The organism is Aliiroseovarius sediminis (assembly GCF_022678485.1).
Taxonomy (GTDB): domain Bacteria; phylum Pseudomonadota; class Alphaproteobacteria; order Rhodobacterales; family Rhodobacteraceae; genus Aliiroseovarius; species Aliiroseovarius sediminis.
In genome coordinates, this window is sequence record NZ_JALBYP010000034.1 from 1 (window position 1) to 115343 (window position 115343).

The following is a 115343-nucleotide window of genomic DNA, read 5'->3' on the forward strand; positions in this document are numbered from 1 at the left end:
GACCGCATTGTCATCGGCCCCTGCCGGAACGATGGTCAGGAAGTCACGCCCGTTGATCGTGCCAGCCCAAGTGAAGTCAAAGTCCGCACCGGTGATGACCTCGGCGGGGGCGGTAAGAGTGACTTCTGGTATTTCCGGTTCAGGCTCTGGCGTCGGTTCAGGTTGCGTTTTCATCGCCGTCTGCACCTGCTCCAACGCGGTCTTCAGTTCATCGGCGTTGCCCGCTGGCACAAACACACCTCCCGTATTCTCAGCGATGCAGGACAGACTTGCATGCGCCTCGTCCTGCAAATCGAAGCCGACGACATGGGTGGTGAACTTCACGCCTTGTTTGGCAAGCTGGGCCGACAACGCGCAAGGGTCGGCGTTGCAGGTTTCCACCCCGTCGGAAATCAGCACCACGGTTGCCGGATTGTCGCGGAACGACAGCAGGTCGGCGGCATGCTGCACCGAGGCGGAAATCGGCGTCTTGCCCACCGGTTTGATCGCGTTCACAGTGTCGATGAAGCCTGCTTTGTCCAGCGGGCCGGGGGCGATCAGCGTCTCGATATCCGTGCAATCGCCCTGACGACGGTGACCGTAAGCAACCAGGCCCAAGTTGGTGTCATCATCCCATCCGTCCACCAGATCCGCCAGAACGTCGCGAGCGATCTCGATTTTCGAGGTCCCGTCGATCTGTCCCCACATGGACCCCGAGGCGTCATAGACGATCACCACATCATCCGCCGCCATGGCCGCCGTTGTGCAGGCAAGGCCGCTGGCAATGGCCCAACCAGCCAGTTTTGCGAAGCTTGTTTTCATCTTGGGGTCCTCCATCGGTATGACACATGCGCGCGCCGGGTGCGCATACACTGTCGGTTTAGAATACTGTTCGGCAGATATTACACTGGGTCAACCGTTAGGCTCTGCGACGACGACTTTGTTTCAGTCGCGAAGGCCTGTTCCTTAAGCTTGCGGAACTTGGCGGACATCTGTTCCAACTTGGCGTCCCATTCTGGATTGGGCTGCTGACCCTCGATCACCTTGAAATACACCTGCATCATGCAGGTAATCGCAAGCGGCTCAAGCAGTGCGGCCTTGACGCTCCAGGCAAAAAGCAGCGCGAAAACCACGCCTCCCGCTGCCCATGCGCCAGGCATCAAATAGACCACCAGCGCAGCCGGAGCCAGCATAACGAGAAACACCACGAAGCTGAGACCATAGACGATGATCGCCAACCAAGCCGCGTTCTTAAGCAACGGTTTGTAGTTCTGACCGTAAAGCACCAGCGCCTCGCGCGCCGACATCCAGGCGTTGTCCGACTTCGTGCGGATGGCATAGGCAAGGATCACCTCGTCGATAAAGCCCACTGCGACACGCAGAAAGGCCGAAAAGATGCCGCCCAACTGTTGCGCACCGGGGATTGGCAAAATTGTCAAAATGCCGCGCACCAGACCGGTGATCGCACGGATTACGCCTTTGATTAGCTGATCCATAGCAAACAAAATGCTGGCTTGGGGCAAACGGTCCCGGACCACTGCGCTGGCATGGCCGATCTGGCTGCGTCCCTGTGGCATCGGCTTATCGTCGATCAACTCGACCAGAACCGCAAGGTGGCCAGCCTTTACGATATAAAGAATATACTCGCGCGCCCAGTACATGATCGCACCGAAAATACCGAAACCGGCAACACCGCCCCAAGCGGTTGTCGTGGCGCGAAAATTGGCATCACCAAAGCCGCCGACGCCCCAGCCAACACCGGCACCGACCCCGGTGACCAGAATATAGCCCAGCGTGATCCCGAAATAGACGGCCATACGCAACAGGATAAAGGGAAGCGTGCGCCCCATCAGGCCGATGGCACGACCAAGACTGAAATCCCACATAAAGTTTCTCCTGTTTCAAAGCACGGGTAAAGACCAGGTTATCTCTCGCACTTGGTGTTACCGTATTTCGCAGTGCAGGCACGCGCAGCACAGGATGCGATCTGTGCGTCACGCTGTGTCTTGCGAATGTCGACTGTCTCAATCGTTGTATAGGGTTCGGAAATCGTCTTCATGACAGGCTTGCACTTGGTCGTCTTGCCCACCGTTTCGCAGATGGTTTCACCGCTGGGGCGCTCTATGCTTCGGAATTTCGTGACGGTTTCATGACGGTAAACCGGTGGTATCTTAAGCAACCACTCGGCCTCGCAATGGGTGCGCTCGGCGCGGAACTCGGGCGTGCCACATGATGACAGGACAATCACGAATGCTGCAAAAGCGCGAACAGCTTTGAAAAAGCGCATGGAGATCTGGTCCCTTCGAATCTTCTTGCGTGTATAAACGATATCGTTTTTTGGCGCCCCCTTCGTTTAGAGGGGACAATGACGACGCTAATGGATTGCAATTAACAAAGCAGGCTGTTGAACTGTCTCAAAAACTGGGAGGGTTCAACTTGGAGGGTTCGATATGAGACGGCTAGCAATCAAAAGCCTAGCCATTCTTGCGCTATGGGCGTCGCAGGCCGTTGCTGGCGATGCGCCTGCTGTTCTGCGCGTCAGCGGCCAGATTGCCAATGGCCCAATCCTATTGGATTTTTCCCAACTGCGCGACCTGCCACAGATCGGGATTGAAACCTCGACAGTGGTAACCGACGGGACGCATCGGTTCACGGGGTTCCTGATGCGAGATCTGCTTGAACACCTTGATGCACAAGGGGATCGCGTCATGGCGACCGGCCTGAACGATTATGTCGTGGATATTCCTGCCAGCGACTTCATGCAGTTCGACGTGATCATAGCGCACAGCATGGATGGCAAGGCACTTGATCGCGCCGACAAGGGGCCGCTTTGGATTATCTATCCGCGCGACGATCACACTGAACTGCAAGACATCCGCTATGATTACCGTTGGGTTTGGCAACTGTCCGAGATCGAAGTCAAATGAGGCTTTTCGGCGGTGCCGGTCTGCGGCTGATCCTGCCCTTGGTTGCCATTCTGGTCTTCGTCATATTGCTGACCTTTTCGCTGTTGCGCATGGTCGAGGTCGAAACCGACATGCGAGTGGACGCGGAACAAAATATGCTTTGGGTCATGCATCAAAGTGAAAGCGCGGCGCGGCGGCTGGTTGAAGCCACGATGCAGGCAGAGCTGGGCGAAGTCGACGCCGGGCAGATCGCACTTCGTCTTGACCTGCTGCGCAGCCGCTTCGCGCTGTTGCGGGATGGACCACAGCATCGGTTTGTCGAGCAGATAGGCTTGCAACAGCAGTTGTCGCAAATGCACACTACCTTGCAACAGCTTGACCCATTACCCAAAGACTTCACCCCGGCACAAGCCAGACAGCTTCGCCTAGAACTGGCCACCTTTCCTGCATTTTTTGCACAGGCGGCCAACAAGACGATGATCCGCGAATGGGACAATCTGGGTAATCGGCTGGAAACCTCGCGCAATCAACTGCGCCAGATCATCGCCTCGCTGATTGGCATTATGGTGACAGGCGCAATCTTGACCTTCACGCTTGTTTTGGCGCTGCGGCTGTCGCGGCAGCGAAACCGCATGTTGCGCCGCGAACGGGATTTTTCCGGGCTTTTGATCTCTTCCAGCGGTGAGGGTATTCTTGCGGTTGACGATGCCGGGGATTGCACCCTTTGGAACCCAGCAATGTCGTCAATGATGGGCCAATCCCCCGAACAGGCGGTGGGGCGAAAGCTGCGCGAGGTTGCCGGGTTTTTCGATATCGTGCCGGTGCGCAACGCTGTTGCAGAGGCCTTGCGCGGAACAACTGCAACTTTGTTGTTTCAACCGCTTTTTCGGAAAGCGCATAAACCACCATTGTATGTCGATATAAAAGTATCACCGATGCGCGATGATGGGCGGGTCATCGGCGCCATCGTTTTCATGCACGACGCCAGCGACCGCTACGCCGCCAAAGAAAAAGAAGCCGAGAACCGCGCAAGGCTGGAACATCTTGTCGTCGAAAGGACGCGTGAACTGGATGACGCGCTTACGCGGGAAAGGTCCGCAGCCAACCTTTACCGCAATTTTGCCGGAATGATTTCCCATCAATTCCGCACACCATTGGCGGTGGCAGACTCCGCATTGCAACGCCTAATTCGCAGGGGACCACGTGCCAACCCGGACGAGATCACGGAACGTGCAATAGGTGCCCGCAATGCTATCGCCGGACTGACACGCATGGTTGAAAGTACGCTTGACGCGGCGCGCCTTCAGGCAGGACAGGTTGGCGCGCGACGAGTGCCCTGTAATCTTGTCGAAGTGCTGGATATGGTCGGCACGCGCCAACGCGCGGCTTCGCCAGACATCAACATCGAACTCCACCATGCGGACACTGTGGATGCCGTCGCCCTTTGCGATCCGGCCCATGCCGAACAGGTGCTGGAAAACCTGCTGTCCAACGCGGTGAAATACGCCCATCCCAACACCTCCGTTTCAGCGCGTGTGCATGACGATGATCGGAACGTGCTTTGCGACATCATCAGCGCCGGTTCTGCGATCGACAAGGCGGACCGGGATCACGTGTTCGAACCCAACTTTCGCGGTCTTAACAGTGTGGGAACGCAGGGCACCGGGGTCGGGCTTTTCATAGCACGGAGCCTTGCGCGCATGCAGGGCGGCGAGGTCAGCTTGCTTCCCGATGATGGAACGACCACATTCCGCCTGACACTGCCACGGTTCCGAGGGGCCACAAAATGAGTATAAAGCCCGCCACTCCGTTGATCCTGGTGGTCGAGGATGAACCCGCCTTGCGCCGCGACATTGTGGAAGAATTGCAGGACGCCGGATATCGCACGTTGGCCGCTGCGGACGGACATGAAGCACAAAGGATGATTGCCCGAGTCACACCGGATCTGGTCTTGTGCGACATCACCATGCCAAAACTTGACGGCTATGGCCTGTTGACAGCTATGCGCGCAGACCGGCCCGAACTTGCAACGGCGCCTTTTGTCTTTCTTACCGCGATGTCGGAACCGCAGGAAGTGATCGAAGGCAAGCTTCAGGGCGCCGACGACTATCTTGTCAAGCCGGTGGACTATGACCTGCTGCTTGCAACGGTCGCCGCCCGCCTGCGACAGGTCGCGCGTATTCGCGGTCAGCACAATACCGAAATTGACCGGATGCGAGAGGCACTTGAGGAGCTGTCAGACAGAGGGTCGCAACGGGCACTTGACCTGATCACACAGGGGATCGTGCTACTGGATCAACACGGCGACGTTGTCCATCTTAACCGTGCGGCACAAGATATGGCAAACAATGCCGAGTTCATTACCTGGCGACACTCTGCCCTGCACGCATCAGACCCGCTTTGCGACAAGGCTTTGCAGCAAGCAATCTCGGACACCACAGAAGCTGTGACAGAAGGCTCTGAAAGGGTCGCCGGGATCATACTGCACCGATCTCGGGATGGGCGATCTATCTCGGCGCTTGTCTGCACACTTGCGCCGGATCCAGCCCATACAACGAACCAGCCGCGCATCGCCCTGTTTTTGTCACCCCCAACAGATGGAAAGAAGGTGTCAGAGCCGCTCTTGATCGAGTTGTTCGGCCTAACGCCAACCGAAGCGCGTGTCGCGGCCATTCTTGCCCGTGGCGCACGCCCTTCGGATGTGGCAGACGAACTTGGCGTTTCGCAGACGACCATTTCTTTTCACATGCGCAATTTGTTTCAAAAAACCGGCACACACCGGCAGGCCGATCTCGTGGCGCTTATCCTTGTCGGGCCGATGGCAGTCAAAACTCCCTAAGTCCCAATTGGGTCCTGCGCCCTTTTTGCTTCACCCTGTCGACAGACCCACTGCGCGGGTTAAAGCTCGGCTGTTCAAGCGGGACACACTGACCGCGTGACATTGTTCCTTCGGCGATGCACCGAAGCGGTATCGGCAACGCAGATGAAGCCCCGTTACCCAAGCGAACCAGCCAAAGCCTCTGCCACCGCTATATCCGCCATTTCCAATACAGCCTCGCGGGACTCAGCAACCGCAATGAACCGACCATTGTGGCAAAACTTCGCCCCACTGACGCCGCTGGCGGTCTTCAGCGCGGCATTGGTTAATCCGGCCCAAGCAGCCGGTAGGTCGGCGCGATTGTCGAACGTATCATCCCCCACGCGGATCGTCGTCAGGGCCCAATCCGTTCCACGCGGGTGAATAACAAACAACAGATGGTCAGCCTTCGCCTTTTCAATACTTGAACGAAACGGCATACCCATCGGCAGTTCAAGAACGTGCGCCTCGCCGGCCAATTCTATGGCGGTCATCACCATGGCCTCGGCGCGGAATTTCGCGGCCTTGTGATTGATCTGTGCTTCTACAAAGGCACGTGCCACGGGTAAGGCAGCCATAAAGGCGCGATCATCGGCACCCTCGTCGCGGTCATCAAACACCGGCTTCAGGCTTTCCAGCAAAACAGGCAGTGTCATACCAGAAAACAATGGCCCCGCTTCTGATGCGTTCACGGCACCATTGTCGAGCAGATCGACGGGTACAACAAAATCTTGCTCGAACTTGTCATGGATCGCATTGATATCATGTTCGGGCACATCCATTGCGCGCAGATAGTCGCGGCCATACTGTGCCCAGATCAAACCAAAAGAGCTATAAGGCCGGCCATCTGTGCGCAGCGGGTTGGGACGTTGGTGGTGATCGAATATTTGCGCACGCGCATCAAAATCACCTCCGACATCATAAACAATCCGATCCTCGCCGGGCTTGGTCCACGCTTCATCCCGACTGCGAATCAACTCGGCATTGGGGAACAACCGCATCAGAATGACCGAAGACAACAGTTCATCGGCATGAAAGCCACCGGAATGGGTGACGAGTTGGGAGATGGTCATCAGATATAGCCTCCAGCCAGGTGCAAAACGATTTGGGCGACCCCGAAGGCCGCCCTGTCGATGTGTGCAATCTCAGTTCTGCGTGTGCATTAGATCAAACCCGCATCCTGCGCTGCAAAAGCTAATACGCCCAGCTTATCGCCAATGAACGGCGTCGCACGATCCTTGATCCGATTCCGTTGCAACGTTGCCCGGATTTACGAAGTCATCAGTGTGTCCACGAACCGCGGCGGTTGGTGGCAAAGTTATCACCATAGCCACCGGGACGGATGTTATGCTGACGTTTGTGCGGATCTTGCACGACCGCGTTGATACCGTGCTCGCGCGCATAGTTCAAAGCAGCCTCTTTCGTGTCGAACCGCATCCGCACTTGGCTTTGCGTATCCGACGAACTGGTCCAGCCCATCAACGGATCAATATCGCGCGGCTCGTTGGGCGCGAATTCCAAAAGCCAGACCTTGGTCTTGGCCTGCCCTGATGTCATGGCGTTACGAGCGGGTTGATAGACACGTGCGCGCATCCGGGATCTCCTTGAAAGCCTATGTGGTTTATCCGGCATGCGCGTTGGTAATTCAAGCTGATTTAGCACAAGACCTGCAAACACCACAGCATACGCTTTCGACCCAGCTGCGGGCCGAAAGCGTAGGGGGTGAGTGGTGGTTTGAAAAAATCAGAGTGGCTGCCGGTAACGACAAGGGAGCGAGGGGTGGGGTGGGTATATCGTCGTTACCGGCAGACCGTTCTGCTGCTTGCTTCCAACACCTAACCCAACGACCTAGGTTGAGCAAGCCCAAAAAATACCTTTGGTTGCATTTTTTTGGCCAAAACCTTTGCCTAAAGGGTAACATTTCCGTTATATACAAACACCTTACCAATAGGTAAGCGAGCAGTGAGGCTAAAGCCCCATCGCCCGATGTTACATCTTCTGATTGTATTATTGCAGCATGATTAAAGCGCCTGAACGCGCTTAACTTTGATTTATAATCTGATTAACGCGTTCATCTCACAACTCACCAATTATGGGGAGGAGAGGGTAAAGTATTCCTTACCTCTTGAAGCAGAACAAAATGTGACCATTCTTAGTCTTGGAAGGATTCGCATGACCCACAGCCCGCTGACCAACCCGACCCTCGCCCCGACCGCTCGACCCAAACTGGAAGGCGGCAAACGGTTCGTGATGCACACCCCCTTCAAGCCCGCCGGTGACCAGCCCACCGCCATCGCGGAACTGGTCAACGGTGTCGATAGCGGAGAACGCGAGCAGGTGCTGCTGGGCGCAACCGGAACCGGCAAAACCTTCACCATGGCGAAGGTCATCGAAGACACGCAACGTCCCGCGATCATCTTGGCCCCGAACAAGACCCTTGCTGCGCAGTTATATGGCGAAATGAAGGGATATTTCCCCGACAACGCAGTGGAATATTTTGTCAGCTACTACGATTATTATCAGCCCGAGGCCTATGTGGCCCGCTCGGACACCTTCATCGAGAAGGAAAGCCAGATCAACGAGCAGATCGACCGGATGCGCCACTCGGCCACGCGGGCGCTTCTGGAACGCGATGACGTGATCATCGTGGCCTCGGTCAGCTGTATATATGGCATCGGCTCGCCCGAGACCTATACCGCGATGACGCAGGATATCACGGTGGGCGAAGAATACGACCAACGGGCCATGATGCGTGATCTGGTTGCCCAGCAATACAAGCGTAACGACAATGCGTTTCAACGCGGGTCCTTTCGGGTTCGCGGCGACAGTCTTGAGGTTTGGCCAAGTCACCTTGAAGATCGCGGCTGGCGTTTTTCCTTTTTCGGGGAAGAGCTGGAGGCCATCACTGAATTCGACACCCTGACCGGCGCGAAAACCGACACGTTAGAGAAAGTGCGCATTTATGCGAATTCGCACTATGTTACGCCCACGCCGACGCTGAAACAGGCGATCCAAAGCATCAAGCAGGAACTAGCCGTCCGTCTGAAACAGTTCGAGGATGAAGGCAAACTGCTGGAAGCCCAACGCCTTGAACAACGCACCAAGTTTGACCTTGAAATGCTTGAGGCCGCGGGCTTCTGCAACGGGATCGAAAACTACTCGCGCTATCTGACAGGCCGCGCGCCGGGCGAACCACCCCCCACCCTGTTTGAATACATCCCCGATAACGCCATCGTTTTTGCGGATGAAAGCCACGTATCCGTGCCCCAGATCGGGGGCATGTATCGCGGCGACTACCGGCGCAAATACACGCTGGCCGAACACGGGTTCCGCCTGCCCTCGTGCATGGATAACCGCCCCCTGAAATTCGAAGAATGGGACGCCATGCGCCCGCAATCGATCTTCGTGTCCGCGACGCCGTCCAGTTGGGAGCTTGAGCAGACCGGCGGCGTTTTCGCCGAACAGGTCATCCGCCCCACGGGCCTTTTGGACCCCGAAGTTGAAATCCGTCCGGTCGAAATGCAGGTCGACGACCTACTGGACGAGGTCCGCAAGGTGGCCGGCCATGGTATGCGCACCTTGGTCACGACCCTGACCAAACGCATGGCCGAAGACCTGACCGAATACCTGCATGAACAGGGCATCCGCGTGCGATACATGCACTCGGACATCGACACGATTGAACGGATCGAAATCCTGCGCGACCTGCGGCTTGGCGCTTTTGACGTGCTGGTGGGGATCAACCTGCTGCGCGAAGGTCTGGACATCCCCGAATGCGGTTTGGTCGCCATTCTGGACGCCGATAAAGAAGGGTTCCTGCGCTCGGAAACCTCACTTGTGCAAACCATCGGTCGTGCCGCGCGTAACGCCGAAGGCCGCGTCATCATGTATGCCGACCGCATCACCGGCTCAATGGAACGCGCGCTGAACGAAACCAACCGGCGGCGTGAGAAACAGAAAGCCTATAACGAGCTGCACGGCATCACGCCGCAGACCATCAAGAAGAACATCGATGACGTATTGTCGGGACTCTATGAAGGCGACACCGACATGTCCCGCGTGACCGCCACCATTGACAAGCCGATGATCGGCGACAACCTGATTGCGCATCTGGAGGGACTGAAGGCCCAAATGCGCAAAGCCGCCGAAAACCTGGAATTCGAAGAAGCCGCCCGTCTGCGCGACGAGGTGCAACGGCTGGAGGCCGTCGAACTCGCCATCGCCGACGATCCTTTGGCGCGACAGTCTGCGATTGAGGCTGCGGGAGATGCGGCGCAGAAGGTGAAGGGGCGGTCAACAGCTGGGAAGCCGGGACAGCGGGCGGGGCGTGGGAAGAGGCGGTAGGTATGGCGGTGAAACGTGGCCGATCAGAAATTGTTGATGCCATCCAGCAGATAATTTTGGGCGCTGTTTTCCCGGTTGAATCTTGGCGCTGGGTTCTCGATCAACACCGCAATGATCGTGCTTCCGGCACCCAACTCCTCGGCTTCCCCATACTTTTTGGCTGTGTGAAAGACACTGCAAAAGGGCTCGCTTCAACTAACGGAACAATCCGTCGACTAGTCGCTGATGCTAAGCTGACAAATCATGGGAACCTGTTTCACAGCACATGCGAAGTTGGCTCAATTGGCGTTCTGTCAGCTGAACTAATTTGCAGAGCCAGCAAAGACGAGCAGGTATTCCTAGAGATTGTCCGCAATCGTCTCGTGCACGGATATTTAGATGGTGCAAGTAGGTCCCATCGAAACTTCACCATTGTCGAAAACCCCGGATTCAAAGTGATATCGGTATCCAAATCAGAGCGGGAAGAGCTTGTAGCCAAGTTCTGTCCGAATGGGCGGCTTCATGAAGGTATTCAAGTGATATTCGATCGCCATAAGGAAGGGTTCAAACTCTATTGTGACATGATATTGGAGCACTTCAAGTTCGACTTAAGCGAAGTCCAAAACGCATTATCCGAAGGTCAGTTGTTGTTTTCTGAAACTGAGGCGGCGTTTAACACGCTTAGAAGAGAGTTGGATACGTGTTACCAGTAAAGGGCAAATGTTATTGGTGTCGCCAATTCGTGCGTTGAACTATAAAGTAGGCCAACACACCCCCAAATCTCCCTCAGAACGAAATCTCAGACAGACGCTCTAGACACGTCTGAAGAATCTCTCCGGCTAGTGTAGGTTCTCCAGTCAGAAAAAGAAGCGCAAGTACGTCGACCAAGTAGGGTTCTTCTCCATTTCGCATGTCAAATTCTTGGGCCAAAGGTTTTCCCAGCTGAGATCCCACCCCGTCTTCTTCTGGCCCCAAATATCCTGGGGTGAATGCGCGCAGCGCAGAGGGGCAACGCCCCTCCTTCCCACAAAAAAAAGCGCGCCCGCCTGTTTCGGCGAGCGCGTTGTGTCTGACCCCGTGAGTGGTGGTTTTTTCGGTCAGACGAATGTGAAATTCTTTGCAAATGGCATCTCGGTCGGACGCGTTCCGGTGGCTTGAAAGATCGCCTCGGCCAAGGCGGGCGCGGCCGGGGGGACGGGCGGCTCCCCAATGCCAGTGACGTGGCTTCGGCTCTCAAGCCCACGCACAATGATCTCGGGCGATTGATGCAAACGCAGCCCTTCGAAATCGAAGTAGTTTTCCTGCTCGACCCGGCCATCGGCATAGGTCACCTGGCTGTTGATCGCGTGTCCCAGTCCCCAGATCACGCCGCCTTGCACTTGGTTCTCAAAATTGATCGGGTCCACGACACGGCCCACTTCGGCTGCGACCCAGACCTTATCCAGACGGATGCCCGCGTCAGTCATGGCGATCTGGACCACTTCGGCGACGGGCGTACCGAAGGACAGGCTGAAGGCAACGCCGCGCGCCGTGCCCGATGGGGATGCAGCGCCCCAATCGGACATCTCGGCGACCGCCTCGAGCACCTTGCGCGAAGGCGCATCCGACATCAGGCGCAGGCGCTCCTCGACAGGGTCGGCGCCGGCGGCGTGGATCAGGGCGTTCAGAAAGTTCTCGTGAAAGAACCCGTTCTGTGACGCACCAACCGATCGCCACGAGCTGACCGGCCCAAGCTTCGGCGTGCGATACCCGGTGATGCGATAATTCGCGATCGCATAGGGTTGATCCCAAAGCGCCTGGCTGATCGTGGCGTCGGGTCCCGGCAGGTTCATCCCCTGACGCTCCCCCATCTGGCTGTCCAGAATGGACGGAGAGGCCACGCGAATATCCATCGCGATGACCCGGCCATCGCTTACCGCGCCCCGTCCGCGCATCATGGCGATGGGGCGGGTGTAATCCTGCGCCGTATCCTCTTCGCGTTTGTAGGTCAGCTTGACCGGCGTGCCGGGCAGCGCCATCGCAAGTTCAGTGCAGCGCTTGACCACCTCGTCTTCCAGACGGTGCCCAAAACTGCCGCCCATCATCAGGATATGCACATGCACATCCTCGATGGGCACACCTGTCATGTCGGCCACGCTGGCCTGCGTCATGCGGGGGATCTGATTGCCGGTCCAGACATCGACGCGTGTATCCGTGACTAAAACCGTGGCGTTCAAGGGTTCAAGCGGCGCGTGCGCCAGATAGGGCGCGCGGTATTCGGCCTCGACGGTCATGGACACATTGTCCACGTCGCCATCGTCGCGCGGCTTTGCGTCCTGATCGGCATTGTCCAGCGTGTCAGACAACGCCTGCCAATGGGCGTCTTGTTCAGCGGGATAAGGGGCATCGCCCCACGTCACGTCAATCGCATCTGCCGCCTGAAAGGCACGCCAAGTGTTGTCGGCGATCACGCCCACGCCACCCGTGACGGGGATCACCTTCTGCACGCCCCGCATCGCTTCGGCGGCACTGGCATCATAGGCGATCACCTCGCCCCCCTTGCGCGGGTTCAGGCGGATGGCCGCGTGGACCATCCCCTCCATCCGCATGTCGATCCCGTAACTCTGCGTTCCAGTGGATTTCGCAAGCATGTCAACGCGCTGCATGGGCTTGCCGACCAACCGCCATTGGGTCGACGGGCGCAAAGTCACATCGCGGACCGGCTCGATCTTCGCGGCGTGGGCGGCCAGCGCCTGATAGGGGATACGTTTGCCATCCGGCAGCACCACCGCCCCGCGTTCGGTGCTCAGGCGCGTCTTGGACAAACCGGTTTGCGCAGCCGCGGCGGCTTTCAGGGTTTCGCGCGCCACGGCACCTGCGATGCGCAGCTTGTCATACCCATCAGGGACCGAGCTTGAGCCCCCTGTCATTTGCAGCCCCAGCATCTTCACCACGACCCCAGCCGTGCCGCGCGCCAACTGAGCCAGCGGCCCGCGGTCGGTTGCAGGGAAGGGAACGGATTCGTCCGCCAGCGCCGTGTTGTAATAGGCTTTCGAGGGCGGACCGGGATCGACATTGATCTGGTCAAGCTCGACGTCCAGTTCTTCGGCGATCAGCGCCGCCTGAACCGAATAGGTCCCCTGCCCCATATCCGCCCGCGGCGTGATCAGCGTGATGCCATCGGCATTGATCAGCACATAGGGGGTCAGCGCCGCCTCGCCTTCGTCCAGGTCGTCCAGCAGCGGGTTCTCGACGGGCTTCTTGTAGGTGTAATAACCGAACGCCACGCCCCCCAGAAGGGCGACCGAGCCGACGACGAAGCTGCGGCGGGCGATGGTCGCGGCGCGGCTCATACTCACACCTCTCGCAAGGTCTTGGCGGCCGTTTTCACGGCGGCACGGATGCGCGGATAAGTGCCGCAACGGCACAGGTTGCCCGACATCGCGGCATCAATATCGGCATCGGTCGGGTCGGGTGTGGCGGCCAGCAAGTCAGCCGCCTGCATCATCTGCCCGCCCTGACAATAGCCGCATTGCGCCACCTGATGGTCCAACCATGCGGCCTGAACCGCATGCAGTTCATCGGCGCTGCCCAGCCCTTCAATGGTCGTAACCGGGCCATCCACAGCCGAGACCGGTGTTTGACAGGACCGAACGGCGACTCCGCCGACATGCACGGTGCAAGCGCCACAGGCCGCGACTCCACAACCGTATTTCGGCCCGGTAAGCCCAAGCTCGTCACGTAGCACCCACAGAAGCGGCATGTCACCTTCGACATCCACAACGTGCACCGTGCCGTTGACCGTGAGCTTCACCGCATTTTCTCCTGACTGCGACCCATGCGCCGCAACATAACCAGCGCATAAATGACCGCCGGTCATGTATCATTGACCACAGAAATGACGGCTAGGCAACAAGGATTTCGACGCCAGCAGCGGCGCAGTTACCAGCCAGCCTGTCGGGCGCGGGTTCGTCGGTGACGATCTGGTCCAGATCCTGAAGCGCACCAATCCGCGCGGGGGCAGTGCGTGACAGCTTCGAGTGATCACAGACCAAAACCCGGCGCCGCGCGGCGTGCAGCCCCGCTTGGCTGACCACGACCTCTTGCAGGTCAAAATCCAGAAAATCACCATCCTGATCCAGCGCGGAACAGCCAATGACCGCGATATCGAACCGAAACTGCCCGACCGCGCGCGCTGCCAGATCCCCCACCAACCCGCCATCCGCCGGCCGCAGGGCGCCACCCGTGACAATCACCTGACAGTCAGGATTGGCCGACAGGATCTGCGCCACATTGATATTGTTCGTTACGACCAGCAGGTTTTGGTGATGCAGCAGCGCATGGGCAACCGCCTCGGTCGTGGTGCCGATGTTCAGGAAGATGGCGCAATCATTGGGGATCAATTGCGCGACAGAACGCGCGATCCCGGCTTTGGCGGACTGGTTCAGGGCGCGGCGTTCCTCATACGCGATGTTTGATATGCCCGAGGGCAGGATCGCGCCGCCATGCACCCGCACCAACCGCCCGGCTTCGGCCAGATCGGTCAGGTCGCGCCGGATCGTCTGCAAGGTCACGCCGAAATGCGCCGCCAGCCCGTCGACCGAAACCTTACCGTCCCGCCGCGCCATCGCCAGAATCTCAGGTATCCGTAGTGTTTGCGACATACAAATCCTCTCTACGCGATCAATTTGCGATAAAACGAACATTTACGAAAGTCTCTTTCTTTCTTTTCTGGCAGAATCGGCGCATAACATTGACAGAATGATGCAAACGAGGCCCGCCATGGAACGCACAGACCAGATCAGTGACCTTTTCATTATCGGCGGCGGCATCAACGGTTGCGGTATTGCGCGCGACGCCGCAGGGCGCGGATTGTCCGTGACCTTGGCCGAGATGAATGACCTTGGAGGCGCAACCTCGTCAGCCTCGACCAAGCTGTTTCACGGCGGCTTGCGTTATCTTGAGTATTTCGAGATCAGGTTGGTGCGCGAGGCCCTGATCGAACGCGAAACACTTCTGCGCGCCATGCCACATATCAGTTGGCCGATGCGCTTCGTCCTGCCCTATCACAAGGACATGCGGTTCGAGGGGGACACGCCGACCTCGAAACTGCTGTCATTTGTGATGCCATGGATGAAGGGGCGGCGTCCCGCATGGCTGATCCGTCTGGGCCTGTTTCTTTACGACAACCTCGGTGGGCGAAAATTCCTGCCAGGCACAAAAACTCTGTCTCTGCCCGGCACGCCTGAAGGTGCGCCGTTAAAAGACAAGTTCTCCAAAGCCTATGAATATTCCGATGGCTGGGTGGATGACGCGCGACTTGTCATCCTGAACGCCCGCGATGCCGAGGCGCGCGGCGCCACAATCCTGCCGCGCACCAAGGTGGTCAAGACCACACGCCTTGCCGATCATTGGGTCATCGAAACGCAAGACACCCGCACCGGCGCCACCACCCGGCACAGGGCCAAGATCGTGGTCAACGCCGCCGGGCCTTGGGTTGGCGAACTGATCCACGGCGCGCTGGATGTAGAAACCAAGGAAGGCGTCCGGCTGGTGCGCGGGTCGCATATCGTGACGCCGAAATTGTTTGACCACGACAAGGCCTATTTCTTCCAAGGCACCGATGGCCGGATCATCTTCGCCATTCCCTATGAACACGACTTTACGCTGATCGGCACAACCGATGCGCCGCATGACACCGCCGACACCAGCCCCGTCTGCACCGATGAGGAGCGTGACTATCTGATCGACTTCGTGAACCAGTATTTCGCGCGACCGATCACCAAGGATGACGTGGTCTGGACCTATTCCGGCGTGCGCCCCCTGTATGATGACGGGGCAAGCTCGGCCACCGCCGCGACGCGGGAATACGTGCTGAAGTTAAATGATACCGACGGTGCACCGGTCTTGAATATCTTTGGCGGCAAGATCACCACCTATCGTCGCTTGGCCGAAAACGCGCTGGCCAAGCTCAGGCGTCACCTGCCCCAGCTTGGCGCAGATTGGACAGCGGATCAGCCCCTGCCCGGCGGCGATTTCCCGATGGATGGCGTGCAGGACTTGATCGACAAGTTGAAACGCGATTTCCCCTTCCTGACAAACCTCTGGGCCACCCGCCTAATACGCGCCTACGGCATGGAAAGCTGGGACGTTCTGGCAGGGGCGAGCAGCGTGGACGATCTGGGCAACGACTTCGGCGCGACCCTAACCGCGCAAGAGGTCCGGTGGCTGATCGACAAGGAGTTTGCCCGCCGGGCCGATGACGTGATCTGGCGACGGTCCAAGCTTGGCTTGCGGCTGCAGAAAGGCGAGGTCGAGGTGCTGGACAACTGGATTTCCCGCAACCTGTGATCCCGCGCGTTGAATTTCGCTGGGCGATCTGTTTTCAGCCTTGGCACAGCCTTTGATTTTGTGCATTCGTCGGAAGCGCTAAATAAGAATAGGGTTCGACAAGCACCCCAATCAGCGGTGGGTCACGAGTTGCTCAGGACGACTGGCGCCAGCATGAGTGCAAAGCAAATTCTCAGCCCTGCGGACATTGATCGCCTCGGCCATGGTGTCGTGACAGTAAGATGAGTGAAAACGCATCCGCCCCCGCATCGCGGAAACCGGCTGTGTGTGTGTGTTCGCGCTGAACTTCAGATATCCGCACGGGAAGGTCGCACTGGGCGGGGCCGATGCGGTCAGCTTAATCAACACAAACAAATCGATCTCCACCGTCAATCTTGACGCAATATCGCCCGGACAGATGGTTTCGGACCTGCCAATATATGGTTGAAGGGGCGATACTTCGATTGACCACGCTATTGGGCGCGGTGCGCAATGGTGCCGGCTGGTACGACCTGAACCTAAACCGCGTCACCCGGGCGCGGATCGACCAAGTGGCTTGCATCGCACGCGGGCGCTGCTATGCAGCCTGCTTAGATACATCGCACCAAGCTATCAATAGGTCTGAAAATAGCGACTTTGATGTGATGGATGACGAAAGCACGGCTTGCGACGTATGTATCAATGCCCACCCGGTCGAAGGCGGCATCATCATGCAAACCATTGCCCCCGGCACCATAGATCAACGAACGGGACCGGATGTGAAGGAACACTATGCCAACTGGACGATCCACTCCGACAACCCAAGCGGCGCAACCACCGAATGAATCCAGCGCGGCCCTGTTCCAATCGCGGCAGGGCCATCTGGCGATGTTGGCGTTCTCGGCGCTGGTGTCACTGTCGTTCAGCTTTGGTCACATCATCGCAAAAGACATCGCGCCTGCCGCTTTGAACACCGTGCGGTTTGCGCTGGCCGCGCTGGTCCTGTTCGGGCTGGCCCGAATCCTGCATGTTCCGGTCCGCCCTGTCTTTAACAGGTTTTGGCGGTTCGGCCTGATTGGCGGGCTGATGGCCGTCTATTTCATCACGATGTTCGAGGCGCTTCGGATGACAACCGCCGTATCCACCGCCGCGGTATTCACGTTAACGCCCCTGATGGCCGCGGGCTGCGGGCGGCTGATTGCCGGGCAGCGATCCGGGCGTTGGACGTTGATTGCGCTGACCATCGGTGCGGTTGGGGCCGTCTGGGTAATCTTTCGCGCGGATATCGGCGCGCTTATGCGGTTCGAACTTGGCCGCGGCGAGGCGCTGTTTGCCATCGGTGCGCTGGGTCATGCACTGGTTCCGGCGGTTTCGCGGAAGCTGGCAAGTGATGTGAAGCCTTTGCAAACCTCGCTTGGGTCGGTGCTGGGGGCGCTGATTGTCACCGGCATCTATGGGTTTGGTGACCTAATCAAAACCGACTTTGTAGCCATGCGCCCGGCAGTGTGGATGGTCGTTGCCTATCTTGCCATCGTGACCACGGCCGGCACGTTCTTTCTGGTTCAATATGCCGCCCAGCGGCTGCCAGCCAGCAAGGTCATGGCTTATACTTATCTGGTGCCAAGCTGGGTGGTGCTTTGGGATTTCGTATTCTACGGCACAACGCCCCCCGCCCTTCTGCTGGCTGGCATAGCGACAACATTGCTGGCACTGACGATGCTGCTTAGGGGCGAAGCGGTCTGATCAGCATCTGCTTTATGAACGCTTCTTCATCCAGGACCCGTAGGGCCGCCAGCTGGTCAAGGCATTGGCTTAGCCAAAAAATGTCTTCTCGGCGGTCATTTTCACTCGTTTGCCATGCAAAAACCTTACGTAATCTGGGTTACGCTATGTGCTTTTCCTGAAACATGGCTTTCTGCACCGTGGGCCAAAAAGATTGACCGAACGCGCAAATATCCGTCAGCCTGTCAGTAAGACCGGCCCCGAGTTTCGCAACGCCGCAACGCCGGCCAAATGAGGAAATATCATGAGCCAAGCCAGCAATTTGCGCATCGACCCCGACCGTCTTTGGGACAGCCTGATCGTGATGGCAAAGATCGGCCCCGGCGTTGCTGGCGGCAACAACCGCCAGGCCCTGACCGACGACGACGCCACAGCGCGCGCGCTGTTCCAGACATGGTGCGAGGATGCGGGCTGCACCGTGGGTGTGGACACAATGGGCAATATGTTTGCCACGCGCCCGGGTGAAGACCCCGCGGCCCTGCCCGTCTATATGGGGTCGCATCTGGATACGCAGCCTACGGGCGGCAAATATGACGGCGTACTGGGCGTGCTGGGAGGGCTTGAAGCAATCCGCACCTTGAATGATCTGGGCGTCAAGACCAAGCACCCCATCGTTCTGACCAACTGGACCAACGAAGAAGGCACGCGGTTTGCGCCTGCGATGCTGGGCTCGGGCGTGTTTGCAGGCAAACATTCGCAGGATTGGGCCTATGCGCGCACGGACGCCGAGGGCAAGACCTTCGGGGACGAACTTTCGCGCATTGGCTGGGTCGGCGACGAAAAGGTTGGCTCGCGTAAAATGCACGCGATGTTCGAGCTGCACATCGAACAAGGGCCGATCCTTGAGGCCGCGGGCAAGGATATCGGCATCGTCACCCACGGCCAGGGCTTGCGCTGGATTGAATGCACCGTGACAGGCAAGGAAAGCCACACCGGGTCAACCCCGATGGCGCTGCGCAAGAATGCAGGGCGCGGGTTGGCCTTGGTGACGGAACTGGTGCACGAAATCGCAATGGTAAACCAGCCCAATGCGGTCGGCACCATTGGTCATATCGACGTCTATCCGAATAGCCGCAATATCATTCCGGGCAAGGTGGTCTTTACCGTCGATATGCGCACGCATCTGGTGGACAAGCTGAACGCGATGGTCGACGAGTTAATGAGCCGCGCCCCGAAGCTGTGCGAAGATATAGGCGTCAAGTTCGCATGCGAGATCGTCGGCCAGTTCGACCCGCCCGCTTTCGATGAAGGCTGCGTTAGCGCGGCGCGCGATGCGGCCAACGCGCTGGGATACAGCCATATGGATATCGTATCGGGCGCCGGTCACGATGCGTGCTGGGTGAACGACGTGGCCCCGACCGCGATGATCATGTGCCCCTGTGTCGATGGGCTAAGCCACAACGAGGCCGAAGAAATCTCGAAGGAATGGGCGCAGGCGGGGGCAGATGTGTTGATGCACGCCGTGCTGGAAAAAGCAGAGGTGGCGGAATGAGTTGACGAACCGGACCGGGGCTCTGCCCCGGACCCCGGGATATTTATCGCCAGAGGAAGCAGAAACTGCGCGTGGCCATCAAGGAAGGTCCATAATCAACACATTCGATGTATCGCGAGCAACCGCACCTTACACGTGCAAGCCGAGATCACTACCGTGTATATGAAAAACACTGAAAACTAGAGCATATTTACGAAACGCAAGGGGCAAACGGGGCGACTCACCCCGCCAGCGGGGCATAGAAGCGCGCTTCAAATCCCGAGCTTGCGCCAGCAGGCGGCGATAGAAGCTCAAGTCGCCCGCCCGAATGCCGCGCGATCTTGTCGGCGATATAGAGCCCCAGCCCGAACCCATCCGCAGTGGTGGCCCCACGCTGAAACCGTTTGGACAGCTGCGCGAGTTCATCGGCGGGGACGACAGAGCCTTCATTGCGCACGCAAAGCAGGCCATCAGCCAACAAAACAACCTGTACGCCGCTGCCTGGCGATGCGTGCTGGAAAGCGTTGTCCAACAAGTTGCCCGCGATCATCGCAAACGCATCGGGGTCGATCGTAGCCATGACCGGCCGATCAGCAAGCGTGACATGCAGGCGGTCGCGCCGGACTGGGTCGCGGCGGCTGTCATTCACAACGATATCGGTCAGTCGGATCAGATCATGCACATCTTGCGAGCCGCCGATGCCGGCCTCTGCGCGGGCAAGTTGCAACAGACGGGTGACAAGGCGGCTCATACGTTTCAGGGCGTCTTCGATGGTGGCAAGCCGTCCGCTGGAACCTTCACCGGTTTCCGCCTGCATGCGTTGCACCTGTGCCAGTGCGACGGCGACGGGGGTGCGCAGTTCATGCGCCGCGCTGGTCGCGAAAGCACGCTCGCCGTCGAGGGCCTGGGCCAGGCGAAACATGAAGCCGTTGATGGTTGAGGTAATTGCGCGCAGCTCGGAAGGTTGACCGCCTGCGTCAATCGGATCGAGCCGCGCATCGCTGCGCGCGTCAATCTCGGCGCGCAAATGATCAAGCGGCGCAAGTGCCCGGTTGCCGATCCATGTCACGGTCAGATAGGCCAAAGGCAGGATAGCCAACATCGGGATAACAAGGGCCGTCAGACTGTCAAGGAACGCTGCTGACCGTTCCTGACGCAAATCCCCCACCTGCATGACAAAACCATCCACATCCGGTGCGGTGGTGTAAAAGACGTGGCTTTCCGTCATGCTGTAGCCCCGCGCGCCCGGCGGGGGAAAGGCAACGTCATGCGGCACGTCCGAGACCATCAGGACCTTGCCCGACCTGTCCAGCAGGCGATAGGCCAATGCCTCGGCGTCTGGCTCCAACCCGCCTTGCGGGTCAAAGCGCAGCCGCGGCTTGAAGGTGATCGGGGGCGCATCCCCCCCTGCCCGCGCCCGCTGATAGTCGATGACTATCGCAGGCAGATAAACCTGTGCGGTTTCCTGAATGATCTTGTCGGCCAGCTTTTGCTGTTCGTTTCGCAGCACCACGGCGGAGGCGATCAGGGCCAGCAGCCAGATCGCGGCAAACCCCAAAATGATCAGCCGCGACAAACGCCGGGCCAAGCTGTCACGCAGAATCATCCCTTGCCCATCCTGTAGCCAAACCCACGCACCGTTTCGATCACACCGCGCCCCAGCTTGGCCCTGAGGCGACTAACATGCGCCTCGATCGCATTGCTTTCGACTTCGCTGCCAAAGCCGTAGAGCGCGTCTTCGAAGTCTGCTTTGCTGACGGTGATGTCGGGACGACGGCTTAACCTGTCGAGAATGGCCCATTCCTTGGGGGTCAGGCGCACGGGGGCGTCGTTCAGATAAACGACCTGCGCTGATGGCACGATACTGATCGGGCCGAACTGGCGTTGGCTGGCCCGGCTGCTGTCGGCCCGGCGCAGAATGGCTGCGACACGCGCCAGCATCTCGTCCAGATCATAAGGCTTGACCAGATAATCGTCGGCGCCTGCCTCAAGACCCTGGATCCGCTGCATGATTTGGTCGCGCGCCGTGGCGATCAGAACCGGCGTGCTGGCCGCACGGTTGCGCAGGTCGCGCACCAATGTCAGCCCGTCCCCATCGGGAAGCTGCAAATCCAGCAGGATCAGATCATAGGACGTGGCGCGCACCGCCGCTTGCGCATCGTCCAGCTTCACCGCGATATCGACGGCATGACCTGCCTCGCGCAAATGTTCGGCTGCTGCCTCGGCCAAGGCGTGTTCATCTTCGACAACCAGCAATCGCATTCCGTTCGGGTCCATTCTTTTTGCCAACCATAGGGTATTCGTCAGCAATCGGTAAGGTGGCGGTGACATCAGCCCGCCACCGGCATATGGGCTGGGGGTCATCTTTGGAAATGTCATGTCAATCAGCACAATTTGGATCGGAATCGGGTTTCTGGGTCAGGCGCTGTTCACGTCCAGATTTCTGGTGCAGTGGATCGTCAGCGAACGTCGCGGCGAAAGTGTGATTCCGCTGGCGTTCTGGTGGTTCAGCCTGGCGGGCGGGCTGACGCTTTTGTCATACGCCATCTGGCGGCAAGACCCGGTCTTTATCCTTGGTCAGGCGACCGGTCTGTTCGTCTATGCCCGCAACCTGATCCTGATCAGACGCCGCCGGGCCGAGGCCACGCAATGACACCGACCGTTGCCGCGCGCTGGACGCTGTTTGCCTTTTTTCTTGTGGCTGTGGCCGGCGTGTTTCTGCGCCCACTGACACCGATTGACGAAACCCGCTATGTCGCCGTCGCTTGGGAGATGTGGCAAAGCGGCAATTACTTCGTCCCCACCAAGAACTACGACATCTATACCCACAAGCCGCCGCTGCTGTTCTGGGCGATCAACCTGATGTGGATGTTCACCGGAGTGTCGGAATTCGCCGCGCGCCTTGTGGGGCCGCTGTTTGCGGTGCTGTCCATCGTTCTGACAGGCCGTCTGGCCCGGAAACTGGGGGCCGAGGATGCAACCATCGGCCCGCGCGCCGTCATGGTGCTGTCGGCGATGTTGCTGTTTGCGATCTCGGGCGGGTTGACGATGTTCGACGCGCTTCTGACCTGCACGACGCTGGCCGGATATCTGGCGCTGGTCAACGCGGTCGATACCGGCGCGCGGCGCTGGTGGGCGGCGGTTGGTGTCGCGATCGCGCTTGGCGTGCTGGCCAAGGGGCCGGTGATATTGGTGCATCTTGGCCCCGCCATGCTGTTGACCCCGCTTTGGGCGCGCACGCGGCGCAAGGTGTCGTGGCCGTCCACCTTTGCGGGCGTCGGCATCGCCCTTGCCACCGCCCTTGGCGTTGTGGCGCTTTGGCTGGTGCCCGCCATCGTGATCGGTGGCGCTGAATACCGGGACGAGGTCTTGTGGACGCAAAGCGCGGGCCGGATCAGCGCTTCGTTCGCCCACGCACGGCCCTGGTGGTGGTTCGCCACGCTTCTTCCGTTTCTTCTGTTTCCGTGGTTTTTCGTGCCGAGCGTCTGGAAAGCCGCGATCACTGCCCGCTGGCAGGATACCGGTCTTGCCCTGCCCGCGATCTGGGCAATGTCTGCGCTGGTGCTGTTCAGCCTGATCAGCGGCAAACAGGTGCATTACCTTGTGCCCGAGCTTCCCGCTGTCGCCCTGATCGTCGCCGGGCTGTTGCCCGAACGCCCTGCGTTCCGCCCACTTCTGGCCAGCGTGCCCTTGCTGCTGGCGGCTGTCGCGGCGATGCTGGCGGGGGCGGGGTTCGTTGATCTTGGCTCTGCCGCGCCGCTTCTGGACCCGCAGACGAATCTGCTGGCCTGGGGCCTGTTCATGCTGGCGGTGTGCTGGTTGGCGGTGCGGTTGGGCGGCTTGCCCGGAGCACTTACGCTGACCCTTGGCACGGCGTTGTCACTGAACGTCCTAATCGGGGTCAGCGCAATCCACGGCATTTTCGACACCAAGCGGATCGCGTCTATAGTCGCGCCGCATCAGGGGGACGGCATCGCCTATGTCGGTCGCCAATATAATGCCGAGTTCAACTTCGCCGGACGTCTGACCGAACCCGTGACCGAGATCATCGACCCCGCTGGCCTGCCCGCATGGATGACACAGCACCCTGACGGCTTGATCATCGGTCGCCCTGATGAGGTCGGCGCGACCTGGCCACCCTATCGCAACATTCTGTTCCGCAACGCCCCCCATGCCATCTGGCGTGTCACCGATGCCTCAAATCCGGAGCCCTCATCATGACCTCAACCATACCCGACATCAGCGTCGTTATCCCCGCCCGCGACGAGGTCGTCGCCATCGGCCCCCTTGTGGAAGAGGTCGGGCGCGTACTGGACGAGCGCGCTTTCGAAGTGATCGTGGTCGATGACGGGTCCACCGATGGCACGCATCATTCCCTGACGCGGCTGGCGGCGGCGCATGATTGGCTGAACTGGCTGCAAAACAAAGAAAGCGTGGGGCAGTCAGCCTCGATCCGGCACGGTGTGCGCGCGGCGCGCGGGCAGATCATCGTGACGCTGGATGGTGACGGGCAGAACCCGGCCGACCAGATCCCGAAACTGCTGGCACCCTTCGACGCCGGCGCCAACCCGGCGCTGGGGCTGGTGCAGGGCCAGCGCGTCGCGCGACAGGATACGATTGCCAAACGCTGGGCATCGCGGGCGGCCAACGCGATCCGGGTGGCCCTTTTGCATGACGGGGTGCGGGATTCCGGCTGTGGTCTCAAGGCATTCCGGCGCGAAGCTTACTTCGACCTGCCCTTCTTCAACCACATCCACCGGTTTATGCCCGCCATGATGCTGCGCGAAGGGTGGGAGGTGCAGACCGTCGCCGTATCCCATCAGTCGCGTCATGGCGGACAATCAAAATATTCCAACCTACGACGTGCGCTGGTGGGTATTCCCGACCTTCTGGGCGCCGCGTGGCTGATCCGACGCGCCGGCCCCCCGCGGCACAACCGCAGGGGGCCAACGCAATCAGGTTCAAACGACAGTTAAGATTTGGCAGATACCCTAATCCAGCGCCGGACGTGCCAGCGGCGTGACCAGAACATCGCAGGGCGGGTCGGTCAACAACTGCTCGGCCGTGCTTCCCAGCAAAGCTTTTGACAACCACGACCGCGCGTGCGGCCCGACGCAAACCAGATCAGCGTCCAGCCGGCGCGCCTCGCGGTCAAGGATGGCACTGGGGCTGCCTTCCACCAGCAGCCATTCATACGTGACGTCGTCGTTCAGGCTTTCCTCGAATTGGGTCATTTCGCCTTTTAACGATGCCTCGATTCGCTGTTTGTCGCGCTGCGACAGCTCCCCCCCCGCGGTGGGCCGGGTGGTCAGGGTGCGATAGGGGATGTGATAGGCGTTCAGGAACGTGACCGGGTGACCGGGGGCGATAGACGCGACCAGATTGGCCGCGTTACACGCGCATTGCGAGAAGTCGACGCCAACCAAGGGCCGCTGGTAAGGTGCGCTCGCTTGCTCGCTCACCGTTAACAATGGCACCGGGCTAGAGGCGGCGACACGTTCGATGGTCGTCCCCCGAAACCGATCCAGAAAACCGCGCGACCGATGGGTGCCCAAAACAACCAAATCAGCGCCCAACACCTCGACCTGATCCAAAAGGGTTGACCAGGAATTTCCGAATACGACGTGAATCTCGACCTTGATGTCCGCGCCTATCCCACGATTTGCGATCTGGCGGTTCAGCAAAGCTTCGACGTTTTTCTGCTGCTCCTGTGCGATTGAGGTCGGCAGTTCGTCATCCACCACATGCAACACATGCAGCGTCGCACCCGACTGTTTCGCCAACATTGCGGCGCGCGACATCGCGCGGTCCGAGCGTTCTGAAAGGTCAGTCCCGACCACGATCGTTTTCATCTTGTCTCTCCTTTAAGGCGGACGTATGCAGCCAGATGCGACCGTGGTCGCACCATCCCAAACCCCTTGCGATCAATCAATTTTGACCCATCGCGGGTTAGGCTTCATTGACATGGGGCAATGCTTGGAAAGATTTGCGCGCTGCGATCGTCTTACCCTCTAGAGGGCAAGACGTGCCTCACGGCAATTGTCATTAACCGGGCTATTTCGCAACATAAGGCGCGGCGCCTCGCTGCGCGCTTCCTTTTTCAGGCACTCGGCGCTGGCAGGCTGTTTTTCCGGTTTTTTGGGTCCAAAAACGGACGGGAACAGCTCTTCAAAGTCAGCTTTACAGATCATCATCGGCTTTATCCTTTCCTGGATTAATGTCGCGCCGTCACATAGGCGGCGCGACGATTACGCTGCAAACTTAGCTGGTCCTGAGAGGTGCCATCTGCTTTGCACATGTGCCGGATCGACCAGATACCGGTTGAGTTGAAGCGACGGGCGCCATGCCCAACTCGCGGTCGTCAAACGCGTCCACGACCCGACGGATTTCCGCCCGGCGCAGGCCGATATCGCTCAGAAGCCGATCGTCCATTGCATTAAGAGCGGCGACCATCTTGCGCCGTTTCCAGCGCCGCATGGCCGTAGCCGCCCAACGACTGAAGACAGACTCGCGGCTTTGGTCGGCAGGTTCTTGGAACGCCTGCGACTGGTGATATTTCAGATAATTTCGATGTGCCAAAAAGGGATGCATATCATCCTCCGATTTCAAGGTTACTGAAGCCATGACGTCGGATCCCGCTATGTGCGCGACTGGACTGCAAATTACCTGCTATTCCATTCGGGCCAAGCTGACGCCGTCGTCTTTGTTTGTGATCGATGAGATCAGAAAAGACCCCGAGGCGGACAAGGGCACGATTGCCCAGCCCCGCCCGGGGCTACCAGCGGTTCAGTAGTTTTCCCGCGAAAAGCAGGAACCTCTTATGGAAGTCGAATTTCATCATGCTATAGATATGGGCCTTCCGCCCCCGACTTTCAATCCACTGGCCACGCCTGCGACGTTCCGACGCGAAACTGCCTATTTACAGGGCTTGACCGGCCATTCCTTGCCTGTTCTGGATGTGCAATGTGCCCAATATCCGAACGCCCATTGACGAAGCTGCGCGGCATACCTAGCTTTTAGATATGTTGGTTCACGCTGATCACTTCCGTTTCTTACTTTTGAACCGCCTGCCCCCCCGGGTGGCTTAGGCGCGAGTGCGCCTGCTTTCCCCCGGGGCTTCCGAAGAGATCAACGAATGAACAAGCGACGTTTCTGTCGTTTGAGGAGGTAACATGACCAGCACCAATCAACCGCCCATATCCAATCAAAGCAACCGCCCCCATCAGCCCGTGCGGCAATCACATGGCGAACACCGTGCTATGCGACGCAGATCGCCGTGGTTGCCGGACGCAGATCGCCCCGAGGCAACGCATACTCCGAGCGCGTCCGTGTCGCAGGCCGTGCGGTATGACGATATCCAGCACACAACACGTGGCGATGGCGAAACGGTCACCAGTAATTGCCACGTTGTCTATTCGATCAGCGGCGGGCCGGCGGAATCCGGTCTTATGGTCCAACGGGCCCGTGCTGGCATGGGCGGTGTTATCCCCGCCTCATCCGCGCTTGGCTCTGCTTTGATAGGGCTGCGCGTGGGCCAACGCGCACCATTGGTGTTTGACGATGGCAAGGTCGGCACCGTGACCGTGCTTGAGGTCGCACAAACGGACTGACGCATACCCTGCGCACCTTCTACATTTCCGCCCCTTAAAGGAGACATAAAGTGTCTGCCCAAGAAACGAATACCACCAAACCGCGCCGCACGCGCTCGCCGAAAATCGTCATCAATGCGGACGAGATCGCACATATCGAAGGACTTGTCGAAGGTGCTGCACAGCGCAACCCGGCCTTAGCGGACCGCCTGCTGGATGAAATCGGGCGCGCTCGCATCGTTCCGGCAAAAAAGATGCCGGCAGACGTGGTGTCCATTGGCAGCCTTGTGACGTATCGCGACGAATCCACGGGCGCGGACAAGACGGTGCAATTGGTCTATCCCGAAAATGCGGATATCGCCGAGCAAAGAGTGTCGATCATGACGCCCATCGGGGTGGCACTTCTGGGTCTGACCGAAGGGGCGGCGTTCTTTTGGGACACGCGCGACAACCAGCGGCGAACACTGACCGTGATCCGGGTCGATCAGCCGCCGGCAGAAGATGACACGCAGCCCTGACACACGCAGCCCAGCCGTCAGTTATGATCGCAGCCAACATCGAACCCACCATCGCAATGCGCGATCAGGCGGTCGGTATCGGCTGCGGTCCAGTTTATCGGCGCAGTCACCGCCACCCAAGGCCCGACATAATCCGCGCCGTAGTAAGCATGGCCATGGCCATCGGGTGCGGTATTCGCCAGCGCCATATCAACGGCCAACTGAAACTGCGTCACGACCGGCATGAACCGCATATCGGGCGAGACATCGGGGCCGGGCGGCTCGTTCATCCATTCAGGCGCGCGCCATAGCGATGCGGGTTCATAGAACACAATCGGGTCGCTTGAGTATTGCAAATAGACGATGCGCATATTGCCCCAACCATCCGCCCCCCCCGCATTGCGCGAGTGCGAGGCAAAGCGCACCAGCCGCCCCTCGCCCAAGGTTGGGGCGACAAAAGGGCTGCCCTTGTCACGCGAAGCCACGATGCCCTGCCACATTGTTGACGGAAACGGAGGCCCCGCCCACATCGCCCCATTGATCGGATCATCCAGCAGGGCAAACAGGTCGGTGCCGTGCATCGACGACCACGCGCCAAGGCTCAGCCCGTGGATGTAAAGCCGCGGGCGCGCGTCTTTCGGCAGATCACGCCAATAGTTGTGAATGGTACCAATCAACGCCTCGGCTTGATCAAGGCCTGAACGCGTTTCAAGGATCAGCGCCAGCGGGGATTGCAGATATGAATACTGCACCGCAACCGTGGCGATATCACCGCCATGCATATATTCGACCGTGTCCATCGCACCCGGATCCATCCAACCGGTGCCGGTCGGCAGAGCCACAATCAACACCTCACGATCAAAGCCGCCTTGCCGTTTCAACTCGGCCAGCGCGATGTCGGCCCGTTCCTGCGCCGTGTCGGCCTGCGCGCGCCCCACATAGACACGCACGGGCTGCAAAGCCTCGCGCCCGGTGAAAGACGCGATGTCGTCCGCATCCGGCCCCGTAGTGACATAATCGCGTCCCGGCTGGCCCAGCGCACCCCAATCGACCAAAGACCCGGCGCCACCCGTGGAAACACCCGCCGGGATCAACGGAGCCATATCAAACAGGTTTTGGGCAAGGGTCACGGAATCGTCCAAGCCTTCGATCACCCGATCCAGCACCCCGTCACGGGTGACCGTCACCACAACAAACGCGGTCAAAAGAAACCCGGCGACATTGGCCGTGCGTGGCGGCATATAGCGATAAAGCCAGAACCGCACCCGGTCGAACAGCCATTGCAGAGCGTAACCCAACAGTACCAGAAGCCCGAAGACGCCCAGCGCCAGCAAAAGCATTTGCAGCGTGTGCGTGCTGTCGACCAGATCCATCCCCATACGGATGCGTATGCCATTCTGCCAGTCACGGGTCTTGAGAAGGGACAGTACAAGCACCACTATCACAGGCACCCCTGTCAATATACGCGCAATCACGATGCTGCGCCCGGTCGGCTCGGGCAGTTCCATCAGACGCCACAGCGACACCCCTATTCGCCCGATCAGATAACCCAACCCCATGACAAGCCCGCCCAGAACGCCTTGGATCACCCAGTTTCGCGGGATCAGGGTCGGGGTCAACGAAGCCTCGAAGAACAGCACCCCAAGGAACAAGGGAAGCACGTAAAGGCCGGTTCGGTCAAAAAAACGCATGGGGTTATCCCGTTGAGAACGCATAGGATATGATCAAGTTTCAGGCAAACTCGCCGTCACACAGGCCACTAGTATTCAAGGTGCTTTATTGGCCCGCCTTGCGCAACCGAAACGCCAATAGTACGAACAGAATACCAAAGGCCACCGCCCAGAAGCCAATTATCCAAGCGATCGAAACCAACCCTGCATGGGGCAGTGCGATGATCGCCACGCCGAACACGACCGACAACAGGCCGCTGGCAATCAACACCCATTCACCGTCAATGGTCTTGCGCAATTGAATGGCCGCAATAATCCGCAAAATGCCGCCCAGAATGGACCATGCGGCGACCAGCCCCAGCAGGAACAACGCAGTGATGCCGGGCATAAGCAGGGTGAAGGCACCGACGACGATGCCCAACACTCCTTCGAGCAGCCACAGCCACCAATTCTCCATCTGGTCGCGGTTGCGGAGCGCGTCGATAGCGCCAACGATCCCGTCAAACAGGATGAACGCGCCGAAGATCAGCACCAGAACGGCCAGCGTCAGCGCAGGCCACACAAAGGCGGTGATGCCAAACGCGATAGCGATCAAACCCCGCACCAGCAACACCCACCAGTTTCGTGACATGAATTCCAACGCAGGGTCCATTCTGTGTTTCCTTTCCGCGGTCATCAGCGACGGCGAGCGGTCATGGTCTGACCGGCCTCGTTCGACAGGATCAATGCGCCGGTGTCGTCAATCTTGTACTCGGTGACAGTCGGCAACAGTTCCAACATCTTCTGTTCTTGATCCATCAAGGCGGGCGGGCAAGCCATCATGGTTGACCCGCCAAGGTCGATCGACAGCGCATCATCAGACGCCTGATAGCTGGCGATCAGGCGGTTGCAGGTCGTATTGCCCGCAAGCGATCCGTCCGGCAGGAATTGCAGGCTGGCTGGGCTGTTGTCGATGACGCCGGCGCCGTCAATATCCTCGATCATCCATTCGCGGCCTGACAGGGTGGGCGTGGCGTCCTGGGCCATAAGGTAGTCGGCAACAGCGCGATAGGCGGGCAGCGATGTCGGATCACTTGCCGCGTTCGCAGCAACGGGGTTCGACGCAAAACGCACAATCACCATGTCTGCGGTCGGGTCGATCCAGATCGTCTGGCCATGCACGCCGCGGGCGGCGAACGCCCCGTGATCGTCGTGGCTGACCCACCACAGGCCTCGATAGCTCCAACCGGGCAGCAGGTCATAACCTGCCTTGGCGAACGCGTCCTTGTCGCCGCCTTCGCGGATACGCGCAATGGCACCCGCCGGGATCACTTGTTCGCCGTTCCATTGGCCGTCATCCAGGATCAACTGGCCCAGCCGCGCCATGTCGCGCAGGGTGGCGTTGAACCCGCCGCCCGCGAAGGGCGTACCGATGGAGTCGACGGTGAAAAATGCCTCGCGCTCGACCCCGATACGCGACCAGATCCGGTTCGACAGATAATCGGCCACCGAAACCCCGGTGCTGCGCGCGATCAACCAGCCCGCCGCATCCGCGTTCACAGTCTTATAGCCAAAGGCATCCCCGTGTTCGCCCTTCTTCTGAACGGTCGTCAGATAGTCGAAATAGCTGCGCGGGCCATCATAGCCTTCGGGCTTGGGCAAGGGGCTGCCGGCTTCGGCATAAGTCCAGACCTCGGCATTCGGGTCGGCATAATCCTCGGAATAATCCAGCGCGGTCGTCATCTCCAACACCTGCCGCACGGTTGCATCGCCGAACGCACTGCCAGCCAGTTCGGGAATGATGTCGGCCACCGGGGCGGTTTCGTCCAGCGTGCCTTCGGCCACCAGCACCTCGGCCATCAAACCAGTCAGGCTTTTGGTCACAGACATCGCCCCGTGAAGGGTGTGTTCGTCCAAACAACCATCATATCGTTCATAGACGATGCGGCCATGATGCATCACAAGCACCCCATCGGTGTAATTCGCATCAAACGCCGCATCCCACGTCATCGCATCCCCCCCGCCCAACGGCGAGAACGTCACAGCGCCCAGCCCGGCATCCAGATCGACGGGCAGATCGCTTGCCCCATCCGTTCCGTTGCGCACCGCGACCGAGGGCATAAGCTCGCGGAAATGGCACACGGTCCAGCGCAGTTTCGGAAACGCGAAATAGTCGGGGTCGGTGAAACGGATGGTCTTGTCGGGCGCTGGCGGGAAGCCCTGCATCCAGCCCAGCGTCTGCGGGTTGGACGCGGTCGCATCAAGGGGGGTGTCCTGTGCCATGGCAACGGCTCCGGTCATCAGGGTGGCGGCGATGGTGGCCGCGAAAATCTTGGTTTGCATCTGCTTATCCTTAGCTCAATTCCTGAACGCCACCGCCCGAAACGGTCAAAATCTGTCCGCTGATCCACGCGGCTGCGGGGGAACACAGAAACAAGGCCGCGTTGGCCATATCCTGCGGCTCGCCCAGACGATGGATCGGCGTGTGCGACAGCATCTTCGCCTCGATCTCGCCGTTCAGCACAGAGTTCAGCGCAGCCGTCCGCGTGGCCCCCGGCGCAACCCCGTTCACGCGAATGTTCTTAGGCCCCAGATCGAAGGCAATATTGCGGATCAAATGGTTGGTCGCGGCCTTGGACGAGCCATAGGACGCCATGTTGGTATTCTTGTTCTCGCCCGCCATCGACGTGACCGCCAGCATGGCACCGCCCCCGGCTTTTTCCATTTCAGGGGCAGCCAACTGGGCCAACCGGAACAGAGAAAACACGTTCAGGTCATAGGCGTTGCGGAAATCCTCCATCGGCATGTCAAAGGGCTTGGGCCCACCGCCACCCGCGTTGCTGACCAGCACCGAGAGTTTGCCAAATTCCGAAATCGTCGCGTTGATCACGTTCACCAGATCAATCTCCAGCGTGACGTTACAAGCCAGAGACGCGGCGCGCCCGCCCGACTGTGTGATCTCGTTCGCGACAGCTTGGGCCGCCTCTGCATCCAGATCGCTGACCATTACGGCAGCGCCAGCCTGCGCAAAGGTCAACGCCATCGCGCGACCAATTCCGGCACCTGCGCCCGTGATCAGGGCCACATCATCATTTAGTGTAAAGTTCTTGGGATCATACATCGTTTCACTCTCCGCTTACCGCTGGCAAAGGACAAGCCCCCCCTTGCGGTCATCCGGGCGTTCAGGACAATGTTTCCTTGGTGGCACAGCACCTTGCGGGCGTATCCAGCGACGCCATCGCCGGACCCTAACTTGTTGTTTCAGTTAGGTTGCCACGTTGTCGCATTCAAGACAAGCGCAGGGTCATCGGCGCAAACGGGCCAGTTATGCCCAACACAATTCCGCGAAGGCCTATATGTTATGTCACGGACATACAGCCGCGTCGCGTTTGACGATCTTGGCACTGAAAAGCCCAGATAGCCGCAGCGTCGATCAGCCAGAAGGGCGTCAAGGTCGCCTGGTAACCTGACGGGCACGACCGACCGACAGGGTTTCGAGCTTGGCCACCGATTACCTGCGCTTAAGAAGTAACCCGATCCCTCACGACCTGCGGCATTGCTGGTCCTGCGGCGCGTTTCGGGTTTCTGATTGGCGATGCCGGATTAGGTGTTTTCGCTCATAAAATTGCTAACAGCATTTGGGTCGGGCACCTCTTAAACGGTGCCACCCAAGCTTCCCTCCAGCGCGACAAGCTCTTGTCCACCGGCCATCATGTCTTGAAGCTCCTCCGGTGTGATCTGGCCACGCTGAGCGGTGCCAAGCGTCTGGCCACGGTTCAGAACTGTGAAACGATCGCCAACGGCCATGGCATGACGCACGTTGTGAGTGATGAACACGACCGCAACGCCTTGCTTGCGAACCTTGGCAACGGTGGCCAGAACATTGGCAGTCTGGCGCACGCCCAAGGCTGATGTCGGTTCATCAAGGATCAGCACCTTGGCGCCAAAATGAACTGCACGGGCAATCGCCACCGTTTGCCGTTCACCACCGGACAGTGTGCCGACCGCCTGATCTGGTCCGCGCAGGTTGATGCCCATCTCGCGCATCTCATCCATGGTTACGCGGTTGGCATGATCGTGGTCAAAGAAAGTCAACGGTCCAATCTTTTTCACCGGCTCGTTGCCCATGAAGAAGTTACGACTAACCGACATCAGCGGGATCATCGCAAGGTGTTGGTGCACTGTGGCAATTCCTGCTGAAATCGCGTCACGCGGATCGGCAAAGTGCATGGGGCGGCCTTCGAACAGGATTTCGCCTTTGGTGGGTTGATGCACACCGGACATGGTTTTGATAAAGGTCGATTTTCCGGCGCCATTGTCGCCCAGAAGGCAGTGGCATTCGCCTGGAAACACATCAAGCGAAACCCCGGCAAGCGCGATGACGGACCCGAAGTGCTTTTCGATATTCTTCATCTGGATAATTGGTGCGTGTTCGGGATTCATATCAACGCTCTCCTGTCATAATGCGGCGGATATAGGTGTTCAGGATCACCGCAAACAGCAGGATCACGCCAAGAAATACGCGGAAAAGGCTGCTTTCAACCCCGGCAAAGAACAGCCCTTGCTGTACCACGCCAAAGATCAGCGCGCCAAGTGCTGCCCCCAGGACCGAGCCATAGCCGCCCGTTAGCAACGCACCTCCGATGACCACGGCGATGATCGCCTCGAATTCTTTCAAAAGCCCCCGGTCTGACCCGGCTGACCCGAATTCCATTACCTGACAGGTTGCAAAAACACAGGCACAGAAAGCGGTTAGCATAAACATGCTGATCTTGACCTTGTTCACCGGAACGCCCGAGTTTCTTGCTGCCTCAGCATCGCCACCCGCAGCGAAAATCCAGTTTCCGAACCGCGTTTTGGTCAGCAGGATATGGCCCAGCAAAACCAGAACCAGAGCCCAGATGATCAGCATGGGAATGCCATCGACGACGGGTTGGCCTTTGCGGGTGCCACGTTCGAACGTGGCGATGATACCTGCATCACCCAACCATTCAAATACGCCGCCCAAAACCTTGCCGCCAAACACTGCCGCCAACCAATCACCTTCAGCCACGTCCTTGATACCGCCGATGATTGTCTTACGCTCGATCTGCTGCGGCAAAAAGATCGCAAAGCCGCGTAGAATGAACAAGAAAGCCAGCGTCACAATAAAACTGGGCAGCCCCGTGCGTACGACGATGAAACCATTCAGTGCGCCGATGGCGATGCAGATCACGAATGTCACAAGGATCGCCATCCAGACCGGCCAGCTAAGCGTGACTGCAAAAATTGCGATCAACATGCCCGCAAAGCCAATCATCGACCCAACAGACAGATCGAACTCGCCCGCGATCATCAACAGGCAAGCGCCCACTGCGATGATCATGAATTGCGCCGACACGATCGACCAGTTCATGATCCCTTGGCTGTTGAACATGCCACTGTCGAAGGCAAACAATAGAAAGAAGGTGAACACAGCAATGGTGCCCACGATCCCGCCCAGTTCAGGGCGGATCATGGCTTCGCGAAACCTGGAACGAGTCTTGATCCGTTCGTCGACCTCAGCAGGGGTGGGGACGTTGGTCATTGGGGCCTCATCTGTCATTGGCAAGACGTGGAGTTTCAGAAACAAGAAAGGCGGCCAAAGTGCTATGGCCGCCTTTATGGTAGAAGATCAGCGGTATTCACCCGCGAACTCTTCGATTTTGGCAAGCCCGTCCGCAGTCACAAAGCCCGGGCCGGAGTTGATATTGTTGCCCGGAAGTACGCCATAGCGGTGATAGTTGGTCATCACTACGACCGGCAGATAGGCCTGCAGGAAGGGTTGTTGGTCGATGCCCCACTGGATCACGCCGGATTTGATACCTTCGACAATCTCGCCACCCAGATCGAATGTGCCGAAATAGATATCACCAGCCAAGCCGTTTTCTTCCAAAGCCAGCAGCGTGGGATCAGCCGAGGTCGGCCCAAGCGTCAGCACCGCGTCAGTGTCGGGGTTGGCAGACAGATAGGCCATCACGCGGTTCTTGATTTCGGCAGGATCTTGCCCTGCGTCGATCATCTGTTCGCCCAAGTCGACGCCCAGCCCGTCAGCAAAGCCTTGGCAACGTTCTTGCGATGCGGGCTGCACGATATAGTGATTTACGCACAGAAAACTGCCGATTCCGTCGTCTTTAGCACGTTGTCCGGCGGCAAAGCCTGCGTCATATTCAGGCTGGCCGACATACATCAACGCACCGACTTCGCGGGCTTGATCTGGTGTCCCGGTGTTCATGATGATCACGTCCACACCGCTATCCACGGCCGATTTGATCGGGCCGCTCAGCACATCATAGTCAGCCAAAGTCGTGATAATTCCGTTTGGACCGGACGCAGCCGCTTGTTCGATGATCCGCGCCATATCGGCAAGGTCACCTGTGGGTGGGTTGCGGTATTCAACCTCGACCCCCATCTGCTCACCTGCCAGCGCGATGCCGTTCTTGACGGTATTCCACCAGCTATCGCTATCGGGCGCGTGGCTGACCAGAATGTATTTTTCCCCGTCTGCCATGGCGGACGTGGCGACCAACAGCGGGGCAGCGGCCACAGCCGTGGTCAGCGCCAGTTTCTTCATCAGTGAAATCATGTTTTCCTCCCAGTTTCTCACCGTATCAAGGCGAAAGGGCGGTCCTACCCGCCTCTTCGACTCAACTTAGATCACGTTTTGCACTTTTTTGCAACCGGTTGCAAAATATGATATGGTATTTGATGCTGCGCCGGCTTGAGTATCGGGGTAAAAGGGTCTGAACAGGTACATGATAGGTCGCACCATATGATCGTTACTTTGAAAGAGGTTGCAGAACGCGCCGGAGTTTCGCGCTCGGCCGTGTCGCGCACCTTTACGAGCGGCGCATCGGTGTCGGACAAGATGCGACGTAAGGTCGAAAAGGCCGCGCGCGAGCTTGGCTATAGCCCGAATGCCTTGGCATCGTCGCTGACTACGGGGCGGACTAAGCTGATCGGCCTTGTCTCCAACAACTTTCACAACCCGATTTTCCTTGAGGTGTTCGACCTATTCACCCGTGGCCTGCAGGACCGTGGGTTGCGCCCCTTGCTGGTCAACCTGAGCGACGAGACTGACCCGGAACAATCGGTCCGAATGCTGCGCCAATATTCGGTCGACGGTGTCGTGGTTGCCTCGTCCACCCTTCCGCCCGGTTTTGCCAAGGCCTTTCGTGACGCAGGTGTGCCAGTCGTGCATTCATTCGGGCGGTATTTGTCCGCGCCACAGGTGCATGTGGTCGGCATCGACAACGTCGAATGCGGTCGCATGGCCGCCCGCAGTCTTGTCGCGCGCGGCTATGATTGCGTTGCCTTCATGGGGGGACCGGAACGTGCGACATCAACCCAAGACCGCCTGTCCGGCTTCATGATCGAGATGTCGGCCCACCCCCACATCCACTCCAGCCATTCGTTTGCCGACGCCTATTCCTTCGACGCAGGCCGTCGCGAGATGTTGCGATTGCTGAAAGACACTCCCGCGCAGGCCTATTTCTGCGGTGACGATGTCTTGTCGATCGGGGCGTTATCGGCAGTGACTGGCAGCGGGCTATCCGTGCCGGGCGACATCGGCATTATTGGCCTGAATGACATGGAAATGGCACGGTGGGAAAACATTAACCTGACCACAATCCATCAGCCGATTCAGCAAATCGTCAATTCGTCAATCGAGCTGATGGCCGCAATGCTGGACGATCCCGATCGCCTTCCCGAAGCGCGGATTTTCGCCTGCTCGATTGTTGAACGGGGCACGCTGCGCCCCGTCCGCGCTGACTAACGAAACATTGGTGGACGCGCATCCATCCAAGCGCCATCGTTCTTTGCCGACACAACAGCCGTGTGCACTGCAGACATCGACCGCACGCCGTCAGATGCGTTGGGCAGCCCGTCGCGGGTCTCGCCCCGGATCGCATCGGCCAGATCACAATAGATGTTTGCCACAGCCAGCGGGAAGCCTTCGGGATGCGCTATTGCGACGCGTGACAGGCGTTGCGCATCTTCGTGCAATCCACCTTCGCCCTTTTCAATGATCTGCGTGCGGCCGCCAACAGGTGTAAAAATCAACTGGTTCGGCTGTTCGGACGCCCAGCGCAGGCCACCAGTTTCGCCAAACACCTGAATGTCAAACCCGTGCTGGCGCCCGATGGCAACGGAAGACGTCCAGAGCCGCCCGACGGTGCCGCCTGCCATGCGGAAATTGACCATCGCGTCGTCTTCCAATTCACGGCTGGCGATCGTGGATGCGAAATCTGCTGATAATTTTTCAACCTCGTCATCACAGATGAAGCTGGCCATGTGCATGGCGTGAATGCCGCAATCGGCAAACTGTCCCGATACACCCGCCATCGCGGGGTCATACCGCCAGCGCACCCGTGGATTATCCGCGTCAGTCGCGTCGCCGTGGTGACCGTGGCTGAAATTCGTAACGACCAGACGCACCTTTCCAATCTCGCCAGCGCGCACCATCGCGCGGGCCTGACGGACCATCGGATAGGCGGAATAGCAGTAGTTCACAGCGCAGATTTTCCCGGTCGTCTGAGCGACGCGGACGATCTCTTCGCCCTCGTCGACGCTCATGGTCATCGGCTTTTCGCACAGCACGTTGAACCCGGCCTCAAGAAAGGCTTTCGTGATTTCGAAATGCGTTGCGTTGGGCGTAGCCACCGTGACCAGATCGACCCGATCCGCGCGGCCCTTTTCGCCATCGAGCATTTCCCGCCAATCGCCATAGGCGCGATCCGCCGCCACGCCCAGACGTTGCGCATATTCGCGGCCAACTTCCGCACGATGATCCAATGCGCCAGCGGCAAGTTCAAACAGCCCATCCGCCTGTGCACCCAAGCGGTGCGCAGGTCCGATCTGGCTGCCTTCACCGCCGCCGATCATGCCCCATTTCAGTTTTTCCATGAGATCGCTTCCTTAACTAAAGCCAATGGATTCAAGGTATTCCCGATTGATCCGCGCATCACCAACCGGGTCGGGATCAAGCGTCGGGTCGCAATCTTGCTCAACCGTGCACCAGCCTTGAAACCCTGCATCCAACAACACTTGCCGCACCGCGGGGAAGTCGACGTCGCCGTCACCGAGGTTGCAGAAAATGCCCTTCCCGCAAGCATCGTAAAAGCCCGTTCCTTTGGCGATCACATCTGCTTTCACTGCGGGCGAAATATCCTTGAAGTGCATATACGAAATTCGATCCATATGGCGTTTCATGAACGCGACCGGATCATAACCCGCATAAGAATGATGACCGGTGTCGAAACAAATCTTCAGAATGCTATCATCGACCTCATCCAGCAACCGCTCCAGCTCTGGTTCGAAATCCATGAACCCGGCGGCATGAGCATGGATGCCAACCGTCAATCCATATTCCTCTGCCCCGATCCGAGCGCTTTCGGCGATGCGGTCGCGATAGGCTGTCCACTCTGCCTTGTCCATCTGCTCGGCTTCCTCTGCGCGACCAGCCGTCGGCGCACGACGTGGTGAAATCGAGTCGATCAGCACAAGATGCTCCGCGCCGTGTGCCTTCAACGCACGCGCGGTGCGGTGCGTCGCGTCCAGCACGTCATCCCAAGCGTCAGGGTCGTGATAGGCACGAAAAACCACCCCGCCGATCAGCTCCAGATCATTTTCTGCCAAACCTTCGCCCAACACTTCGGGATCTTCAGGCATAAAGCCAACGGGCCCCAATTCGATGCCCTTATAACCTGCGGCTGCGCAGTCCTTCAGGACCGATTGCCAGCTGGGATTACGCGGATCTTGCGCGAATTCCACACCCCATGAACAGGGCGCATTGCCAATTCTGATTGTCATCCAAATGCCTTTCTGATGCTCAGAACGTTTCGATATCTTGCCACGCCTCTTCACGGGACGAGGCCATGGCGGCCGCGATAACGCGGTTCACCTCCATCCCATCACGGAACGTGGGCCAGACGGGTTTTCCGGTTTCAATCGCGGCAAGGAAATCACGTGCCTCGATGATGATCTGATCTTGATATCCAGTGCCATGCCCTGGACCCTGACAGAACGGAAGGTAGTCTGGATGCGCCGGGCCGGTCAGGATTTTGGTGAAACCGCGCGTGGCCTCGGGCCCATCCATCCGATACAGCCAGATCGCATTCTGATCTTCCTGATCAAACCGGAGCGCGCCCTTGGTGCCTGTGATCTCATAGGCATAACCCATCTTGCGCCCCGTCGCGATGCGGCTGAAATACATCTGCCCCATTGCGCCGTTATCAAAGCGGCACATCATTTGGGCGTGATCGTCATTCGTGACATCCCCACCGGGACGGGTGGTATGCACGGTCTCGACAGTTGCCATCACACGCGCAATCGGACCCAACAAAGCGAGCGCCGCGTTGATCATATGCGGGGCAAGGTCGCCCATAGTACCATTAGCCTCCCCGGTCGTGCGCCAGGTCGCAGGGGCGCCGGGGTCGGCGTAGAAATCTTCGGTATGTTCGCCGCGAAACCACGTTACATCCCCGATCTCTCCGTCCGCGATCAACTGTCGCGCGAACTGGCTGGCGGGTGTGCGGATATAGTTGAAGCCGACCATATTAGGAACACCTGATGCTTCGGCGGCGGCGACCATGGCGCGGCTGTCATCCAGCGACGCACCCAGCGGTTTTTCGCAAAAGACAGGCTTACCCAAGGCAAAGGCTGCTTCGGCCACGGCGCGGTGGGTGTCTTGCGGCGTTGCGATCATGATGGCTTCGACCTTGGGATCCGTCACCAGCGCCTGCCAATCGTCTGTCGCACGCTGAAACCCATACGCCGCGCGGTATTTTTCGGCACTGTCCGGTGTCGACGCGCAGACCATTTCCAGCCGGGGGCGCAGCTTGGTATCAAACACAGCCCCCACTGCGGACATGGCGACAGCGTGGGCTTTGCCCATGTATCCTCCGCCAAGGATGCCGATCCCGATCTGGGTCATAGTGCCGCCTTTCGTTTTGAAATACAGTTTGCAACCGGTTGCAAAACTTGTATCTTGGGAATCGATATCTCGCAAGCTGCTTTCGGCACAGGGCCGAATATTTCCGGAAAGGTTCGCGTTGACATGACACAGACACAAGACACCATTCGCCTGACAACGGCGCAAGCCATCATCCGCTGGCTCTCCAATCAATTTATCGAGGTTGACGGACAGGAAATGCGCGTGTGCGGCGGAGGTTTTGGCATCTTCGGTCACGGCAACGTCACCTGTCTGGGCGAGGCCCTGTACGGCGTGCAGGACGAACTGCCCCTGTATCGCGGACAAAACGAGCAAAGCATGGGGTTTGCCGCCGCAGGCTATGCCAAGCAATGGCTGCGCCAGCGGTTCATGTTCTGCACGGCAAGTGCCGGACCAGGCACGACGAACCTGTTGACCAGCGCCGCGCTGGCCCACGCCAACCGATTGCCCATGCTGCTTTTGTGCGGGGACACGTTCGTGACGCGCCTGCCCGACCCCGTCCTGCAACAGATGGAAAACTTCAACGACCCGACCTTTGGCGTGAACGATGCGTTCAAGCCGGTGGTGCGTTACTGGGATCGCATTACGCATCCTGCTCAGGTTATCCAATCGTTGCCTGCCGCGATTGCCACGATGCTTGATCCCGCCGATTGCGGCCCCGCCTTTCTGGGTTTGCCGCAGGATGTGCAAGGTTGGACCTATGACTACCCAACTGTGTTTTTCGAAAAGAAGGTTCACCGCATCCGCCGCCAGGCCCCCGACACGGACGAGGTTGCGGACGCTATCGCCACCCTTCGTGCCGCCAAACGCCCGATGATCATTGCCGGTGGCGGGGTGCAATATTCACGAGCTATTGCCGAACTGACTGCGTTTGCCGAAGCACACCAGATTCCCGTGGTCGAAACAATCGCGGGCCGCGCCAACATGCTGGCAACCCACCCTTTGAATATCGGACCAATCGGCGTAACCGGCTCCAACAGTGCCAATGCGATTGCCGAAAGGGCCGACGTGATTGTCGCTGTCGGTACGCGCTTGCAAGATTTCACAACCGGATCCTGGACAGCCTTCGCCAAGGATGCACAATTTATATCTGTGAACGCCGCGCGCCACGATGCGGCCAAGCATAGGTCTTTGCCGATTGTGGGTGACGCAAAACTGTCACTGGCTGCGATGACTGAGATGTTGGACTATACAGCCCCTGCCGATTGGGTCGCATTTGCGCAAGACGAACGGCGCGCATGGGATGTGTATGTCGCGCAAAATGTGTCTCATGGGAACCGTCCGAACTCTTATGCGCAGGCCATTGGCGTGGTCAACGACCTGTGCGATCCACGCGATCGTGTGGTCGCCGCAGCAGGCGGCTTGCCCGCCGAAGTGACTGCCAACTGGCGCACGCTGGACATCGGCACGGTGGATGTCGAGTTTGGTTTTTCGTGCATGGGCTACGAAATTTCAGGCGCATGGGGCGCAAGAATTGCACAATTCGAACAAGAGCCCAAAAATGACACCATCGTCTTTATTGGCGACGGATCTTACATGATGTTGAACTCGGACATTTATTCATCCGTACTGAGCCAGAAAAAGCTGATCATCCTCGTCTTGGACAATGGCGGCTTTGCGGTGATCAACAAGTTGCAAAACAATACGGGCAACGAAAGCTTCAACAACCTGATCACCGATTGCCCAACCATTCCTGACCCGTTCGGTGTCGATTTCGAAGCTCACGCTGCGTCGCAAGGGGCGATTGCGGAAACGGTGTCAAACCCATCCCAGTTGGGCGAAGCATTCACCCGCGCCAAGGCGTCAGACCGCACTCATGTCATCGTCATGAAGGTCGATGCCTATGATGGCTGGACCACCGAAGGTCACGCGTGGTGGGAAGTCGGCACACCCCACATCACTGACAGTGACCGTGTGCGCGACGCCCACAAAGAAGTCGAAAGCAGTCGCACCAAACAGCGAAAGGGTGTGTGATGAAACGTTTCACCGCAGAAACCGCCAACCCCGCCGATATCGTGCAGGAGCTTTTGCATGGCGGCGGGGCCGTTGGCATTTCGGGCCTGTTCAGCCCCGCCGAGATTGCTGAAGCGCGCGCCGTTGTCATGGCTCATTCGGACAACGCGGCCGCGAAAGTGACTCATTTTCAAGGGGCGGCTGAAGACGCCGGAAAGCTGGACCTGCAACGCCGCGTCTGGAACCTGCTGGCGAAAGGCGACGTCTTTTCAACAATGGCCACCCACCCGGTGTTGATGGATATCCTGCGGGCCTTTCTGGGGACCGAGTTCATCATGGGCTCGATTGCGGCCAACCGCATCCTGCCCGGCGGGCCGGGACAGGAACCACATGTGGATTACCCGTATTGGGATTTTCATAAACCCGACACGCACCCGGTCGGTCTGAACGCGTCCTTCCCCATGAATGCGCAGGTGTCGATCCTGCTGGACCCGTTTACGGAAGAAAGCGGCGCCACAGGCTATGTGCCCGGATCGCAACGGGAATTGCGCTATCCCGCCCCTAAGGACGAATTCCACAAGCGTTGCGAACGCATGACCGGGCAACCGGGCGATGTGGCCTTGTTTTATGGCGCCACTTGGCATTGCGCGATGCCGAACAATGCCGATCACGACCGAAGTGCCATCCTGATTCAATACCTTCCCAAATGGGTCAAACCGATGGAAGAAATGCCCGCCGCACTACCACAGGAATTTCTGGATCACGCCAGCCCGGATATGCGCCAGCTTCTTGGGCTGAATTTCCCCTATCCCGAAGTGCTGGATGCAGCGCGCGGTGGCAATGCGGAGGGGCGGACGTGATCCTGAAAGGCATCTCGAAGCGCAATTTCCTCGTGATCGGGCGGGTCGGCATGGACCTGTCCCCTGATCCGCCCGGCACCCGCACCCGCGATGCCCGGAACATGATGGTCGCAATGGGCGGCAGCAGTGCCAATATCGCTGCGGGCCTTGTGAAACTGGGTTGTCAGGCTGCTTTGGTGACGCGGGTGTCAGACGACGCCGTCGGTTGGTATTGCGAAGGGCAATTGGATGCATACGGCGTTGACCGCACCCATGTCAGCCGCATTCAGGGGGAAGAACGTACATCGCTCGCGGTGTATGAAACCCGCGTCGAAGAGCATCAAAGCGTCATCTACCGTAACAACGCCGCCGATTTTCAGATGTCGATCGAGGATGTCGAAGCCGTCGACTACGCAAGCTACGGTGCGTTGATCACGGCTGGCACCGTTTTTGCCGCCGAGCCATCCCGCGCTGCAACATTTCGAGCGTTCGAACTGGCAAAGGCAGCCGGTTTGCCAATCATCTTCGACGTAGATTACCGACCCTATAGCTGGCCTTCGCCACAGGTTGCCGAAGAGGTTCTGTCGCGCGCGGGCGCCCTGTCGGATGTCATCGTCGGCAATGACGAAGAATTTGGCTTCATGGCCGGTGATATCGCGCGTGGTTTGGATAAGGCGCGCGAATTGGCCGCGTCGTCTGCCGCGATTGTCGTCTATAAGATGGGCGCTGAAGGCGCGGTCACACTGGCCGACGGCGAAGAAATCCGCACCGGCATCTTTCCTGCCCGCGCGGTAAAACCCACCGGAGCTGGCGACAGTTTCATGGCCGGTTTTCTAGCCGCTCTGGCAGACGGTTGCGCGATCCGTGACGCCGTGCTTCACGGATCTGCCTGTGCATCGATCGTCGTGGCCAAACCTGGCTGCGCCCCCGCAATGCCCAACACCGCCGAGCTTGAGGCATTCCTAGCCTCGCATCCCGGCCCAACCGACTGCTGAAAGGATATCCAATGCATATCGCGCCCCATGACAATCAGAATAAGCCCATCGTCGATGCCGACCACGACCTTGTGCCGTTAAACTATTTCAACATCGTCAAGCTGAAGAAAGGCGAAGTATTCGATTATACCGTGCCGGGCTATGAGACCTGCATCGTGCCAGCCACCGGCACTGTTGATGTGGATATCGACGGCGCAGCCTACCCCGCGCTTGGCAACCGGACGGTCGACGTCTGGGATGGCGAGCCCGAAGGCGTTTATGTTCCCACCGGTGCACATGCGCGCATTACCTGTATCACCGACACAACCGAGGTTTTCATCGCCGGGGCGAAATTCGACAAGGTGTTGGAACCGTTCGACGTGCGCGGCGACGCGATTGACCTGGTCCAATACGGGTCCGACGACACCAAGACACACCGCAAGATCAAACACATTCTAGGTGCCAATCATCACGACAAAGTCGGCCGTCTGTTGGTCAGCGAACTCTACACCGTTGGGCAAGGTGGCTGGTCGGGCTTCCCGTCGCATAAGCATGACACCGACCGCCTGCCCGATGAAACCCGCCATGACGAGACTTACAACTTCCGCTTCCGCCCCGACTATGGCTCGGGCGTGCAGATGTTGCAGCGCGAGGATAACAAGCCGGGCGATGCCTATCACATCATGAACGGCTCGACCATTCTGATCGACAAGGGATATCACCCCTGTGCCGTGCTGCCGGGCTATGAGATGTATTATTTCACCATCCTTGGCGGGCTATCGCAGCGGTCTTTGAAACAGTATTTCCAACCGACCCACGCCGCCCAGTTGCACACGATCCCCGGCATCATGGACATGGTGGCAAAGTTCAAATGACCCTTGCGACACTGTCGGACGTGCTTCAACCGGCGTTGAAGCATAAATATGCCGTGGCCGGTCTTGTCACCTTGGGGTGGGAAGACATGCGCGCGTTTGTTGCCGCAGCCGAGGCCGAGGATGTGCCCGTGATCTTGCAAGCCGGGCCGTCGTGCCGCGAACACACGCCCTTGCCGATACTTGGCCGCATGTTTCGCCATTTGGCAGAGAACGCAAACGTGCCCGTCGTGGCCCATCTTGACCACGGATACACGTCTGAAGACTGCCGGATCGCAATTGACAGCGGCTTCACCTCGGTGATGTTCGATGGCTCGCGCAAACCATTGGCCGAGAATATCGCCCAGACCGCCGCCATCGCCGATATGGCCCATGCCGCAGGGGTGTCATGCGAGGGTGAAATTGGGTTTGTCGGCTATGCGGGTGGCGAAGTGTCCGCCGGGACCGACCCCGCAGAAGCGGCGCAATTTGCCCGTGATACGGGGGTGGATGCCATGGCGATCTCGGTCGGCAACGTGCATCTGCAACAAGACAAGGAAGGCGGCCTGGACATGGACCGCATCCGGGCGATCGAGGCTGTTACGAGCGTACCATTGGTGATCCACGGTGGGTCTGGCGTCCCGGTCGCACAACGCACAGCACTTGCCCAAACCTCAAACGTCTGTAAGTTCAACATCGGCACCGAACTTCGCATGGCTTTTGGCGAAGCACTGCGTGATGCCGTCAACGCCGATCCCGCCCGGTTCGACCGAGTGCAGATCCTGAAAGAAACTCATGATCCGGTGATGGCCGCCACCCGCCGCGTTCTTCAAGCCTTCAAAGGAGCATGAAATGCTGAGTATTGGACTTTTGGGTTGCGGGCGCATCGGCCAGGTGCACGCACGATCCATCGGCCAGATCGACGGGGCACGCGTCGTTGCGGTGGCTGATGCTTTTCCCGAGGCCGCGCAAGCATTGGCTGCACAAACCGGTGCGCAGGTCATGGACAGCCAAGCCCTGATCGACAGCGCCGAGGTTAACGCGGTCGTCATCGGCACCCCCACGGATACGCATTACGACCTGATCCACGCCGCCGCACGCGCTGGCAAAGCCATCTTCTGCGAAAAGCCCGTCGATATGTCTGCCGACCGCATTCGCGATTGCATCAAGGTGGTCGAAGCTTCCGGCGTTCCCTTCATGACAGCCTTCAATCGCCGTTTCGACCCGAACTTCGCGAATGTTCAAGGCCGGATTGCCGCCGGTGAAATCGGCGCTGTCGAGATTGTGACCATTCAGTCGCGCGACCCCTCGCCGCCCCCGATCAGCTATATCAAAAGCTCAGGCGGTCTGTTTCGTGACATGATGATCCACGATCTGGACATGGCTCGGTTTCTGTTGGGTGAAGAACCTATCACCGTTTATGCGGTCGGGTCGGCCTTGGTCGATCCCGAAATCGGACACGCCGGCGATGTGGACACAGCCGCCGTGACTCTGACCACTGCCAGCGGCAAGATTTGCCAGATTTCAAACTCGCGCCGCGCGACTTATGGTTACGACCAGCGGATCGAAGTGCATGGTGCCAAAGGCATGATCCGCGCCGAAAACGTATTGGAAAACACAGTCGAGATCGCGTCAGACGCTGGCTTTCGCAAAGCCCCTGCCCAGCATTTTTTCCTTGAACGGTACGAGGCGGCCTATCGCGCCGAAATGCAGTATTTCGTGCGCTGTATTGCGGAAGATACGCCGCTACGTCCCAACATTGCCGACGGCTTGCGTGCACAACTATTGGCGGACGCCGCAGCTTCTTCGTTGGCACAGGGAACACGAATACCGTTAGACTGATCTGCAGGGTCGCCGGAAGGTGCGTTTTGGCCGACAGAACGATGTTCGCGTCATCCCGTTACATTTCATCAAGCGCATAGTCGCGGTGCCAAGCTTGGGATCGAAGGTATTTAAATAAATCGTGCCGAACCTGTCAGGCTTGTTTTGTTTATACCAACGCTCGATATCGGTAAGCCGATTTCTAGGATGCTGGAACCTGACGCCATCACCTAATCCCGCCCGCACGAGAAAGCGACAAGACGAGCGGAGACAACGTTGTCTCCGACCGAACGCACAGGAAAGTCGACCCTCACCGACTGGCCCAGCCGGTCATCACGAGAGATGCTCGCCCTTTCGACCACGGCCATGTGATGCGAAAACCGATCTACGGTCGTGCGATAGGAAATCACGCCTCGACAAGCGACGAAAACAAGGTCGTTGCGATCAGGATCGTATTCTTGGCGTAACAGTTGCACGCGCGCGCTGGCGACGCATTTTCGGATGCCGTTGTCGCCAAAAAGTGCCGGACGGCAGTCAAAATCAAGCTTACTGACGCGAAGCCCTGCAGCCGGGGGATGAGACGGATATGGGCGCGTGGGCTCGTCATATCCGCGACGATCGTTCGCGGTGCCTGCATCCGAGCTTAAGAAACGTGTCGACACCCAGCCTTCTGCATCTAGCCCCGTGGCCCCCTGAACAAACACCTTCGCCCAAGAGCCTTCACGAACAAGAATACTGACAGACGTACCAGCTGGCAGCGTACGTAGTATGGCAGCGCCTGTACCGGGGCCCGCGCGCATATTAAGTGCTTGAGCGTCAACATAGGCATAGGTGCCAACCTCCTGTGCGCTTGCGGCGGTGACGCCAAAAGACAGGCACGCCTGAATGGCAAGCATCACGGCGAAGATAGGTATAGCGGCTAGAACGCGTGCTGTCCTAGTTGCCTTCTTGTCTATCTGATTCATTTTGCACCTATCCTCTCTTGAAAAACAAATTGTATATCATGCGGATCTGTTCATGCACACTCGGCCAATTGCCCCTTATCGACCCGTTTACAGACGTGCGAAAAGTCGGGTTCGGCGGGCGGGCGACGTGCGCTTACACAGGTGCCGGGGCTGGATCACATGGCGGGTCCGCGTCAAGTTCATGGACGGCCTTCTTGACCGCTCACCGATGTCTCGGATGTTGCACTTCTGTTTGCGGGTTGCGCGGCGGATGTCTTTGACAACCTTCTCGCCGTGGCTCTGTTTAGTTCCGGGTTTCGGTCTCTTCTTCACTCCTTGGTGGTTCCGATACGCCAGAAACACTCTCTTATTAAATCGCCCTAAACCCTCCCATAGGCGCTGACGCCAGACTCAATGCTGAGAAGCGTGTCGTCTATTAGACCTCAGGGCAGCGAAGCCATTATTTTTAAATAAAAATGGAGGTGTAAGCCACCTCTCCCGTCAAGAGGCTTAACTCATGACGGGATTCGCACACGCTATTGCTTGCTTTTGAGAAGACTATTCCTGTTTCAAGCCTCTGACACAAACGCCCTGACCTAGCCACACTTCGAATGTCCACAGGACGCGCAGGTCATGCAACCTTCGATCATGCGCATGTCATATTGGCCGCAGCTCGGGCAGGCAGGGCCGCGGGGGGCGTTGCCAAGGTTGATGACCTCGGCCTGTGGGTCGGTTTTCAAGCCCATGCCCTCGCCTTCCAGAAAGCCCGTGGCGACCATGTGTCGTTCAATCACACCGCCAATGGCCGCAAGGATCGACGGGATGTATTTCCCCTCCATCCATGCCCCACCGCGCGGGTCGAACACCGCTTTCAGCTCTTCGACCACAAAGCTAACGTCCCCCCCGCGACGGAACACCGCCGATATCATGCGGGTCAGCGCGACTGTCCAGGCGAAGTGCTCCATGTTCTTGGAGTTGATGAACACCTCAAACGGGCGGCGATGGCCGTTCAGGACCAGATCGTTCACGGTGATATAGATCGCGTGTTCGCTATCGGGCCATTTGACCTTGTAGGTATGGCCTTCCAGCGATTGCGGGCGATCCAAGGGTTCCGAGATATAGACGACATCCGCGCCGGTATCAGCCTCGGGTGCTTTTTCGCTTTCCTCAGAGACGGACAGCACGGACCCTGTCACCTCGTTGGGGCGATAGGTCGTGCAGCCTTTGCAGCCGCTGTCCCAAGCTTCCATGTAGACGTCTTTGAACGCGTCGAAGCTGATATCTTCAGGGCAGTTAATGGTCTTTGAAATCGAGCTGTCGATCCATTTCTGGGCGGCGGCCTGCATTTTTACATGCGCGAGAGGCTCCAGCGTCTGGGCGTTCACGAAATAGTCGGGCAGTTCTTTGTCACCGAACTTGTCGCGCCACATCTGGACGGCGTAATCCACCACCTCTTCTTCCGTCCGCGAGCCGTCCTTTTGCAGCACTTTGCGGGTGTAGGCATAGGCAAAGACCGGCTCGATCCCGGACGACACATTGCCGGCATAGAGGCTGATCGTACCAGTGGGCGCGATCGAGGTCAAAAGCGCGTTACGGATGCCGTGTTCGCGGATCGCATCGCGCACGTCGTCATCCATATGGGTCAGCGAGCCGGATGCCAGATATTTGTCGGCGTCAAACAGCGGGAACGGACCCTTCTCTTTCGCCAGATCCACGGACGCCAAATAAGACGCACGCGCAATCTGCTTCATCCATGCTTCGGTCTGGGCTGCAGCCTCGTCCGAGCCGTAGCGCAGCCCCAGCATCAGCAGTGCGTCGGCAAGGCCCGTGACACCAAGACCGATCCGGCGCTTGGCTTGTGCTTCCTGACGCTGCGCCTCAAGCGGGAAGCGGCTGGCGTCCACCACGTTGTCCATCATGCGCACGGCGGTGGCGACCAATTCGGTCAGCGCGTCGCCATCCAGATGGGCGCCATCCTCGAACGGATCCGCAACCAGACGCGCAAGGTTGATCGAGCCGAGAAGGCAAGCGCCATAGGGCGGCAGGGGTTGTTCACCGCAGGGGTTGGTGGCGGCAATTGTCTCGCAATAGGCGAGGTTGTTCATCTGGTTGATGCGGTCGATGAAGATCACGCCCGGCTCGGCGTAATCATAGGTCGCCTTCATGATCTTGTTCCAAAGATCACGCGCCTCGATGGTGTGGTAAATGGTGTCTTCGAATTTCAGATCCCAGCTTGCGTCGTCTTTTACGGCCTGCATGAAGTCATCCGTGACCAGCACCGACATATTGAACATACGCAGGCGTGCGGCGTCGGATTTCGCAGTGATGAAGTCCTCAATGTCCGGGTGATCACAGCGCATCGTCGCCATCATCGCGCCGCGACGCGAGCCTGCCGACATGATCGTGCGGCACATTGCGTCCCACACATCCATAAATGATAGCGGGCCAGAGGCATCCGCCGCCACGCCCTTCACATCCGCGCCCCGTGGGCGGATGGTCGAGAAGTCATAGCCGATCCCCCCACCCTGCTGCATGGTCAGCGCGGCTTCTTTCAGCATATCGAAAATGCCACCCATGCTGTCGGGGATCGTGCCCATGACAAAGCAGTTGAACAGCGTCACAGACCGGCCCGTGCCTGCGCCCGCCGTGATCCGGCCAGCGGGCAGGAACTTGAAATCCTCCAGCGCGCCATAGAACGCGTCTTCTTGGGCTGGTTCTGCCTCGGACAGCGCGCGCGCGATGCGGCGCCACGTATCCTCGACCGTCTTGTCTTCGGGCGTTCCCTCGGCCGTTTTAAGGCGGTATTTCATGTCCCAGATTTGTTCGGCGATGGGGGCAGCAAAGCGGCTCATGCAAGCGATTCCTATGCGTGTTGGAAGGCCCTCCAGATTAAGTGATCAGGCCGGGCAAGGTCAATTGCCAAAGGATGAGATTCGGCGTAAAGTGGCAAGTCAAACACAATATCTGGGGTGGCGTCGTGGCCAGCACCATAAATCTGGTAAAACTCTGCGTGGGCGCAGAGAAGGTGGAAGACCTTGAAACCTGGCAGGCTTCGCGTATGGCGCAGAGCGGTCAGGCCAACCCCCGACACATCACGCGCATGTGGCCCAAACGTGCGGATGAACTTTTGTCAGACGGATCGCTTTACTGGGTTTTCAAAGGCTTCGTGCTTGCGCGCCAACGCGTGATCCGGCTGGATGAGGTGATCGGTGACGACGGCATCCGCCGCTGTGGCATTGTACTGGATCCGCAGATCATCCGCACTGAAGCCCAGCCGCGCCGCGCTTTTCAAGGGTGGCGCTATCTGACACCTCAGGATGCGCCGCGCGATCTGTCCGCAGACGGTACTGACAACGACACGGTCCTGCCCAGCGATTTGGCCGCCGCACTGGCCGATATCGGCATCCGCTAGCTTCTGCCTTACGCGGGACGACATGCCCCGGGTCTGGACACCGGTCTTTTGCCTGATACTGTCTGCGTGAAATTAAAGGAGGGTCCGATGGCGACCGGCACCAACATCCGCACCTATTTCAACGGCACATGGCACGACGGCGACATCTACACCATGCGCGCGGCGGACCATGGAACGTGGCTCGGCACGACTGTTTTTGACGGCGCGCGCTTTTTCGAAGGCATCCACCCGGATCTTGAACCGCATTGCGCGCGGGTGAACCGATCAGCCGAAGCCCTGATGATCACGCCGACCGTCGCCACCGCTGATATGGTCGAGATCGTCAAGGAAGGGCTGGCCGCCTATCCCAAGGGCGCGGCTGTTTACATCCGGCCGATGTATTGGGCGCTGGAAGGGGGCGATCTGGGGATCGTCCCAAAAGCGCGTGCCACGGGCTTCGCCGTCTCGCTTGAGGAAATCCCGATGGCGCTGAAGACGGCCTCGACCACCCTGACGACCACCCGCTTTCGCCGTCCGGTGATGGAGGATGCCGTGGTCGACGCCAAGGCCGGGTGCCTTTATCCCAACAACGCCCGCATGTTGGCCGAAGCCCGCGCCAAGGGTTTTGGTAACGCGCTGGTCGCGGATGCGCTCGGGAACGTGGCGGAAACGTCCTCGGCCAACGTGTTCATGGTGCGCGACGGCGAAGTGTTTACGCCCATTCCCAACGGCTGCTTTCTGGCTGGCATCACTCGCGCCCGCCACATCGCCAACATGCGCGCCGACGGGATCAAGGTGCATGAAACGGTGCTAAGCTTCGATGACTTCCATAAGGCGAACGAGGTTTTCCTGTCCGGTAACATGATGAAGGTCACGCCGGTCAGCGAATTTGATGGCACGATGTATGACTCCGGCCCCCTCACCCGCCGCGTGCGCGAACTTTACTGGGACTGGGCGCACTCCGATGCGTGAGCCGCTGCGCACGGTTCTGACGCTGTGTGTCGGGTCCGTGGGCGCGGCGGTTGCGTGGGCGATCAACATGCCGATGGGGTTTCTGGTCGGCCCTGCATTGGTCGTCGCCCTTGCAAGCCTGCGTGGAATGCAGACCGACATTGCGCCGCCCCTGCGCAACGTGATCTTCATTCTGGTAGGGATCACGGTAGGGTCGATGGTGACGCCCACCAGCCTTGCCGCCGTGTTGCGCTGGCCCATCGCCTTTGCGCTGCTGGCAGTGCTGACACTGGCCACTCCTTTTATCGGGCGCTGGGTGCTGACCCGATTTATGAAATTCGATAGGGATGAAGCCTTCCTGTCTGCCGCTCCCGGTCATTTGGGTCTGGTCGTGTCACTATCCGACAGTCTGGGTATCTCGGTGGCGCGGCCCGCAATCCTTGCCTCGTTCCGTGTGCTGGCGCTCAGCCTTTTTGTGCCGCTGGCCGCGCGGCTGTCGGGGATCGAACTTGGCCCCGGCCTGCCCGTTGGCCGCGCCACCGCCCCGTGGCTGATGATCGGGCTGGAACTTGCCGTGGCGCTGACGCTGGCACCCCTGATGATGCGTATGCGTTTGCCCGCCCCCGTGCTGTTGTCTGCGATGATCGCTGCGGCGTCGTTTCATCTGACAGGCGTCGTTGACGGCAATCTGCCCCCTTGGGTCAGCCAGGTCGTCCTGATCATGATGGGAAGCCTGATCGGCACGCGATTTTCCGGTCTCACATGGCGCGATCTGACCCATAACTTGGCGGCAGGTGCTGCGGTGGTCGGGTTGACAACGCTGTTGGCAGCCGTGGTCGCGGTGCTGGCGGCCCATCTGTCCGGTCTACCTGTTCTGGATTTGCTGGTTGGCTTCGCCCCCGGCGGGTTAGAGACCATGATCATCGTCGGCGTCGCTATGGGCGCGGACCCCAGTTTCGTCGCCGCCGCGCATGTTGGTCGACTGGTACTTCTGGCGGTCCTGATCACCGCTTATGCCACCCGCATCGCCCGTGGCGCGGTGCGTTGAAAACCGTGGACAGCCCATCACCCCTCGGGCAGACTGGCCGCGTTTCTGGAGGTCTAACATGCGTAAGTTTCTCGTGATCCTTGACGACAGTCGCGAATGTCTGAACGCAATGCGCTTTGCAGCGATGCGTGCAGCCAAGACCGGCGGCGGCGTGCAGGTTCTGTCAATCATCACGCCCGATGAATTCAACCACTGGATCGGCGTTGGCAACATCATGCGCGAAGAGGCGCGTGAACGCATCACTGTCCATTTTGAGGTCTACGCAAAATGGATGCGCGACCGCCAAGGTGTGGACCCCGAACTGGTGATCCGCGAAGGTGAACCCGTGCCCGAAATCATGGCCCAACTAAGCGAGGACGCCAGCATCGGAGTTCTGGTTCTGGGTGCAGGTTCAGAAAAAAACGGGCCGGGTCCGATCATCAGCCAATTGATGCGCGCCTCGGCCACTTTGCCGGTGCCGATGACCATCGTTCCCGGTGAAATGTCCAAGGACCGGCTGGAAGTGATCACCTGACCGCCGCTACCTTGACTTCACGGCGACAGACGCCCATATCAAACGCGACTAACAAGGTGCGCCATCATGTTTATCCAGACAGAATCGACCCCCAACCCCGCAACGCTGAAATTCCTGCCCGGACAGGCCGTTCTTGGCACTGGCACGGCGGATTTTCCGTCGCCCGATACCGCCGACAGCTCGCCCCTAGCGCAGCGGATTTTCAAGGTTCAGGGCGTAACAGCCGTGTTCCTTGGCGCCGATTTCGTGACTGTCACGAAGGCCGATGATACCGAATGGGATCACATCAAACCGGCGATCCTTGGTGCCATTATGGAGCATATGCAATCCGGCCAACCAGTCATGGAAGGCGAGGCTTCGACCCCAACCGGCCATGCCGAACACCACGGCGAAGACGGCGAGATTGTAGAGCAGATCAAGGAACTGTTGGACACGCGCGTGCGCCCTGCCGTGGCGCAGGATGGCGGCGATATCACCTTTCATGGCTTTGACCGCGGTATCGTTTATCTGCATATGCAAGGCGCTTGTGCAGGTTGCCCATCCTCGACCCTGACCCTGAAAATGGGGATCGAGAATCTGCTGAAGCATTATATCCCCGAGGTGGTCGAGGTGCGGCCCGTTGCCGTGTAATCCTCTGATTTTGGCATTTGACACATCGGCCGCGCATTGCGCGGCCGCTTTGCTGTCAGGCGATGATATCATTGCCGCGAAAACCCAGCAGATGGTAAGGGGGCAAGCCGAACGCTTGATGCCCCTGCTGGAAGAGGTGTTGAGTTCGGTCAATGTCGCGTGGGTTGATCTTGACGCCCTTGGTGTCGGAATCGGCCCGGGCAACTTTACCGGCATCCGTATCTCGGTCGCTACGGCGCGCGGGCTGGCCTTGTCGCTGGGCATTCCCGCGATCGGCGTATCGTCGCTTGAGGCGCAGGCAATCGACACGCCGCGCCCTGTCTGGTCGCTGATCGACGCGCGGCGGGACCATCTTTATGGGCAATATCTACGACCTGGCGGTGACAACGAAGCGCCAAGCCTCATGTCCGCCCGCGAAGCCGCCGCGCTGTCCGGCGCACGCATCGGCCCTGACGCGCTAACCGACCCGGCAGGCGCCATCGCCCGCATTGCCGCGCGACGTCTGGCCCGGGCCAGCGCGGTGCCAATCCCTCGCCCCGCGCCCCTCTATGTTCGCAGCGCCGACGCCGCGCCACCGCGCGACCCGGCCCCCCTGATCCTGCCGTAAACGCCGGTATGACCGCTTATTCCCCGACACGACTAGCAGCCCTTCACTCCGCTGCATTTTCTGAAGGCCGTACGTGGAACGCGGATGAAATAAGGGGGATGCTCACCTCTCGGCTAGTGTTCGTGGTGACCACCCCGCACGGTTTTGCCATGGGCCGAGTGGTCGTTGACGAGGCAGAACTTCTGACCATCGCCGTTGACCCCGGCTGGCAGGGCCACGGCATCGGCCGCGACCTTCTTAGACGGTTCGAAGCGGAAGCCCGCAATCGTGGTGCCGTCCGCGCCTTTCTTGAAGTCGCGCAGGACAACACGGCCGCCCGCGCGCTATATAACTCCGCCGGCTGGTCAGAATCCGGTCGACGTGCCAGGTATTATGCCCGCCCGACCGGGCGCAACGTCGATGCCATCATGATGCACAAATGGTTTACCCAAGGTGAAGCATCTGGAAACTAGAGTTTTTGGGAACGGGCGCAAAAACTAAATATTGACCCCACCCTTGCCCTCTGCCCAAAATCCCGGATGATCGAATGAAGCGAGCTGCTCGCAGTCCTCGGGATTCGGCCTGTCATGCGCAGGCCACCCCAACAACAATAGAAACCGGGAGTATCCAAATGACCCTGATGAAATCATGCCTTGGCGCCGCCGCCACAATGGCCCTGAGCGCAGGCGCGGCCCTTGCCGACCCCGCAATTATTTTCGACCTTGGCGGCAAATTTGATAAGTCGTTCAACGAAGCAGGCCATAACGGCGCACAGAAATGGGCCGAGGAAACCGGCAAGGATTACCTTGAGATCGAAATTCAGTCCGAAGCCCAGCGCGAACAGGCGCTGCGTCGTTTTGCCGAAACCGGCGCCAACCCGGTCATCACCCTGGGCTTTGCGATGTCCGCACCCTTGGACGAGATTGCGCCCGATTATCCCGACACCACCTTTGTCACCAATGACGGCTGGTCGGATGCACCCAACGTCCTGAACACCGTCTTTTCAGAACATGAAGGCTCGTATCTGGCAGGAATCGTGGCAGCGATGGCGTCTGAATCGGATGTGCTGGGCTTCATCGGCGGCATGGATATTCCGCTGATCCGCAAATTCGGCTGTGGCTATGCACAAGGTGTGCTGGCGACGAAACCGGAAGCCAAGGTGATTTCCAACATGACCGGCACCACCCCGACAGCATGGAACGACCCGGTGAAAGGCGGCGAGCTGACGAAAGCACAGATCAGCCAAGGCGCCGACGTGATCTATGCCGCCGCCGGTGGCACCGGGCTTGGTGTTTTGCAGACCGCCGCAGACGAAGGCATTCTATCGGTTGGCGTTGATAGCAACCAAAACCATCTGCACCCCGGCAAGGTTCTGACCTCGATGGTCAAACGGGTTGATGTATCTGTCTATGACGCCATGATGAAAGGCGAAGATCTGGAACCGGGCGTGCGCGTGATGGACTTGGCCCATGACGGCGTTGCTTTGGCGATGGATGAACATAACGCAGACCTTATTACGGACGAAATGAAAGCCGCCGTTGAAGAGGCTACCGCGAAAATTATCGCGGGAGAGATCACCGTCCACGACTATACGTCCGACGACAGCTGCCCTGTAATCGACTTCTGAGCAACCGATGACGGATGCACCCAAAGTGGGGCAACAGGAAACTGTTGCCCCGGCAATTGAACTTCGCGGCATCTCGAAGGCATTTGGCCCGGTGCAGGCGAACAAGGACATCTCGATTTCCGTGCAGCCGGGAACGATCCACGGGATCATCGGCGAAAATGGCGCGGGTAAATCGACGCTGATGTCCATCCTTTACGGGTTCTACAAGGCGGATGAAGGGCAAATCTTCATCCACGGCAATGAAACCCAGATCCCCGACAGTCAGGCCGCCATCGCGGCCGGCATCGGGATGGTGTTCCAGCACTTTAAACTGGTTGAAAATTTCTCAGTGCTTGAGAACGTGATCCTTGGGGTTGAAGATGGTCCCATGCTGCGACCGTCTTTATCAAAGGCTCGCAAGTCACTGAAATCACTTGCTGAAGAATATGAGCTTCATGTCGATCCAGACGCTCTGATCGAAGATCTGGGCGTCGGCGTCCTGCAACGTGTCGAAATTCTGAAGGCGTTGTATCGCGAAGCTGATATCCTGATCCTTGACGAACCCACCGGCGTTCTGACCCCCGCCGAGGCCGATCACCTGTTTCGTATCCTCAACGGTCTGCGCGATCAGGGGAAAACGATCATCTTGATCACCCACAAGCTGCGCGAGATAATGGAAATAACCGACACCGTATCCGTTATGCGGCGCGGCGAAATGACCGCGACGGTCAAAACAAAAGACACCAACCCCGAACATCTGGCCGAGCTGATGGTGGGCCGAAAAGTATTGCTGCGGGTCGACAAGGTGCCAGCGAAACCAGGCGAAAAGATCCTTGAAATCGAAGACCTGCGGATGGTTGACGATCATGGAGTCGAACGCCTGAAAGGTATTTCATTGAATGTGCAGGCCGGGGAAATCCTGGGCATTGCAGGCGTATCCGGTAACGGCCAATCGCAACTTCTTGAAGTTCTGGGTGGTTATGCCAAGGCTACGGGTGACATTCGCATCAACGGACAACATCTTGATTTGTCAGGCAGCCGGTCAGACGCCCGATCACGCCGCGCGCGCGGCATTGCGCATGTGCCCGAAGATCGTCAGGAACACGGGCTGATCATGGAATTTCCCGCTTGGCAAAACATGGTATTCGGCTATCACCACGCGCCGGAATATCAGAAGAACAAGCTTTTGATGGACAATGCGAAGATGCTTGAGGTCGCACAGGACAAGATGGACCGGTTTGATGTGCGCCCCCCCAATCCCCATCTTGCGGCAAAAAGCTTTTCAGGCGGGAACCAGCAGAAAATCGTCGTTGCCCGCGAGATTGAGCGTCACCCCGATCTGCTTTTGGTTGGCCAGCCCACCCGCGGCGTAGATATCGGTGCGATCGAGTTTATACATAGACAAATCATCGACCTGCGTGACCAGGGCAAGGCGGTTTTGCTTGTCTCGGTCGAGCTGGAAGAGATTTTGTCGCTCAGTGATCGCATCGCGGTGATGTTCGACGGGCATATCATGGGCGAGCGCCTGCCCGATCAGACCGACGAACGCGAACTTGGTCTGATGATGGCCGGGGTGACTGGCAAAGGGGACGTTGCCTGATGGATAAGATGCCGAAATGGGCCGATGTCGCCCTGATCCCGTTTCTGAACCTGCTGATCGCCTTTGTCCTGTCCGGACTGGTCATTCTGGCAATCGGTGAAAACCCGATCAAAGCGTTGCAGATGATGATCTCGGGGGCGTTGGGGTCCAGCTATGGCTGGGGCTATACGCTGTATTATGCGACTAACTTCATCTTCACTGGGCTTGCCGTTTCGATCGCGTTCAAGGCTGCGATGTTCAACATTGGTGGTGAAGGTCAAGCGATGATTGGCGGGCTGGGTGTGGCGCTGGTGTGTCTTTATATCCCCTTCCCGCATTGGTCGGTCGCGCTTCTGGTCGCGATGGCAGGCGGCGCGATCTTTGGCGCGGCTTGGGCAATCATTCCGGCCTATCTGCAAGCTCGGCGCGGCAGTCATGTCGTGATCACCACGATCATGTTCAACTTCATCGCGGCGTCCGTGTTGAACTATATGCTGGTCAACGTGCTGCGGGTAAAAGGGTCGATGGACCCGGCCTCGGGCAGGTTTCCGGAAACCACCCACCTGCCCACGCTTCATGATATCTTGGCCCCTCTGGGTATCTCATTCTCGCGCGCGGCCCCGGTCAATGTGTCGCTTTTCATCGCGCTGATTGCCTGTGTCGTCGTCTATCTTCTGCTCTGGCGGTCGCGGCTGGGGTACGAAATCCGCGCCTTTGGGCTGTCGCCCGATGCGTCGGTTTACGCCGGGATTTCGCCCTTCAAAATTATCATGATCGCGATGATCCTGTCGGGCGGGCTGTCGGGCATGATGTCCATCAACAACACGATGGGCGAGGCCGAGCGGCTGGTGCTGAACTCGGTCGAAGGGGCAGGCTTCATCGGGATCGCTGTGGCGCTGATGGGGCGCAATCACCCGTTTGGCGTGCTGCTGGCCGCACTCCTCTTCGGATTTCTCTATCAAGGCGGCAGCGAGCTGTCGTTGTGGACCAAAATTCCGCGCGAGCTGGTCATCGTCATTCAAGCCCTTGTGATCCTGTTCACCGGCGCGCTTGACAACATGGTGCGCGGGCCGGTCGAACGCATCTTCATCAACTATGCAAAGCGGAGGGCCGGCTGATGGATTTCGCCACCATAATCCAGATCGCGGATAGCGCGCTGCGCCTGGCCACGCCGCTGTTGCTGGCCTGCCTTGCCGGGCTGTTTTCCGAACGCGCGGGCATTTTCGACATCGGGCTTGAAGGTAAAATCCTGGCCTCGGCGTTCTTCTCGGCCGCGGTGGCCGCGTCGACCGGCTCGGTCTGGCTGGGGCTTATTGCCGGTGTCGCATCGTCGCTGGCCTTCTCGGGCGTGCATGGCGTCGCTTCGATCACGTTTCAGGGCAACCAACTGATCTCTGGCGTTGCACTGAACTTTTTGGCGTCAGGGATCACGATCTTGATCGGGACGGCCTGGTTCAGTCTGGGTGGTCGCACGCCCAGCCTGTCCGGCGGCCAACGGTTTTCGCCGGTTGACCTGCCGTTCGCGGATGCCGTTGCAAATGTGCCAGTGCTTGGCCCAATCTATTCCGACCTTTTGTCGGGCCACACAATCTTGGTCTATGTGGCGCTGCTGATGGTTCCGTTATCTTGGTTCGTCCTATATCGAACTCGCTTCGGGCTGCGTTTGCGGGCGGTTGGGGAAAACCCGGCGGCGGTGGATACTGCGGGCGTATCGGTGATACGTCTGCGCTATGCATCAATGGCGATTGCAGGGGTCCTGTGTGGGCTGGCCGGCGTTTATCTGGCGACCGGCTTGGCGGCCGGCTTCGTCAAGGAAATGAGCGCCGGGCGTGGATTCATTGCGCTGGCCGCATTGATCTTCGCCCGCTGGCGCCCTTGGAACGCGCTTTATGCAACGCTTTTGTTCGGGCTGCTCGAAGCCATCGCAAACCGTTACCAGAACATCGATCTTGGTGCGTTCGTCCTTCCGGTTCAGTTCATGCAGGCCTTGCCTTACATTCTGACTGTGATCATTCTGGCAGGCTTTGGCGGCACCGCCGTTGCGCCGAAAGCAGGGGGCCAGCCTTATGTCAAAGAACGCTAAGGCGCTGGCCGCACAGGTTCGCGATCTCGCGGGCTCTGAACCGATCGAGGTGGGGTTGGTCCTTGGCTCGGGTCTGGGCCACCTCGCCGATGCCATTGATGGCGTGTCGATCCCCTATGACCAGCTTGACGGCTTTCCACAGGCCCATGTCTCGGGGCACGATCCCAAGCTGGTGATCGGCCAGCTGCAGGACGCACGAGTGGCCGTGTTGGGTGGCCGCTCGCACTATTACGAGGCGGGGCAAGCCGATGCGATGCGTCTGCCCCTAGAGCTTTTGAAAACCCTTGGAGCGGACAAGCTAATCCTGACGAACGCTGCCGGGTCAATGCGGCTGGACATTCCGCCGGGCGAGTTGATGCAGATCACCGACCACATCAATTTTTCGGGCCTGAACCCACTGATCGGAGAGCGTTCCGACGCCCGCTTTGTCCCTATGGGTGACGCTTATGACGCCGATATGCAGGCCGGCTTCACTGACATCGCGAAACAGGAAGGCATCACGCTGACGCCAGGCATTTATGCGTGGTATTCTGGCCCATCGTTCGAAACACCAGCCGAAATCCGCGCCATCCGCACCTTGGGCGCAGACGCGGTTGGCATGTCCACCGTGCCCGAGGTGATTCTTGCCCGCTTTCTTGGCCTGCGCGTGGCTGCGTTTTCAACCATCACCAATATGGCACAAGGTCTATCGGACGAGGCGATCAGCCATGAACACACCAAGGCCATGGCCCCTTTGGGCGCGGAAAAGCTGGAAAAGCTGCTCCGCCGCTACTTAACACGTGACTAACCCCCGTCTCATGGGCCAAGAAGGACACCAACAGCCCAGAAATCTTTAGCCCAGAGTTCGATTTTCAATGCAGATTTACCTGCCCATCGCCGAGGTATCCGTAAACGCCTTTCTCTTGCTGGGCCTTGGCGGCATTGTCGGGATTCTGTCTGGAATGTTCGGTGTGGGCGGCGGCTTTCTGATCACGCCGCTGCTGTTTTTCATTGGTATCCCGCCGGCGGTCGCCGTCGCAACGGGGGCCAATCAGATCGTCGCAAGTTCATTCTCTGCCGTATTGGCCCATCTGAAACGAAAAACGGTGGATTTACGCATGGGGGGCGTGCTGCTGATCGGCGGCCTGATAGGGGCAGCGTTCGGTGTGCAACTTTTCAACACGCTGAAAGAAATGGGGCAGGTCGATCTTCTGGTGAAGCTGTCTTACGTTCTGTTCTTGGGCATCGTCGGTTTCTTGATGTTTGTGGAAAGCCTGAACGCCCTGATGAGGACGCGCGGGGGCAAGTCGGTTCCCGTCCGGCGCAAACATCTTTGGGTGCATAACCTGCCCTTCAAAGTGAAGTTTCGCACATCCGGGCTTTATATCTCGGTCATTCCGCCCATCCTTGTGGGGGTGCTGGTGGGCGTGCTTGCGGCGATCATGGGCGTTGGCGGCGGGTTCATCATGGTGCCTGCAATGATCTATCTTTTGGGGATGCCGACAAAGGTGGTCGTGGGAACATCGCTTTTTCAGATTATCTTCGTGACCGCGTTCACAACGCTTTTGCACGCAACCACAAACTTCACTGTGGATATGGGGCTGGCCGTTCTGCTGCTAATCGGTGGCGTGGTCGGAGCCCAGGTTGGGACGCGGATTGGCTTGAAGCTGAAAGCCGAACAGTTGCGCGTACTGCTGGCGCTTTTGGTGCTGGTGGTTTGCGGCAAACTGGGGTTGGACCTACTGATCCAACCCGCTGAGTTGTACGAGATCGGACAGGCGGAGGGGCATTGATGTTGCGTCTGATTGCCCTTGTCGCCCTGATCCTTGTGGCCCCCCTGCCCGCGTTGGCCGAGAAGGTGGTCGCCGGCCTAAGTCAGAATCGCGTGTCGATCACTGCGACGTTCGTTGGCTCGGAAATCTTGGTTTTTGGTGCAGTCAAACGCGACGCCCCCCCACCCGAGGACGGCCCGCTTCAGGTCATCGTCGTGGTGGAAGGACCGGCCCATCCGGTCACCGTGCGCAAAAAGGACAAGCGGTTCGGCATCTGGGTCAATACCGACGCAATCGAACTGGCGGCTGCACCCAGTTTCTATGCCGTGGCAACCTCGGCCGCGTTGCAGGACACCGTATCCACATTGGAAGATTTACGTCATCTAATCTCGGTCGAGCGGTCGATCCGCATCAGCGACAATCCGTTCACCAACGAAGACCCCCGTGATTTCACTCGTGCGCTGATCCGCATCCGCGAAAACTCGGGACTCTACAAGCTGATGGAGAACTCCGTAAACCTGCGCGAGGACACGCTGTTTGACACCCGGATCGGCCTGCCTTCCAACTTGACCGAAGGTGAATACCGCACACGAATCTTCCTGACGCGAGAAGGTCGCGTTGCGTCACAATATGAAACCGTGATCAACGTGCAGAAGGTCGGGTTGGAACAATGGGTCTTTGATCTCGCCCATGATCAGCCGCTGATCTATGGCATTCTGTCTCTGGTTATCGCGATTGCTGCGGGCTGGGGCGCGTCTGCGTTGTTCCGGGTAATCCTGCGCACGTAAAGCAGTAGTGCGGGTCAGGCTGCGCCGTCCTCTTGCGCCTCTAACGCGAGCGCCGCAGGTTTGCTGGGCAGATCACGGGTCGACAACACATTTTCGGGCCGGGCCAGCGCATAGCGTTTAACCCAGTGCAACCGCGTTTCTGCCCGCGTGATCGCCACATAGGCCAAACGTTTCCAAAGCGGCAGGCCCGCCTCGGTCCGCCCCGCACGGGAAGCGGCCCAAATGTCAGGCGCAAATACCTGCACTTCGGGCCATTGCGACCCCTGCGCCTTGTGGATTGTAACCGCTGCACCGTGCAGAAACGTTGCCCCCATATGCGCGGCATAGGGGATAAAGGGTTCTTCTTCATCCGGTTGTTCGATCTTGATGATCGACGCCGCCGACAGTTGCGGGTCCTCTGCACCCAACACGTGCAGGCGCGAGAAACCGGGCCGTTTGCCTGGGCCAAGATAAACGCATTGCGCGCCTTTGATCAGCCCGCGCGCCTCAAGATCGATACGTTTCTTGCGGTGTTTCAAGGGCAGTTCGATCCCGTCACAGATCAAGGGTTCGCCCGGCAAAAGCTCGAACTCAGGCGCGTCGAACGCCCCACGAAACGCACGGATCAACCGCACCCGCGTTACATTGCGCCAGACGAGTACAGGTGAGCGGGCCATCAAGTCGGCATTGACGCGTGGCGCCACGACGACGCGATCATCGCTGCGAGCTGCCTCTTCTATCATGCGCTCGAACCCCGCGAAATCCAGCGTATCGTCCGCCAGCGCGTGGGCCAGATCAAGGATCGGGTTATCCTGCGCTTGTCGGTGAATGCGGTGTAGAACCATCTTGCGGCTGTCACCCAGGCGATCAAAAATCATCTCGCCAGACTGGCCGACAGGTGCCAGCTGCGCCGGATCGCCGAACAGAACGAGAGTCGGGAAAATCTCGCGAAGGTCATTGAATTGCTTTTCGTCCAGCATCGAGCTTTCATCAACGAACCCTACATCCAACGGGTCGTCGCGGCGCTTCCAACCGGTTATGAAATCCGAGCCGCGCAGGCCTGCCGTTGCGAGCGCTCCCGGTATGGATTTATGGGTCTGATAGAAGGCATGGGCGCGATCCAGCGCTTCTTCTGTCAGGCCTTCGACGGCGGGTCGATCGCCTCTGCCTGCCAGCCACTCAGCGATCTTTTCGTATTCCGGGTCATAGACGGGGGTGTAAAGAATGCGGTGAATGGTTGTCGCTGGCACGCCACGATTACGCAGCACACTTGCGGCCTTGTTCGTCGGGGCAAGGATGGCCAGCGTTCTGCGATCCTTGCGGCGTTTTCCTTCCCAATCGCCCGACACGACCTCAACCCCCGCGTCTTCCAGGGCGCGGTAAAGCTGTGCCAGAAGCATGGTCTTGCCCGAGCCCGCTTTGCCGATCACCGCCATCACGTTGGATTTTCCATCGGATAGCGGCGTCAGCAACGCATCGTCCAGATTGACGCCCGCACCGCGCAGCATGTCGGCTACGCGGTCATGGGCTTCGGCTTGGTCGTCGGAATAGGTCAGGGGCGCGCCAGTTTTCATGACGCAACCCTACCCTGCGCACAGATACTGCGCCAGCACAGAGGGCACAGATGAGTTCGATAATTTCCTATGCGCTTGCCGAGATATCGTCGGGTGTCGCAACGCGCTGACCAAGACCCAGCGAATAGCGCAGCCAGTTTTTGCTGGTTTCGCGATCCACGCCCACGCGGGCCAAGGTCGGGGCAAAAGCGTCGTCATTCATCGACCACAGACCAACACCGATACGTTCCTTACCCTCACCACCGGTTCCGATCACTTCAGGTTCAAGACCCATCAACCGATAGATACGTTCCATTCGCGGATCGAAAACACCGACGTAATGGCGCAGCTTGAAAGCTGCCATCAGCTCGCCCGCCCCCAGCGCAAGTGCAGCCGAAGCGCGACGATCGGCACCCGGCGCCAGGCAAAAGCGCGTACATTCCCAGATAAGCGGGCTTTCGATATGCACGCCGTCGGTAAGGTGATCGAAATGGTCGTTGACCATCGTGCGGCCCACCGTAGGTAGAAAACGCATCGACCCTCCGTGGCGGCCATCGGATTGTTCCCAGATCACATAAAGCGGATTCATCGCGTCGTATTCGTCGCGTTCGTGACCTGCCTCGTCCACATGGACCGCCCAGCCCAGGCGGCGCGAGAACTGTTCGGCGCGATCGCGGAACATGGTGTCAGCCAGAAGCGGGAAGTTGTTCAGATCATTAGCATAGAGATAGCGCAGCATCGGTTTAGCTCCTTTGTCCGATTGGTTAGCAACACAATGCTCGCGCTAAGGTTAATTTAAGGCAAATGACTTAAGCGTTTTAGGTGAATTTTAAACAATGATGATCCCGGTCGACAACGCGCGAGCTACCGCGTGGGTTGTATTCATAGCACCCAATTTATGACGCGCTGATTCGATGTACACCCTTAAAGTGTGCTCGGAAATGTTCAGTTCTGCCGCTGATTGCGCACGATTCATTCCCTTGGCAAGGCAGGTCATCGCCGACAATTCACGCGGTGAAAGCGAAGGAGATTGCAGGTCCTGCCCCCAGTTTTCGAACTCCAGCGCCTTCTTGTTCAGCTCATGCGCCACAATCATCAGGTCGCGGGTATTCTCATCCACGAAGGTTTCCCACGCGTCATCGTCTGCTGTCGCGTTCATCGTGAACAAGGCAAATTGACCATTTGGCCCGCGTATCGGAATCGTGAAACCCTGATTGCCCAGTCCGTGCTGCTGTGCATCTTGCAACATCGCGCGAGCAGCCTTCGAGGACCAATCTAACTCTTTCCAGATGACGGGCGTAAACCTCTGAAAACAACCGAATATCACCGGGTCAGTGCGCAGATAATCCTTTTCAAGATAGCGATCCACCCATTCGGCGCTGTATGTGCCGGCACCGAACCTTTCACCGACAGAATTCACCCAATGGTAAACGGTATGCGCGACCTCGTAATGGTCTCGCAACGCTTCGGTTACAACCTGAAGATCTTCAAGCGAGCTCGCCGCCTGCAACGTAGAGACAAGGTCTTCCAACCGGCTTTTCATGTCTGCGCGAGATCTCCGTCTCTTGTCGTGAGGCAGAGGCGATTTCGGTCATGGCAATCAGTCGGGCGTCATCCAGTTGATCCGCCGTAACTGACAAACCGTTCCGAACCGCATAGGCCTTCAGGTCAGTAAGAACATCAATGATCCATTCATCAGACATGTAAAGCCTCGTAGTCACAAGTCGGAAAACAACCATCGCATGTGAAATGTGGCTTTTATATTCACAATATTACCATCCCCATAAATAGCGAGGGTATATCGGCTAACCCGTTGTTCTGTTCAAGTCATGGAAAATTTTCATGTTTCAGTCGCCGCATACTAAGGCTTGGTTGGGCACGTGATTCGCGGCATATGGGGTGGATGCATAAGAAAAAGCCCCCCACCCATAACGGGTGGAGGGCTTAACTTTCAGCCGAATACAAGCTTATTTCGGGCCCGCCTCAAGCGCATCTTCAAAGGTGCGTAGGCCGGTTTTCGGGGCTTGAACCAAGACCGCCATGTTTCCGGGTTTGTGTTCATTGCGCAGCATTTTCATATGCGCATCCGGGATCTCATCCCAGGGAAACACCTCGGACATACCGGGGTCGATCCGGCGTTCGATCATCATGCGGTTGGCAGATGCGGCCTGTTTCAAGTGGGCAAAGTGGCTGCCCTGAACGCGTTTTTGGTGCATCCACAGATACCGAACGTCGAAGGTGCAATTGAACCCCGTGGTGCCGGCGCAGATCACGACCATACCGCCTTTTTTGCAGACAAAAGTCGACACTGGGAAGGTTGCTTCACCTGGATGTTCGAACACCATGTCCACATTGTTGCCTTTGCCGGTGATGTCCCAGATCGCCTTGCCGAACTTGCGGACCTCTTTGAACCAAGCGGCGTATTCGGGCGTGTTCACCGTGGGCAACTGGCCCCAGCAGCTAAAGTCTTTACGATTGATCACGCCTTTCGCGCCCAAGGACATGACAAAGTCGCGCTTGTCCTCGTCAGAAATAACACCGATCGCATTTGCGCCCGCCGCGTTGATAAGCTGGATCGCGAATGAGCCAAGGCCGCCGGACGCGCCCCAAACCAACACGTTCTGACCCGGCTTCAGCTCGTGCGGCGCGTGGCCGAACAGCATCCGGTACGCAGTGGCCAGCGTCAGGGTATAGCAGGCGCTTTCTTCCCAAGTCAGGTGCTTGGGGCGTGGCAAAAGCTGCTGAGCCTGCACGTTGGTAAACTGCGCAAACGACCCATCGGGGGTTTCATATCCCCAAATCCGCTGGCTGGGCGAAAACATGGGGTCGCCCCCGTTACATTCCTCGTCGTCGCCGTCGTCTTGGTTGCAGTGGATGACCACCTCGTCACCCACTTTCCAGCTTTTCACCTTGTCGCCAACGGCCCACACGATGCCCGACGCGTCAGAACCCGCGATATGATAATCTGCGCCATGCCCGTCAAAAGGCGATATCGGCACGCCCAGCCCGGCCCAGACACCATTATAATTCACGCCCGCCGCCATGACGAGCACCAGCACCTCGTGACTGTCCAGCTTTGGTGTATCCACAACTTCGACCTGAAACGATTTATCCGGCTCGCCGTGGCGTTCGCGACGGATCGCCCAAGCATACATCTGCGCGGGGACATGGCCCAAAGGCGGCATCTCTCCGATTTCATACAGGTCTTTTTTCGGGGCATCGTAATCTGCGATGCTGGGTTGGGTATCCAGAGCCATCTGGGCCTCCTGCCGTTACGCGTTATCTGATTCTGTTGCCGCATTGCAGAAATGCGGCTGCTAATGCAGCATTACGTATCGCTCCGCAAGAATGCAACCACATTGCGGCAAATTTTGTAATTTTATGTCGCGAGAAGTGTTGGCGCATCATTTCGGCAAGACAGCGGCATCTGCAACTTCGGCGGGCGCCAGATCGGAAATTTGCACGGTGCGGATCGCATCGGACAGATGCGCGATCGAGTTCGCGTAGTAAGACAGGATCAGCCGATCCGCCGGCCTGACACGGTATCGCGCATCCGGCCCGTCGCCGTCTTCCACCACCAGCTTGCGTGACAAAAGCAGACGAAGCCCCACCTCTGCGGCATAGACCATATCGCCCCGCGGTAAATGCACATGGGCACCGCGGCTTTCCATATCGGCGACGAGCGTTTCAAAGCGTTCCTCAATCTGGGCGCGCGTGTGGCCGCCATCTTCAAGAAGGATCGCCGCGACAACGGGCACGGGAAGCACCGGCACAACGGCGCGGATGCGCGACATCAGCTCTTTGCCCAGCGGGATCAGTATTTGGTTCGGCGTGCGATCACCCAAATAGGCGGTCAAAGACAGCGGTGCCCCGAACGACACGCTTGCATATCCAAAACGGTGAAACTTTCCGGTCAGTCGCTGCCAGACATGACGCCCGACATGACGCGCAACATATTTGAAGCGCAGACCGAACTTGCGGTGTCCGCTGACATCAGCGGCCACCAAAACGCGGTCTTCAAGCACACGGTCATAGTTCATCGCCACTGGCACAAATACCACGTCGCGATTCTTGCCCGGCTCGAAATCCTGCACGATATAGCTGAGCAACCCCAGCTTCGGCGCCCCGACCGTGCCATTCAGGCTCAGCCCGCCTTCGGGGAACATCGCCTGCGTCACGCCGCCATCGGTCGCCATCCGCACATAGCGCGCCAGCACCTTGCGGTAGAGCGCATTGCGGCTTTTGCGACGAATGAAGAAGGCCCCCATCGAGCGGATCAGCCCGCGCAACGGCCAGACCCGCGCCCATTCGCCCACCGCATAGGACAGGTGCGACCGCTCAGCCGCCAGCCATGTCACCAGCACATAGTCCATGTTGGATCGGTGGTTCATGACAAAGACGACGGTCGCATCCGGCTCGATCTCGCGCAGGCGGGCTTCGTCAAAGGCGCCAAGGCGAACGCGATAAAACGCCCGGCTCAGCAGCTTTGCCACCCAGATCCCGAACCCGAAATAGGCCGTGGCCGAAAACCGCGGCACGATCTCACGCGCATAGCGTTGAGCTTTCTCAAAGGCGACCTGTTCGGGAATGCCCTCTTCATGGGCGTGTTCGGCGATTGCCTGCGCGACCTCGGGGTCATAGGACAACCGCTGCACCATGTCGTACCGCCGCGCCAACTTGAACGGTTCAATCGGGCGTTCCAGTTTTTCGTTCAGACGCGCCACCGCGCGCTCTAACCGCCGACGGAAGAACCAGCGAACCGAGGGGAACAGGAAATGCGACGCGAATGTCACCGTGGCAAAAGCCAGGATCAGGATAAGCAGCCAAAGGGGCAGTTCTACGGTGCGCGTCATTGAGACACGTTTTCAGGAAATGACGGCAAGGTAAAGACTGTGCGGTGGGCTTTGAAAACAATTGGTTGTCGCGTTTTTGCGGGATGCGGGGTGCGGCACGACCGTTTTACCCAGCCCGCCGCGGCTGACGTCGCGCTGCGCAACAATATTCCTGCCAATTTACCCCTTGCGAAACATTGTTGCGTCTGCGAAAAATGCTGCAGCGCAACAACAAGGGGGAATCCCTGCCATGTCCAGCCAACACGATATCCGCCCTTGGCTTTTTCGCACCTATGCCGGTCATTCGACCGCCAAAGCGTCGAACGCGCTGTACCGCACGAACCTGTCCAAAGGGCAAACCGGGCTGTCGGTGGCCTTCGATCTGCCCACGCAGACGGGGTATGACAGCGATCATAAGTTGTCGCGCGGCGAAGTAGGCAAGGTCGGCGTGCCGCTTGGTCATCTGGGCGACATGCGGGCGCTGTTCGCTGATATCCCGTTGGAACAAATGAACACCTCGATGACAATCAACGCCACTGCGCCGTGGTTGTTGTCGCTGTACATAGCCGCCGCTGAGGAACAAGGCGCCGACATCTCGAAGCTGCAAGGCACGGTGCAGAACGATATCATCAAGGAATACCTGTCGCGCGGCACCTATGTCTGCCCGCCCGAACCATCGCTTCGCATGATCACGGACGTCGCGGCCTATACCCGCGAGCATTTGCCGAAGTGGAACCCGATGAACGTGTGTTCCTATCACCTGCAAGAAGCTGGCGCGACACCCGAGGAAGAATTGGCCTTCGCGCTGGCCACCGCCATTGCCGTGCTGGACGATCTGAAAAACAAAGTCCCGGCCGAGGCCTTCCCTGCTATGGTCGGACGCATTTCCTTCTTCGTTAACGCGGGCATCCGGTTCGTCACCGAGCTGTGCAAAATGCGCGCCTTTGTGGAGCTGTGGGATGAAATCACCCGCGACCGCTATGGCGTCGAGGACCCTAAATTCCGCCGGTTCCGCTATGGTGTCCAGGTGAACAGCCTTGGTCTGACCGAGCAGCAGCCAGAAAACAACGTATATCGCATTTTGATCGAGATGTTGGCGGTCACTCTGTCCAAGAACGCGCGCGCCCGCGCTGTGCAACTGCCTGCGTGGAACGAAGCACTTGGTTTGCCCCGCCCGTGGGATCAGCAATGGTCACTTCGGATGCAGCAGATTCTGGCGTATGAAACCGACCTTCTGGAATATGATGACCTGTTTGACAACAACCCCGCCGTCGAACGCAAAGTGGGCGAGCTGAAAGATGGCGCGCGCGCCGAGCTGGCCCAAATTGACGGGATGGGTGGGGCGGTTGCGGCCATCGAATACATGAAATCGCGGCTGGTGGAATCCAACGCCCGCCGCATTGCCAAGATCGAAGCAGGCGAGACCACCGTCGTCGGCGTAAACCGCTGGACCGAGGCCGCAGAAAGCCCTCTGACCGCAGGGGACGGTGCGATCATGGTGGCGGACAAGGAAGCCGAGGCGGATCAGATCGCGCGGCTGGAGCAATGGCGCACTAACCGGGACGCGGCGGCGGTCAAGTCCGCGCTGGACGCTCTGCACGCTGCGGCCAAATCCGGTGACAACATCATGCCGCCGTCGATCGCGGCGGCGAAAGCGGGTGTGACCACCGGCGAATGGGGCGAGGTGATGCGCCAGACCTTCGGGCAATATCGCGCCCCAACGGGTGTGTCGAAAAACCCATCAAACCGCACCGAAGGGCTGGACGAAATCCGTGCCCGCGTCGATGCGGTGTCAGATGCACTTGGCCGCCGCCTGACCTTCCTGGTTGGTAAACCGGGCCTGGATGGTCATTCCAACGGTGCCGAACAAATCGCCGCCCGCGCCCGCGATTGCGGGATGGAGATTACATATGAAGGTATCCGCCTGACGCCCGAAGAACTCGTCGCCTCGGCCATCGAAACCGAGGCGCATGTGGTCGGCCTGTCGATCCTGTCGGGCAGTCACATCCCGCTACTGGAAGAACTGATCGAACGAATGCGTGAAGCGGGCTTGGGCCATATTCCTGTCGTCGCAGGCGGCATCATTCCGGATGAGGACGCAGAGCGCCTGCGCGCGATGGGTGTTGCCAAAGTCTATACGCCCAAGGATTTCGAGCTGAACACCATCATGGAAGATATCGTGACGCTGGTCGCCCCAAAGACCGTCGCGGCGGAGTAGGTTCAGCCGTCGAAAGACATTAGTTTGTCAATCAGTTGGTCGTAATGATATCGGGGCGCAACCTGCCCCATATCGCCTTGCTGGAAATTGGCGTCCATCGGCAGACAGCCGATACCGCAGATCTGGCGCGTCACCATGCTGCGCGTATCGATATACCAAAGCCGACCGCCGGGGGTGGCAACCCAGCCGTTCACGCCCTCGATTTCGTCTGTCATCATATCGTCGCCCGATGGCACCTCGTTGGCGTAACGCGACGAAAATGCACCGTGGGTGTGATACGACGCGACGACTTTCACCAGGTTTTCAGGGTCGCGTGCCCGGCACGTGCCCTTGCCGCCGCGCCAAGCCTTTGACGCGACCAGCTTGCCAGACCGGTCATAGCCGATATACCCGCAATACTCGCGATTGGCACGGATCGAGATCGGCTGCACTTTGGCAAAGACCTTCTTTACCAACTCAAGCTCACCCGGCTCTTGCGCACAGGCGGCAAGCGGGGCGATAAGAAGGGCAATTGTCAGCAAACGCATCACGGGGGATCACCTTCGTTTTTGCGACCTTACCTATAGGAGCTCACCATGACCATCCACATCGGCGCCGAACCCGGCCAGATTGCCGAAACCGTTCTGATGCCGGGCGACCCTTATCGCGCGAAATGGGCGGCGAACACGTTTCTAGAAGGGGCGGAGTTGGTTAATGAAGTGCGGGGGATGTTGGGCTTCACCGGCACCTACAAGGGCAACCGCGTCACGATCCAAGGGTCGGGCATGGGGATGCCCAGCCTGTCGATCTATGCTAACGAATTGATCCGCGATTATGGCGCCAAGACGTTGATCCGCGTGGGTTCCATCGGCGCGATGCAACCGCAGGTGAAGCTGCGCGATGTCATCATCGCGATGACCTGCACCACGGTCGGCACACCGTCCAGCACGATCTTTCGCGAGCTGAATTATTCGCCCTGCGCCGATTACGGCCTGTTGGAAGCCGCAGTCGCCGCGACGCGCAAGCGTGATGTGGGCGTTCATGTGGGCGGCATCTATAGCTCGGACACATTCTACGCAGAACGCCCTGAACTGAGCGAAGAACTGACCCGTCACGGCATCCTTGGGGTCGAGATGGAGGCCGCCGAGCTTTACATCCTTGCCGCCCGTTATGGCGTGCGTGCGTTGGGGATCATGACGGTGTCCGACCACCTGCAAACAGGCGAGGATCTGCCTTCGGACCAGCGCGAGAAGAGCTTTGGCGATATGATCGAAATCGCGCTGGATGCCGCCTTCGCCTGACCCGTTCCTGGTCAAACCCCATGCGACCGGTCATAGCCGCTGACGGGCGGCTGTGACCAACCCTGCAACGCCCCATCGGCGGGGGCGAAAACCTCGACCAGCAACGGATAGCAAGTCGCGCTGTCAGAGCTGTGTTCAGACGAACAATCCCCGCCGGGACAGGTGCTAAGCGCGCCCAGCAGGTCAATCTCGGCGAAAAACTCAAGGAAATCTCCGGGCCGCACCGGGCTGGCTTTCATGAAATACTGGCCCGTGTCGCGGGTGAAACCTGTGCACATAAAAACGTTCAGAACGTCGTGGACATGGCCTTCAGCCTCGCTGGTGGGGCAGTCAAGGTAATCGGCCAGCGCGCGGGTCAGGTTGGAATGGCAGCAATGATGATACTGACCGCCCGATAGAAGGTTGTGGGTGTATGGGTCACACCGCGTGCCGATCACGTCGTGGACCGACGCGCCAAACTCATCGAAACCATACCAATCCAGCGTATCGTCGATGATCGTCGCGATCGGGCGCATTGCCGGATGACTTGACCAAATCCGATCTGAAACCGACAAATGTGTGCCGTGAAGGCCCCTTGTCTTGCCTGAATAGAACCTTTCACCCAGATCATGCGCGTTCCACAGGTTCAGATCACCCACCTGTGGCCCTTTTACAGACGTGATGCGAAAAAAGTGACCAGCAGGCACCTGAAACACCTTCGCCTCGCGCGGCGGAACCAGAACTTCGCCCGTCTTGGTGGCGGACTGGCGCGCAGCGCTGTAAAGGTCCAGATCGGGCGCGGGCAGCCCTTCGATCGGGTAGCAGATCACGGGTTCGACGGCGCGCCTTTGGGCGGCATCTTGTGGCTCTGGATAGGCTGGATTTTGCGGTTTCATGGACGGGCCTCCTTCCTTCTGTGCATCAGGCCACACCGGCGGCGACCGCGCAAGGATGCGTTTGGGCCTGCGGGCACCGTTGCAGCGATTGACAAGCGCGTATCGGTTGGTCAACTGATATGTAGCGCCAAGGGGATGCCATGAAACTAGCTTATGTCATTGCGCCCGGCCGGGGCAAAACAAACCTGTTATTGGCAGGGGTTGCCGATGCGCTGGCCAAGCGCGGCCGGACGCTGTGCGGCACCGTGCAACTGGACACCGAACGGGCCGAGGAACACCATTGCGACATGGATGTTCTGCTGCTGCCCGATGGCCCCAAAATTCGTATCAGCCAGTATCTTGGCGCCGATGCCCAAGGGTGTAAACTGGACCCCGACGCATTGGAAACCGCCGTCGGCCAGACCGAGGAACGGCTGAAGGCTGGGGCCGATCTTCTGATCGTCAACAAGTTCGGCAAGCAGGAAGCCCAAGGTCGTGGTTTTCGCGAAGCGGTGGGCGAGGCATTGGCCCGTGACATCCCTGCGATCATCGGCGTCTCGGAAGGGGCGCGGCTGGCCTTCATGAATTTCGTGGGCGAAGCAGAGCAGCTGGACCCAGATCACGACGCTGTATTGGAGTGGGCACTGAATGCAACGCGATAACGGAATACTTACCACCCCAATGCCGTGGGGGCAGATCTGATGGCGGTCATGTCGCTCAGCCCGGCGCACAGCAGCTATGATGTGATCATCGTAGGTGGGGCGATGATGGGCTCGTCGGTCGCGTGGTGGCTTAGCCAATCGTCTGACTTTCAGGGGCGCATTCTGGTGGTCGAACGCGATGCGAGCTTCGCACAGTGTTCCACCGCCCACACGAATTCCTGCATCCGGCAGCAATTCAGCGAGGCGCTGAATATTCGCATCTCGCAGTTCACGGCTGATTTCATCCGGAACCTGCGCGACAACATGGGTGGCGATCCGCGCGTCCCGAACCTGGATATTCAGGCGTTCGGCTATCTGTATCTGGCTGACACCGAAGACAAAGCCGTCGCCCTGCGCGGCAAACAGGCCCTGCAACACAGCCTTGGGGCCGGCACGCGCCTGCTGTCACCCGACGCGCTGGCGCAAGCTTTCCCGTTCTATGCCCTCGACGACATTCTGCTGGGCAGCCACGGCACGCGCGACGAAGGTTATTGGGATGGCGGGGCGCTGTTTGACTGGTTTCGACGCAAGGCAGTCGCGGCGGGCGTTGAATATGTGAATGCCGAAGTCACGGCGATCGAGGCTAAGTCCACGCAGGTCACATCTGTCACACTCTCGTCAGGTCACACGCTACCTTGCGGCCATCTGGTCAACGCCGCCGGGCCGCGCGCGGGCCACGTCGCGCAACTGGCTGGTCTTTCAATCCCGGTCGAGCCGCGCAAGCGTTTCACATGGGTCGTGAAGGCAGCGCATCCACTGGATCGCCCGTTGCCGTTGACCATCGACCCATCAGGCGTACATATGCGGCAAGACGGGCCGGAAACCTACATGATCGGCGCAGCCCCTGCCCCGGACGTGGCGGTTGACCCGGATAACTTCCACATGGATCACAGCTTGTGGGAAAGCCATGTCTGGCCCGTCGTCGCGACCCGTATCCCTCAGTTTGAGCAGTTGAAGATCGTCACCGAATGGGCGGGGCATTACGCGTTCAACACGCTGGATCAGAATGCGCTTCTCGGCCCGCATGATCGGGTCGGAAACTTCTATTTCATCAACGGATTTTCAGGCCATGGGCTGCAACAAGCCCCGGCCATGGGGCGTGGGCTGGCCGAGTTGGTCACGACCGGCGCTTTTCAAACGATGGATCTTGGTGCTTTCGGCTATGACCGCATCAGCCAAAGTCGCCCGTTTGGTGAAAGCGCAGTAATCTAGCCTCAGCCGCGATGTGCCCCGTCAGACAGGGTTTTGACGAATGCCAGCACATCGGCAACGCGCTCGCCCGCCGCGATTTTCGAAACGATTGCACTGCCGACCACAGTGCCGTCTGCGACACTCGCAATCGCCTCGGCCTTCTCGGGGGTGTTGACACCAAATCCGACGATCACGGGAATGTTGGTCGCGGCCTTGATCCGCGCAACCTCTGGCCCGACATTGGCCGCCTGTGCCTCGGTCGCTCCGGTGACGCCGGTGACAGACACGTAATACACAAAACCCGAGGTATTCTGCAGCACCTTCGGCAACCGCTTGTCGTCGGTGGTCGGCGTGGCCAGCCGAATGAAATTCAAACCCGCCTTTTGCGCCGGGATGCAAAGCTCGTCATCTTCTTCGGGGGGCAGATCAACGACAATCAGCCCGTCAACGCCCGCCGCCTTCGCATCCACCAAGAACTTTTCCACACCGCGATTATAGATCGGGTTGTAATATCCCATCAGAACAATCGGGGTCGTATCGTCGTCCTTACGAAACTCCGCCGCCATATCGAGCGTCTTTTGCAGGGTCATGCCGCTTTCAAGCGCGCGCTGACCGGCCAATTGAATGGTCGGCCCGTCCGCCATCGGGTCGGTAAACGGCACCCCCAGCTCGATGATATCAACACCCGCAGCAGGCAGCCCCTTCATCACCTCAAGCGAGGTCGCCATGTCGGGGTCGCCACCCATGATGTAGCTGACAAACGCTTTCTGACCCTTTTCGGCCAAGGCAGCAAACTTCGCATCAATCCGGGTCATCATCCGTCCTTTATCAAGTTCAGAACCGATGTGCCGAATACGGGCGGGAAAATCAATGGGTCACTCGTAATCGCTGTCCGCCATGATCATCCAACGCACCCCGAACTTGTCGGTCAGCGTGCCAAAAAGCGGCGTCCAGAACATCGGACTAAGCGGCATCCGAACGTCACCCCCATCGGCCAAGGCATTGAAGACGCGTTTGGTCTCGGCCTCGTCCGGCAAGGAAAGGCAAACATTGCATCCCGTCATTTCCGGCATCTCGCCGCTTGGTTCATCGCTGGCAAACAGCATCCCGTCCCCGATGGCGACACCGGCATGCATCACGGCATCATCCGGCACGCCAGGCATCTGGTTGCGATCCTCTTCCGGCATATCCTTGAACGACATGATATCGGGGGTCGCACCGAAAATTTCACCATACCGGGTGACAGCATCGCGACAGTTATCTTTAAAAAATACGTAAGGAATAGGTTGCATGGCAAAGCCCCTGTGTTGCGCGTCTTCCAACTTCACCACGCTTGCGCCCAACCTGTCAAAGCCCTAGAAGGCCCCGAACACTGCATGAAAGGGTCTGACATGGGTTTCAAGATGGGCATCGTGGGTCTGCCGAATGTCGGTAAATCGACCCTTTTCAACGCATTGACCAAGACGGCTGCCGCACAGGCGGCGAACTTTCCGTTCTGCACCATCGAACCCAATGTGGGCGAGGTCAACGTGCCCGATGCGCGGCTGGACAAGCTCGCCGCGATTGCCGGATCAAAAGCGATCATTCCGACCCGCATGACGTTCGTCGACATCGCCGGGCTTGTGAAAGGGGCCTCCAAGGGCGAAGGGCTAGGCAACCAGTTTCTGGCCAACATCCGCGAGGTTGATGCCATCGCCCACGTCCTGCGCTGCTTTGACGATGGTGACGTGACCCATGTCGAAGGCCGTGTGAACCCCGTCGAAGACGCCGAGGTGATTGAAACCGAACTGATGCTGGCCGATCTGGAAAGCATCGAAAAACGCCTGCAAAACATTGTGCGCAAGGTGCGCGGGGGCGACAAGGAAGCGGTGCAGCAGGAACGCCTGATGCGCGCGGCGCAAGCGGCGCTTGAAGATGGCCAGCCTGCCCGAACAGTTGATGTCGACGAAGAAGACCGCAAGGCGTGGAATATGCTGCAACTGCTGACCAGCAAGAAAATCCTTTACGTCTGCAATGTCGACGAAAGCGACGCAGCCAAGGGCAACGCCTATTCGCAAGCGGTCGAAAAGATGGCCGCCGAACAGGGCGCGGCCTCGGTCGTGATCTCAGCCAAGATCGAAGAAGAAATCAGCCAGCTAGACACCGACGACATGGAGATGTTCCTGGAAGAACTTGGCCTTAAAGAAGCGGGGCTGGATCGCTTGATCCGCGCCGGTTACGAGCTTCTGCATCTTGAGACCTACTTCACCGTCGGCCCGAAGGAAGCCCGCGCCTGGACCATCCGCGAAGGCACCCGCGCGCCACAAGCCGCCGGTGTCATCCATGGCGATTTTGAACGCGGATTCATCCGGGCCGAAACCATTGCCTATGACGACTACATCGCACTCGGTGGTGAAGGTGGCGCCAAAGAAGCGGGTAAAATGCGCGCCGAGGGCAAAACCTACGAAGTGAAAGACGGCGACGTACTGCATTTCCTGTTCAACGCCTGAGTTGAAGAAAACAGCACAAGCGAAAAGCCGGGCCACCCCTAGCCCGGCTTTTCTCTGAACGCGTGGGAGGACACGTTCAGGCAGAAGGTCCGTTCCGATCAGACCGTCCGTCGATCTTTTCCAGACGGTGCGCTTCGCCCTCTGGCATGGTTTGCAAAACCGATGATCGACACGACCAGAAAGAACAGTTGGATGGCCAGCGCCGCGACGTTAAAATGCACCGTCAGGCTTAGCGTGACACAGCTTGCCGCCATGAATTGCAGCGCGTAATAGCAGGCTTTTTTGCTGGTGATGACATCAAACGCCATCATCGAATAGTTCGTGCAGTAAATCACCGCCCCCAGCAGGCCAACCATTTCCCAACCATCCAGTGAGCCATAATTGCTCATATCCCCATCCAATCGGTCAAAGTCTTAAAACAATAATCTGGTCATCAAAAAGGCCTGAAAAAAAATCCGGTCCACCCCTGCAACTTCTTATCCCCGTTGCTTAGCTTTCCGCTTGACCTGCCCCAAGGTTTTGCCAGATCAGGCTTCAAATCAAGCCCCCGGCGGCCGTATTGACGCATAATTCACGCAGGCCAGATCCAACGCTGACGCTGGTTGGAACAAACATGGAACCTGCAAGGATTTAAGCGTTCGTTTGGTGCGGGCGGTGGGACTCGAACCCACACGGGCACAGGGCCCAACAGATTTTAAGTCTGGTATGTCTACCATTCCATCACGCCCGCACGGGTGGGGGATGGCCCCGCTCTTTCCCTACAGTCTCTGAAAACCGGTGGCAATTGCTCAGATGCGATTACGCACGGGCGTCAGGTCAAAATTGCGGGGCTATCATCCTTGATCGCCTGCATTACCACATGAGTCGAGCTTTGCGCCAAGTGCGGCAAGGTCGAGATCGCCTCGCCCAGCACGCGGCGAAAGTCGTTCATGTCGTGGGTGCGCACCTTCAAGAGATAATCGAAATGAGCCGCCAGCAGGTGACATTCTTCCACCTCGGGAATGCGGGCGACCTGCTTGTTGAACGCGGCCAGCGCAGCTTCGCGGGTGTCAGACAGCTTGACCTCGACGAAGGCGACATGATCGCGCCCCAGCCGGATCGGATCGACATCTGCGCGGTATCCGGTGATAACACCTTCTGCTTCCAATCGGCGCACGCGCGCTTGGGTGGGCGACTTCGACAACCCGATCCGCTGCGCAAGATCAGTGATGGATATCCGTCCGTCCCCCGACAACACGTCCAGAATCTTGCGGTCAAACCGGTCCAGATCAACTTGCTTTTCTTCCTGCATACCCCACCCATAATCAGTCACTTCGACTGCACTCCTGAAATAATCAGGAAAAACGACTTGTCAATTTCGCATATCATAGGGGAAACGCGAATTCCACGAGGAACCCCTGATGACCGATGCCCTTCGCCAGAAAATCGACACCCTCGCCTATACCGACGAAGAACCGCATATCGAGGCGCTCGTCCAAGAGGCGGATCTTTCCAGCGATGACCGCGCCCGCATTGCGGCCAGCGGCGCCGACCTTGTGCGCGCCATCCGCGGATCCTCTGATCCGGGGATGATGGAGGTCTTTCTGGCCGAATATGGCCTGTCAACGGATGAAGGCATCGCACTGATGTGCTTGGCCGAAGCGCTGCTGCGCGTACCGGACGCCGAAACCATCGACGCACTGATCGAAGACAAGATCGCCCCCAGCGACTGGGGCAAACATCTTGGCCGGTCGTCATCGTCGCTGGTGAACGCCTCGACCTGGGCGCTTTTGGTTACGGGCAAGGTGCTGGACGATCGCGAACCGGGCATCGCGGGCACGTTGCGCGGCGCGGTCAAACGGTTGGGCGAGCCGGTCATTCGCACCGCCGTCGGGCGCGCAATGCGGGAAATGGGCAGCCAGTTTGTGCTGGGCGAAACTATTAACGCCGCCATGAAACGCGGATCGAAGATGGAGGCCAAAGGCTTCACCTATTCCTATGACATGCTGGGCGAAGCAGCCCTGACGGATGGCGACGCGCGACGTTATCAGATGGCCTATGCCAAAGCGATTTCCGAAATTGCCAGCGCCTGCAATTCCAAGGACATCGCGTCCAATCCCGGTATCTCGGTCAAACTGTCGGCGCTTTTCCCACGCTACGAACGCGCCCAGCGCGACCGTGTGATGGACACTCTTGTGCCGCGCGTGACGTCGCTTGCCCATCTGGCGAAATCCGCCGGAATGGGCTTCAACATCGACGCCGAAGAAGCCGACCGCCTACAAATCTCATTGGATGTGATCGAGGCGGTGCTAAGCGACAAGGCACTGGCCGGATGGGACGGGTTCGGCGTGGTTGTTCAGGCCTACGGCCAGCGCGCGGGGGCTGCGATCGATTGGCTACATGCGCTCGCTGAACGGCTGGACCGCAAGATCATGGTGCGGCTTGTGAAAGGCGCCTATTGGGACACCGAGGTTAAGCGCGCGCAGGTCGAAGGTCTGGCAGGCTTCCCCGTGTTCACACGCAAGGTCGCGACCGATGTCAGCTATATCGCCAACGCGCGAAAGCTTTTGTCGATGACCGATCGCATCTATCCGCAGTTTGCCACCCACAACGCACACACCGCGGCGGCCATTCTGGATATCGCCAAGACCTCGGGCGTGGACGCGCGGGGATATGAGTTCCAGCGCCTGCATGGCATGGGCGAAAGCCTGCACAAGATCATCATGGAAGAGCACGGCACGCGCTGCCGCATCTATGCCCCGGTTGGCGCGCATCGCGACCTTCTGGCCTATCTTGTCCGGCGGCTGCTGGAAAACGGCGCAAACAGCTCTTTCGTGAACCAGATCGTTGATGAAAGCGTCACCCCCGAAGAGGTCGCCGCCTGCCCGTTCGAGGCGCTTGATCACCCTGCCCCGCATGTCCCCACCGGGCCCGAGCTGTTCGGGGCGCGCAAAAACTCGATGGGGCTGGATCTGACATACGACCCGCATCTTGCGCGCATCGACGCAGCCCGTGACCCGCATGCCGACACCGCATTCGAAGGTGGGCCGCTGTTGGCTGTCACACCCAAAGACGGCAAGGTCGTGACCGTTACCAACCCCGCAACTGGCGATCAGGTTGGTAAAATCACATGGGCGAGTGCGGACGATGTGTCCGCTGCGCTGGACGCAGGCAAGCCATGGGACGCAAGCCCCGCGACCCGCGCGAAGGTGCTGAACCAAGTCGCCGATCTTTACGAAGCAAACCTTGGCACCTTCTTTGCGCTGACCGCCCGCGAGGCTGGCAAGACCCTTCTGGACAGCATGGGCGAGCTGCGCGAAGCCGTTGATTTCCTGCGTTATTATGCGGCACGTATTCCGCATCTGACACGCGATTCGCGTGGGCTGTTTACCTGCATTTCGCCGTGGAACTTCCCGCTGGCGATCTTCACCGGCCAGATCGCGGGCGCATTGGCCGCTGGCAACGGCGTATTGGCAAAACCTGCCGAGCAGACCGGGCTGATCGCCCATCACGCGATCAAGCTGATGCACGACGCTGGTGTGCCGCGCGAGGTCTTGCAGCTTCTGCCCGGTGACGGCGCGACAGTTGGTGCGGCGTTAACCTCTGACCCACGGATCGGCGGCGTGGCGTTCACCGGCTCAACCGAGACCGCGCAGATCATCCGTCGCGCAATGGCGAAACATCTGTCCCCCGCGGCCCCGCTGATCGCAGAAACGGGGGGTCTGAACGCGATGATCGTTGACAGCACGGCCCTGCCGGAACAGGCGGTGCGCGATATTATCGCCTCCAGCTTCCAATCCGCAGGTCAGCGGTGTTCGGCCCTGCGCTGCCTTTACGTGCAGGAAGACGTCGCCGACAGCATGACCGAGATGCTGATTGGCGCGATGGATGAACTGCGCCCTGGCGACCCGTGGCATCTGACCACCGATCTTGGTCCCGTCATCGACGACGAGGCCTATCAGGACATCCGCAGCTATATTGACGCGGCGCGCGCCGATGGTCGGGTGGTGCACGACATCCCAGCCCCCGACAACGGTCACTTCATCCCGCCCACCCTGATCCGGGTTAACGGTATTCACGAGATGAAGCGCGAGATCTTCGGCCCCGTTCTGCATATCGCCCGATACAAGGCCGAGGAACTGGACGCTGTAATCAAGGCTGTAAACGCCACCGGCTATGGCCTGACCTTCGGGCTGCACACCCGCATTGACGACCGCGTTCAGCATGTTGTTGACCGCATCCATGCGGGCAACGCCTATGTGAACCGCAACCAGATCGGCGCCATCGTCGGCTCGCAACCGTTCGGCGGCGAGGGCTTGTCGGGCACCGGCCCCAAGGCGGGCGGGCCGTCCTATATGGATCGGTTCTGCGACGCTGGCGCCGCGCCGATGTCTGGTGCGGCAGACGAAGGGCCGGAACCGGACAAGGCCCAGCTTGACCGCGCGATTGCCGATGCGACGACTGACGCATCGCTTGAATCAACGCGCCTGCCCGGTCCGACCGGAGAGCTGAACCAACTGTCCACCCACCCTCGCGCACCAATCCTGTGCGCCGGCCCCGGCAAAGCCGCAGCCGAACGTCAGAAGACCGAAGTCGAAGCCTTGGGCGGTCGTGCCGTAATGGCGGCGGACGTGTCGGCAGACGTGGTGTCGAAGATCGAAGGGATCGGCGGCGTGGTCTTTTGGGGCGACGAAGATCAGGCGCGCGCAATGGCGCAGGCCTTGGCCACCCGGCCCGGTGCAATCCTGCCCCTGATCCCCGGCGCGATCACGCACGAGGTCGTGACCCATGAACGCCATCTGTGCGTGGACACAACAGCCTCTGGCGGAAATGCCGAACTTTTGATGCTGTCGCAACCGCCTGAACTGGCGGCGGAATAGGAGCTGCGCTTGACCCGGTGGGTGCCATCGGGTCAAGTCACCGCATGTTCCCGATACGCGACCATAACCCGTCCCTACGCACCCCCTATGTCACATATGGGCTGATCGCGGCGAACCTGATCGTCTTTCTGATGATGCTGCCGTTTTACGGCAACGAGGCCGCATCGACCCGCATTTTCATGCAATACGGTCTTGTGCCGCTACGGCTGACCAATGGCGCGGGGATCGAGACGATCCTGACCTCGATGTTCATGCATGGTGGCTTTTTGCACTTGGCCGGTAACATGCTGTTTTTATATATCTTCGGTGACAACCTGGAAGATGTGCTGGGCCATGTGAAGTTCACGATATTCTATCTGGTCTCAGGTCTTGGCGCAGCATTCCTGCAAGTCATTGCCGACCCCGGTAGCGTCGTGCCCATGGTCGGCGCGTCCGGCGCCATTGCAGGTGTGATGGGCGGCTATCTTCTGCTGTTTCCGAGGGCCCGCGTTGATGTGCTGTTCATCATCGTCGTTTTCGTGCGGGTGATCCCCTTCCCCGCTTGGCTGATGCTGTTGCTATGGTTCGGGTTGCAACTTCTGAACGGCGCACTGAACATCGCGCAGGTCGGCGGGGGCGTCGCCTATTGGGCTCATGCTGGTGGTTTCATCGCCGGTTTCTTGTTCGTGCTGCCCGTCTGGAATCGCTTGGGCGGGCCAAAGCTGTGGGCGCGCACCGATGGGCATCCAGATAAACCAGCGGCAAAATACAAGGTGACAAACAGCAGCATCCCCGTCGTGCGTCGCCGGAAATAACGCGAGACCTGCCGTGTGGGTGGGTTGTCAGCCGTTTACAGACATCGTTGATATGTAAGTGCTGATCTTGTCAGCCAGACCGGGCACGTTCCCGGTAACGAGGAACGCCGCTGCCATTCCAAGCATGACCAATGAGGCCGTCAACACAACCCAGTCAATGGTGACTGCGCCGTCCTCGCTCACGATAAGTCCGCGCACGCGGGACTTGATGTCTGTAATCTGTGTCATACCGCTTTTTCAGTTCACATTCGGGCAGCAATATGACCACCCGGCGGTATTTTCCCGCATATCCGCAAATTAGGCGCCGCGGACAAGTGCCGAGAACTTATCGAATATCATCTCGTTCGTGGCGATGACCTCGCCATCCGCCATGATGGCGCCATCGGGGTTCATCGGTGCAATCAACCCACCGGCTTCGCGCACAATGATCAGCCCGGCCGCCATGTCCCACGGGTTCAGACGACGCTCCCAGAACCCGTCGTATCGCCCGGCCGCAACATAAGCCAAGTCCAGCGCCGCCGCACCGAACCGGCGCACACCGGCGCAGCTGGGCAAAACACGCGCAAGGTCCTGCAACGTGTCAGGCAGATCGGCCCGCCCGGCAAAGGGCAGACCCGTCGCAAACAGGCTTTCAATCAGGCGGCTACGGCTTGAAACACGCAGACGACTTTGGTTCAGCCAAGCGCCTTCGCCTTTTTCGGCCATGAAAATCTCGTCCTTGGCCGCGTCGTAAACCACGCCAGCGACGATATTGCCTTTGTGTTCAAGCGCAATGGAAATCGCCCAGTGCGGCAGTCCGTGCAGGAAGTTCGTGGTGCCATCCAGCGGATCGACGATCCATCGGCGGGTGGGGTCTTTGCCTTCGGTCGCGTCACTTTCTTCGGCCAGCCAGCCATAGTTGGGGCGCGCTTCCATCAGGATATCGCGAATGATCTTTTCCGCAGCTATATCTGCCTTCGACACGAAGTCACCCGCGCCCTTCATGGACACCTGCAAGTTTTCGACTTCACGAAAGTCTTTCACAAGGCTACGCCCGGCCATCCGGGCGGCCTTGATCATCACGTTCAGATTTGCACTGCCTTCCATCGGGGCGCTCCTAACTTCTTAGAGGGCGCGTATACGTGCCAGCGCCTTGTTTGCCAAGCCCGTTTAGGACCGTCATGCGCGTTGCAGCTTGACCGGTTCCGACCGGCACAATCGGATCATATGCGCCACGTAAGGCACCATCGCATCCTCGTCCCGGGTGGCCGCATACATCCGTTTGGCCAACCCCTTCTCGGTCAGCGGTCGGGTGATGTAGTCGGGGTTGTCTTTTACACTGCGCAAGACCCAGTCCGGCATCACCGCAACGCCGCGCCCGGCGGCCACCAGCATCAAGATGACCTCGGTCATTTCGACCTGCCGGACAGCACGCGGTTCGACGCGGTTCGGCGTCAGAAGCGCGCTGAACACATCCGTTTTCGACCGCTCGACGGGATATGTCAGCAGCATTTCATCTTCGAAATCCTCGGCTTCAACATAGTCATGCTGGGCCAAAGGATGATTGGCAGCCGCGACAAACCGTGGTTCATAATCAAAAAGCGGGGCGAACGTGATGCCCGGCATCGCGATCGGATCAGAGGAAATAACGAAGTCCACTTCTTCACGCCGCAGTGCCTCAAGCGCATCGAACGACAGGCGCTGGCGAATGTCCAGATCGACCTCGGGCCAAGCTTGGCGCAGTTGATCCAGCACCGGAAACAGCCAGTCGAAACAGGCGTGACATTCGATGGCGATGTGCAATCGGCCCGACCGACCCGACTTCAACGCCCGAAATTCCTCTTCTAATCTCGACACTTCGGGCAAGATCTGCTCGGCCAGTCTCAGAAGCTTCATCCCCGCCGGACTAAGACGCATGGGCTTGGTGCGGCGGTGGAAAAGCTCCATCCCGACCTGATCTTCAAGCCCCTTTATCTGATGGCTTAGCGCCGATTGGGTGATATGCAAAATGTCGGCGGCGCGGGCAAGGCTGCCCGCCTGATGGATCGCCCGAATGGTGCGCAGGTGGCGAAATTCCAGATACATGCACAAAGCTCATGTTTATTGTGAGAATTATGAATTTGTCTCACAAACCGATTTTCGGCACAAGGGGCCAACCCATACATCTGACTGCCGAGGCCACCATGACCACGCCCAATATCTCGTTTGAATTTTTCCCGCCCCAATCGCTTGATGCGTCCTTCCGCCTTTGGGAAACGGTGCGAGAGTTGGCACCGCTGGAGCCCAGCTTTGTCTCGGTCACATATGGCGCTGGCGGCACGACGCGCGAGTTGACGCATGATGCAGTGCAGACCATCCACAAGCATTATGGCCTGAACGTCGCCGCACATCTGACCTGCGTTGACGCGTCACGGGGCGAAACCCTCGCGATCGCCAAAGATTACGCAAAGGCAGGCGTGACCGAGATTGTCGCCCTGCGCGGCGATCCCCCCAAGGGCACTGACCGTTTCGCGCCACACCCCGACGGTTTCGCCTCATCCATCGAGTTGATCGAGGCATTGGCCGACACCGGTGATTTCCACATTCGCGTGGGGGCCTACCCCGACCCGCACCCCGAAAGCGCCGATCTGGATGCCAACGTGGCGTTCCTGAAACGCAAGGTTGATGCGGGTGCCGACTCGGCCATCACGCAGTTCTTTTTTGAGGATGACACGTTCTTCCGCTTCCGTGACAAATGCGAGAAAGCCGGGATCGACGTACCGATCATCCCCGGCATTCTGCCGATCGAAAACTGGAAGGGCGTGCGCAAGTTTGCCGAACGCTGTGGCGCGGATATTCCAAACTGGCTGGACGACGCGTTTACCAAGGCAACCCGCGACGGGCGCGAGGAACTGCTGGCCACCGCGCTGTGCAGCGAACTGTGCTCAGATCTGATCGACGGGGGTGTTCAGGACTTGCATTTCTATACGCTGAACAAACCGTCCCTGACCCGCGACGTGGCCCGCGCACTTGGCGTCACACCACGTGTGAAACTGCAGGACGTAGCGTAAACGACCAGATCACAGATCGGCGTGCTGCACGGTCACGGTCTCGATCAGGCCATAGCCGTTGAACCGCGTCACGGTCGCTAGGCTATAGGCGCCCATGCCTGCGAACAGGACATAATCATCCTCGGCCAAATCGGACGGCAGAAGCAGCGGGTCGGGCAGTTGATCAATCGAATCGCATGTTGGCCCGAACACCATGCGGCGCGACATTCCCCCGTCGTGCGACGCACCATCCGATGTCACGGTCGTCATGCGATCGGGCACGCCAATCGAGGGCGCCTCCGACAGCGCGCCGTAGATTCCGTCGTTCAGAAAAACGGCGCCGTCTTCGCGTATAGATTTTACCCGCGTTGCCAGTGTGAAGGATTCGGCCACCATTGCGCGGCCCGGCTCACACACCAACGCCGGAGCGTTTTCGCCAAACGCCGCTTCGGCAGAATCGTGAATTGCGTCAAAAATTGCCGTCAGGTCCGGTGCAACGCCGCGGTTTGCGGCAAACCCGCCGCCCACATTCAGCCGCGCCAATCTTACGTTGGCCGCTTTCGCAACCTCGGCGCAGGTGGTGATGTAGGTCGACCACGCCGACGGCGCGGCGCATTGCGTGCCGGGGTGGAACGTCATCGACGGGGTAAAGCCCGCCTCTTTCACCATACGCAGAAGCACAACCGCCTGATCGGCATCCGCGCCGAACTTCGCACCGAAGTCATAAGCAGCCCCTGCCACGGGCAAGCGCAGCCGCACGGCCACCTCGACACCTTCAGGGGCGACCTGCGCGCGCAACTTGTCAAATTCATGCGGCGCGTCGATGGAATAAGACTGAACGCCAAGCGCGACGGCTTGGGCGATCTCGTCACGCGACCGGACGGGGTTGTTATAGTGCATTGCGACGTCCGGCGATACGGCCCGCAACGCGTGCATTTCCGCCGGGCTGGCCACGTCGAACGCGGTGATCCCCGCCGCCACCAGATTCTCAAGCACGGTGCGCGAATCATTGGCTTTCACCGCATAGGTGACAAGACCATCGAACCCGTCAATGAACTGTCGCGCCGTCGCCTGAAGGGTGGCAGGCGAAAAATAAAGCACCGGCTGCGTCGGTGTTTCGATTTTCAGATGCGCCAAGGCTGTCTGCCAGATTGAGGGTTGCCTGCTCATATGCTCTCGCTTTGCAAAAAAGTGTCTGTTCGCGGTCATCTGTTCAGGTTCCGAACTGAGGCCGTCGATTTCTAGTGGCAATTCGGGCAATATGTCGTGTAAATTCCGCCGAAACAGCGAGGGAACCGACAGAATGGACGATAAAGACCGCGAACTTCTGGCGCAGCTTAAAGGAAACGCGCGGATGCCGGTGGCGACACTGGCTCGCCGGTTGGGGCTTGCCCGGTCGACCGTTCAGGCCCGGATCGAGCGATTGGAAGAGAAAGGCATCATCGCTGGATATGCCCTGCGTTTGGGCGATGCCGCCCGCGGGGACCGCATTCGTGCCACGGTCCTGATCTCGATCGAGCCGCGGTCGACCCCGGCGGTGCTTGCGCGTTTGAAAACGCTGACACCGGTCGAAACCGCGCATACCGCGTCGGGCCGTTTCGACATGGTGTTGCAGCTTGCGGCCACATCAACAGCTGAACTGGACCAGACACTTGATGCGATTGGAGAAATTGACGGGGTGCGAAGCTCGGAAAGTCTGATCCATCTTTCGACGCGGATCAACCGGCTGAGCTAGAACGCCACCATCTTCAGACATTCCCAACCGACGAGTCTAAAATGACCCTCAAAACCATCCTTTCAGCCGTGATTTAGGGGCAAAAAAACCCGGCGCCTCGCGCCTGCGCTGGCCACGCTGGACGAAACGAAAATGGGTGAAATGTTGATCGAGGTGGTTGACCTCTCACCGACTATGCCGGTCTGATGGAAGACTTGTTCGATTTCGACGCGTTTCAGCAGAGGAACGCCGGGGGGGTAACCTGCGCTTTGACGCAATTCACGCAGTCACCAGCCCCTATACAACAGAGATTCTCGAGCGTCGTCTGGGCGCCCCCCCCAGCGCAATCAACACCATTCCCAGCGCGTATTTCGGCGGCGGACATCCCAACCCCATCTGTGCCAAGGCACTTTGCGACCGGATGCTGGGGCCCGATGCGCCTGATTTCGGCACCACGTCCGGTAGAGATGGCGACCGCAACATGATCCTGGCACGGGGTATTTACATCACGCCCTATGACGGCCTCGCCGCCCTTACCGCAAACGCGCATTTGGTGCCGGGGTGTCGGTCGGGAGTCGCAGGCGGCTTGCGGGCGATAGCCGACAGCAGCCGCGTCGGATCGCGTGGCGCAAAAACTGAGGCCAGACGCCGACCGGCTGGGAATTCCCTAGCAACTTGCTGGACGCGCAAGAAGATCTGTCCCAAATAATCAACGCAACGCGCCAACTGGGACGGATCGAGCATTTCGCGGGCCAAATCCTGCCGGTTGTCATCACGTGATCTAACCACCGGAATGTCAAACCACATCGCGAACGTTGTTTTTTGATTACGCCCACTGGTTTTATGAAAGCTATCTGGTAACCATACGGTTAAAGTTTAAGCGTTTTTGCCATAAGTTATGTATAAAATATAAGATGCGACGTTTTTACGGCTGAGCAAGGCATAGATTGCTCGCTACACGTTGCGTGATTTGCTTTTGCGAGGGTATTTATGAAACCTGTTTCCAACAATCAGCCGCTTGGCGGCGTTGCACGTATTCTGACCAGAAAAACGCTGCCCATGGTCAGCGCCGCAGCGCTGGGTTGCGCGCTGAACGCAGGCTTTGCGCAAACCGCATCGCCCACGACAGAGGACATTCCAACATTCGATGACGGTGCGCCATTCACCCAATCCGACGCACTTGGCGTATCCGGTGATGGGTCCGTGGTTGTGGGGGCAGCGACCGATTCTTCCTTTGGGCGCATCGCGTTTTCATATGCCGGTGGGACCCTTACCAATCTTGCACCGCTGGACACAGGCAATCCAAGCTCTGCGCAAGGGGCGTCAGCGGACGGGGCGGTTATTGCCGGTTTCAACACGATTTCCGGGCTAAGGACCGCAACCTACTGGACCCAATCGACAGGCCAGGTCACAATTCCGACCGCGCCAGCCAGCGCCAGCCAAGCCAATGATGTCAGTGGTGATGGCACAGCCATCGTTGGAACACTTTTCGGCGACGGGGTATCACCTGCGCCGACCGGTCCGGGCGCGCCCGCAGCCTATAACAGGGCCTTCGTCTGGAACCGCACAACGAATATCGTCACAACGCTGTCCAGTTTGATCCCCGGTGGCGACATGAACGGCAGCGATATCAATGATGATGGCACAATCGTCGTCGGGCGCGGCGCGACCGGCACGGCGACCCACGCTTACCGTGCTGTGGTCGGTGGCGCGGTCAGCGACCTTGGTACGCTCGGCAGCGTTGCGGGCAACAGCCGCGCCAATGGTGTCAGCGGCGATGGACTGGTTGTGGTCGGCCAATCCGACGCCCCCGCCACCACCGGTCAGCGCGCCTTTCGATGGAGCGCGGGTACCGGCATGGTGCAACTGAATTCAACGGACGATGCGAATGTGACCTTTTCGTTGGCCAATGCGGCCAGTGCGGACGGAGCCTATGTCGCCGGAGGCGCACTTTACAGCACCACACCGGGCTATCGCGCGTTACGGTGGGACAGCACAGGCACCGCGACCGATCTGGGAGATCTGACCAGCGACAACAGCGGCACATCGATTGCCAATGGCATCACTGCGGATGGAATGGTGGTCGTGGGCAATGCGTCCAACGACGACGGAAATATTCGCGGCTTCATCTGGCGCGATGCGGTTCAGCCCGGCGGTACCATGTTGGATCACATCAATACCCTGACGCAAGTGGCAGATAACGCAGCCCAACAAGCGGCGGGCGCGGCGCAACTGGGCCAACTTGTCCACTTTGCACTGGACAACTCAATCGAGCTGTCGCGCAGTCAGACGCAGACACGCGGGAAGGCGCCAACGCGGCCGCCCTTTTCGATGCGCGTCGTTGCCGGCGCTGCCAACAATCCGGACGCCAATAATGGCTCGGTCGCTGCGGTTATGGCAGCGGTTGGGCTGGGCCATGATATGTCCGTCGGCGGTCATCTGGGCCTTGGCACCGATACCGACACGCTCGACGGCTATGGCATAAATGGCAATTTCCTAAGCTATGGCGCTTATGTGCAAAAGGGCAAACGCTATGGCGACGGGCTAAGCTGGAAAGTCGCAGCGGCGCAATCTTCCGCCGAGGTGGACATCTCCCGCTCCACCGTTCTGCCCAACACAGAACGCGGGATGGGGACGACGGACTTGGGCGCACGCGCCGCCTCGGTCGAGCTGGGATACGGGATGCGACGGGGCGATATCGTAGTTGCGCCCTTCGTGCGGGTCGCGCGAACCGTGGTGCAGCGCGACGGGTATACCGAGGATAACTCGGTCGCCTTTCCCGTCACCTATGACGACCATGACATCACCGCAACTGTCGCCACGCTGGGCACCAATGTGCGCCTGCCGGTATCGGACGCCGGTGTTGTCAAACTCAGCGCCGGGGTCGAATGGGATCTGTCGCGGTCGACTGACCCGGTGTCAGGTTCCAGCGCCATTCCAGGCATGACCGATTTTGCAATCGCTGGCCCCTCGCTTGAACACGACGAACGGCTGTTTGCCGAGGCGCGGTATGTCCACACCCTGTCAGCCGGGCGCAGCTATGACGTGGGGCTGGGCATCCAACAGACGCCCTATTCCGACAAGCCATCCCTGATGGCAGCTATCGGGTTCCAGATGGATTTCTAGGCCTTTCCAACCGGTATCCTGCGACGCCCGGGCCAAGGTCCGGGCGTTGTCATTTCTGCACGGGCTTTCCCTTTGCGTTCGTGTTGGGTAAACGGTCTTGAACTCGCACGACTTGGGACAGAACCATGGCCATGGACAAGACATTCGACGCGGCATCCGCCGAGGCACGCATCTATCAAAGCTGGGAAGACGCAGGCGCTTTCAAAGCCGGCGCCAATGCCAAGCCGGGGGCAGACAGCTTCGCCATAATGATCCCCCCGCCCAACGTCACGGGCGCGCTGCATGTGGGCCACGCGTTCAACAACACGTTGCAGGATATTCTGATCCGCTGGCACCGGATGCGAGGCTTTGACACGCTGTGGCAACCCGGCCAGGACCACGCGGGCATCGCCACCCAGTTGCAGGTCGAAAAGATGCTTGCCGAAACGCAACAACCCGGTCGTCGCGAGCTTGGCCGCGAGGCATTTCTTGAGAAGGTCTGGGAATGGAAGGGCAATTCCGGCTCGACCATCATCAACCAGTTGAAACGACTGGGCTCTACCTGCGACTGGTCGCGCAACGCCTTCACCATGGCTGGCGCGCCCGGTGATCCGCGCACGGGGCACGAAAACTCGGCCGACTTCCATGACGCCGTTCTGAAAGTCTTTGTCGATATGTATGACAAGGGTCTGATCTATCGCGGCAAACGTCTGGTCAATTGGGACCCGCATTTTGAGACCGCGATTTCGGACCTTGAGGTCGAGAATATCGAGACCCCCGGCCATATGTGGCACTTCAAATACCCGCTGGCCGATGGTGCGACCTATACTTACGTCGAAAAGGACGAAGACGGGAATGTCGTGCTTAAGGAAGAGCGCGACTATATCTCGATCGCCACGACCCGGCCCGAAACCATGCTGGGCGATGGTGCTGTCGCGGTTCACCCCGATGACGCGCGCTATGCGCCCATCGTGGGCAAGCTCTGCGAAATCCCGGTGGGTCCGAAAGAGCATCGCCGTCTGATCCCGATCATCACCGATGAATATCCGGACATGAATTTTGGCTCGGGTGCCGTGAAAATCACCGGCGCGCATGACTTCAACGACTATCAGGTCGCCAAGCGCGGTGGCATCCCGATGTATTCGCTAATGGATACGCGGGGCTATATGCGCGCGGATGGCCTGCCCTATGCGCAGGAAGCCGAAACCGCCCAGCGTATTGCCAATGGCGAAGAAGGCTTTGACGAGGCGAAGATCGCCGCGATGAACCTTGTCCCGGATGAGTTCCGTGGGCTGGACCGGTTCGAGGCGCGCAAGCTGGTGGTTGACCAGATCACTGCCGAGGGGCTGGCTGTGATGATCACCCAAACCGTCGAAGTTGACGGTGAAGAGGTCACGGGCACCGTGCCGTATGTCGAATCAAAACCGATTATGCAGCCCTTCGGCGACCGCTCGAAAGTTGTCATCGAGCCGATGCTGACCGACCAATGGTTCGTGGACGCCGAGAAAATCGCCGGCCCTGCACTGGACGCGGTGCGGGGCGGCGACGTAAAGATCATGCCGGAAAGCGGCGAGAAAGTGTTTTTCCATTGGCTGGAAAATATTGAGCCGTGGTGCATCTCACGTCAGCTCTGGTGGGGGCATCAGGTGCCTGTCTGGTATGGGCTGGATCTTTCGGGTGAAGGCTTCAAGGACGACGAAGGCAACAACGCGCTTGATATCGTTGAAATGGGTCGCCTACTCCTGCAACAGGACATGCTGCCCGGCCATGAACACCGCCACTGCGCCCATGATTTCCAAGCGGTCACGTCGAAATTTGATGAGGTGCTCGTCACTCTGCCCATGCCGCTGAACCACGCCCGCGTGGTTGAAGTGGCGGATCGAAGCGCCGCAATTCATGCGCTGGCCGAAAGCCTTGCCACCTATGAGACCACGCAGGACCCGACCAAGCTGGTCTATCCCGTGTGGCGCGACCCCGACGTGCTGGATACATGGTTCTCCTCCGGCCTCTGGCCCTTCGGCACGCTGGGCTGGCCTCAGGACACCGATGAACTCAACCGCTTCTTCCCCGGTGACGTGCTGATCACCGGTCAGGACATTCTGTTCTTCTGGGTCGCCCGGATGATGATGATGAGCCAGGCGGTGACGGGCAAAAACCCCTTCCACACGGTCTATCTGCACGGTCTTGTCCGCGACGAGAAGGGCAAGAAGATGTCCAAGACCACCGGCAACGTGATCGACCCGCTTGAGATCATTGACGAATACGGCGCGGATGCACTTCGGTTTACCAACACCTCGATGGCATCCATCGGTGGCGTTCTGAAACTGTCGCGCGACCGGATCGCGGGGTATCGCAATTTCGGCACCAAGCTGTGGAACGCCGCGCGCTTTGCCGAAATGAACGACTGCAAACCCGTCGCCAATTTCGACCCGACCAGCCCGACCCAGACCGTTAATCGCTGGATCATCTCGGAAACCGCCAAGATTCGGGTTGAGGTCGACGAGGCGCTGGCGGCCTTCCGTTTCAACGACGCCGCCAACCGCCTTTATGCGTTCGTCTGGGGCAAGGTTTGCGACTGGTATGTCGAGTTCTCGAAACCTCTGCTGAACGCGGATGACGAGGCTGTGTTGGCTGAGACCCGCGCCACAATGGCGTGGGTAATCGACCAATGCCTGATCATGCTGCACCCAGTTATGCCCTTCATCACCGAAGAACTGTGGGGCCAGATCGCAACTCGCGACACAATGCTGATCCATGCCGACTGGCCGACATATGGCGACGAATTGGTGGACGAAGCGGCTGCACGGGAAATGAACTGGGTGATTTCGCTGATCGAAAACATCCGATCCGCGCGCGCGCAGATGCATGTGCCCGCCGGTCTGAAGGTGCCGTTGATCCAGCAAGAACTGGATGACGCCGGTCGCACGGCTTGGGCGAATAACGAAGTGATGATCAAACGCATGGCACGCATCGACAGCATGACCGAGATGTCTGAGTTGCCCAAGGGCTGCATCACGATCCCCGTCGCCGGTGGCATCTTTGCTCTGCCCTTGGCCGATATCATCGACGTGGACGAGGAAATCGCGCGGCTTGAGAAGACACTCGGCAAGCTCGGGAAAGAGATCGGTGGGCTTCGTGGTCGGTTGAAGAATCCCAAATTCGCCGTGAACGCACCGCCGGAGGTGGTGGAAGAAGCGCAGGCCAATTTGGCTGCACGCGAAGAAGAAGAGGCGACGTTGAATGCGGCGCTGGCGCGACTTCGCGAAATCTGAGGGTAAACGCAGGAATCGATGGCTCACTTCGTGAGCCTGAGGGGCTTTGCCCCTCTGCGCTGCGCGCATTCACCCCAGGATATTTCGGGCCAGAGGAAGATTTGGGTAAAGGTCGCGCGAGCTGATTTAGGCGCTTGCCGATTGATACATGCCCTGCTCTAAGAACGTCATGATCAACCAACATGCCCGCCTGACTCCGCTTGCCGACAGCCTGCCATCGACGGTTCCCTTTGTTGGGCCAGAGACGCAGGAGCGTGCGCGTGGTCGCGCGTTTGTCGCGCGTCTGGGCGCCAATGAGAACGGGTTTGGCCCATCGCCCCGTGCGATCCAGGCGATGGTGGCAGCAGCGTGTGGCGTGTGGATGTATGGCGACCCCGAGAGTTTCGACCTGCGCGCGGCCCTAGCGGACCATCATCGGATCTCTGCTGATAACATCATGGTTGGCGAGGGAATCGACGGGTTGTTGGGCTATCTTGTGCGCCTGTTGGTGGGGCCTGGGGATGTGGTTGTAACCTCGCAGGGGGCATATCCGACATTCAATTATCATGTGACGGGGTTTGGCGGGCGGATTGAGGCCGTGCCATACCAAGGCGATCACGAGGACCCGGTGGCGTTGATTGACAAGGCAACCGAGGTAGGTGCGAAGCTGGTCTATATCGCAAACCCGGACAACCCGATGGGCACATGGCATGATGCCGATACGGTCCAGCGTATGATCGGGGCCGTGCCAGATGGTTGTTTGTTGGTTCTGGACGAAGCTTATATCGACTTCGCGCCCGAAGGGACCGCGCCGCCGTTTGATACCGACGACCCCCGCGTCATTCGTATGCGTACATTTTCCAAGGCTTACGGTATGGCTGGCGCGCGAGTTGGCTATGCGATCGGGGCCAGCGCGTTGATCACCGCGTTTCACAAGATCCGCAATCATTTCGGCATGTGCCGGATCAGCCAAGCCGGCGCGTTGGCCGCATTGGCGGATCAGGATTATTTGACGCAAACGGTTGCGAATGTTCGGGCGGCCCGGGAGCGTATTGACCAGATCGCACGGCACAATGGGCTGAGCACGCTGCCATCCGCGACCAATTTTGTGGCCGTCGATTGCGGGCGGGATGGTGGGTTCGCCCGTGCTGTCGTCGACGCGCTGATCGATCAGGATATTTTTGTGCGTATGCCGTTCGCAGAGCCGCAAAACCGGTGTATTCGCGTATCGGCGGGGCCGCGTGAGGAGTTGGATGCCTTCGCGTCCGCCTTGCCTGTTGCGCTTGCCAAGGCACTGGCCAGCCACTCGCAGTCTGGCTGATCGTATCCGTCGATGTGGCGCGCTTGTCTGGGCCTGCCTGACAGGCTACACCGCCATGCAATCGCCCGCATAGAGATCGGGCCCGTCATGCGGAGACAGGATGTTTTCCAAACTCTATGCCCGGATCAAACAATGGGAACGCAGTTGGAAAAGCTCGTTCGGCACCGATATTTCCACGCCCCAGGGGCGCCGGGCTGCGCGTCGGCATAACAATATCGTGGACCATGCATTCCTGCGTCGCGTCCTGCCCAACCGATACAAGCTGTCCGAGGATGCATGGCGGTCGAACCAACCCGATCCCGTGCATTTCTCCGCGCTGGCCGGGATCGGTATCAAGAGCGTGATCAACCTGCGCGGGCCGGACCGGTTTTCATATTACCTGTTCGAAAAAGAGGCCTGTTCGGATTACGGTATGGCGCTGTATGATCATGAACTTTTCGCCCGCGTGTTGGGCAACCCTCAGGATTATCTGGACTTGCTCGACCTGATGGAGAAGGTTGAAAAGCCCATGCTGATCCACTGTAAATCCGGCGCGGATCGGACGGGGATTGCGGCGGCTTTGTACCTTTTGGATCAGAAAGGCGCCAGCATCGACGCGGCGCGGGCGCAACTGTCGTTGAAATACGCCCATCAACGCTGGTCAAAGGCGGGCATTCTGGATCATCTTCTGGACAGCTATGCCGCTTATTGCGAAACCGATTCAATTTCGGTGCGCGACTGGCTGGCAAATCATTACGACCCCGAGGCCGTGACCGCCTCGTTCCTAGCCAAGCGGAGCAGAGGATGAGCGAGAAACCGCACCCAGACATGATCCGCTGGATGTGGCGCAATTATATGCGCGCCTATCGATGGCCGTTGATCGCGGCGGTCTTCTTGATGCTGCTGGAAGGGCTGGCGCTGGGGGGCCTCAGCTACATGATCAAGCCGATGTTCGATGTGGCGTTTTCGTCGGGTAGCACGTCGTCCATTGTCATCGTTGCGTTAATCGTGGCGGCGATCTTCGTCACCCGCGCCATTGCAGCTTTTGGGCATCGTGTTCTGATGGTCTATGTCGGCCAGAGGGTGGCGGCTAAGCTGCAATCGGACATGGTTGCACATATGCTGACCTTGGACAGTAATTTTTTTCGCGACAATTCCCCCGGCACGTTGATCGAGCGGGTGCGCGGAGACGCCCAAGCCATCGCCACCATATGGGAAGTCGTTCTGGCCGCCGTTGCGCGCGATGTTGTCTCGCTTCTGGCTCTGTTAGGGGTGGCGTTGTCGATTGATTGGCTGTGGGTCGTGGTTGCAGTGGCTGCCGCGCCTATCTTGACCATACCGATGAGCATCTTACAAAAGCGGGTGCGTCGCACAACCACCGACAGTCGCTCGTCTGCGGCCCAGATCTCAACCCGGTTGGACGAGATTTTTCACGGGATCAACTCGATCAAGCTTTCAGGAACCGAACGCCACGAACAAGGTCGCGTGGACCGCGAGATTGACGCCTTCGCCCGCACCCACCTGCAAAGCCAGGCCAATCAGGGCGGCATCGTTGCGATGGTCGATATCATCGCCGCGGTCGGGTTTTTCGGGGTGTTGGTCTATGGCGGGATGCAGATCAACTCGGGTGCGAAGACCATCGGCGAATTCATGAGCTTTTTCACGGCAATGGCGCTGGTCTTTGATCCGCTGCGCAATCTTGGCAAAGTGTCCGGTGCTTGGCAGGCAGCCCTAGCCAGCCTTGCGCGGATCAGGGGGGTGTTTGATGAACGCCCCACGATCCTGTCGCCCCCCAAACCCGCCGCGTTGCCGTCGCCCACGCGAAAAGCGGGCGTTGCGTTGAAAGATGTTACCTTCGCCTATGGCGACACACCCGTTCTGCGCGACGCAAGTTTTACGGCCGAGGCTGGACAAACCACCGCTTTGGTCGGGGCATCGGGTGCGGGCAAAAGTACGATATTCAACCTGTTGACCCGATTGGCGGATGCGAAGACAGGTAAAGTTACGATCGGCGAAACGGATGTCACCACGCTGCCACTGGATCAACTACGCGGGTTGTTCTCTGTCGTCAGCCAAGAAGCGCTTTTGTTCGACGAAACCCTGCGCGACAACATCCTGATGGGCCGCACGGATGTTAATGAAAAGCAACTGAAACACGCGCTGGATGTGGCGCATGTGTCCGATTTTCTGCCTCGAATGGAAAAGGGGCTGGATACCTCAGCCGGGCCGCGCGGGTCGAACCTGTCGGGCGGGCAGCGCCAGCGTATCGCGATTGCACGCGCGGTTCTGCGCGACGCGCCAGTTCTGCTGCTGGACGAGGCGACATCGGCACTGGATGCGAAGTCCGAAAAGCTGGTGCAGAAGGCTTTGGACGAATTGTCAAAAGACCGCACCACGCTTGTCATCGCCCATCGGCTGGCCACGGTGCGCGAGGCTGACAAGATCGTTGTTATGGATCAGGGCCAAGTGGTCGATCAGGGCACGCACGAGGAATTGCTGGCCCGTGGCGGCATCTATGCCCAGCTTTACAAGCTGCAATTTCAGGATGGTGGCACACCCGCCCCTGCCCCCGCCAAACGCAAGCGCCGCTTGCGCGATCAGCCCCATGACGCTCCGGCCCAGGCCGCGCGCTGGTCCGTGCGCGGCTTGTTGGGCGGGCTGTGGGGGCGTGGGCGCCGCTGACCCTTTCGCTTCTTGTGCGCGATCTTATATAGAGGTGGCGACAGGAGGCACAGCATGACCACAGACACCCCGCGCACCGTATTGCGCATCACAGGCAGCGACCGCACCGAATTCCTTCAGGGACTTGTGACCAGTGACGTTGGGAAGCTCGCAGAAGGGATTGTCTATGCCGCAATCCTGACGCCGCAGGGCAAATACCTGGCGGATTTTTTTCTGGTGCCCGAGGACGATGCCATCCTGCTGGATGTCGCCACGCCGTTGGCCGCATCGCTCAGCCAACGCCTGACGATGTATAAACTACGCGCCGACGTGCAAATCGAACCGACCGAGATTACCGCCACCCGCGGCGTCGGAGACACGCCCGACGGCGCCTTTGCCGACCCGCGCCATGACGCGCTGGGATGGCGGGCTTATGACGGTCGCGCGGGGCAGGACAGCATTGATTGGGACGCTATCCGCGTCGCTCACTGCATCCCCGAAACCGGCGTGGAACTGACACCTGACACCTATATTCTTGAAGCCGGGTTCGAGGCGCTGAACGGCGTCGATTTCCGCAAAGGCTGCTATGTCGGACAAGAGGTCACAGCCCGCATGAAGCATAAGGCCACCCTGAAAAAAGGGCTGGACGTCGTTCAGGTCGACGGTGCGGTGCCCGTCGGCACGCCGATCACATCAGACAACAAGCCCGTTGGCACCTTGTTCACCCAATCCGGCGACCGTGCCATCGCCCATTTGCGCTTTGATCGCGCGGGCGAGGATATGCAAGCGGGGGACGCGAACGTTTCTTGGTCAGGACGGGCGGCGCATCAGGCATAACTCCATTGTCCAGGTGCCAGCCCCTCTAACGTCCAATCGCCTACGGCGAAGCGGATCAGGCGCAATGTCGGATGCCCCACGGCGGCAGTCATCCGGCGCACCTGCCGGTTTTTCCCTTCGCGGATGGTCAATGCGATCCAGCAATCCGGCACGGATTTGCGAAATCGCACCGGTGGGTTGCGGGGCCAGAGCCCGATGGGTTCGTCCATCCGCTGAACCTTCGCGGGCCTCGTCAGGCCATCTTTCAACACCACTCCGTCACGCAACGCCTGAAGCGCGCGGTCGTCCGGGATGCCTTCGACCTGCGCCCAATAGGTCTTGGCCAATTTGTGTCGTGGGTTAGCAATCCGCGCCTGCAAGCGACCGTCATCGGTCAATATCAACAACCCCTCGCTGTCGCGATCAAGCCGTCCGGCAGCATACACGCCCGGCAGATCGATGAAATCCGACAGGGTTTTTCGTGGCGACCCCTGGCTGCCGCTGTCGGTGAACTGTGACAGGACATTAAAGGGTTTGTTGAACAGAATTGTGGTCACGCGTTGTTCCAAAGAAAAAGGGCAGAGCAACCGCCCTGCCCTGTTCATCTTGTGTCGACTGCGCTAGGCGCGTTCAGCATATTCCATGGTTTCGGTGTTGACCACAATCGCTTCGCCCTGCCCAACGAAGGGCGGGACGGAAAGGCGCACACCATTGTCCAAAAGGGCGGGCTTGAAGCTGTTGGCGGCGGTCTGGCCCTTCACGACGGGCTCGGTTTCTTCCACCGTGCAGGTGACTTTCTGCGGCAAGGTAGCATTCAACGCCTCGCTTTCATAAAACTCGACAACGATGGTCATGCCATCTTGCAAAAACGGACGGCGTTCACCCAGAAGTTCGGCAGGCAGTTGGATTTGCTCGTAAGTTTCAGTGTCCATGAAGATCAGCATTCCGTCGTCTTCATAGAGAAATTGCTGGTCTTTCTGCTCAAGCCGCACGCGTTCGACCTTGTCCGCCGAGCGAAAGCGTTCGTTCAGCTTTGATCCGTTGCGAAGGTTGCGCAGTTCGACCTGCGCAAACGCTCCGCCCTTGCCGGGCTTGACGTGATCGACTTTGACGGCAGCCCACAGACCGCCATTATGCTCCAGCACATTACCGGGGCGAATTTCGTTACCATTAATCTTGGGCATGCATAAACCTTCGCAAAAGGTTGAACTTTGTTAGACTGCACCTATATCTTGGCGGTCGGGTTCTGGCAAGGCGACGAAATTCGCACGATCGGAGCCTTGGTATGCGCCAGTCGCATAGCAGGCATGTGGCTGAGGGGATACCGAATCGCGCGAAAACCGCCATATTGTCCTCTGTTCCGACAAGTGCAAGTGCAAGAATAACAAGGGGCGAAAATGCTGGATTCTGTAGACAGTAGTGCTTTCAACAATGAACAGGGTAACCGCGCGCGCAAGCTGTTTGCCGCTGTGGTTTTGGCCGCGTTGGATGATGCGATTTCTGACGACAAGAAATACGGAAATGGTCCCGATCAGATTGCCCGTTGGGCGCGGTCGCGCGATGGGCGCGAGGTGCTAAGCTGCGCGGGGATCGATCCTAATGAACGGGTTGTGAACGGGTTGATGGAATTTGTTTCGAAAGGTGTCCGCACCTCGGTGGCGCTGAGCCGCGAAGAAAGCGAACGCCGCAACGCCGCGCAGGCCGAAGCCGCGTAACCAGTTGTCGCCGATCCTGTTGTAAAAGTCGCGCCCCCTAGTGGGCGCGTTTTTTCGTGCGTTAACGTCACATGTTTTGGTTAGACCCCACAAGCGCCGCAGGTTGCCAATCCGGCTTGAGCGATACAAGCACCTCGCCTTGGCGCACAAGATCGGCGCCATCTGCCTTTGATCGGTCGTGCTCGACCCGAATAGATGACGGCCGCGTGATTATTCCAGCTGTTTCAAGGTCAGGGCGCGCTCGATTTCCCGGCGGACGAAACGGCGGATGGATTGCGTGATTTTCTCGCCCACCTCGCCTTGCAGTTCTTCGCGCACAAGGCGGGCCACCATGGCCTGAACAACCTCCTCGTCGATGATGTCGGTATCGTCGCCCACAATCTCGACTTCGGACGAGGGTGTAGAGGGCGCGAGCGCGGTCCGTTGCGTCTGACGCGCGGCAGCTGCGCGCAGATCCTTGTCGTCGTCGGGGTCGTCAACGGCGACAAACGGCGCTTCGGGCGCGTCACCATTGGCAGGCCAGCCGGTCGCATTGTTGGCTCCGACGATCCCTTCGTCTTCGCCCGCATGAAGCCGCGCGGCGTGGAACATCAGCACATCAGATTGCGTCGTTTCTTCGCCTTCTTCAGGTTCCCAGGCGTCGGGCTGTCGGCTCACCTTATCTTCAAAACCTGCGGCAGGGGCGCCTTGCGTCTTTTCCCCCGAACGTGGATTGGCCGCATCCGGCACCCCACCCTTGGAGGACGCAGAACGAGAGCCGCGATGCGAAAAGACCGGAACAGACGGTTTATCCTTGGACGGCTGCCTGGACGCTGATTTCGCTGTTGCGTTCGGCTCATCAGGCGATGTCGTGTCGGTCGGGGCCTTTCTAACAGCATCTGTCTCGGCTGATGTGGCCGTCTTTCCAGTCGATGCCGCAGGGGTGCCGTCGTCATGCACCCGAAACGCGGGCGTTAGAACAAGCTTTTCCGCTTTTACCGACTTATCGCGCCGGTCCGAGGCCTTGCTTTCGGAAATGAGTCGGCGAATCGAGGACAGAACATCCTCGATCTCGGTGTTGGAAACCGGGTCAGACATACGAAAACACCTGCATTATTGTTCCTTGGACCGGTCTATCCGGCCACCATTAAAAGAACATTACCGAATGAAGGGCGCTCGCACAACTGAACGAACTGTTTCACTTTTTGCCCAAAGCTTCCAACAGGCTGTCCAGACGCTTGCCCTGTGGGCTGACGCGGTGGACGGGCGCTGACTTCACAGTGTTGAAATACGCTTCGGGGTCATAGGTGACGACACCCAGCTTCAGGTGTTCGGCCGTCAACAAGCCCATCGAAGACAAGAGCGAATAGGCCGCCAGATATTGGTTCGACAGCGCCGTGATACGGGCGGCTTCAGCGTCCAAAAGCTCCTGTTCCGCATTCAGAACGTCCAGCGTCGTGCGCGAACCCAAGGATGCTTCTTCGCGGGCACCACGCAATGCGACCCGGCTTGCGCGGATTTGACGATCCGTTGCCTCAAGCGACGCAGCAGATACCGCCAACCGGGCCCACGCATTGGCGACCCCCTGATCAACCGCCAGACGGGCCTGATGAAGACCCGCGCGGGCCGCTTCGGCCTTGGCGACTGTCTTGCGGTATTCCGCAGACAGCTTGCCGCCGGAATAAATCGTGCCACTCACCGCCACACCAACCGAATTCGAGACGAAATCCTGGCCGCCGGCATCCTGCCATTTGGTTTGTGCGTTGCCAACTAGCGCTGGTTTCATCGCCGCCATCGAGATTTCTGAGGCAAGATCGGCTGCAACCACGTTATGTTGCGCGCTAAGAATGTCTGGATGGCGTTGGCGGGCGATTGCCTTGGCCGCTTCCAACGTTTTTGCCGTCATAGGCAGGCGCGGCGGCGCGGACAGGTTACCCGGCAGATTGCCGGTCGCCGCGCGGTATTCTTCGCGCGCGATATCCAGATCGCCACGGGCCGACGCTTCGCTTGCACGAGCCGCGGCCAGACGCGCCTGTGCCAGCGCAACATCTGTCTGGGTCACTTCGCCAACCTCGAAGCGATCATTTGCTGCGCGCAATTCTTGCGTCAGAACACGGACCGAATTGGCTTGAAGCTGTGTATTTTCAATCGCCGAACGGACATCGAGATAAGCCGTCACCGCCCGCAACAGGATTTGTTGCTCGACACTGGTCAGACCATCGCGAGTTGCCAACACAATCTCTTTCTGCGCTTCGACCGCAGCTTTGCCGCGCCCGAAATTGAAAATCAGAAACTCGGCGGTCAACTGCGCAGTCGTCGCCCAGGTCGAGTTGCCCGAGATGCTGGTGTTGGGGTCGGACCAGCCGTGGCTGATCATATAGGTCAGGGTTGGGCGCAACGCGGCCTGAGCGATCGCAACGTCTTCGTCCGCTGCACGCAGAAGCGCCTGATTTTGCTCCAATAATCCACTGTGCTTATAGGCGGCAACCAAGGCATCAGACAACGATTCGGCCACTGCCATCGGCGCCGAAGCGACGCACAAACCTGCCGCCAAAACGACGCCAGCCCATTTCTTTCCAAAACCTGTGGCCATGTTAATACCTTGTGTTTGCCACGTATATGGTGGCCTGTTGATCGGTTCTACGTGAACTTACAGAACAAATTCCTGCGGTTTTTGAAACCCGTCGATCACGGGCGCGCCTGCCGTGAAACTGTGGCGCCAGAGCATGGTCCCGTCAATCTTATAGCCAATCTTGACGGTGCCCAGCATACCTTCGGCAAAGATACAGCAGATGCGCCCGCCATCTTTCAATTGGTCGGTGATCGTAGCAGGAACAACCTCGACCGCACCCTGGATCAAAATCACGTCATAGGGGCCGTTCTTGGCGTTTCCGTCCACCAGCGGGCCGGAGATGACGGCGACATTGTCAGCGTTATGGTCAGACAAGGTAGCCTGCGCCTCGCTCGCCATCCTTTCGTCCTCTTCCACCGCAACGACGAAATCAGCCAAAAGCGCGATCACTGCGGCGCTATACCCGAGCCCGCAACCCAGATCCAACACCATCTCGTCTGGCTGTATATCAACCGCTTCCAGCATCTTCGCCAAAGTGCGTGGCTCTAACACGACACGACCGCCGTCAAGTGCAATATTCTCGCCCATATAAGCCGCTTCGCGCTTGGCATCCGGCACGTAATCCTCGCGCGGCACCGAAAGCATGGCATCAATAATCGGAAATTTCGTCACATCCGATGGGCGAACCTGAGTGTCCACCATCATCGTGCGGCGCATGGCAAAATCGGTCATGTCTAGCCTATCTATTCTGAGACGTCGGGTTTCTATTGCCACAGATGACCGGACACAGCAATCCCGCAACGCACCTTCTGGCAAAGGTGTCACACCTATTCGACAGGTCAGGCCAGATAGTTTTGCACCCCGCTCCCGTTCCGGGCTGGACAACCCCCCGCAATTGGCGCTACAGAACGCCCAACACCACGGATGGCGAGTTGGCGGAGTGGTGACGCAGCGGATTGCAAATCCGTGTACACCGGTTCGATTCCGGTACTCGCCTCCAATGAAATCAACGGCTTGCGCAGCACCTAGACATTTGAGCGGTTTTAATGGTCACCGCCGTGTCGGTTTCGTCTGCAATCAGTAGTGGTGAATCGCGACGACTATACTGTCACTATGACGCACTGCCCCCACCGACGTGCTGCGGGTAGATGTAGACTACCTCCCGAAAAATGGGCCCACGCAGGCAGACATCGGATCCGCCGCCTGGTGGGGATCATGGGGTTGCAGGCTATCTACAAAAGCCCAAATACGAGCAGGAAGCATATGCAGTGCATTTCACCGACGACCAGCCTCGTGATCAACACCTGCTCATACCAAATACCAGTGGATTTCTGGGCACTCCAAACTTTGACGACGAATTTTAATTTTAGAAATTTTTTATCAACGTTCTCAGGCGTAACGATAAATAGAGGCTTGGACCTGTCGCTCTTTAGTGCCGCCCCCGGTGCTCGTTTGAATGCACAGTTTTTGACAATCGTTGGTATGGTTTTTGGGCCGATATAGCCTGAGGCAATTGATAGAGCTGTCTTGAGGCCCTATTCGGCGTTACTATCTCTACGTTGGGATTTTTAACTGCCTCTTTCTGCCCAGGTCCAAATTCTTCAGAGCCAAGCACTGACGCACCAAAATATCCGGGTCCTCCGCAAACACTACACAATTTTCGGATGTAAAACCCGGTGGCCCCTGAACTTCGCTGTAAACTGCTTTTCCACCTGAGTAAATTAGCAGGGCACAAAGTTCTGAAATTTGAGGAGGTTCTTCCAGATCGGTTAGATAACCTTCCTACACACCGCCGTAGATCTCGTCAAAAGTAATATCTATGTCCGCCACCAGATGATTGCAGTCGGCTTCCATTGCCAAGCCGCAGATTGGGCATTTTATGTCATTCAAGATGATCCTCCTCTGATCTTATCTTTGAGATTGGCTAACTTTGAGATCCCGTGTCAACGTCCGGGAAGCTTCACGACTGGAAGGGCTCCCAGAAGATTCAAGGACATAACCTGAATCGTGCAGATGCCGAGATCGGGAACGAATGTATAGACACCTTCCCGAACACCGGCAGGCCTTTCCTCAAAAAGGCACCCATTTACCGGTCAACAAAGGAGACAAATTTGGGCCATTGAGCAATATGTAGAACGGAATGAGTGAATTGGCTGCAAGTGACCAGGTCAGACATCAGCATGCCAAAGCAGCCATTCATCAAGGTAAAAGCGAAAGATGAATGAGGGGTGGCACATCTTCGTCGCCATAGCTCCCCTTGTTCGACAGCGGGTCAGGCGCCCGATACCAGGCAGATATTGGCTCTCCGCGCAGAAATCTGTCTGCGCGGAGCAGGAGTTTCTGATCTACTTGAATTGTGTGTATTTGTTTCAAAAGCACTGTCCGTTTCGCCAAGTCCGACGCAATTGACCCTCCAAGAATAAGCGGTTTGGGCACGTCGGGATATTGCTTGGATATGATCTTGTAAAATTGATGCCAGCGCTTCGGGTGGACCCTGTCTTCCGAGATGACAAATTCAATCAATGCCTTTGCTTGCTCATTCATAGTGAAACCTCCTGATGACACATCTTTTATTTCATCGGCACAGATGTATAGAGGCCGCCCTCGCTCATGCCGATCCAACGTCGATTAAGGGCATGACCCAGTTTTCGGCAAATCGAGACGACGGCCTTCCGATCATGGCTCGCTATTTGAATAAGCAACGTGGGAAGTTCCTTTCCTTCGAAGATTCCGCGGGCAGGAAGTATTGTGAACGATGGAAACTGCTCTCCTACGATTGCTAATATCTGTTTTTCTTCGACTTCAGTGAAGGGTTTGAAATCGTTGTTACCAGCATAAATGGAATAAAGCGGTGCGTCGGTTAATGGCATGTTCGTCACCTTAAGAAATAGCTGTTTCAGTCAAAGTAACTGATGCGGGGTTGAACTTTAGCGCAGCCTCCCAAGGCAACCCTCGATGACCAAAATGCCCTAAGACTGCGGTTTGCCGAAATATCGGGGTGCGTAATTGCAGCCGCTCGATGATAGAGGCAGGACGCAATGCATCACCGATGTTAATGCCCAATTCACTATAGCGGACCAACGGCGAAGCGCCGCACCCGGTGCCAAAGGTTTCAAAATCCACTGCCACGGGATGTGCTTGTCCGATGGCATAGGCAGCGCGAACCTCGCAAGCTTCGGTCCAACCACGTGTGACGACATCGCGCGCCAACTGGCGCACAGCATAAGCGGCGGAGCGATCAACCTTAGTAGCATCTTTGCCAGAGAAGACCCCGCCCCCGTGACGCGCCATGCCACCATAGGTGTCGACGATGATCTTTCGTCCTGTCAGTCCCGCGTCGGCGACAGGTCCGCCCGAGATAAATGTCCCGGCAGGGTTGATGTGTAGGATCACGCCCTGCTGGAAATACGGTCCAAGCACAGGTGAGCTACTCCCCATTATTGGACGGGTTCTGGCGTAAATTAAGCTACTCTTTGCACCTGCTGATCGGGGTTGGTTGTTTCATTTCGCTGCCAGTAGATCACAGCGGGTGGTTTGCCGCCAAGGGCGGAATGTGGGCGGTTGTGATTGTAGAAATCGACGAAGGCGCCAATCTGGCGTTCGAGATCGTGGCCTGCCGCTGAAAATCCATCCACCGGAACCGGAGCCCTTTGGGTTGATACGCCGATTGACGCAGGTGGAGCAAACGACATCCGCGCGGAGCTTTCAGATGGCGCAGCGCGGGTGTCGGTTGCGGAGCTGAACGATCAGATATGTTCTGTCGTCCTGCTGGTAGCGGTTAGCGGTAAGTTCGAGCCAGCGTTTCTCGTTCGGGCTGTCACAGGGATATTCACAGCGAAACGTGGTGACGGTCTTGAGCGACGCGCTGAGCCCGTCCGCGACGATCCGCGCGGCGGTACTCGAGGAACCCTCGGCAGGTGCGCAAACCGCCAAATATTTCTGCCGATCGGACAACTGCCCGGTTCTCCGCCATTTTCCACGCGAAATTTCTCCCAGGCGGCATTCGCGGCAACGATGCAGCCGGCGGCGTCCAGCATTGCGACTTCGTCATCGAGAGCATTCAGAACACTCATGATAGAGGACACCATGTCCGTGTTGACGGTCTTCCGAATCGGAGCATTCCTTGGGTTGTACCGTGCGGCGACACGCAATTTCGCTAATCTAAGCGCATCAGAGTAAGGTAAAACCCACTGAGACGCAATTTGTTGTCAATGAGCGGCTGTGTGTGGTTGCCCGGTGCAGGCAACATCACGCACAGTCGAACAGATCGGCGACTTCTATGGTGACAGGTCGAAAGAAAGAACATATGCAGAACAAATGGCGAAGCAGACACTCGATCAGAAACTGGCGATTCTCAGCGATGCGGCGAAATACGACGCGTCTTGCGCGTCTTCGGGCTCGACTAAGCGCCATTCGCGCGATGGCAAGGGGCTTGGCTCTAACGAGGGTAGCGGCATCTGTCACGCCTATGCCCCGGACGGGCGTTGTATCAGTCTGCTGAAGATCCTGATGACCAATTTCTGCATCTACGATTGCAGCTATTGCATCAACCGGGTCTCGTCTAACGTGCCCCGCGCGCGATTCAGCGTCGATGAGGTGGTGCGGCTGACCATCGAATTTTATCGGCGCAATTACATCGAAGGACTGTTCCTGTCGTCAGGCGTGATCCGCTCGCCCGACGCGACGATGTCGGACATGGTGCAGATCGCCCGCAAGCTGCGCCATGAGGAGAACTTTCGCGGCTATATTCACCTCAAGACGATCCCCGACGCGTCCCCTGAATTGATCGAAGAGGCCGGTCGGCTGGCTGATCGCCTGTCGATCAACGTCGAATTGCCAACGGATGCCGCCGTAAAACAATACGCCCCCGAGAAAAAGCCCGAGCAGATTCGCCGCGCCATGGCCAACGTCTGCATAGCCAAGGACGCCTCCGGGGAAAAGACACATACTGGCAAACGCCCGCCCCGCTTTGCGCCGGCGGGGCAATCCACGCAGATGATCATCGGCGCGGACGGATCCAACGATGCCACGGTTCTGGGGCAATCGACGCGGCTTTATTCAAGTTACAAGCTCAAGCGGGTGTATTATTCCGCTTTCTCGCCCATTCCTGACAGCTCTGCCAAACTGCCGCTGATCCGCCCGCCCCTGCAGCGCGAACACCGGCTCTATCAGGCCGATTGGCTGCTGCGGTTTTATGATTTCCAACTGGACGAGATCACCTCGGTCACCCGCGATGGCAACCTTGATCTGGAGATCGACCCCAAGCTGGCTTGGGCGCTGGCGCATCGTGCAGTGTTTCCGCTGGATGTGAACCGCGCCAGTCGCGAAATGCTGCTGCGGGTGCCGGGGTTCGGGGTCAAGACGGTGAACCGGATCCTGACGACGCGCCGCCACCGCGCGCTGCGCTATGAGGATCTCATGCGCATGGGTGCCCTGATGAAAAAGGCGCGGGCTTTTATCACCGCAGGGGGCTGGACACCGGGCGGCCTGACCGACAGTGCCGATCTGCGCGCGCGGTTCGCCCCGCCGCCCGAACAATTGACGCTGTTCTGATGCACCGGGTCAGCCTGCCCCCTGTCGGCACCGCCAAGGCCTGGCGCGAGGCGGCGCGCGGATTTCTGGCCGCGCGCGTGCCGCCCGAGCAGATCATTTGGGGCGATCACGCCGCCGCGCCCGATCTGTTCGGCGATGCCAGCCTGCCGCCTGCAGGCGGACCGGTCTCGGTGCCGCGCAGCTTTGTCACTATGGCCGAAACCGTCGTCTGGCACAGCGACCCAGAGCGTTTTTCCCGGCTCTATGCCTTTTTGTGGCGTCTGAAGGATGCGCCGCATCTGATGACCGACCGGGGCGATGGCGACCTCGCGCATCTGCGCCAGATGGAAAAGAACGTGCGCCGCTGCCAGCACAAGATGAAGGCCTTCGTGCGTTTTCGCGAGATCGGCGCGCCCGATGCGCCCCGCCGCAGTTTCGCCGCATGGTTCGAGCCCAGCCATCACACGGTGGAGCCAACCTCCGATTTCTTTGTGCGCCGTTTTTCCGACATGGATTGGCGCATCCTCACCCCCGATGTGTCGGCTATTTTCGAGCAGGGCAAACTGTCATTTCAAGAGGGCCACACCAAGCCAGACCTACCCGAAGACGCGGGCGAGGCGTTGTGGATCACCTATTTCCAGAACATCTTTAACCCCGCGCGGCTGATGGTGAAGGCGATGCAATCGGAAATGCCTAAGAAATACTGGAAAAACATGCCCGAGGCCGCCTTCATCCCCCAGATGATCGCCGACGCCCCTGCCCGCGCCCGCGCCATGGCCGAAGCCGCCCCCACCCTGCCCCCCGCGCGCATGGCGCAGGTGCAGGCGCAACTGGCGTCCCACGCATCCGCCTGGGACGGCCCGGCCGAAGACCTCCCGAAAGCGATCCGCGCCTGCACGCGCTGCCCGTTGCATTGTCACGCCACACAGGCCGTCCCAGGCGAAGGCCCTGCCAAGGCCGATCTGATGGTGGTTGGCGAGCAGCCCGGCGATATGGAAGATCTGACCGGGCGGCCCTTTGTCGGCCCCGCCGGACAGATGTTCGACAGTATCGCCGCCGAGGTCGGGCTGAACCGCAAGGCCGCCTATGTCACCAACGCGGTCAAGCATTTCAAATTCACCCCGCGCGGCAAGCGACGCATCCATCAGCGCCCCGAGACGTCCGAGATCAAGCATTGCCGCTGGTGGCTTGATGCCGAGATAGCGCAGGTGCGGCCCAGACTGATCCTCGCCATGGGCGCAACCGCGGCGCAAAGCCTAACTGGCGACGGCACGCGCATTCTGGCCCGACGCGGCACGGTCGAGACGCTTCCGGATGGATTACCAGTGCTTATCACATTGCATCCCTCGTACCTGTTGCGGGTGCCGGATCCGGCGGTGCGAGACAGAGCAACGGCGCAATTCAGGCAGGACTTGCTGACAGCCGCCGGGATGATCGCGCAGCATGCTTCCTGCAGCCGCGAAGACATGCCGCACTGAAGCTGACGAATTGCAATCATTCGGATCGCTCGAAGTCTGCTTTAATCGATGTTGCGAACAAGGCCCCTGACATTCGGCTCACCCGGAATTCAACAGCGCATCAATGGCATTCTCCAGAGCGGTGGTCCCGAACGGTTTGCTTACAATCTTGCAGTTTCCCAAGATTGCAGCCGAAGGGACGTCCACGCCGCCTGTTGCAAAGATCACCGGCAGGCCCGCACAGATGTCCCGCGCGTTCCGTGCCAGGTCTTCACCCGATTGATCAGGCAATCCGACATCTGTGATCAATACATCCAGAGGCTCGGTTTTCAGCAAACCGAGAGCCTCGCTTGCGGTTGCTGATTCCAGAACCTCGTATCCGGCATCGCGCAAGCCCTCTGCAATATCCATCCGGATCAGGGCATCATCTTCGCAGATCAGAATACGCTTTTCCCGCGGCTCTGGCGGATCCTTGGTATCGGGTGCATCGGGAATTGCCGGCGCTTCCGGGGAAGCCGGGGCCACCGACGCGCCATGGCAACCAAGAACCTCGCGGATTTTCTGCGCCAACTGCAACTGCGTATAGGGCTTTTCGATCAACTGGACGCCTTCATCCAGGCGGCCATCATGCACGATGGAATCTTGCACGAAGCCCGAGGTGAACAGCACCGGCACATCGGGCCGGATCAGGCGCATCCGTGCCGCCAGATCCTGACCAGTCGCCTTCCCCGGCATCACCACATCGGTGAGCAGAAGATCCATGTGCTGGTCGCCCGCCAGCAGGTCCAGCGCCTGTTCGACGCCGGATGCCTGAAGGACCGAATACCCAAGATCGCTCAGCATGTTGAAAGCGACATCGCGCACCTCGTCGTCGTCTTCGACCAGCAGGATCGTTTCCGACCCGCCCAAACGTTCACCTTCCCCGGTGCGCGGTGGCACCTGCTCTGCTTCAAGAGAGCGGGGCAGATAGATGTTGATTGCGGTGCCGACCCCGACCTTGCTGTTGATCGTGATGTGGCCGCCCGACTGTTTGGCAAACCCGTAGACCATTGACAGTCCAAGACCCGTGCCGCGACCATCGGCCTTTGTGGTGAAGAACGGTTCGAATATTTGCTCGGCGGTCTCTGGATCCATGCCACAGCCGGTATCCGTTACCGTCAGACAGACATACTGTCCGGGTTCCGTGCCCGGTTGGGTTTGCACGAATGCTTCATCCAGACTTGCGTTGTCCAGACGGATCGTCAGCTGTCCCTGCCCATCCATCGCGTCGCGGGCGTTGATCGCGAGGTTCAGCAGGGCATTTTCCATGCTGTTGCGATCAACACTGGTATTCCAGAGCCCGTCGTCAAAACGCGTTTCGAGTTCCACACCGTCGCCAATGGCGCTGCGCAGGATATCGGTGGTTTCATTGACCAGCCTGCTCAGGTCGGTGGCCACCGGGGAAAGGGGCTGCTTGCGCGCAAATGACAACAGTTGAGAGGCCAGCGTGGCACCGCGCTCGACGCTTCTCATGGCTTGATCCAGTCGCACCTTCGCAGGATGCCCTGGCGGTAAATCCCGCGTTGCAGACTGTATGTTGCCCAGCATGATCTGAAGCAGGTTATTAAAATCATGCGCAATTCCGCCAGCAAGGCTGCCGATCGCCTCAAGCTTCTGGCTCTGGCGCAGAGCCGCGTTCAATTCCTCCAGCTCGCGGTTGCGCCGCGCCACCCGCTCTTCCAGAGCCGCATTGAGCTTGGCGATTTCAGCTTCGATGTTCTTGCGCTCTTCGATATCGGTGTTGGTGCCGACCCAGCCAATCAGCGTGCCGTCATCAGCGTGCAACGGCGATGCCCGCACGATATGCCAGCGATAACTGCCATCGGCCTTGCGGATACGGAATTCGTTTTCATAAGCAACACCTTCCCGAATTGCTGCGGTCCATATTTCCGCTGCTGCTTCAAGGTCGTCGGGGTGCAGCACCCGGACCCAGTCCGAGCCGTAAAGCTCACCTTCGCCAAGACCCGTGAATTCATAGAGCCGATCATTCAGCCAGTTCAGCCCACCGTCCTTCTCGGCGGTCCAGACGTGGTTCGGCATCGTTTGCGCCATGATCCGGAACTTTTCCCGCCTTGCCGTAAGCTCAGCCTCGGCAACCTTCTGACCCGTTACATCGTGCCCCTGGACGAAGATCCCCACTGGCGCACCAGTGACGTCTTTCAGGGGATGAAAGATGAAATCGACGAAACGCTGTTCCGGCCGGTCGTCGAGCAAAGCCTGAAGCTGCACTGGCATCGCCCTGAATGAGACCGGCTCACCTGTTCGATACACTTGGTCGAGCAGCTCGAAAAAACCCTGGCCCTCGACTTCCGGCAGTGCCGCACGCACCGGCAGACCGATGATATCCCGCCCCCCGATCAGCTCTGTATAGGCCGTATTTACGATCCGGAACACATGCTTCGGTCCATTCAGAACCGCCATGAAGCTCGGGGCCTGATCGAAGGCGGACTGAAAGAACTCTGTCATTGTGCTGAGGGCAAGGTTCTCGTTCGCGACAGCTTCCGTCCGGTGCATCAGCGCGGCACCTCGGGCAAGGCCTTCGGGCCCGGTCGTCTGCTCGCCGCGATGCAGATCGGTGACATCCACCGTGTTCTGCAAGATGAATTCCACCCGACCGTCTTTGTCCAGGATCGGGGTATGCGTTGCGCTCCAGTATCGCTGGACAAGAGTGCCATCCGCCGACCTGATGGGATAGAGAATCAATGGCAGATGATCGGCCTGCCCGGTTTCCAGCACACGCCGGAAAGACCCGCTCAGCACCTGATCGGAAACTGAGTCTGCGGGTGTCGGGAAGGCTTCGGACATGAGGCGCCCGATGACCGCGTCCCGCCTGCGTCCTGTCACCTCGAGGTAGACGTCATTGGCCCAGATGATCCGCAGATCGGGGTCAAGTAGAACGTAGGGCGAAGGCGACCTCGCGAAAAGAGCGTCCAGATCAATCTGCATGGTCAGAATCCACAGTATCTTCAAGAGGTGGATTTACCTCGGAAACCTCACCAAAGCTATATGTAGAAAATAATCAGGAGAAACCGGTTCTGACATAGGACGAGCCTCCGCTTCCAAGATTGCACCGCGCGTGGCTCGCACCCGCAGCGGTTTCACACTATCTGTCGATTCTGTGACAAACAATCATTTGCTCCCGTAGAAAGCTTGGCTTGGACCACCGCGCGAACGCCTCTTCGTCCAGGCCTCGCGGATTTGAGACGGCGCAGGAAGAACCTTCGCCAACTTCCTGAGGTTTTGGGCGTTGGCGGCGAGCAGGAATTAGCTATTTACGCCCCGAGGGGTCGTAGTCGGAGACGCCCAAGACCAGCTTCGATCAATGGCTTCGGCCAGCAGATGATCTACCGACATTTCCATAAATGACCACAGCCAAACAGAGTTTACCGCGATGAGCGTAGAAAAAAGCTCCCACTGCCTGTGACAGTGAGGGCCTGCGCTGTATGAAAGGGCCGAGGCTGCGATGATGTCAGACCGGTATCAGCCCTCGCGCCTGGGCGGCAAATTGAACTTCGGTGCCTTGGCCCGGGCTTTGGTGTGTTGCGGCGCACGATCACGGGGATTTCGCCCAAGGTCCTGACCCAGCGCCTGCGTGAGCTGGAGGCGGATGGTCTGGTCTGGCGCGAGCAGGAAAACACGATCCCGCCCAAGGTGACCTACGGGCTGACCAAGACAGGCTTCGCCGTGCATGCCGTCCTGAAAAACATCGAGAAGATCGAGGTTTGAGCCGGAGCGCGCACAGGGCCGCTTACCCCCGCTCCCACGGGAAATCACTGGCGGTCTTTACCAGATGATCGACAAACAGCCGCAGGCGGGCGGGCTGATAGCGGTTCGGGCGGAACAGCACATGAATATCCCGTTCCGGCCAGGTCAGATGATCGGGCAGAAGCTGTTGCAGGCGGCCTGCCCGAAGATGTTCGGCGACATAGAAGACTGGCAGGATGGCGATGCCGATGCCCTCGACCGCCGCGCGGCACAGCATGTCACCGGAATCGGACCGCAGCGACCCGTTGAGCAACACTCGCCCCACATGCCCCGCCGCATCCTTGTAGCGCCATTCATGCGCCGCGCTATTGCCCGAGTAGGCCAGCACGTCATGCGCGGCCAGATCCTCGGGTGCCTCGGGCAGGCCATGCCGTTCGATGTAATCGGCGCTGGCACACAGCATGAAGGGGCATGATGCCAGCCGCCGCGTCATCAGCGAGGAATCCGCGAGCGATCCGATCCGTACCACCACGTCATAGCCATCGTTCACAGGGTCGATGAACCGGTCGCTCAGGCTAATATCCAGAGCCACATGCGGATAGCTCTGCGCGAACCGCGCGGCGCAGCCGGTCAGGTATTTCACGCCCAGACTTTGCGGCAGGCTGACCCGTAGCGGCCCACGGGGATGCGATTTCAACGCGTGGATTTCCTCCTCGGCCTCCTGCAGATCGATTAGCGCCCGTGTTGCCCTTTCAAAATAGATCGCACCCTCTTCGGTCACGGCGACATGGCGGGTGGTGCGGTTGAGCAGCTTGACCTTCAGATCCTGCTCGAGGTTCTGGATCTGCTTGGAGACTGCGGAACTGGTCATCCCGAGCCGCCGCGCCGCCCCGGCAAAGCTCTGTTCCTTCACCACCGCAACGAAGATGCCGATACGCGTTATCTGATCCATGCAACTATCAACTTAATGGAATGAGTGAGATGCCATATATCTATATTATCAACTCCGGCGCAATGATCAATATAGGGGGCAGAGAAACAACAGACCCCTTCACTGGAGATAGACAATGACCTTCGAATCCAACACCAACATCGGCGCAACCCTTACCCGGCTGTC

At 58.8% G+C, this 115343-nt stretch carries 109 protein-coding genes, 2 tRNA genes and 1 pseudogene (1 of these 112 running past the window's edge); 57 read left to right on the forward strand and 55 right to left on the reverse strand.

Translation table 11 applies throughout. The features are described from left to right. The 3 genes from MN186_RS10610 to MN186_RS10620 all read right to left on the reverse strand — a co-directional run. A partial coding sequence (locus tag MN186_RS10610; protein ID WP_242114349.1) for a vWA domain-containing protein occupies positions 1 to 801 on the reverse strand: 801 nt, incomplete at its 3' end. Between the two features lie 80 nt (positions 802 to 881). Then, entirely contained in the window at positions 882 to 1865 is a 984-nt protein-coding gene (locus tag MN186_RS10615; protein WP_242114350.1) for a hypothetical protein, read from the reverse strand. Positions 1866 to 1903: 38 nt separating this feature from the next. After that, positions 1904 to 2266: a hypothetical protein gene (locus MN186_RS10620; RefSeq protein WP_242114351.1), complete on the reverse strand. Its 363-nt coding sequence runs from the start codon at positions 2264 to 2266 to the stop codon at positions 1904 to 1906. 163 nt (positions 2267 to 2429) lie between these two features. On the opposite strand from MN186_RS10620, the gene MN186_RS10625 reads away from it, so the two are divergent. From MN186_RS10625 to MN186_RS10635, 3 genes are read left to right on the forward strand one after another with little or no spacing between them, the layout of a single operon-like run. Continuing rightward, the gene (locus tag MN186_RS10625; RefSeq protein ID WP_242114352.1) at positions 2430 to 2906 is read left to right on the forward strand and encodes a putative pterin-binding protein; all 477 of its coding nucleotides are present in this window, start codon (positions 2430 to 2432) and stop codon (positions 2904 to 2906) included. Then, the gene (locus MN186_RS10630; RefSeq protein WP_242114353.1) at positions 2903 to 4675 is read left to right on the forward strand and encodes a sensor histidine kinase; all 1773 of its coding nucleotides are present in this window, start codon (positions 2903 to 2905) and stop codon (positions 4673 to 4675) included. Before MN186_RS10625 ends, MN186_RS10630 begins: the two co-directional genes overlap by 4 nt. Beyond that, entirely contained in the window at positions 4672 to 5724 is a 1053-nt protein-coding gene (locus tag MN186_RS10635; RefSeq protein WP_242114354.1) for a response regulator, read from the forward strand. Before MN186_RS10630 ends, MN186_RS10635 begins: the two co-directional genes overlap by 4 nt. Positions 5725 to 5879: 155 nt before the next feature. On the opposite strand, the gene MN186_RS10640 is transcribed toward MN186_RS10635, so the two are convergent. Next, positions 5880 to 6815 (reverse strand): MYG1 family protein, encoded by a 936-nt coding sequence (locus MN186_RS10640; protein ID WP_242114355.1) that lies wholly within the window; start codon positions 6813 to 6815, stop codon positions 5880 to 5882. Positions 6816 to 7023: 208 nt separating this feature from the next. Further along, the gene (locus MN186_RS10645) at positions 7024 to 7335 is read right to left on the reverse strand and encodes an ETC complex I subunit (protein ID WP_242114356.1); all 312 of its coding nucleotides are present in this window, start codon (positions 7333 to 7335) and stop codon (positions 7024 to 7026) included. Positions 7336 to 7914: 579 nt separating this feature from the next. Between MN186_RS10645 and uvrB the strand changes: the two genes are divergently transcribed. Together uvrB and MN186_RS10655 are read left to right on the forward strand one after the other, a co-directional pair. Beyond that, the gene (uvrB, locus tag MN186_RS10650; protein ID WP_275066125.1) at positions 7915 to 10086 is read left to right on the forward strand and encodes an excinuclease ABC subunit UvrB; all 2172 of its coding nucleotides are present in this window, start codon (positions 7915 to 7917) and stop codon (positions 10084 to 10086) included. A gap of 2 nt (positions 10087 to 10088) precedes the next feature. Continuing rightward, entirely contained in the window at positions 10089 to 10778 is a 690-nt protein-coding gene (locus MN186_RS10655) for a hypothetical protein (protein ID WP_242114357.1), read from the forward strand. A 384-nt stretch (positions 10779 to 11162) separates the two neighbouring features. On the opposite strand, the gene MN186_RS10660 is transcribed toward MN186_RS10655, so the two are convergent. The 3 genes from MN186_RS10660 to MN186_RS10670 form a co-directional block, all read right to left on the reverse strand. Further along, entirely contained in the window at positions 11163 to 13397 is a 2235-nt protein-coding gene (locus MN186_RS10660; protein WP_242114358.1) for a xanthine dehydrogenase family protein molybdopterin-binding subunit, read from the reverse strand. A gap of 2 nt (positions 13398 to 13399) precedes the next feature. Beyond that, positions 13400 to 13858: a (2Fe-2S)-binding protein gene (locus MN186_RS10665; RefSeq protein ID WP_289069576.1), complete on the reverse strand. Its 459-nt coding sequence runs from the start codon at positions 13856 to 13858 to the stop codon at positions 13400 to 13402. Positions 13859 to 13949: 91 nt separating this feature from the next. After that, the gene (locus MN186_RS10670; protein WP_242114359.1) at positions 13950 to 14708 is read right to left on the reverse strand and encodes a DeoR/GlpR family DNA-binding transcription regulator; all 759 of its coding nucleotides are present in this window, start codon (positions 14706 to 14708) and stop codon (positions 13950 to 13952) included. Positions 14709 to 14826: 118 nt separating this feature from the next. Between MN186_RS10670 and glpD the strand changes: the two genes are divergently transcribed. The 4 genes from glpD (at position 14827) to MN186_RS10690 (ending at position 19627) form a co-directional block, all read left to right on the forward strand. Beyond that, positions 14827 to 16395: a glycerol-3-phosphate dehydrogenase gene (gene glpD, locus MN186_RS10675; RefSeq protein WP_242114360.1), complete on the forward strand. Its 1569-nt coding sequence runs from the start codon at positions 14827 to 14829 to the stop codon at positions 16393 to 16395. Between the two features lie 443 nt (positions 16396 to 16838). Continuing rightward, complete coding sequence (locus MN186_RS10680) at positions 16839 to 17198, forward strand: 4Fe-4S dicluster-binding protein (RefSeq protein ID WP_242114361.1); 360 nt, start codon at positions 16839 to 16841, stop codon at positions 17196 to 17198. Then, the gene (locus MN186_RS10685; RefSeq protein ID WP_242114362.1) at positions 17146 to 18096 is read left to right on the forward strand and encodes a DMT family transporter; all 951 of its coding nucleotides are present in this window, start codon (positions 17146 to 17148) and stop codon (positions 18094 to 18096) included. The genes MN186_RS10680 and MN186_RS10685 overlap by 53 nt, the downstream gene beginning before the upstream one ends. A 283-nt stretch (positions 18097 to 18379) precedes the next feature. After that, positions 18380 to 19627, forward strand: a complete 1248-nt coding sequence (locus tag MN186_RS10690; RefSeq protein WP_242114363.1) for a Zn-dependent hydrolase — start codon at positions 18380 to 18382, stop codon at positions 19625 to 19627. A 220-nt stretch (positions 19628 to 19847) separates the two neighbouring features. Here MN186_RS10690 and MN186_RS10695 read toward each other — a convergent pair whose 3' ends face one another. Next, positions 19848 to 21212, reverse strand: coding sequence for a sensor histidine kinase (locus MN186_RS10695; RefSeq protein WP_242114364.1), 1365 nt, complete (start codon positions 21210 to 21212; stop codon positions 19848 to 19850). Next, on the reverse strand, positions 21209 to 21970 hold the full coding sequence (locus MN186_RS10700; RefSeq protein ID WP_242114365.1) for a response regulator: 762 nt from the start codon (positions 21968 to 21970) through the stop codon (positions 21209 to 21211). The genes MN186_RS10695 and MN186_RS10700 overlap by 4 nt, the downstream gene beginning before the upstream one ends. A 13-nt stretch (positions 21971 to 21983) precedes the next feature. Here MN186_RS10700 and MN186_RS10705 point away from each other — a divergent pair, with 13 nt between their 5' ends. Genes MN186_RS10705 through MN186_RS10715 form a run of 3 tightly spaced genes read left to right on the forward strand, consistent with a single transcriptional unit; the run spans position 21984 to position 24582 of the window. Then, positions 21984 to 22259 carry a lipid-A-disaccharide synthase N-terminal domain-containing protein gene (locus MN186_RS10705; protein WP_242114366.1) on the forward strand — a complete coding sequence of 92 codons (276 nt, stop codon included), beginning with the start codon at positions 21984 to 21986 and terminating at the stop codon, positions 22257 to 22259. Then, on the forward strand, positions 22256 to 23827 hold the full coding sequence (locus tag MN186_RS10710; protein ID WP_242114367.1) for an ArnT family glycosyltransferase: 1572 nt from the start codon (positions 22256 to 22258) through the stop codon (positions 23825 to 23827). Before MN186_RS10705 ends, MN186_RS10710 begins: the two co-directional genes overlap by 4 nt. Continuing rightward, a complete protein-coding gene (locus MN186_RS10715) occupies positions 23824 to 24582 on the forward strand; it encodes a glycosyltransferase family 2 protein (protein ID WP_242114368.1) in 759 nt (252 codons plus the stop codon). Before MN186_RS10710 ends, MN186_RS10715 begins: the two co-directional genes overlap by 4 nt. A 15-nt stretch (positions 24583 to 24597) precedes the next feature. On the opposite strand, the gene MN186_RS10720 is transcribed toward MN186_RS10715, so the two are convergent. From MN186_RS10720 to MN186_RS16550, 3 genes are all read right to left on the reverse strand, one after another. Further along, positions 24598 to 25458 carry a universal stress protein gene (locus MN186_RS10720; protein ID WP_242114369.1) on the reverse strand — a complete coding sequence of 287 codons (861 nt, stop codon included), beginning with the start codon at positions 25456 to 25458 and terminating at the stop codon, positions 24598 to 24600. 159 nt (positions 25459 to 25617) lie between these two features. Then, on the reverse strand, positions 25618 to 25800 hold the full coding sequence (locus tag MN186_RS10725; protein ID WP_242114370.1) for a hypothetical protein: 183 nt from the start codon (positions 25798 to 25800) through the stop codon (positions 25618 to 25620). Positions 25801 to 25867: 67 nt separating this feature from the next. Then, complete coding sequence (locus MN186_RS16550; RefSeq protein WP_338024991.1) at positions 25868 to 26230, reverse strand: DUF1127 domain-containing protein; 363 nt, start codon at positions 26228 to 26230, stop codon at positions 25868 to 25870. Between MN186_RS16550 and MN186_RS10735 the strand changes: the two genes are divergently transcribed. From MN186_RS10735 to rnk, 3 genes are all read left to right on the forward strand, one after another. Next, positions 26229 to 26399 (forward strand): hypothetical protein, encoded by a 171-nt coding sequence (locus MN186_RS10735; RefSeq protein WP_242114372.1) that lies wholly within the window; start codon positions 26229 to 26231, stop codon positions 26397 to 26399. The genes MN186_RS16550 and MN186_RS10735 overlap by 2 nt on opposite strands. A gap of 379 nt (positions 26400 to 26778) precedes the next feature. Further along, positions 26779 to 27216, forward strand: coding sequence for a GreA/GreB family elongation factor (locus MN186_RS10740; RefSeq protein WP_242114373.1), 438 nt, complete (start codon positions 26779 to 26781; stop codon positions 27214 to 27216). Positions 27217 to 27266: 50 nt separating this feature from the next. Beyond that, positions 27267 to 27713, forward strand: coding sequence for a nucleoside diphosphate kinase regulator (gene rnk, locus MN186_RS10745; RefSeq protein WP_242114374.1), 447 nt, complete (start codon positions 27267 to 27269; stop codon positions 27711 to 27713). A gap of 17 nt (positions 27714 to 27730) precedes the next feature. Here rnk and MN186_RS10750 read toward each other — a convergent pair whose 3' ends face one another. The 7 genes from MN186_RS10750 to MN186_RS10780 all read right to left on the reverse strand — a co-directional run bounded on the left by MN186_RS10750 (position 27731) and on the right by MN186_RS10780 (position 35945). Then, positions 27731 to 29383, reverse strand: coding sequence for an alpha/beta hydrolase (locus MN186_RS10750; RefSeq protein WP_242114375.1), 1653 nt, complete (start codon positions 29381 to 29383; stop codon positions 27731 to 27733). A gap of 85 nt (positions 29384 to 29468) precedes the next feature. Beyond that, complete coding sequence (locus MN186_RS10755) at positions 29469 to 30014, reverse strand: HdeD family acid-resistance protein (RefSeq protein ID WP_242114376.1); 546 nt, start codon at positions 30012 to 30014, stop codon at positions 29469 to 29471. A 23-nt stretch (positions 30015 to 30037) separates the two neighbouring features. Then, a complete protein-coding gene (locus MN186_RS10760) occupies positions 30038 to 31684 on the reverse strand; it encodes a serine hydrolase (RefSeq protein WP_242114377.1) in 1647 nt (548 codons plus the stop codon). A 10-nt stretch (positions 31685 to 31694) separates the two neighbouring features. Then, a complete protein-coding gene (gene hdhA / locus MN186_RS10765) occupies positions 31695 to 32462 on the reverse strand; it encodes a 7-alpha-hydroxysteroid dehydrogenase (protein WP_242114378.1) in 768 nt (255 codons plus the stop codon). 533 nt (positions 32463 to 32995) lie between these two features. Continuing rightward, the gene (locus tag MN186_RS10770; RefSeq protein ID WP_242114379.1) at positions 32996 to 33784 is read right to left on the reverse strand and encodes an ATP-binding cassette domain-containing protein; all 789 of its coding nucleotides are present in this window, start codon (positions 33782 to 33784) and stop codon (positions 32996 to 32998) included. 1 nt (position 33785) lies between these two features. Further along, positions 33786 to 34907: an ABC transporter permease gene (locus tag MN186_RS10775; RefSeq protein ID WP_242114380.1), complete on the reverse strand. Its 1122-nt coding sequence runs from the start codon at positions 34905 to 34907 to the stop codon at positions 33786 to 33788. A gap of 87 nt (positions 34908 to 34994) precedes the next feature. Beyond that, complete coding sequence (locus tag MN186_RS10780; RefSeq protein WP_242114381.1) at positions 34995 to 35945, reverse strand: sugar ABC transporter substrate-binding protein; 951 nt, start codon at positions 35943 to 35945, stop codon at positions 34995 to 34997. Between the two features lie 186 nt (positions 35946 to 36131). Here MN186_RS10780 and MN186_RS10785 point away from each other — a divergent pair, with 186 nt between their 5' ends. Continuing rightward, the gene (locus MN186_RS10785) at positions 36132 to 37136 is read left to right on the forward strand and encodes a LacI family DNA-binding transcriptional regulator (RefSeq protein ID WP_242114382.1); all 1005 of its coding nucleotides are present in this window, start codon (positions 36132 to 36134) and stop codon (positions 37134 to 37136) included. Here the strand turns inward: MN186_RS10785 and MN186_RS10790 are convergent. Genes MN186_RS10790 through MN186_RS10800 form a run of 3 tightly spaced genes read right to left on the reverse strand, consistent with a single transcriptional unit; the run spans position 37133 to position 40295 of the window. Next, entirely contained in the window at positions 37133 to 38266 is a 1134-nt protein-coding gene (locus tag MN186_RS10790) for a Gfo/Idh/MocA family protein (RefSeq protein WP_242114383.1), read from the reverse strand. The genes MN186_RS10785 and MN186_RS10790 overlap by 4 nt on opposite strands. A 12-nt stretch (positions 38267 to 38278) precedes the next feature. After that, positions 38279 to 39172 (reverse strand): TIM barrel protein, encoded by an 894-nt coding sequence (locus MN186_RS10795; protein ID WP_242114384.1) that lies wholly within the window; start codon positions 39170 to 39172, stop codon positions 38279 to 38281. A gap of 19 nt (positions 39173 to 39191) precedes the next feature. Then, positions 39192 to 40295 carry a Gfo/Idh/MocA family protein gene (locus MN186_RS10800; protein ID WP_242114385.1) on the reverse strand — a complete coding sequence of 368 codons (1104 nt, stop codon included), beginning with the start codon at positions 40293 to 40295 and terminating at the stop codon, positions 39192 to 39194. Between the two features lie 123 nt (positions 40296 to 40418). Between MN186_RS10800 and iolD the strand changes: the two genes are divergently transcribed. From iolD to iolG, 6 genes are read left to right on the forward strand one after another with little or no spacing between them, the layout of a single operon-like run. Next, positions 40419 to 42287 carry a 3D-(3,5/4)-trihydroxycyclohexane-1,2-dione acylhydrolase (decyclizing) gene (iolD, locus tag MN186_RS10805; RefSeq protein WP_242114386.1) on the forward strand — a complete coding sequence of 623 codons (1869 nt, stop codon included), beginning with the start codon at positions 40419 to 40421 and terminating at the stop codon, positions 42285 to 42287. Continuing rightward, the gene (locus MN186_RS10810; RefSeq protein WP_242114387.1) at positions 42287 to 43126 is read left to right on the forward strand and encodes a phytanoyl-CoA dioxygenase family protein; all 840 of its coding nucleotides are present in this window, start codon (positions 42287 to 42289) and stop codon (positions 43124 to 43126) included. The genes iolD and MN186_RS10810 overlap by 1 nt, the downstream gene beginning before the upstream one ends. Further along, complete coding sequence (gene iolC / locus MN186_RS10815) at positions 43123 to 44100, forward strand: 5-dehydro-2-deoxygluconokinase (protein WP_289069575.1); 978 nt, start codon at positions 43123 to 43125, stop codon at positions 44098 to 44100. Before MN186_RS10810 ends, iolC begins: the two co-directional genes overlap by 4 nt. 11 nt (positions 44101 to 44111) lie before the next feature. Continuing rightward, positions 44112 to 44954 (forward strand): 5-deoxy-glucuronate isomerase, encoded by an 843-nt coding sequence (locus tag MN186_RS10820; protein WP_242114388.1) that lies wholly within the window; start codon positions 44112 to 44114, stop codon positions 44952 to 44954. Further along, positions 44951 to 45781, forward strand: a complete 831-nt coding sequence (locus tag MN186_RS10825) for a class II fructose-bisphosphate aldolase (RefSeq protein ID WP_242114389.1) — start codon at positions 44951 to 44953, stop codon at positions 45779 to 45781. The genes MN186_RS10820 and MN186_RS10825 overlap by 4 nt, the downstream gene beginning before the upstream one ends. A gap of 1 nt (position 45782) precedes the next feature. Then, positions 45783 to 46772 (forward strand): inositol 2-dehydrogenase, encoded by a 990-nt coding sequence (gene iolG / locus MN186_RS10830; protein ID WP_242114390.1) that lies wholly within the window; start codon positions 45783 to 45785, stop codon positions 46770 to 46772. Between the two features lie 209 nt (positions 46773 to 46981). Here the strand turns inward: iolG and MN186_RS10835 are convergent, their stop codons facing one another. Both MN186_RS10835 and MN186_RS10840 read right to left on the reverse strand, forming a co-directional pair. After that, positions 46982 to 47716 (reverse strand): SH3 domain-containing protein, encoded by a 735-nt coding sequence (locus MN186_RS10835; RefSeq protein WP_242114391.1) that lies wholly within the window; start codon positions 47714 to 47716, stop codon positions 46982 to 46984. Between the two features lie 575 nt (positions 47717 to 48291). After that, a complete protein-coding gene (locus tag MN186_RS10840; RefSeq protein WP_242114392.1) occupies positions 48292 to 50547 on the reverse strand; it encodes an adenosylcobalamin-dependent ribonucleoside-diphosphate reductase in 2256 nt (751 codons plus the stop codon). Positions 50548 to 50621: 74 nt separating this feature from the next. Between MN186_RS10840 and MN186_RS10845 the strand changes: the two genes are divergently transcribed. The 14 genes from MN186_RS10845 (at position 50622) to MN186_RS10910 (ending at position 62622) form a co-directional block, all read left to right on the forward strand. Further along, entirely contained in the window at positions 50622 to 51107 is a 486-nt protein-coding gene (locus MN186_RS10845) for a DUF1489 family protein (RefSeq protein ID WP_242114393.1), read from the forward strand. 87 nt (positions 51108 to 51194) lie between these two features. Then, complete coding sequence (locus tag MN186_RS10850) at positions 51195 to 52058, forward strand: branched-chain amino acid aminotransferase (RefSeq protein ID WP_242114394.1); 864 nt, start codon at positions 51195 to 51197, stop codon at positions 52056 to 52058. Then, entirely contained in the window at positions 52051 to 53085 is a 1035-nt protein-coding gene (locus MN186_RS10855; protein ID WP_242114395.1) for an AbrB family transcriptional regulator, read from the forward strand. Before MN186_RS10850 ends, MN186_RS10855 begins: the two co-directional genes overlap by 8 nt. 58 nt (positions 53086 to 53143) lie before the next feature. Next, complete coding sequence (locus MN186_RS10860) at positions 53144 to 53599, forward strand: universal stress protein (protein WP_242114396.1); 456 nt, start codon at positions 53144 to 53146, stop codon at positions 53597 to 53599. Positions 53600 to 53665: 66 nt separating this feature from the next. After that, entirely contained in the window at positions 53666 to 54229 is a 564-nt protein-coding gene (locus MN186_RS10865; protein WP_242114397.1) for a NifU family protein, read from the forward strand. Continuing rightward, positions 54219 to 54836: a tRNA (adenosine(37)-N6)-threonylcarbamoyltransferase complex dimerization subunit type 1 TsaB gene (gene tsaB / locus MN186_RS10870; RefSeq protein WP_242114398.1), complete on the forward strand. Its 618-nt coding sequence runs from the start codon at positions 54219 to 54221 to the stop codon at positions 54834 to 54836. Before MN186_RS10865 ends, tsaB begins: the two co-directional genes overlap by 11 nt. An 8-nt stretch (positions 54837 to 54844) precedes the next feature. Further along, on the forward strand, positions 54845 to 55288 hold the full coding sequence (rimI, locus tag MN186_RS10875; protein ID WP_242114399.1) for a ribosomal protein S18-alanine N-acetyltransferase: 444 nt from the start codon (positions 54845 to 54847) through the stop codon (positions 55286 to 55288). Between the two features lie 158 nt (positions 55289 to 55446). After that, a complete protein-coding gene (locus tag MN186_RS10880) occupies positions 55447 to 56442 on the forward strand; it encodes a BMP family lipoprotein (RefSeq protein ID WP_242114400.1) in 996 nt (331 codons plus the stop codon). Positions 56443 to 56449: 7 nt separating this feature from the next. Next, positions 56450 to 58021 (forward strand): ABC transporter ATP-binding protein, encoded by a 1572-nt coding sequence (locus MN186_RS10885; RefSeq protein WP_242114401.1) that lies wholly within the window; start codon positions 56450 to 56452, stop codon positions 58019 to 58021. After that, positions 58021 to 59118: an ABC transporter permease gene (locus tag MN186_RS10890; RefSeq protein WP_242114402.1), complete on the forward strand. Its 1098-nt coding sequence runs from the start codon at positions 58021 to 58023 to the stop codon at positions 59116 to 59118. Before MN186_RS10885 ends, MN186_RS10890 begins: the two co-directional genes overlap by 1 nt. Next, positions 59118 to 60083: an ABC transporter permease gene (locus MN186_RS10895; protein ID WP_242114403.1), complete on the forward strand. Its 966-nt coding sequence runs from the start codon at positions 59118 to 59120 to the stop codon at positions 60081 to 60083. Before MN186_RS10890 ends, MN186_RS10895 begins: the two co-directional genes overlap by 1 nt. After that, positions 60067 to 60870 carry a purine-nucleoside phosphorylase gene (locus MN186_RS10900; RefSeq protein WP_242114404.1) on the forward strand — a complete coding sequence of 268 codons (804 nt, stop codon included), beginning with the start codon at positions 60067 to 60069 and terminating at the stop codon, positions 60868 to 60870. The genes MN186_RS10895 and MN186_RS10900 overlap by 17 nt, the downstream gene beginning before the upstream one ends. Before the next feature lie 67 nt (positions 60871 to 60937). Continuing rightward, positions 60938 to 61855, forward strand: a complete 918-nt coding sequence (locus MN186_RS10905) for a sulfite exporter TauE/SafE family protein (protein ID WP_242114405.1) — start codon at positions 60938 to 60940, stop codon at positions 61853 to 61855. Then, a complete protein-coding gene (locus MN186_RS10910) occupies positions 61855 to 62622 on the forward strand; it encodes a TIGR02186 family protein (RefSeq protein ID WP_242114406.1) in 768 nt (255 codons plus the stop codon). The genes MN186_RS10905 and MN186_RS10910 overlap by 1 nt, the downstream gene beginning before the upstream one ends. Before the next feature lie 14 nt (positions 62623 to 62636). Here MN186_RS10910 and MN186_RS10915 read toward each other — a convergent pair whose 3' ends face one another. The 6 genes from MN186_RS10915 to MN186_RS10940 form a co-directional block, all read right to left on the reverse strand. After that, complete coding sequence (locus MN186_RS10915) at positions 62637 to 64175, reverse strand: ATP-dependent DNA helicase (RefSeq protein WP_242114407.1); 1539 nt, start codon at positions 64173 to 64175, stop codon at positions 62637 to 62639. 67 nt (positions 64176 to 64242) lie between these two features. Beyond that, entirely contained in the window at positions 64243 to 64893 is a 651-nt protein-coding gene (locus MN186_RS10920) for an acyl-homoserine-lactone synthase (protein WP_242114408.1), read from the reverse strand. A 90-nt stretch (positions 64894 to 64983) separates the two neighbouring features. Beyond that, positions 64984 to 65697, reverse strand: a complete 714-nt coding sequence (locus tag MN186_RS10925; protein ID WP_242114409.1) for a helix-turn-helix transcriptional regulator — start codon at positions 65695 to 65697, stop codon at positions 64984 to 64986. Next, entirely contained in the window at positions 65642 to 65857 is a 216-nt protein-coding gene (locus MN186_RS10930; protein ID WP_242114410.1) for a hypothetical protein, read from the reverse strand. The genes MN186_RS10925 and MN186_RS10930 overlap by 56 nt, the downstream gene beginning before the upstream one ends. Before the next feature lie 264 nt (positions 65858 to 66121). Next, positions 66122 to 67411 (reverse strand): crotonyl-CoA carboxylase/reductase, encoded by a 1290-nt coding sequence (gene ccrA, locus MN186_RS10935; protein WP_242114411.1) that lies wholly within the window; start codon positions 67409 to 67411, stop codon positions 66122 to 66124. A gap of 147 nt (positions 67412 to 67558) precedes the next feature. Then, positions 67559 to 69007, reverse strand: a complete 1449-nt coding sequence (locus MN186_RS10940; RefSeq protein ID WP_242114412.1) for a 1-acyl-sn-glycerol-3-phosphate acyltransferase — start codon at positions 69005 to 69007, stop codon at positions 67559 to 67561. Positions 69008 to 69236: 229 nt separating this feature from the next. Between MN186_RS10940 and MN186_RS10945 the strand changes: the two genes are divergently transcribed. After that, positions 69237 to 71204: a protein meaA gene (locus MN186_RS10945; RefSeq protein WP_242114413.1), complete on the forward strand. Its 1968-nt coding sequence runs from the start codon at positions 69237 to 69239 to the stop codon at positions 71202 to 71204. A 2-nt stretch (positions 71205 to 71206) separates the two neighbouring features. Here the strand turns inward: MN186_RS10945 and MN186_RS10950 are convergent, their stop codons facing one another. Further along, complete coding sequence (locus MN186_RS10950; RefSeq protein WP_242114414.1) at positions 71207 to 71731, reverse strand: DUF4329 domain-containing protein; 525 nt, start codon at positions 71729 to 71731, stop codon at positions 71207 to 71209. 48 nt (positions 71732 to 71779) lie between these two features. Here MN186_RS10950 and deoD point away from each other — a divergent pair, with 48 nt between their 5' ends. After that, positions 71780 to 72484 carry a purine-nucleoside phosphorylase gene (deoD, locus tag MN186_RS10955; RefSeq protein WP_242114415.1) on the forward strand — a complete coding sequence of 235 codons (705 nt, stop codon included), beginning with the start codon at positions 71780 to 71782 and terminating at the stop codon, positions 72482 to 72484. Between the two features lie 11 nt (positions 72485 to 72495). Here deoD and MN186_RS10960 read toward each other — a convergent pair whose 3' ends face one another. Continuing rightward, positions 72496 to 73359: an urea carboxylase-associated family protein gene (locus MN186_RS10960; protein ID WP_242114416.1), complete on the reverse strand. Its 864-nt coding sequence runs from the start codon at positions 73357 to 73359 to the stop codon at positions 72496 to 72498. Positions 73360 to 73499: 140 nt separating this feature from the next. On the opposite strand from MN186_RS10960, the gene MN186_RS10965 reads away from it, so the two are divergent. Beyond that, positions 73500 to 74000 carry a DUF2478 domain-containing protein gene (locus tag MN186_RS10965; protein WP_242114417.1) on the forward strand — a complete coding sequence of 167 codons (501 nt, stop codon included), beginning with the start codon at positions 73500 to 73502 and terminating at the stop codon, positions 73998 to 74000. A gap of 48 nt (positions 74001 to 74048) precedes the next feature. Next, positions 74049 to 75251 (forward strand): NAD(P)/FAD-dependent oxidoreductase, encoded by a 1203-nt coding sequence (locus MN186_RS10970; RefSeq protein WP_420838930.1) that lies wholly within the window; start codon positions 74049 to 74051, stop codon positions 75249 to 75251. 2 nt (positions 75252 to 75253) lie between these two features. Here the strand turns inward: MN186_RS10970 and trpA are convergent, their stop codons facing one another. Both trpA and MN186_RS10980 read right to left on the reverse strand, forming a co-directional pair. Next, on the reverse strand, positions 75254 to 76045 hold the full coding sequence (gene trpA, locus MN186_RS10975) for a tryptophan synthase subunit alpha (protein ID WP_242114419.1): 792 nt from the start codon (positions 76043 to 76045) through the stop codon (positions 75254 to 75256). 60 nt (positions 76046 to 76105) lie between these two features. Next, positions 76106 to 76522, reverse strand: a complete 417-nt coding sequence (locus MN186_RS10980) for a VOC family protein (protein ID WP_242114420.1) — start codon at positions 76520 to 76522, stop codon at positions 76106 to 76108. A 99-nt stretch (positions 76523 to 76621) separates the two neighbouring features. Here MN186_RS10980 and ychF point away from each other — a divergent pair, with 99 nt between their 5' ends. Continuing rightward, on the forward strand, positions 76622 to 77719 hold the full coding sequence (gene ychF / locus MN186_RS10985; RefSeq protein ID WP_242114421.1) for a redox-regulated ATPase YchF: 1098 nt from the start codon (positions 76622 to 76624) through the stop codon (positions 77717 to 77719). A 98-nt stretch (positions 77720 to 77817) separates the two neighbouring features. Here ychF and MN186_RS10990 read toward each other — a convergent pair whose 3' ends face one another. From MN186_RS10990 to MN186_RS11000, 3 genes are all read right to left on the reverse strand, one after another. Beyond that, positions 77818 to 78108 (reverse strand): CBU_0592 family membrane protein, encoded by a 291-nt coding sequence (locus tag MN186_RS10990; protein WP_242114422.1) that lies wholly within the window; start codon positions 78106 to 78108, stop codon positions 77818 to 77820. Positions 78109 to 78362: 254 nt separating this feature from the next. Beyond that, a tRNA-Leu gene (locus MN186_RS10995) sits at positions 78363 to 78449 on the reverse strand. A gap of 81 nt (positions 78450 to 78530) precedes the next feature. Then, the gene (locus tag MN186_RS11000) at positions 78531 to 79010 is read right to left on the reverse strand and encodes an Lrp/AsnC family transcriptional regulator (RefSeq protein WP_242114502.1); all 480 of its coding nucleotides are present in this window, start codon (positions 79008 to 79010) and stop codon (positions 78531 to 78533) included. A gap of 109 nt (positions 79011 to 79119) precedes the next feature. Here MN186_RS11000 and putA point away from each other — a divergent pair, with 109 nt between their 5' ends. Next, positions 79120 to 82578, forward strand: a complete 3459-nt coding sequence (gene putA, locus MN186_RS11005; RefSeq protein ID WP_242114423.1) for a bifunctional proline dehydrogenase/L-glutamate gamma-semialdehyde dehydrogenase PutA — start codon at positions 79120 to 79122, stop codon at positions 82576 to 82578. Between the two features lie 44 nt (positions 82579 to 82622). After that, positions 82623 to 83372 carry a rhomboid family intramembrane serine protease gene (locus MN186_RS11010; RefSeq protein WP_242114424.1) on the forward strand — a complete coding sequence of 250 codons (750 nt, stop codon included), beginning with the start codon at positions 82623 to 82625 and terminating at the stop codon, positions 83370 to 83372. 27 nt (positions 83373 to 83399) lie between these two features. On the opposite strand, the gene MN186_RS11015 is transcribed toward MN186_RS11010, so the two are convergent. The 3 genes from MN186_RS11015 to MN186_RS11025 all read right to left on the reverse strand — a co-directional run bounded on the left by MN186_RS11015 (position 83400) and on the right by MN186_RS11025 (position 85436). Beyond that, positions 83400 to 83600, reverse strand: coding sequence for a hypothetical protein (locus MN186_RS11015; protein ID WP_242114425.1), 201 nt, complete (start codon positions 83598 to 83600; stop codon positions 83400 to 83402). Positions 83601 to 83669: 69 nt separating this feature from the next. Further along, positions 83670 to 84458 carry an inositol monophosphatase family protein gene (locus MN186_RS11020; RefSeq protein WP_242114426.1) on the reverse strand — a complete coding sequence of 263 codons (789 nt, stop codon included), beginning with the start codon at positions 84456 to 84458 and terminating at the stop codon, positions 83670 to 83672. Between the two features lie 72 nt (positions 84459 to 84530). After that, complete coding sequence (locus MN186_RS11025; protein ID WP_242114427.1) at positions 84531 to 85436, reverse strand: LysR family transcriptional regulator; 906 nt, start codon at positions 85434 to 85436, stop codon at positions 84531 to 84533. A 98-nt stretch (positions 85437 to 85534) separates the two neighbouring features. On the opposite strand from MN186_RS11025, the gene metF reads away from it, so the two are divergent. Continuing rightward, on the forward strand, positions 85535 to 86401 hold the full coding sequence (metF, locus tag MN186_RS11030) for a methylenetetrahydrofolate reductase [NAD(P)H] (RefSeq protein WP_242114503.1): 867 nt from the start codon (positions 85535 to 85537) through the stop codon (positions 86399 to 86401). Positions 86402 to 86410: 9 nt separating this feature from the next. On the opposite strand, the gene MN186_RS11035 is transcribed toward metF, so the two are convergent. Continuing rightward, positions 86411 to 87550 (reverse strand): type III PLP-dependent enzyme, encoded by a 1140-nt coding sequence (locus MN186_RS11035; RefSeq protein WP_242114428.1) that lies wholly within the window; start codon positions 87548 to 87550, stop codon positions 86411 to 86413. Between the two features lie 133 nt (positions 87551 to 87683). Between MN186_RS11035 and MN186_RS11040 the strand changes: the two genes are divergently transcribed. The 7 genes from MN186_RS11040 to ygfZ all read left to right on the forward strand — a co-directional run bounded on the left by MN186_RS11040 (position 87684) and on the right by ygfZ (position 99248). Then, complete coding sequence (locus tag MN186_RS11040) at positions 87684 to 88115, forward strand: Lrp/AsnC family transcriptional regulator (protein ID WP_242114429.1); 432 nt, start codon at positions 87684 to 87686, stop codon at positions 88113 to 88115. A 969-nt stretch (positions 88116 to 89084) separates the two neighbouring features. Further along, positions 89085 to 91220 (forward strand): hypothetical protein, encoded by a 2136-nt coding sequence (locus MN186_RS11050; protein ID WP_242114431.1) that lies wholly within the window; start codon positions 89085 to 89087, stop codon positions 91218 to 91220. Between the two features lie 125 nt (positions 91221 to 91345). Beyond that, the gene (locus MN186_RS11055) at positions 91346 to 94471 is read left to right on the forward strand and encodes a valine--tRNA ligase (protein WP_242114432.1); all 3126 of its coding nucleotides are present in this window, start codon (positions 91346 to 91348) and stop codon (positions 94469 to 94471) included. 169 nt (positions 94472 to 94640) lie between these two features. After that, a complete protein-coding gene (locus tag MN186_RS11060; protein WP_242114433.1) occupies positions 94641 to 95771 on the forward strand; it encodes a pyridoxal phosphate-dependent aminotransferase in 1131 nt (376 codons plus the stop codon). A 100-nt stretch (positions 95772 to 95871) separates the two neighbouring features. Continuing rightward, positions 95872 to 96558, forward strand: coding sequence for a tyrosine-protein phosphatase (locus tag MN186_RS11065; protein ID WP_242114434.1), 687 nt, complete (start codon positions 95872 to 95874; stop codon positions 96556 to 96558). Then, on the forward strand, positions 96555 to 98432 hold the full coding sequence (locus MN186_RS11070; protein WP_242114435.1) for an ABC transporter ATP-binding protein: 1878 nt from the start codon (positions 96555 to 96557) through the stop codon (positions 98430 to 98432). Before MN186_RS11065 ends, MN186_RS11070 begins: the two co-directional genes overlap by 4 nt. 54 nt (positions 98433 to 98486) lie before the next feature. Beyond that, positions 98487 to 99248: a CAF17-like 4Fe-4S cluster assembly/insertion protein YgfZ gene (gene ygfZ, locus MN186_RS11075; RefSeq protein WP_242114436.1), complete on the forward strand. Its 762-nt coding sequence runs from the start codon at positions 98487 to 98489 to the stop codon at positions 99246 to 99248. Here the strand turns inward: ygfZ and MN186_RS11080 are convergent. Both MN186_RS11080 and efp read right to left on the reverse strand, forming a co-directional pair. After that, positions 99239 to 99784 (reverse strand): pseudouridine synthase, encoded by a 546-nt coding sequence (locus MN186_RS11080; protein ID WP_242114437.1) that lies wholly within the window; start codon positions 99782 to 99784, stop codon positions 99239 to 99241. The genes ygfZ and MN186_RS11080 overlap by 10 nt on opposite strands. A 63-nt stretch (positions 99785 to 99847) precedes the next feature. Next, a complete protein-coding gene (efp, locus tag MN186_RS11085) occupies positions 99848 to 100411 on the reverse strand; it encodes an elongation factor P (RefSeq protein ID WP_242114438.1) in 564 nt (187 codons plus the stop codon). A 213-nt stretch (positions 100412 to 100624) separates the two neighbouring features. Here efp and MN186_RS11090 point away from each other — a divergent pair, with 213 nt between their 5' ends. After that, positions 100625 to 100942 carry a DUF6280 family protein gene (locus MN186_RS11090; RefSeq protein WP_242114439.1) on the forward strand — a complete coding sequence of 106 codons (318 nt, stop codon included), beginning with the start codon at positions 100625 to 100627 and terminating at the stop codon, positions 100940 to 100942. Positions 100943 to 101152: 210 nt separating this feature from the next. Here the strand turns inward: MN186_RS11090 and MN186_RS11095 are convergent, their stop codons facing one another. The 3 genes from MN186_RS11095 to MN186_RS11105 form a co-directional block, all read right to left on the reverse strand. After that, positions 101153 to 102019, reverse strand: a complete 867-nt coding sequence (locus MN186_RS11095) for a hypothetical protein (RefSeq protein WP_242114440.1) — start codon at positions 102017 to 102019, stop codon at positions 101153 to 101155. 100 nt (positions 102020 to 102119) lie between these two features. Next, a complete protein-coding gene (locus MN186_RS11100) occupies positions 102120 to 103514 on the reverse strand; it encodes a TolC family outer membrane protein (RefSeq protein WP_242114441.1) in 1395 nt (464 codons plus the stop codon). A 57-nt stretch (positions 103515 to 103571) separates the two neighbouring features. Continuing rightward, positions 103572 to 104225 carry a protein-L-isoaspartate O-methyltransferase family protein gene (locus tag MN186_RS11105; RefSeq protein ID WP_242114442.1) on the reverse strand — a complete coding sequence of 218 codons (654 nt, stop codon included), beginning with the start codon at positions 104223 to 104225 and terminating at the stop codon, positions 103572 to 103574. 194 nt (positions 104226 to 104419) lie between these two features. Here MN186_RS11105 and MN186_RS11110 point away from each other — a divergent pair. Continuing rightward, a tRNA-Cys gene (locus MN186_RS11110) sits at positions 104420 to 104493 on the forward strand. Positions 104494 to 105692: 1199 nt separating this feature from the next. Here MN186_RS11110 and MN186_RS11115 read toward each other — a convergent pair. From MN186_RS11115 to MN186_RS11135, 5 genes are all read right to left on the reverse strand, one after another. Further along, on the reverse strand, positions 105693 to 106037 hold the full coding sequence (locus MN186_RS11115; protein ID WP_242114443.1) for a hypothetical protein: 345 nt from the start codon (positions 106035 to 106037) through the stop codon (positions 105693 to 105695). Positions 106038 to 106063: 26 nt separating this feature from the next. Next, positions 106064 to 106363 (reverse strand): hypothetical protein, encoded by a 300-nt coding sequence (locus MN186_RS11120; protein WP_242114444.1) that lies wholly within the window; start codon positions 106361 to 106363, stop codon positions 106064 to 106066. A 10-nt stretch (positions 106364 to 106373) separates the two neighbouring features. Then, entirely contained in the window at positions 106374 to 106886 is a 513-nt protein-coding gene (locus MN186_RS11125; RefSeq protein ID WP_420838927.1) for a methionine adenosyltransferase domain-containing protein, read from the reverse strand. A 68-nt stretch (positions 106887 to 106954) separates the two neighbouring features. Continuing rightward, positions 106955 to 107185: an integrase core domain-containing protein gene (locus tag MN186_RS16635; RefSeq protein ID WP_353890318.1), complete on the reverse strand. Its 231-nt coding sequence runs from the start codon at positions 107183 to 107185 to the stop codon at positions 106955 to 106957. 13 nt (positions 107186 to 107198) lie between these two features. Continuing rightward, entirely contained in the window at positions 107199 to 107447 is a 249-nt protein-coding gene (locus MN186_RS11135) for a hypothetical protein (protein WP_242114446.1), read from the reverse strand. A 363-nt stretch (positions 107448 to 107810) separates the two neighbouring features. Between MN186_RS11135 and MN186_RS11140 the strand changes: the two genes are divergently transcribed. Together MN186_RS11140 and MN186_RS11145 are read left to right on the forward strand one after the other, a co-directional pair. Beyond that, on the forward strand, positions 107811 to 109046 hold the full coding sequence (locus MN186_RS11140) for a putative DNA modification/repair radical SAM protein (protein WP_242114447.1): 1236 nt from the start codon (positions 107811 to 107813) through the stop codon (positions 109044 to 109046). After that, positions 109046 to 110503, forward strand: coding sequence for a UdgX family uracil-DNA binding protein (locus MN186_RS11145; protein ID WP_242114448.1), 1458 nt, complete (start codon positions 109046 to 109048; stop codon positions 110501 to 110503). The genes MN186_RS11140 and MN186_RS11145 overlap by 1 nt, the downstream gene beginning before the upstream one ends. A 78-nt stretch (positions 110504 to 110581) precedes the next feature. Here the strand turns inward: MN186_RS11145 and MN186_RS11150 are convergent, their stop codons facing one another. Both MN186_RS11150 and MN186_RS11155 read right to left on the reverse strand, forming a co-directional pair. After that, complete coding sequence (locus MN186_RS11150; protein WP_242114449.1) at positions 110582 to 113491, reverse strand: PAS domain-containing protein; 2910 nt, start codon at positions 113489 to 113491, stop codon at positions 110582 to 110584. A gap of 159 nt (positions 113492 to 113650) precedes the next feature. Continuing rightward, a pseudogene (locus tag MN186_RS11155) lies at positions 113651 to 113832 on the reverse strand (hypothetical protein); the annotation flags it as partial. Between the two features lie 229 nt (positions 113833 to 114061). Here MN186_RS11155 and MN186_RS11160 point away from each other — a divergent pair. Next, positions 114062 to 114247 (forward strand): winged helix-turn-helix transcriptional regulator, encoded by a 186-nt coding sequence (locus tag MN186_RS11160; protein WP_242114450.1) that lies wholly within the window; start codon positions 114062 to 114064, stop codon positions 114245 to 114247. A 22-nt stretch (positions 114248 to 114269) separates the two neighbouring features. Here the strand turns inward: MN186_RS11160 and MN186_RS11165 are convergent, their stop codons facing one another. After that, complete coding sequence (locus tag MN186_RS11165; protein ID WP_242114451.1) at positions 114270 to 115178, reverse strand: LysR family transcriptional regulator; 909 nt, start codon at positions 115176 to 115178, stop codon at positions 114270 to 114272. A gap of 115 nt (positions 115179 to 115293) precedes the next feature. Between MN186_RS11165 and MN186_RS11170 the strand changes: the two genes are divergently transcribed. After that, positions 115294 to 115343 carry the beginning of a DoxX family protein gene (locus MN186_RS11170; protein ID WP_242114452.1) on the forward strand. The gene runs 382 nt beyond the window's last position, so the window shows 50 of its 432 coding nt (coding positions 1–50); its start codon is at positions 115294 to 115296; the stop codon falls past the right edge of the window.

Coding starts and splice junctions, on each gene's coding strand:
- deoD (WP_242114415.1), top strand. CDS start 71,780: ATGACCATCCACATCGGCGCCGAACCCGGCCAGATTGCCGAAACCGTT.
- iolD (WP_242114386.1), top strand. CDS start 40,419: ATGACACAGACACAAGACACCATTCGCCTGACAACGGCGCAAGCCATC.
- MN186_RS11140 (WP_242114447.1), top strand. CDS start 107,811: ATGGCGAAGCAGACACTCGATCAGAAACTGGCGATTCTCAGCGATGCG.
- MN186_RS11090 (WP_242114439.1), top strand. CDS start 100,625: ATGCTGGATTCTGTAGACAGTAGTGCTTTCAACAATGAACAGGGTAAC.
- MN186_RS10725 (WP_242114370.1), bottom strand. CDS start 25,800: ATGATGATCTGTAAAGCTGACTTTGAAGAGCTGTTCCCGTCCGTTTTT.
- MN186_RS10855 (WP_242114395.1), top strand. CDS start 52,051: ATGCGTGAGCCGCTGCGCACGGTTCTGACGCTGTGTGTCGGGTCCGTG.
- MN186_RS10770 (WP_242114379.1), bottom strand. CDS start 33,784: ATGAATCCCGAACACGCACCAATTATCCAGATGAAGAATATCGAAAAG.
- MN186_RS10810 (WP_242114387.1), top strand. CDS start 42,287: ATGAAACGTTTCACCGCAGAAACCGCCAACCCCGCCGATATCGTGCAG.
- MN186_RS10885 (WP_242114401.1), top strand. CDS start 56,450: ATGACGGATGCACCCAAAGTGGGGCAACAGGAAACTGTTGCCCCGGCA.
- MN186_RS10840 (WP_242114392.1), bottom strand. CDS start 50,547: ATGAGCCGCTTTGCTGCCCCCATCGCCGAACAAATCTGGGACATGAAA.
- MN186_RS10735 (WP_242114372.1), top strand. CDS start 26,229: ATGACGTCGGATCCCGCTATGTGCGCGACTGGACTGCAAATTACCTGC.
- MN186_RS10980 (WP_242114420.1), bottom strand. CDS start 76,522: ATGCAACCTATTCCTTACGTATTTTTTAAAGATAACTGTCGCGATGCT.
- MN186_RS10690 (WP_242114363.1), top strand. CDS start 18,380: ATGAGCCAAGCCAGCAATTTGCGCATCGACCCCGACCGTCTTTGGGAC.
- ccrA (WP_242114411.1), bottom strand. CDS start 67,411: ATGGCTCTGGATACCCAACCCAGCATCGCAGATTACGATGCCCCGAAA.
- MN186_RS10820 (WP_242114388.1), top strand. CDS start 44,112: ATGCATATCGCGCCCCATGACAATCAGAATAAGCCCATCGTCGATGCC.
- MN186_RS10695 (WP_242114364.1), bottom strand. CDS start 21,212: ATGATTCTGCGTGACAGCTTGGCCCGGCGTTTGTCGCGGCTGATCATT.
- MN186_RS11095 (WP_242114440.1), bottom strand. CDS start 102,019: ATGTCTGACCCGGTTTCCAACACCGAGATCGAGGATGTTCTGTCCTCG.
- MN186_RS10960 (WP_242114416.1), bottom strand. CDS start 73,359: ATGAAACCGCAAAATCCAGCCTATCCAGAGCCACAAGATGCCGCCCAA.
- MN186_RS10620 (WP_242114351.1), bottom strand. CDS start 2,266: ATGCGCTTTTTCAAAGCTGTTCGCGCTTTTGCAGCATTCGTGATTGTC.
- MN186_RS11025 (WP_242114427.1), bottom strand. CDS start 85,436: ATGTATCTGGAATTTCGCCACCTGCGCACCATTCGGGCGATCCATCAG.
- MN186_RS10895 (WP_242114403.1), top strand. CDS start 59,118: ATGGATTTCGCCACCATAATCCAGATCGCGGATAGCGCGCTGCGCCTG.
- MN186_RS10920 (WP_242114408.1), bottom strand. CDS start 64,893: ATGCTGCGCTATCTCTATGCTAATGATCTGAACAACTTCCCGCTTCTG.
- rimI (WP_242114399.1), top strand. CDS start 54,845: ATGACCGCTTATTCCCCGACACGACTAGCAGCCCTTCACTCCGCTGCA.
- MN186_RS10785 (WP_242114382.1), top strand. CDS start 36,132: ATGATCGTTACTTTGAAAGAGGTTGCAGAACGCGCCGGAGTTTCGCGC.
- MN186_RS11015 (WP_242114425.1), bottom strand. CDS start 83,600: ATGACACAGATTACAGACATCAAGTCCCGCGTGCGCGGACTTATCGTG.
- MN186_RS10645 (WP_242114356.1), bottom strand. CDS start 7,335: ATGCGCGCACGTGTCTATCAACCCGCTCGTAACGCCATGACATCAGGG.
- MN186_RS11100 (WP_242114441.1), bottom strand. CDS start 103,514: ATGGCCACAGGTTTTGGAAAGAAATGGGCTGGCGTCGTTTTGGCGGCA.
- ygfZ (WP_242114436.1), top strand. CDS start 98,487: ATGACCACAGACACCCCGCGCACCGTATTGCGCATCACAGGCAGCGAC.
- MN186_RS11010 (WP_242114424.1), top strand. CDS start 82,623: ATGTTCCCGATACGCGACCATAACCCGTCCCTACGCACCCCCTATGTC.
- MN186_RS10715 (WP_242114368.1), top strand. CDS start 23,824: ATGACCTCAACCATACCCGACATCAGCGTCGTTATCCCCGCCCGCGAC.
- MN186_RS10800 (WP_242114385.1), bottom strand. CDS start 40,295: ATGACCCAGATCGGGATCGGCATCCTTGGCGGAGGATACATGGGCAAA.
- MN186_RS10850 (WP_242114394.1), top strand. CDS start 51,195: ATGGCGACCGGCACCAACATCCGCACCTATTTCAACGGCACATGGCAC.
- MN186_RS10750 (WP_242114375.1), bottom strand. CDS start 29,383: ATGCGTTTTTTTGACCGAACCGGCCTTTACGTGCTTCCCTTGTTCCTT.
- MN186_RS10915 (WP_242114407.1), bottom strand. CDS start 64,175: ATGAAAACTGGCGCGCCCCTGACCTATTCCGACGACCAAGCCGAAGCC.
- MN186_RS11145 (WP_242114448.1), top strand. CDS start 109,046: ATGCACCGGGTCAGCCTGCCCCCTGTCGGCACCGCCAAGGCCTGGCGC.
- MN186_RS10640 (WP_242114355.1), bottom strand. CDS start 6,815: ATGACCATCTCCCAACTCGTCACCCATTCCGGTGGCTTTCATGCCGAT.
- MN186_RS10945 (WP_242114413.1), top strand. CDS start 69,237: ATGTCCAGCCAACACGATATCCGCCCTTGGCTTTTTCGCACCTATGCC.
- MN186_RS11035 (WP_242114428.1), bottom strand. CDS start 87,550: ATGAGCAGGCAACCCTCAATCTGGCAGACAGCCTTGGCGCATCTGAAA.
- iolG (WP_242114390.1), top strand. CDS start 45,783: ATGCTGAGTATTGGACTTTTGGGTTGCGGGCGCATCGGCCAGGTGCAC.
- MN186_RS16635 (WP_353890318.1), bottom strand. CDS start 107,185: ATGTCGTTTGCTCCACCTGCGTCAATCGGCGTATCAACCCAAAGGGCT.
- MN186_RS10705 (WP_242114366.1), top strand. CDS start 21,984: ATGTCAATCAGCACAATTTGGATCGGAATCGGGTTTCTGGGTCAGGCG.
- MN186_RS10710 (WP_242114367.1), top strand. CDS start 22,256: ATGACACCGACCGTTGCCGCGCGCTGGACGCTGTTTGCCTTTTTTCTT.
- MN186_RS10825 (WP_242114389.1), top strand. CDS start 44,951: ATGACCCTTGCGACACTGTCGGACGTGCTTCAACCGGCGTTGAAGCAT.
- MN186_RS10865 (WP_242114397.1), top strand. CDS start 53,666: ATGTTTATCCAGACAGAATCGACCCCCAACCCCGCAACGCTGAAATTC.
- MN186_RS11120 (WP_242114444.1), bottom strand. CDS start 106,363: ATGCCATTAACCGACGCACCGCTTTATTCCATTTATGCTGGTAACAAC.
- MN186_RS10760 (WP_242114377.1), bottom strand. CDS start 31,684: ATGCAAACCAAGATTTTCGCGGCCACCATCGCCGCCACCCTGATGACC.
- ychF (WP_242114421.1), top strand. CDS start 76,622: ATGGGTTTCAAGATGGGCATCGTGGGTCTGCCGAATGTCGGTAAATCG.
- MN186_RS10615 (WP_242114350.1), bottom strand. CDS start 1,865: ATGTGGGATTTCAGTCTTGGTCGTGCCATCGGCCTGATGGGGCGCACG.
- MN186_RS11070 (WP_242114435.1), top strand. CDS start 96,555: ATGAGCGAGAAACCGCACCCAGACATGATCCGCTGGATGTGGCGCAAT.
- MN186_RS10930 (WP_242114410.1), bottom strand. CDS start 65,857: ATGTCTGATGAATGGATCATTGATGTTCTTACTGACCTGAAGGCCTAT.
- MN186_RS10775 (WP_242114380.1), bottom strand. CDS start 34,907: ATGACCAACGTCCCCACCCCTGCTGAGGTCGACGAACGGATCAAGACT.
- MN186_RS11105 (WP_242114442.1), bottom strand. CDS start 104,225: ATGACCGATTTTGCCATGCGCCGCACGATGATGGTGGACACTCAGGTT.
- MN186_RS11115 (WP_242114443.1), bottom strand. CDS start 106,037: ATGAATGAGCAAGCAAAGGCATTGATTGAATTTGTCATCTCGGAAGAC.
- MN186_RS11040 (WP_242114429.1), top strand. CDS start 87,684: ATGGACGATAAAGACCGCGAACTTCTGGCGCAGCTTAAAGGAAACGCG.
- MN186_RS10720 (WP_242114369.1), bottom strand. CDS start 25,458: ATGAAAACGATCGTGGTCGGGACTGACCTTTCAGAACGCTCGGACCGC.
- MN186_RS11020 (WP_242114426.1), bottom strand. CDS start 84,458: ATGGAAGGCAGTGCAAATCTGAACGTGATGATCAAGGCCGCCCGGATG.
- glpD (WP_242114360.1), top strand. CDS start 14,827: ATGGAACGCACAGACCAGATCAGTGACCTTTTCATTATCGGCGGCGGC.
- MN186_RS10900 (WP_242114404.1), top strand. CDS start 60,067: ATGTCAAAGAACGCTAAGGCGCTGGCCGCACAGGTTCGCGATCTCGCG.
- MN186_RS10835 (WP_242114391.1), bottom strand. CDS start 47,716: ATGAATCAGATAGACAAGAAGGCAACTAGGACAGCACGCGTTCTAGCC.
- MN186_RS11055 (WP_242114432.1), top strand. CDS start 91,346: ATGGCCATGGACAAGACATTCGACGCGGCATCCGCCGAGGCACGCATC.
- MN186_RS10925 (WP_242114409.1), bottom strand. CDS start 65,697: ATGAAAAGCCGGTTGGAAGACCTTGTCTCTACGTTGCAGGCGGCGAGC.
- uvrB (WP_275066125.1), top strand. CDS start 7,915: ATGACCCACAGCCCGCTGACCAACCCGACCCTCGCCCCGACCGCTCGA.
- MN186_RS11165 (WP_242114451.1), bottom strand. CDS start 115,178: ATGGATCAGATAACGCGTATCGGCATCTTCGTTGCGGTGGTGAAGGAA.
- MN186_RS10795 (WP_242114384.1), bottom strand. CDS start 39,172: ATGACAATCAGAATTGGCAATGCGCCCTGTTCATGGGGTGTGGAATTC.
- MN186_RS10970 (WP_420838930.1), top strand. CDS start 74,049: ATGTCGCTCAGCCCGGCGCACAGCAGCTATGATGTGATCATCGTAGGT.
- MN186_RS10890 (WP_242114402.1), top strand. CDS start 58,021: ATGGATAAGATGCCGAAATGGGCCGATGTCGCCCTGATCCCGTTTCTG.
- MN186_RS10755 (WP_242114376.1), bottom strand. CDS start 30,014: ATGGACCCTGCGTTGGAATTCATGTCACGAAACTGGTGGGTGTTGCTG.
- MN186_RS10965 (WP_242114417.1), top strand. CDS start 73,500: ATGAAACTAGCTTATGTCATTGCGCCCGGCCGGGGCAAAACAAACCTG.
- efp (WP_242114438.1), bottom strand. CDS start 100,411: ATGCCCAAGATTAATGGTAACGAAATTCGCCCCGGTAATGTGCTGGAG.
- MN186_RS10670 (WP_242114359.1), bottom strand. CDS start 14,708: ATGTCGCAAACACTACGGATACCTGAGATTCTGGCGATGGCGCGGCGG.
- MN186_RS10940 (WP_242114412.1), bottom strand. CDS start 69,007: ATGACGCGCACCGTAGAACTGCCCCTTTGGCTGCTTATCCTGATCCTG.
- MN186_RS11060 (WP_242114433.1), top strand. CDS start 94,641: ATGATCAACCAACATGCCCGCCTGACTCCGCTTGCCGACAGCCTGCCA.
- MN186_RS10780 (WP_242114381.1), bottom strand. CDS start 35,945: ATGATTTCACTGATGAAGAAACTGGCGCTGACCACGGCTGTGGCCGCT.
- MN186_RS10860 (WP_242114396.1), top strand. CDS start 53,144: ATGCGTAAGTTTCTCGTGATCCTTGACGACAGTCGCGAATGTCTGAAC.
- MN186_RS10630 (WP_242114353.1), top strand. CDS start 2,903: ATGAGGCTTTTCGGCGGTGCCGGTCTGCGGCTGATCCTGCCCTTGGTT.
- MN186_RS10845 (WP_242114393.1), top strand. CDS start 50,622: ATGAGATTCGGCGTAAAGTGGCAAGTCAAACACAATATCTGGGGTGGC.
- MN186_RS11050 (WP_242114431.1), top strand. CDS start 89,085: ATGAAACCTGTTTCCAACAATCAGCCGCTTGGCGGCGTTGCACGTATT.
- MN186_RS10905 (WP_242114405.1), top strand. CDS start 60,938: ATGCAGATTTACCTGCCCATCGCCGAGGTATCCGTAAACGCCTTTCTC.
- MN186_RS10910 (WP_242114406.1), top strand. CDS start 61,855: ATGTTGCGTCTGATTGCCCTTGTCGCCCTGATCCTTGTGGCCCCCCTG.
- MN186_RS10685 (WP_242114362.1), top strand. CDS start 17,146: ATGCCAACTGGACGATCCACTCCGACAACCCAAGCGGCGCAACCACCG.
- hdhA (WP_242114378.1), bottom strand. CDS start 32,462: ATGTATGATCCCAAGAACTTTACACTAAATGATGATGTGGCCCTGATC.
- MN186_RS10740 (WP_242114373.1), top strand. CDS start 26,779: ATGACCAGCACCAATCAACCGCCCATATCCAATCAAAGCAACCGCCCC.
- MN186_RS10660 (WP_242114358.1), bottom strand. CDS start 13,397: ATGAGCCGCGCCGCGACCATCGCCCGCCGCAGCTTCGTCGTCGGCTCG.
- MN186_RS10635 (WP_242114354.1), top strand. CDS start 4,672: ATGAGTATAAAGCCCGCCACTCCGTTGATCCTGGTGGTCGAGGATGAA.
- MN186_RS10625 (WP_242114352.1), top strand. CDS start 2,430: ATGAGACGGCTAGCAATCAAAAGCCTAGCCATTCTTGCGCTATGGGCG.
- MN186_RS10880 (WP_242114400.1), top strand. CDS start 55,447: ATGACCCTGATGAAATCATGCCTTGGCGCCGCCGCCACAATGGCCCTG.
- metF (WP_242114503.1), top strand. CDS start 85,535: ATGACCACGCCCAATATCTCGTTTGAATTTTTCCCGCCCCAATCGCTT.
- MN186_RS16550 (WP_338024991.1), bottom strand. CDS start 26,230: ATGGCTTCAGTAACCTTGAAATCGGAGGATGATATGCATCCCTTTTTG.
- MN186_RS10790 (WP_242114383.1), bottom strand. CDS start 38,266: ATGGAAAAACTGAAATGGGGCATGATCGGCGGCGGTGAAGGCAGCCAG.
- MN186_RS11065 (WP_242114434.1), top strand. CDS start 95,872: ATGTTTTCCAAACTCTATGCCCGGATCAAACAATGGGAACGCAGTTGG.
- MN186_RS11000 (WP_242114502.1), bottom strand. CDS start 79,010: ATGCAGGAAGAAAAGCAAGTTGATCTGGACCGGTTTGACCGCAAGATT.
- trpA (WP_242114419.1), bottom strand. CDS start 76,045: ATGACCCGGATTGATGCGAAGTTTGCTGCCTTGGCCGAAAAGGGTCAG.
- MN186_RS10700 (WP_242114365.1), bottom strand. CDS start 21,970: ATGACCCCCAGCCCATATGCCGGTGGCGGGCTGATGTCACCGCCACCT.
- MN186_RS10950 (WP_242114414.1), bottom strand. CDS start 71,731: ATGCGTTTGCTGACAATTGCCCTTCTTATCGCCCCGCTTGCCGCCTGT.
- MN186_RS10655 (WP_242114357.1), top strand. CDS start 10,089: ATGGCGGTGAAACGTGGCCGATCAGAAATTGTTGATGCCATCCAGCAG.
- MN186_RS10990 (WP_242114422.1), bottom strand. CDS start 78,108: ATGAGCAATTATGGCTCACTGGATGGTTGGGAAATGGTTGGCCTGCTG.
- putA (WP_242114423.1), top strand. CDS start 79,120: ATGACCGATGCCCTTCGCCAGAAAATCGACACCCTCGCCTATACCGAC.